The sequence below is a fragment of the Rhizobium sp. B21/90 genome (genome assembly GCF_019355815.1).
GTDB classification, from domain to species: Bacteria; Pseudomonadota; Alphaproteobacteria; order Rhizobiales; family Rhizobiaceae; genus Rhizobium; species Rhizobium rhododendri.
The window spans coordinates 1,174,061-1,289,403 of sequence record NZ_CP072162.1 but is presented as its reverse complement, the minus strand read 5'-3'; the positions used below and the strand labels follow the sequence as shown (position 1 = coordinate 1,289,403).

Below are 115,343 nucleotides of genomic sequence, written 5' to 3'. Positions count from 1 at the left end.
TCGGCGGCGCTCTCTGGTCGGGCAATATCTTGAAGACTGTGTCCCGGCAGGCCTGGGGCCGAGGCCTTCGCAACCTTGCTGCCTGGTTCGGTAGCGCGCTGACGCCCGCGCGCGGCTACCTGCAAACGGCCTACGGCTCGGACCTTGCCCGCGCACTTTGGGCGCCCTGGGTGCTGCATTGCGGGCTCAGCCCGGAAGATGCCTATTCCGCAGAAATGCTGAAGGTCATCGGATTTGCCATCGAACTTGCGGGCTGCCCGGTAGCGACAGGGGGCGCCGGCACCCTGGTCACTGCTTTCGAACGGCTGATTGCGGACCAGGGCGGCACCATCCGTACGGGTGCCGATGTCGCAAGCATCCTGCCCGGCCCCGGCAACGTCGCCGGCGGCGTTCGCCTTGTGAGTGGTGAAACCCTCACCGCCACCGGCGGCGTCATCTGCTCGACGACCCCGAACCAGCTTTATGAGCGCCTGATGGCCGACTGGCCCGGGCCGCTGCCGGCACAGATCCGCAAGGATGTCTCCCAATATCGCTATGGCAAGGGCAACATGCAGATCCACTACGCGCTGTCCGCCCCGCCCCGCTGGAAACATAACCCTGAGCTCGGCCAGGTCGCGTTGCTGCACCTGACCCCCGGCCTCGACGGTGTCTCGCGCGCCTGCAACGAATGCGAACGCGGTCTACTGCCGGCGGAACCCACCGTTTGCGTCGGCCAGCCGGTATCCTTCGACCCCAGCCGGGCGCCCGAGGGCAAGTCCATCCTCTGGCTACAATTGCCGGAAGCGCCGCGCCTGCTGAGAGGCGATGCCGCGGCCAAGATCGAGACGCCGGCGGATGGCCGCTGGACGGAGACGGTGCGCGAACAGTATGCGGATCGCATCGAGGCGCTGCTGGCGAGCCACATCGAAAACTTCGCCGAAATCAGGCTTGCCCGCCGCGCCTATTCTCCGGCCGATCTCGAGACGATGAACATGAACCTCGTCGGCGGCGACCCCTATGGGGGCCATTGTGGCCTCGACCAGTTTTTTCTCTGGCGGCCCTTCAAGTCTTCGGTTAATCACCGCACCCACATCAAGGGCCTGTACCACATCGGTGCGTCGTCCCACCCGGGCCCTGGCCTCGGCGGCGGTTCGGGTTTCCTGCTCGCATCCTCGCTGAAATAACAGGAAGACGAGGAGGCGTGTGTACATGGAAGAACGGTTTTCAGGTGTCGTGCTCAGGCGCAAGGACGATGGCTACGATGCCCGCCCGACCATGGGCGAGATCGGCCTGAACCATTTCGCGCCCTATCTGATGAACCGACTGATGTCCCGCTGGAACGCCAACATGGCCGACGAGCTGAAGGAGCTGGACATCTCGACCGCCAAGATGCGGGCGCTGGCGGTGCTCAGCGTCTCGACGTCAGTGACCATCAACGAGCTATCGATCTTCGCCGTAACCGAGCAGTCGACAATGAGCCGGACGCTGGATTCACTGGAAACCCAAGGCTATATCCGCCGGCAACCGCGCGCCGAAGACATGCGTATCCGCGACGTCTCGATCACCGAGGAAGGCCGCGCCGCCTTCGAGAAAGTCTGGCCGACGATGTACGACCTGCTGCTGCAGATGTTCGACGGCGTCGAGGAAGCCGAATACCGCGCCTTCATCGGAACGCTGCACAAGGTGCTGCATAATATCCGCAAGCACGAGATTTGAGGACATTGGAGTGGCCGCGCTGCGTGGTGACAAAATCTGAGGGAGTTGGTACTATCGGACCATGGACCGGAAAGAAGTCATTACCCGCCTGATAGCCACCGAGCCGCAGATACGCGCGCTGGGTGTTGATGCTCTCTATCTGTACGGCTCATATGCCAGCGACAGCGCGCGCAGTGATAGCGATATTGATGTCTTGGTCGATTTCGGTCCGGAGAGCGGCAAGGGCCTAACAGCTTTCATGATGCCTTACCAACTTTTGGAAGACCAGTTCCCAGGCGTCGAAATTAGTTACGGTACGCGGGAGTCAATTTCGCCTGCCTATCGCGCCTCTGTAGAGCAAAGCGCGATCCGAGTATTCTGATGACCTCAGCGAAGAGTGCGCATGTCCGCTTGCTGCACATTCTTGAAAACATCGATGGCATTCTGTCTGCCACAAAGGATGTGAAGCCGGATGCGATCGCCGACGATTTTTTGGTCCTGTGAGCCATCGAGCGCTGCATTCAGATTATATCCGAGGCAGCGAAGGAATTGCCCTCCGAAATGCGTGCGAGCGAACCCGATATTCCCTGGCGTGCCATTATTGGCATCGGCAATCTGCTGAGACATGAATATTACCGCATTCGGCCGGGCGACCTGTGGGACATTATCCACGTCCACTTGCCCAAACTGCGACCAGCCATTGCAAGGCTTCTGTCAGAGGCAGAACAATGACTGCTACGCCAGTCAGTCCAGCAAATTATCACGCCTTAGATCCCAGCCCCAAAAGCATGGGGCCAGAGTGTTGAGGTAGCCGCTACACATGTCCGGTTCGAACGCTGGCGTGCTATTGGGTCTGGGTAGTGACCGCCGGCTGCGGGCTGGATGCATCGGGGGCGTTGGCCTTTCCGACGAAATACATTCCGCCCACAAAGATCACACAGGCAACCACCGTGATCGCTGCCAGCTTGGCAATCGATCCCACGCTGGTCCGTTCCGTACCAAAACCCATCTCTTCTGAAGTCATCGTTTAAAAACTCCTCCGTTGATGCGAGCGCTTCTCCTCTTCGCTCGCATTTGGGAAGGGTAACACAGCTTTCCCCCGGTTACAGCCCCTAAGATGTAACCAGGCATATCTACACGTATTGCGGTGCAACATGCAGTGGCCGGAGAACTGGCGCAGTGCAACATCGACCGGTTTCGGACCGCACGTTAGACTGCTGGTTTGTTGGGGATCAGCGCGGTTGCGCCGGCTGCAATTGCCGCGATGATTGCGAAGATGTAGAAATTTCACTCGGGCGCAACCGCGATGCTGGCGATATAGCCGCCGATCAACGGCCCCAGCAACGCTCCGATCCGCGCGAAGCTCAGAGCCCAACCGGTGCCGGCAGCGCGGACAGAGGGCTTGAGATAGTGGGCGAGACAGCCGGTCAGGATAAGCGATGCCGACACCGTGCCGAAACCCGCCACGGCCACGACCGCGTAGTTCAGCAGGATCGAACCCTTGAAGGCGAGTGCGGCGATACCGATCGCGCCGAGCAGGTACGACAGGGTGACCGTCAGCTTCACGCCGAACCTATCCGCCCATTGCCCGAGCACGATACCACCGATCGCCGACGTAAAGGAAAAGACGGCAAGGAAGAGCAGGCTGTCGCCAAGATCGTACCCGCTCTTGCGCATGATCTGCGGCAGCCATTGCGCCAGCCCGTAGACCAGCAGCAGCCCCATGAACAGCGCCACCCAGAAGCATATCGTCGCAAAGGCATTCTTCGGTGAGAAGATTTCGCCGAGTGCAGTTCGCCAGCCGACCATCTCCCTGGTGTGGGAAGGTTCCACCGGGACCGGCAGACGGAGCCGCGTGGCCAGCTTCGCAGCCGCTTCGTTGCGCTTGCGGGAGACAAGATAGTCCAGCGATTCTGGCAGCAACCAGGCTATGAGGGGTACGCATAGCAAGGGGAGTGCCCCGATGAGCACCACCGGTCGCCAACCGTAATCCGCAAGCAGCCCCCGACCGACCAAGGCCGCCGCAAACAGCCCGAGCGAATAGCCGGAATACATTATGCCGTAGTTCAGGCTCTTCTTGCTGGCCGGGGAATACTCGATGGTCAACGCGGCGGCGATGGGGATTATGCCGCCGAGACCGAGCCCCGCCACGAAACGGCTGAGGGCAAAGACGGTGGGTGTCGGCGCTGCCGAGGTGACGATCATGCAGACCGCGAACAGCGACAGGCAGCACAGAAACATCGGCTTGCGTCCGTAGAGATCGCTCAGCGTACCGATCAGGATACCACCGACCAGCATGCCGAAAATGGTGTAGCTGCCCATGGCGCCAAGCTGCATCGGCGTCAGACCCCAGGCGCTGTCGGTCGAGAGCGCCGGCAGGATCGCACCGAGCACGCCAACGTCATAGCCCTCAGCAAAAATGGCAAACCAGCACAGGAACACCACCATCAAACCGGTTTTCTGGCGTCTGACAGAGGTCCCCGCGTCGACCCGGGATGCTTGAAGATCGTCCATCCAGTTCCCCTTTATTTGCAACCGTTCCGTCCTCACCCTCATCGCTGTGCTTGTCACAGGAATCCAGCCACGGTGCGCCCTTGGGAAAAGACGTCTCGCCCAACGAATTAGGCACCTGACAACGGTGACGGGCACTAGAACGAGACAAAAGCGCCTCTCCCGCATGCGATGGCCTTCGCCCCAAAGCGTCGGCAATCCCTCCACCCTCTAAAGCGTTGCCACCGTCTTTAGCGCGCCATCGAGCGCGATACCGCTTTCGTCGAGCAGGGCTGCCTGGCGCAGGCGCTTCATCCAGGCGGCACCGTCTTCGCGATCTCGCAACAGCGGCAGCGCCGACATGACCCGGTCGAATTTCGACAGGCCACGGGCGTGGGTGTCGGAGTAGCCCTTGACGAGGCGCCTGTTGTTGAGCACCTCGACGGCCAGATCGTAGTTTGCAGCGAGCAGGCCGGTGGCCATTGCGAGCCAGGCGTCACGATGTGCCATCTCGCGGGAGTGGCGCAATGTTCCCCGGCGTGTGCCGCGCAAGGCCGAGACGGCATAAAGGCTGAGGAACCAGAACAGCGTGCCGGTCTGCACCCTCCGTCCCTTGTTGACGAAGCGATCGAGCCGGGCAAACAGCTTCGGCCGGTTCTCGATCCACATCCCCAGCCGCTTCGGAAGAGTGCCGCAGATCTCCTCCATGCGCGGATGCATATACTCTGTCATGTAGACGATCTGGTCGGCCTTTGCCCCGACCTCCTTGCGAACCCGGTCGAAGCGGGATGAGCGCACCTTGAGGTCGGCAACGCGGATGACATCGTCATAAGCCATAGAGATCGCGACGTATTTCGCTGCCTGAACGGTGAACGCGAAGCCTTTTGCCGCGCCGCCATATCTGCGGTCGAGTTCAAGCAGACTTGCCACGCGGCTCAGATATTCGTCGCCATAGGCCGGATCCTGGAAATCCGTCAGCTTCCTGGCACCGGCGTAGAGCAGTGGATGGGCCTCTTCCGGAAACTCGGCGCGGATGCGGTGGACGATTCTGTCGAGAGAGGGATGGCCTGCCGTCTCGGGCAGCGCCTCGAAATGCTTGTGCGGCGTCGCCGAGACGACATCGTTGGTCCTCGCTGTTGCCCGCTCGAAGGCTGCATTGAAAGCCTTCAGGCTCGGCTCGATGCCTTTTCCGCCGCGGCGAATGGTCGTCTCGAATGCCTCCCTGGAAAAGGGCAGCACACCGGCGGCGGCCAGCGCCCCGAACATGGACGCGGAAATGACGCTGCCGTTTTTGGCCGCCAGCGTATCCATGTCGAAGGCGATAATCCGCTTGGCGGCAAAATCCGTGGCTTCGACGACAACTTCGGGATTGCCGATGCCATCACCCGGCTTCTCCTTCTCGCCGACCGCCAGCGCGCGGTGCGTCGAGGCAATCAGCGTCGTGCGATCCGGCGTCACCAGCCCGCGCAGCACCGAACGGCCCGCTTCCATCAGTTCGGCGGCGAGCACAATATCGACGTCGCCCGGCGTCGGCATCAGCGCGAAGATCGGATGGCGGCCCTCGCGGGCGGGCAACAGTTCGAGATAGTAGATAGTGGCGCCGGTACGCTGGGCAACGCCGGGAACAGACGTCGTCTGTGCCATCCAGCCTTGGCTTTCCGCCAGCCCAACGATCCAGTCGGCAAGCACCCCGCCGCCCTGGCCGCCCATGGCGAGAATGGCAATCGAGATCGGCTTGTCCGTCGACAGGCGAATGGCGCCGACGGCCGTTGTAGCAACATGCTCGTTCATGGCGATCCCCTCAATCTGCAAAGACGATGCGGCTTGCCTTGCGGCGGGCCTGCATCCAGCCGATGACGGCACCGCGCATCCGGGCGAGAAAGCGGTCCCAGCCGGTCGGGTTGTGGATAATATCGGCGCGGTAGAACGACGGACAGAGGATGGCGGCCTCCGCCACCTCGCCGCAATTGCCGCAGCCGACGCAGCTGTTGTCGATGGCAGCGACCGGATCGTCCTTCAGCGGGTCGTCAGTATGTTTCACCGACAGCGACGGGCAGCCGGAAAGACGGATGCAGGCGTGGTCGCCGGTGCAGATGTCTTCGTCGACGCCGAACCGCTCCTTGACCATGCGCTTGCCGTCCTTGACCGCCTTGTTGAAGAGCGGCTTGATCCGGCGCTGCTTGTTGAGCATGCATTCCGACGAGGCAACGATGATCTTCGGGCCGGGCTCCTTGGTCGTCAGCGCCTCGCGAAACGTGTCGCGCATCTTGGCGACATCATAGGTCCGGTCGATCTGGCGCACCCAGGTGGCGCCGATGCCCTTGACGGCATTGACGATCGAGTTGTTGGTCTTGCGCCGCGGATTGTCCGCACGCGACGACAGGATATCCTGGCCGCCAGTGGCTGCCGAATAGAAATTGTCGACGACGAGGATGACGCCGTCCTGCTTGTTGAACACCGCATTGCCGACTGAGGTCGCCAGCCCGTTGTGCCAGAAGCCACCGTCGCCCATGACCGAGATCGAGCGCTTGTCGGCCTCGACATTGAAGGCCGAGGCCGAGGCGGGTCCGAGACCATAACCCATCGTCGTGCCGCCGATGTTGAAAGGCGGCAGGATCGAGAACAGGTGACAGCCGATATCGGCGGCGACATGATGCTCGCCCAGCTCCTGTTCGACCAGCTTCATTGCCGCAAAGATCGGCCGCTCCGGACAGCCGATGCAAAAGCCGGCCGGGCGCGGCGGCACGACTTCGGCGAGCGCCCTGACCTTGGGGTCGTTGAGAACGGGCGACGGATCCGGCAGCGGCGGCTGGTTGCCGAGCAGCACGCGGGCATGGGTCTCGAGGAAGGTCTTGATGCCCTTCATCAGCACCTGCGTCGTATATTCGCCACCCATCGGCAGCGTGTCCTTGCCGGCGATCCGCGTCTGGATGTCGCGGCGGCGCAGGATCGTGTTCAGCGACTGCTCGATATATTCCGGCGCGCCTTCCTCGACCATCAAAACGGCCTTTTTGCTGGCGCAGAATTCGGCCAGCTGGTCATCGATCAGCGGATAGGCGACGTTGAGCACGTACAGAGGCACGGAACAGTTGCCATAGACATCGGCAAGGCCAAGCTGCTGCAACGAGCGCATGACGCCATTATACATGCCGCCCAACAGGATGATGCCGACATCGCCTTCGCTGGGACCGAAATATTCGTTGAGCTTGCGGCGCTTGATAAACTCCACGGCGGCCGGCCAGCGCTGCTCCAGCTTCTGCTTCTCATGGACAAAGGTTGCCGGCGGCAGGACGATGCGGTTGACGTCGCGGACCGGATTTTCCAGCGCCTGGCGCAGCGTGAACTCCGGCCGCTTGTTGTTCTTTGCTTCGAACTGGCCGTGCACATGGCAGCTGCGGATGCCGACCTGCAGCATCACGGGTGTATTGGACGCTTCGGAAAGCTCGAAGCCGGTTTCGACAGCATCGACGATCGACGGCAGGTTGGGGCGCGGATTGAGCAACCACATCTGCGACTTCATCGCATAGGCATGGCTGCGCTCCTGCATGATCGACGATCCCTCGCCGTAATCCTCGCCAATGATGATCAGCGCGCCGCCGGTCACCCCGCCCGACGACAGGTTGGAGAGTGCGTCCGAGGCAACATTGGTGCCGGCCGTTGACTTCCATGTGACGGCGCCGCGCACCGGGTACATCACCGAGGCGGACAGCATCGCCGCCGCTGCTGCCTCCGAGGCCGATGTCTCGAAATGGATGCCGAGATCCTCCATGACATCCTTGGCGTCGGCCAGCACGTCCATCAGATGCGAGATCGGCGAGCCTTGGTAGCCGCCGACATAGGAGACGCCGGACTGCAGCAACGCCTTGGTAATCGCGAGAATTCCCTCGCCGCGGAAGGTGTCGCCCTCCCCCAGCTTCAGGTCCTCGACTTCGCGGGCAAAAGACCGTTCAGCCATTTCAGTTCCCCTTCGCCCTTGTCAGGCGTTTTCTTCAATCATTTGCAAAAGCATATTTTGCGCTTCGACCGGCTGTCAATCAGCAAATGGCCTGAAGCCATCAACATGCGTTACCGCACGCCCGTTTGATCGAAGTAAAAGCAACCTGAGCCGAATAAATATGCAAAAGCATACATTATGCTCAACTTGATCTTGCGCGGTCTCTGGCTGATTCCGGGAAATGGAGACCGACACTGCTATTTTTCTACAACGCCAGAGAATCCGCTTGCGCTTCCCAATGGTTATTTTAAGATTAAAACATTCCGATAATAAATCGCCAGCGGCAGGCCGGCCACAGGTCATCTACCGCTGAACAGGGGAACGGAGTGACCATGGACCATCTGACACGGCGCCAGGCGTTGAGCCTAGGCGCGGCTACTTTCATCACGGGCATTCTCGCTGGCCGGACGGTCGTCGAGGCGGCCGATGTGAATACGCTAACGATCGCATTCAACGTCAACCTGCCGGCCTTCGACCCGACGACAGGCCCCTCGGCCGTCAATCCGACGATCCAGGCGATCTACCGCTCGGTCTTCGACCAGTTCATCGGCCAGGGCCCGGACCTGAAGTTCCAGCCTGGCCTTTTGACGAAATGGGGCTGGAACGACGACAAGACCAAAGTCTGGATGGACGTCCGCGAAGGCGTTACCTGGCACGATGGATCCAAATTCACCCCGGAGGATGTCGTCTGGTCGCTGAACCGCGCCGGCGACCAGAAGGGCGGCAACCCCATCTCCTTCATCTGGTCGACTGCCACCAACTACAAGATCGAGGGCAACCGGATTACCGGGGACGTCGTTCGCTACGAGCCGACCTATTTCATGTGGATGGCCTTCCTGACAGGCTATGTCCTGCCGAAGGATTATTACACCAAGGTCGGCGCAGAGGGCTTCGAGAAGAAGCCGATCGGCACGGGCCCGTATATGGTCGATGCCTACGAGGGCAATTCCTTCCTGCGCCTCAAGGCAAACCCGAACTATTTCGGCGGCAAGCCAGCCTTCGAGACGGTCATTTACAAATTCGTCCCGGATACGACAAGCCGCGTCGCCGAGATCGAATCCGGCTCCTCCGACGTGACACTGGAAGTGCCCTACGAGGATTTCGACCGTCTCAAGAAGAAGAAGGGCCTCGACGGCGTCGCCACGCCTGTCTCCGACATCGGCATGATCTTCATCTCGAATGTCGGCCCTATGCTCGACAAGAACGTCCGCCTCGCCGCCAACATGGCAATCGACAAGGAAGCCATCATCAAGCGTCTGTTGCGCGGCTACGGCAAACCGCTCTCGACGCTCGAGGCCCCAGAATACTCGGCTTACGATGCTGGGATCAAGACGCCTTACGATCCGGAAGGTGCCAAGAAGCTTCTGGCGGCCAGCGGCTTCTCGCCAGAAAAGCCGGTGAAGTTTGCCATCAAGACCACCCGCGGCTTCAAGCCGAAGGACTACGAGATGATCCAGGCAATCGTCGGCATGTGGCGCAAGGTCGGCATCGAAGCGGAAATAGAAGTCTACGAGATCGCCAAGCACTATGAGCTTCGCGCCGCCCACCAGCTCGGTCCTGCCGCCTTCTACAACTGGGGCAATGCCATCGGCGATCCAACGACCTCGACCGGCTTTGCAATGTACAGCAAATCGCCGCATTCGGGCTGGAAGACGGACGATGTCGACAACCTGATCAACCCGCTCTGGGGCGAAAAGGACGAAGCCAAGCGCATCGCGGGCTGGAAGGCGGTCGATAAGTATATTGCCGAAGAGGGATACGTCATCCCGCTGCTGCAATATGCCCAGCCGATCCTCTACAAATCGAGCGTCAAGGTCACCCCGAACGTCTCGGGCGCCCTGCAAGCAGCACAGGTAGCGAAGGCCTGATAGAGGTTTGGACGCAAGCCACGGGCTAATCTCCCCCGTTGTGGGGGAGATGTCGGCCAAGCTGACAGAGGGGGTTGGTCGCCACGCACTTCCACAGTGACGAGCGACACCTGTGCCTTGTCCCGAACATCCGTAGGCGCCCACTCATCAGTCGTTCGGTCATCTTCCCGCCGGCGGGGAGATGAATTCCTCTTCATTGGCCAATTCAGCCTTATTCGATCGAACGGGCACCGACATGAGCCTATGGCGGCACCAGACCATCCTCCCTCACTCCTGTGCTCGTCACAGGAATCCAGTGCGCCCAAGTCCTTGGGCGCGGGAGATATCACGGCTAGACGCATCGAGTTCTCTAACGGTGCCCCTATTGCGACGATCAACAGGTGGCAGGATGCCCAGGGCTGATGCCGCCGTGACTTTCACCAGGAAGCGGCCGAGAATTGGCTTATGCCACTGCCTGAGGGCCGGAAGCCATAATCCATGATAGCCATTGCCATTCTCAATCGCCTGGTCATGGCCCTTGTCACGCTGTTCGGTGTGGCGCTGATCGTCTTCGTGCTTTTGCGCGTTGTCCCCGGCGATCCGATTGCCATGATGATCTCGCCAGGCGCGACACCGGCCGACATCGCCGCGATGCGCGCCCATTACGGGCTCGACGCCAGCCTTCCGGTGCAGTTTGGCCTGTGGCTGAAGGCTGTCGCGATCGGTGATTTCGGCACCTCGATCTCGCTGAAGCGCAGCGTCCTCGGCCTGCTCGGCGACCGGCTTCCGGCTACCCTCGAGCTGGCCTTTGCCGCCCTGGTGCTGGCAGTCCTGCTCGGTGGTCTTGTGGCGATTGTTGGCACACTGGTACGCCGTACCATCCTCGAGCCGATCATCGACAGCCTCAATGGGCTTTTCCTCGCCGTCCCCGATTTCGTCTGGGCGCTGGCCCTTGTGCTGGTCCTCGGCGTTGCCTTTCCGCTGTTTCCGCTGTCGGGCCGCATCGATCCTAGTATCGACGCGCAGTTCCACACACCCTTCTACCTGATCGAGAGCTTTGTGACCCTGCGCTTTCAGATCTTTGCCGACGTTGCCGCCCATATGGTGATGCCCGTGCTGGCTCTAGGCCTGCCGCTTGCCGCCATCGTCGCCCGGGTGCTGAAAGCAACGCTTTCGGAGGCGATGCTGCAGGACTACATCCTGCTTGCAAGGCTGAAGGGCATGTCCAACCTGCGGCTGGTGCTGCAGGAGGCGCTGCGCAATGCCGTCGGACCGACCATTGCGCTGACCGGCGTGCAGTTCACCTTCCTCATCGGCGGCACCGTCATCGTCGAGCGCATCTTTGCCTATCCGGGCATCGGCAACATGGCGATCGACGCCGTCATTAATCGCGACCTGCCGCTGATCCAGGGGCTGGTGCTGGTCTTCGGCCTGCTGTTCATCGTCATCAACCTGCTGGTCGACGCGCTCGTCGCGGCCTTCAATCCGAGGCTGGCTCATGGCTGAGATCGTTGCATCCACTGCGCCGAGAACGCCGTCACGCTCCGCAAGACGCCTGCTGGCCCTGCTTCGCGAGCCGAAAGTCCTACTGGGCGGCGGCTTTATCCTTTTGCTGGTCATCCTTGCCGTCTTCGCACCCCTCATTGCCCCGAAGGACCCGCTCGAGCAGGACCTGATGTCCGGCACCCTGCCCCCCGCTTGGATGGATGGCGGCGACCAGAACTTCCTTCTCGGCACCGACGATCTCGGCCGCGACGTGCTGTCGCGCATGATATTCGGCACCCGTATCGCCCTGACCGTTGCCTTCGTGGCCGCCGGGCTTTCCGCACTGATCGGCACCTTGCTCGGCCTGTTTGCCGGCTGGTACGGCGGGTGGCCGGACCGTATCATCTCGCGGCTGGTCGATATCTGGATGGCATTCCCGCCGGTGCTGCTGTCGATCCTTCTGGTCGCCGTGTTCGGCTCGGGCGTCCATTCGGTCATTGCCGCCATCGTCATCATCGACTGGACCCGCTTCTGCCGCGTCGTACGCTCGGAAACCCAGGCGCAGGCGCAGATGGACTACGTCACCGCCGCCCGCACCATCGGCTTCTCCAGGCTGCGCATCCTGTTCTCGGAAATTTTGCCGAATGTGGCGCCCGTCCTCATCGCGCTTGTCAGCCTCGAAATGGGCATTGCGGTCATCGTCGAAGCCATCTTGTCCTTTGTCGGCCTTTCCGTCTCCTCGGACACGCCAACCTGGGGCGGCATGATCGCCGAGGGCCGGCAGATTATCCATGACGGCTGGTGGGTATTGGTGGCGCCGCTGCTGGCGCTATTTGCGACTGTGCTGGCCTTCAACCAACTCGGCGATGGCCTGCGCCGCGCCCTCGACCCGGTGATGCGCCGATGACCCAGCCGCTTCTCTCGATAACCGGCCTCAGCGCCGTCTCCGACCGCGACGGCGGCGCGCCGATCCTGCGCGATGTCGGGCTGACGCTGGAGCGCGGCGAGGTTCGGGGCCTCGTTGGCGAAAGTGGCGCCGGAAAATCGACCATCGCCAAGGCGCTGCTCGGCATCCTTCCGCGCACTGTCCGCGTCGTCGGCGGCTTTATCAATTTCGAGGGCCGTGACTTGCTACGGTTGCCGCAGAAGGAACTGCGCTCGATCATGGGCAGCGAGATCTCGCTGATTCCACAGGATCCGCAGACGGCCCTTAATCCGGGACGCCGCATCGAGGCACAACTGACCGACGGTCTTCGCCTGAAGCGCGGCCTGTCGTCGAAGGAGGCCGCTCAGCGGGCGCTAAAACTGCTGGAAGAAGTTCATATCCACGATCCCGAAAGGGTACTGCGCTGCTACCCGCACGAACTTTCCGGCGGCATGCGCCAGCGCGTTCTGATTGCCGCCGCCTTCGCGCTGGAGCCTAAACTTGTCGTCGCCGACGAGCCGACGACGGCCCTCGACGTGACCGTGCAGAAGCAGATCCTGCGGCTGATCCGCCGCCTGCAGGAGGCGCACGGCACCGCCGTCATCTTCGTCACCCACGACCTCGGCGTCGTCGCCCAGATCTGCGACAGCGTCACCCTGCTCTACGCTGGCAAGGTCATCGAGGAAGGTCGTACCGCCGAGGTGCTGTCGACCCCGCGCCACATTTACACGCAAGCCCTGATCGCAGCCGGGCCACGCTACGACCGTCCAAACGCCGGCCTGACGCCGGTGCCGCCCGAAATCTTCGAAGAACTCCGCCGCGAGATTGGCCTTCACGACGGGAGCCGCAGCCATGTCTGAGCCCCTACTCACGGCCACTGGCCTCGAGGTCACCTATGGCGGGCGGCGCACATTGGCCGGCCGTCATGTCGATGGCGTCAAAGTGCTGCACGGCATCGATATCGCCGTCCAGCGTGGCGAGACCATTGGCATCGTCGGCGAGAGCGGTTCGGGCAAGACGACGCTCGGGCGGGCCCTGTTGCGGCTGGTCGACACCTCGGCCGGCGAGATCCGCTTCGACGGGACGGATATCACACGTCTGCCGGATGCCAGGATGCGGCCGTTGCGGCGCCGCATGCAGATGATCTTCCAGGATCCGATGGCCTCGCTCAATCCGCGCCACTCGATCCGTCGCATCCTCGTCGAGCCGCTGCTGCTGCACGGCGTCGCCAGGGATCGGCGTGAAGCCGAGCGCAAGGTCGCTGCGATCCTCGATCGGGTGACGCTGCCGCAGGCCTGCCTCGACCGCAATCCGCACGAACTCTCCGGCGGCCAGCGCCAGCGGATCGGCATTGCAAGGGCGGCGCTGCTGGAACCGGATTTCGTGCTTGCCGACGAGATCGTCTCGGGCCTCGACGTCTCTACGCAGGCTCAGGTACTCAACCTGCTGAAAGAGCTTTCGACGGATCTTGGCCTATCGATGGCTTTCATCAGCCACGATCTCTCCGTCATCCGCGCCATCTGCGACCGCGTCTACGTGATGCGGCAGGGCCGCGTCGTCGAGGAAGGGCCCTGTGAGCGCGTCTTCGCCGCGCCCGCCTCCCAATATACGCGCCTGCTACTCGACGCCATTCCACTGCCCGAGGTCGACCCGGACTGGCTCTGGCGCGTCAGCGAAAACGAGGACTCGGCCTGACCTTAGGCCGAGCAGTATGTGCTTGCCATAGCCATGAGATACGCACCGGGGCCGCGGGCCTTCGGGGCGGAGGAAGACTGGTGCCTTCCGGAAAACGCCCGCCAAACAGGGGAACGTAGAAATGAAGAAGCATATCACGGCCTTCGCATTTGCCATGACCACTGCCCTCTCCAGCGCTGGTATCGCGTATGCCGACGGCATACCCGGCATGCGCGGTCACGACCACACCGGCATCACCGTGCCCGACATGAAGCAGGCGCTTGACTTCTTCGTCGGCGTCGTCGGCTGCGAAAAAGCCATGTCCTTCGGCCCGATCTCCGACGACAAGGGCACGCTGATGACCGACCTCGTCGGCGTCGATGCCAAGGCCAAGATCGACCAGGTGACGCTGGTGCGCTGCGGCTACGGCTCCAACATCGAGATCTTCCAGTACGAGGCCCCCGACCAGCGCGACCTCAAGGCCCGCAACAGCGATATCGGCGCCTTCCACATCGCCCTCTATGTCGACGATGTCGGAGCCGCCAAAAAATATCTCGACGGCAAGGGCATCGCCACCCGCATGGGGCCTGTGCCGATGAACGACGGCCCGATTGCCGGGCAGACGATCATGTATTTCCAGGCCCCCTGGGGCCTGCAACTCGAAGCCATCAGCTATCCCAAAGGCATGGCCTACGAGAAGGAGTCCAAGGTGATCCTGTGGTCACCCAAGGACCCCGCGAAATAGGGCTGCGACACTTTGGCTGCCTGGTTTCGCTGGAAATCGGGCGGCCGGCGGTCACTTCCCGCAATTGCGACTTGACGCCCAGAGGCTGCGTTTATATTTTAAACTTCAAATAACTTGCGACGCGCAGCGACCTGCAACATGACAGGGAAGGATTCACGATGAAAATCGTTTGTATCGGCGGCGGCCCGGCCGGGCTTTATTTCGGGCTGCTGATGAAGAAGCTGCATCCCGGCCATTCCATCCGCATCGTCGAGCGCAACAAGCCCTACGACACCTTCGGCTGGGGCGTGGTGTTTTCCGACGCGACGATGGAATCGATGAAGGTCTGGGATCCGGAGAGTGCCGCCGAGATACAGGACGCCTTCAATCACTGGGACGATATCGAAGTCTGGTTCAAGGGCACGAAACAGCGCACCTCCGGCCATGGCTTTGTCGGCATCGGCCGCAAGAAGCTCCTCAACATCCTGCAGCGCCGCTGCGAGGCGCTGGGCGTCGAGCTCATCTTCGAGACCGACGCAACATCCGACCTCGATTACCCCGACGCCGATCTCGTCATCGGCTCCGACGGGCTGAACTCCAAGATCCGCAACCATTATCCGGAGATCTTCCAGCCGGACATGATCACCCGGCCGAACCGCTATATCTGGCTCGGCACCAACAAGCTGTTCGATGCCTTCACCTTCGATTTCCGCAAGACGGATCACGGCTGGTTCCAGGCGCATATCTACAAGTTCGACGAGAACACATCGACCTTCATCATCGAGACGACGGAAGAGGCCTATCGGGCCCACGATCTCGACACCATGGAACAGCAGGCCTCGATCGACTTCTGTCAGGACCTGTTTGCCGAAGCGCTGGACGGCGCGCCGCTGATGACCAATGCCCGCCACATGCGCGGCAGCGCCTGGCTGAATTTCAACCGGCTGATCTGCGGCAAGTGGAGCCATTTCAACGGCAATTCGCACGTGGTGCTGATGGGCGATGCCGCCCACACGGCACATTTCGCCATCGGCTCCGGCACAAAGCTTGCCATCGACGACGCCATCGAGCTAGCCCGCCAGTTCGAGATCCACGAGCACAGCGCCGACAAGATCCCGGCCGTTCTGCATGCCTACGAGGAGATCCGCCGGGTCGACGTCGCCCGCATCCAGAACGCCGCGCGCAACGCGATGGAATGGTTCGAAGTCGTCGGCACCCGCTATGCCGACGCGCTGGAGCCGGAACAATTCATGTATTCGATGCTGACCCGTTCGCAGCGCATCAGCCACGAGAACCTGCGGCTGCGCGACAGGCACTGGCTGGAAGGCTATGAGCGCTGGTTTGCCGAGAAATCCGGGCTGACGGTGGGCAACGGCCGCTGCCTGCCGCCGATGTTCACGCCCTTCACCCTGCGCAACATTACCCTGCCGAACCGCCTCGTCGTGTCGCCGATGGCGATGTATTCGGCAAAGGACGGCTTGATTAACGACTTTCACCTGGTTCACCTCGGCGCTCGCGCTCTGGGCGGTGCCGGGCTGATCTTTGCCGAAATGACCTGCGTCTCTCCGGATGCGCGCATCACGCCCGGCTGCCTCGGTCTCTGGAACGAGGAACAGGCCGCCGGCTGGCGCCGAGTCGTCGATTTCATCCACGGCAATGGCGATGCCAAGGTCGGGATCCAGATCGGCCATGCCGGCCGCAAGGGTTCGACCAAGCTCGCCTGGGACGGCATCGACCAGCCGCTCACCGACGGCAACTGGCCGCTGATCTCGGCCTCCGCCATTCCCTACCTGAAAAACAGCCAGGTGCCGAAGGCGATGGACCGCGCCGACATGGACCGCGTCAAGGCCGACCACGTCCGCTCGGTGCAGCTTGCCGTCACCACCGGCGCCGATTGGCTGGAGCTGCACTGCGCCCACGGCTACCTGCTGTCGAGCTTCCTGTCGCCACTGACCAACCAGCGCACCGACGAATACGGCGGCAGCCACGAAAACCGCGCCCGCTATCCCCTGGAGATCTTTGCCGCCATCCGTGCCGTCTGGCCGGACGACAAGCCGATTTCCGTGCGTCTCTCCTGCAACGACTGGGCCGACGGCGGCAACACGCCTGAAGACGCAGCCATCTTTGCGCAGATGTTCAAGGATGCCGGCGCCGACCTGATCGACTGCTCCTCGGGACAGGTATCGAAGGAGGAGAAGCCGGTCTATGGCCGCCTGTTCCAGACGCCGTTTTCCGACAAGATCCGCAACGAGATCGGCATTCCGACGATCGCCGTCGGCGCCATCTCGGAGGCCGATCATGCCAATTCCATCATCTCGGCCGGTCGCGCCGATCTCTGCGCCATCGCCCGGCCGCATCTCGCCGATGCCGCCTGGTCATTGCATGAGGCCGCAAAAATCGGCATCACTTCCATTCCCTGGCCAAAACAGTACCAGTCGGCCAAATCGCAGTATGAAAACAATCTCGCCCGTGCGGTTCCCGCCGCGCCGGCCAAGTGAGAGCCTGACATGACCCATTCGGGCAGACTTGGCGGCCGCCATGCGCTCGTCACCGGAGCCGGAAGCGGCATCGGTGCGGCGATTGCTCGTGCTCTGTCCGCCGAGGGTGCCAACGTGACGCTCGCCGGCCGGCGGCTGGAGCCGCTGCAGGCGCTGGCCTCCGAACTTGGCGTGGCGACCTTCGTTGCGGACGGCTTCGACGTCACCAGCGCAGACGCCATCGCCGCAGGCTTTGCAGCCGCGAAGGCTAAATTCGGTCCGGTCGATATCCTGGTCAACAATGCCGGCGAGGCCCCGAGCGCGCCCTTCGAAAAGACCAGCCTCGAGATGTGGTCGCGGGTCATCGCTGTCGACCTGACTGGTGTATTCCTGGTGACGCAAGCGGCAATGACGGATTTGCGCGCCCATGGGCAAGGCGCCCGTATCATCAACATCGCCTCGACCGCCGGCCTCACCGGCTATGGCTATATTTCGGCCTACACCGCCGCCAAGCACGGCGTGATCGGGCTCACCCGATCGCTGGCGGTCGAGCTTGCCAGGACTGGCATCACCGTCAACGCGGTCTGCCCCGGCTTCACGGATACGCCGATCCTCGAGCAGTCAATCGAAAGGATCGTCGAGAAGACCGGCCGAACGCGCGAACAGGCGAAAGCGGAATTCACCAGATCCAATCCGCAGGGGCGGCTGGTGAGACCCGAGGAAGTTGCGGACACCGTGATATGGCTGGCCTTGCCCGGTAGCGCGTCTATCAACGGCCAGGCAATCGCCGTCGCAGGCGGGGAGGTTCTAACGGGATGAGCGAGCGCGACATGACGATGCAGGGCCATCTGCGCCCCTTCAGGGACTATCGGCCGAAGACCTTCCTCTGGGATGTCAGCGAAGACGGACGGGTGGCATTGCTGCGGCTGAATCGCCCGGAACGCAAGAACCCGCTGACCTTCGACAGCTACGCCGAGCTGCGCGATCTCTTTCGCGACCTCGCCTATGCCTCCGACGTCAGAACCATCGTCATCACAGGTGCCGGCGGCAATTTCTCCTCAGGCGGCGACGTGTTCGAGATCATCGAGCCGTTGACACGCATGGCCATGCCCGAGCTGCTGGCCTTCACACGCATGACCGGCGATCTCGTCAAGGCGATGCGCAAATGCCCGCAACAGATCATCGCCGCCGTCGATGGGATCTGCGCAGGTGCCGGCGCGATCCTCGCCATGGCGTCCGATTTGCGCGTGGCGACGCCGGAGGCCAAGACCGCCTTCCTGTTTACCCGCGTTGGGCTTGCCGGCGCCGACATGGGTGCCTGCGGAATGCTGCCGCGCATCATCGGCCAGGGCCGTGCCGCCGAATTGCTCTATACCGGCCGCTCCATGTCGTCGACGGAAGGCCATGCCTGGGGGTTCTACAATGCCCTTCATGCGAGCGCCGATCTTGAGACCGAAGCCACCAAGCTCGCCCGCTCGATCGCCGATGGCCCTTGGTTTGCGCATGGCATGACCAAGACCATGCTGAACCAGGAATGGGCGATGGGCATCGACGAGATGATCGATGCGGAAGCCCAGGCCCAGGCGATCTGCATGGCGACACAGGATTTCCGCCGCGCATTCGAGGCCTTCGCCGAAAAGCGCCGGCCGGAATTCAAGGGAGACTAGGCGATGCAGCCGGTAGCCGCCCTGAAAGGACCGACCCGCGACCATCTCGACTGGCCGTTCTTCGACGCCCGTCATCGGCAGTTCGCCGAACGGCTCGATGCCTTCGCCGCATCGACACCGATGGCTGCCATCGATCACACCGATGTCGACGGCGCCTGCCGCAAGCTGGTACGCGCACTTGGCGATGCCGGCCTACTGGAAGCCGCCGTCAGTGCGCCCGACGACCCGACGCCGATCGATTCCCGCAGCGTCTGCCTCGCCCGCGAAACGCTCGCCTGGCACGATGGACTGGCCGATTTCGCCTTCGCCATGCAAGGCCTCGGCACCGGCGCCATCGGCCTGTCCGGCTCCGGGGAATTGCGGTCGGCCGTATTACCGAAAGTCCGCTCCGGCGAATGGCTGGCGGCCTTCGCTTTGTCGGAAAAGGATGCCGGCTCCGATGTCGCCGCGATGGCCTGTGCCGCCCGCCTGGAAGGCGACCACTACATTCTCGATGGCGAGAAGACCTGGATTTCCAACGGTGGCATCGCCGATGTCTACACCGTTTTTGCCCGCACCGGCGAAGCACCGGGCACGCGCGGTATCTCTGCCTTCGTGGTCTTTGCCGACGACCCCGGCTTTTCGGTCACAGAACGTATCGAGGTGATCGCGCCGCATCCGCTGGCAACGATACGCTTCGACGCGTGCCGCATCCCGGCATCGCGACGCCTGGGCACACCCGGCGAAGGCTTCAAGATCGCCATGCGCACCCTCGATATCTTCCGCGCCTCGGTGGCAGCCGCCGCCCTCGGCTTTGCGCGCCGGGCCCTGGATGAAACGCTCGTTCATGTCCAGGAGCGCCCGATGTTCGGCGCCAGGCTTGCCGACCTCCAGTTGACGCAGGCAGCGCTCGGCGATATGGCGACCGGCATCGATGCGGCGGCTCTTCTGACCTACCGCGCCGCCTGGCGTCGTGACGTGCAGCAGCTGCCGACGACGCGCGAGGCGGCGATGGCCAAGATGACGGCAACGGAGACAGCGCAAGTCGTGATAGATCGCGCCGTCCAGCTGTTTGGCGGGCGCGGCGTGAAAACGGGCGAGATAACCGAGAAACTCTACCGCGAGATCCGCGCGCTGCGCATCTACGAAGGTGCGACCGAAGTGCAGAAGCTGATCGTCGCGCGCGAACTGCTGAAATCAAAGTGATGGGAGAGAAACCAATGGCGCATAGCCGCGAGATATTCGACTGGGCCGACCCTTTCCGTCTGCAGGACCAGCTGACCGACGACGAGCGCATGGTCCACGACACCGCACGTGCCTATGCGCAGGACAAGCTGGCGCCGCGCGTGCTGGAAGCATTTCGCCATGAAAAGACAGACCCGGCGATCTTCCGCGAAATGGGCGAACTCGGCCTGCTCGGCCCGACCATCGCACCCGAATACGGCGGCTCCGGCCTCGGCTATGTCGCGTACGGCCTGATCGCCCGCGAGGTCGAGCGCGTCGATAGCGGCTATCGCTCGATGATGTCGGTACAGTCCTCGCTGGTAATGGTGCCGATCGATGCTTTCGGCTCGGAAGACCAGAAGCAGAAGTACCTGCCGAAGCTTGCCACCGGCGAGTGGATCGGCTGCTTCGGCCTGACGGAACCGAACCACGGCTCCGACCCCGGCTCGATGGCCACCCGCGCGAAAAAGGTCGACGGCGGCTACCAGCTGACTGGATCGAAGATCTGGATTTCCAACTCGCCGATTGCCGACGTCTTCGTCGTCTGGGGCAAGACCGAGGACGGCGTCATCAGGGGCTTTATCCTCGAAAAGGGCTGGAAGGGTCTGACGGCACCGGCCATCCACGGCAAGGTCGGCCTGCGCGCCTCGATCACCGGCGAAATCGTCATGGACAACGTCTTCGTGCCGGAAGAAAACCTGTTGCCCAACGTCACCGGCCTCAAGGGCCCGTTCACCTGCCTGAACTCGGCCCGCTACGGCATCGCGTGGGGCACGCTCGGGGCTGCCGAGGATTGCTACGCCAGGGCACGCCAATACGTCCTCGACCGGCATCAGTTCGGCCGGCCGCTCGCCGCCAACCAGCTGATCCAGAAGAAACTCGCGGACATGACGACGGAGATCGCACTTGGCCTGCAAGGTTGCCTGCGGCTCGGCCGGATGAAGGAGGAAGGCCATCCGCCTGTCGAACTGACCTCGATCCTGAAGCGCAACTCCTGCGGCAAGGCGCTCGACATCGCCCGCAACGCCCGCGACATGCTCGGCGGCAACGGCATTTCCGACGAGTTCGGCATCATCCGCCACATGGTCAACCTCGAAGTGGTCAACACCTATGAGGGCACCCACGATATCCATGCCCTGATCCTCGGCCGTGCCATCACCGGCATTGCCGCCTTCGCGAACTGAGGCTGTCGTGGCATTCAAGACGACAAGACCGTTGCGCTTCGGCGATTGCGATCCCTCCGGGATTGCATATTTCCCGTCCTACCTGAACATCCTCGTCGGTGTTCTCGAGGACTATTTCGCAGCGCTCGGTTTTCCCTGGAAGACGATGATCGAAGAGCGGCGGATCGGTGTGCCGACCGTCCGCCTCGACCTGACCTTCTCGTCACCGGGTTTTCAGGGCGACGACCTGGAATTCGTCGTGATCGTCCGCCGCATCGGCCGCGCCTCCCTCGATCTCGAGCATCAGGTTTCGGCCAGGGGCAAGATCCTCTGGACCGCCACCCACCGCGTCGTTGCCACGAACCTCGACACACAGCAATCGCTTGCCTGGCCGGACGACATCAGGGCCGCGCTGGAACACCATCTGGAGAAGACCGATGCACACGATCCTGCAGCCTGAGGGCTGGGCCAAGCCGATCGGATACGCCAACGGTGTCGCCGCGACTGGTCGCACGGTATTCGTCGGCGGCCAGATCGGCTGGAATGCCGCTTGCGAGTTCGAAAGCGACGATTTCGTCGATCAGGTTCGCCAGACGCTTTCCAACATCGTCGCCATCCTCGCCGAAGGCGGTGCCGGGCCACAGCACATCACGTCCATGACCTGGTATTTCACGGACAAGGCCGAATACCTCGCCAACCTCAAGGGCGTTGGCCAAGCCTACCGCGACATCATCGGCCGGCATTTTCCGGCGATGGCTGCAGTGCAGGTCGTCGGCCTCGTCGAGGACCGCGCCAAGATCGAGATCCAGGCTACCGCCGTCGTTCCGGAATAGGAGAGCGGCGATGTCGGCAATCATCTTTTCGGAGAGCGTCTCGGGCGAGACATCGGACGCCGTGCTGGTTGTCACCCTCGACAACCCGCCGGTCAACGCCATGTCGAGCCACGTGCGCGCCGGCATCATGGCAGCGCTGGATCACGCAGCGGCGACGGCGTCGATTGGCGGCATCGTCGTCACCGGCGCCGGTCGCACATTCGTCGGCGGCGCCGATATCAGGGAGTTCGGCAAGCCATCGATCGAGCCCCATCTGCCAGATCTCATCAATCGCATCGAAGCTTTTGAAAAGCCTGTTGTTGCTGCCGTCAACGGCGCGGCACTGGGCGGCGGCTGCGAAATCGCCCTCGCCTGCCACGCCCGAATCGCTAACCCAAACGCCAGCTTCGGACTGCCGGAGGTCAAACTCGGCCTGGTGCCCGGCGCCGGCGGTACCCAGCGTCTTCCAAGGCTCATCGGCACGGTTGCGGCTCTCGAGCTCATCGGAACCGGGCGGGTGGTCAAGGCTGCGGAAGCAGCATCGCTCGGTCTTGCCGATGCCACCGATGCCGACGAGCGGTCAGCGGCGATTGCCATGGTACAAACGCTTGCCGGAACTGCGCTCCGGCGCACCGGTCAACTGGTCGTTCAGCAACAGGACATCGCAGCGATCGAAGCTGCAGCGGCGAAGGTCGTCGGAAAATCCCGCGGTCAGGCAGCACCCGTCGAAGCCGTGCGGCTTGTCAGGCTCGCCACCTCCGCAACCCTTGCCGATGGCCTGTCGGACGAACGCGCGACATTCCTTGGCTTGCGCGACTCCGAGCAATCGGCAGCCCTCCGCCATGTCTTCTTCGCCGAGCGCGCCGCCGGCAAGGTCGATGGGCTCGCAGGCCTAGCGCCCCGCAGCATCGAGACCGTCGGGATCGTCGGCACCGGCCTCATGGGCTCCGGCATTGCGGTGGCGACGCTTGGCGCCGGCTTCTGGGTCGTCGCCGTAGAGCAGACCGAAGACGCCGCTGACAAAGGTCGCGAGCGCATCGCAGCCACGCTGCAAAAGGCGGTGCAGACCGGCCGTCTCGACGCCAACGGCCTTGCCGATCAGCTGAGCCGCCTGACCGTCACCAGCGACATGACGGCGCTCGCCGATGCCGATCTTGTCATCGAGGCTGTGTTCGACGACATGGCGGTCAAGACGGCGCTGTTCCAGCGGCTCGATGGCATCGTCCGCGCAGATGCCATCCTTGCCACCAACACCAGTTATCTCGATCCCGACGCCATTGCCGCAGAAACGCTTCATCCACATCGAATCCTCGGCCTGCACTTCTTCTCCCCCGCCAATATCATGCGGCTGGTGGAAGTGGTGAATTGCGCGGAGACGGCACCGGATGCGCTGGCCAGTGCCCTGGCCTTTGCCAAGCGCCTCGGCAAGCTGCCGGTCGTCTGCGGCGTCACCGAAGGCTTCATCGGCAACAGCGTCTTTTCCGCCTACCGCCGGGAGGCCGAGTTCATGCTCGAGGATGGCGCGCTGCCCCACGAGATCGACGCAGCGCTCGAAGCCTACGGCTTTCCCATGGGGCTCTTTGCCGTCTACGACATGGCAGGCCTCGAAATCGCCTGGGCCCGCCGCAAGCGTCAGGCAGCAACGCGCAATGCGGATGAGCGCTACGTCCCCATTGCCGACCGGCTTTGCGAGGCCGGCCGATTTGGCCAGAAGTCCGGACGCGGCTGGTATGCCTACCCGGACGGCAAGCGGACCGTCGATCCCGAAGTGACAGCGTTGATCGAGCGGGTGCGGGCCGAAAAAAGCATCACCCCGCGCAGTTTTTCGTCGGACGAAATCGTCGCACGGCTATTGCGGGCGATGGCCGACGAAGGCAAAGCCTTGCTCGAACGTGGTGTTGCCGCCCGCCCGGGCGACATCGATCTGGTGATGATCAACGGCTACGGCTTCCCGCCTCACAAGGGCGGTCCGATGTTTGCCGCCGGCAAGCGCTGAAGCCGCTCAGGCAGCGTGCATCAGCGTGAACAGTTCCTGCGCCCGCTTTACGCCCCGCAACGCGTAGCGGCCGACGGAGACGAGATCGTTGCGCTGCGAGACCTCTGCCGCTGCAACGAAGTTCGACGACATCAGCACGTCGCGGTCGACGGAATGGCACATCGAGGCGATGCGGCTGACCTCGTTCACCGCCGGCCCGATGACGGTGAAATCAAGCCGGTCTTGGCTGCCGATATTTCCGTAGAACACCTCGCCGATATGCAGGCCGAGATAGATCTCCGTCACCGGCCTGCCCTCGACCTGCCGCTGGGCATTGAGATTGCGCAAACGCTCCCGCAGCAGCGATTCTGCCTTGAGGGCCGCCGCACAGGCATCGCGTTCGTCACGCGCCTTGAAGATCGCCAGCGTGCCGTCACCGATCAGCTTCAGCACGTTGCCGCCCGCCTCGTGGATCGACGAGATGACGGCGTCGGCGTAGTCGTTCAGCATCGGGATGATCTCGTCGGGCTCCGCCGTATCCGAGATGCGCGTATAGTTGGCGAGATCTGAAAACCAAAGGGCCGCCGAGATGCGCTCCGTCTTGCCGCGCGTGATCTTGCCGCCGAGCACATGCTGCGCCGCGTCTTCGCCGAGATAGACCTCGGCGATCGTGCGGGCAATCCGGTCGAGCGCGGTGCACTTGATCGCCAGCGCGAGCGCAGGCACCAGCCGGCGCAGTGTGGCGATATCGTCGTCCACGAAGCCATCCTTGTCGGCAGTGGCGAAATGCGCGAAGAAACAGTCCATGTCGCCGATCGTACCGGCGTCTTCGAATGGGTGGGCAAAGGCGATGAAGTCCGTAACGCCCGCCTCCTTCAAGACATCGAGCGTGTAAAAATCGACAGGATCGCCAAAGCCTATTCGGCGGCGAACTTCCGATGTCATGGTTTCCTGCAGATAGTAAAACGCCGATTTCAGCCAGTTTTCCGCAGCGATACCCTGGTTGGTGGAGCCATATTCGAACACAGGCTCGATGACCTCGGTGCTGTCCCAGCGAAACACGCGACCTTCGTAGACCGGATGCAACGTGTCCATCAGCGCCATGCCGCGACTAAGTTGCAGCCCGCTTCGGCGACAGGCCTCGCAGAAGCCGCTCAAAAGATCGATTTCAGTCGCGCCCTTCAGACCTCGCTGCATCAGCCATGCGGTAATATCTGCGATGTCTTTCTCATGCATGGATTGGTGTCCCCGAGGCTTGAAAGCTTGGTCTATTCCCAATTGGCCGCACGGAAAAGGCGAACAACCAAAAAAGATTGGTCACCTATGTATTTTCGACGCGCCACTTCTAGCTCCCGGCCGTTGATTGATACGAAGGCATCCCCATCTCAAGTCATGGTTTTGCTGCATCGCAGTCAAGCGGTGCCAAGAGAATTTGAAAAGGATCCCCTGATGTCCGGCCAGAAGCAAATGAAGCTCGGCGCTTTCATGCGTCCTGTCAGCCTGCACACCGGCGCCTGGCGCTACCCCGGAGCCTATCCGGATGCCAATTTCAACTTCAGGCACATCAAGAGTTTTGCCCGGAAACTCGAAGCCGCCAAGTTCGACGCCTTCTTCATGGCCGATCATCTGGCCGTCCTCAACATGCCCATCGAGGCCCTGAAGCGCAGCCATACGGTGACATCGTTCGAGCCGTTCACGCTGCTCTCGGCACTGGCTGCGGTCACCGAGAAGATCGGCCTTGTCGCCACCGCCTCCACCACCTTCGAGCAGCCCTATCATATCGCCCGGCGCTTCGCCTCGCTCGACCATATCAGCGGCGGACGCGCCGGCTGGAATATCGTCACCACGTCCAACCCCGATGCCGCCCTCAACTTCGGTCTCGAGGATCATGTCGAGCACGACGAGCGCTATCGCCGGGCGCGCGAATTCTATGACGTCGTCACCGGCCTTTGGGACAGCTTTGCCGACGACGCCTTCGTCCGTGACACCGAAACCGGCATCTTCTTCGACCCGGAAAAGATGCACGTGCTCGACCACAAGGGCGAAAGTCTCTCCGTGCGCGGCCCGCTCAACATTGCCCGGACGCCGCAGGGCTGGCCGGTCATCGTCCAGGCCGGCCAGTCGGAGCCCGGCAAGCAACTGGCAGCCGAGACCGCCGAGGTGGTATTTGCAGCACCCCGCGATCTCAAGACCGCAAAGTCGCTCTATGCCGATATAAAGGGCCGCATGCCTCGCGTCGGCCGCAACCGGGACCACCTGAAAATCCTGCCGGCCGCCTTTGTCGTCGTTGGCGACAGCGTCGAGGAGGCGCGCGCCAAGCGGGCCCGCCTCGACAGTCTGGTGCATTACGACAGCGCCATCGCCTCGCTGTCGATCTCGCTCGGCCACGACGCCTCGAAGTTCGACCCCGACGCCCCTCTGCCGCAAATACCCGAAACCAACGCCAGCAAGAGCGGCCGCGAACAAGCGATCCGTATGGCCGAGCAGGAAAACCTGACCGTCCGCCAGCTTGCCCAGCGGCTGGGCGGCTACGGCGGACTGGCCTTCGTCGGCACGCCCGAGACCATTGCCGACGAAATGGAAACATGGCTGTCGGAAGAGGGGTCGGACGGCTTCAACGTGGTTTTCCCCTTCCTGCCGCAGGGGCTCGACGATGTCGCCGACCGCCTGGTGCCGGAGTTGCAGCGGCGCGGTCTTTTCCGAAAGGAATACGAAGGCACCACCCTGCGCGACCATCTCGGCCTGCCACGCCCGGAAAATCGTTTCTTTCCGGCTGTTTCGGAAGCCGCGGAGTGACAGAGTTGCGGAAATCGGCAAAAAGAGTGCGATCCCTCCGAGAGCAGCACCGATGAGCCATCTGTCACACTTCGACTACGCCACAGCATCCGATAAGGCCCGCGCCGAGCATGACCGCGAGGTGATCCTTCGCGGCCGGATGACCAACATGAAGCGGACGCTGCTGCATTCGCCTGTGGCCCACCGCATCTATGCTGAATGGTTTACCCTCCGCGAAGAGCTGCGCCCCGATCTCGACGACCGCGCCGTATGGCTCTTCTGCCAGGCAATCGCCATCGAGTGCCGCTCCATCATCCCCGTCGGCTTTTTCCGTCGCGCGCTGATCAATGCCGGCCTGAAACCCGAGACGATAGAGCCAAGCCCAGATGAGGCCACGCTGATCGCCTTCGGCCAAGCAATGGTCGCGGACTCCAACGCCATTCCCGACGACCTCTGGGCCCGCCTCAAAGCCCGCTACGATGAGCCGACGCTGGTCAACCTCGTCGCCTTCGGGGGCATCATGATCGCCACGGCGATCTTCAACAACACCGTCAAGATCGACATCGATCCCGAACTTGGCCCCTTCCTTGAGGGTTTTGTGATGCCGCCCCGCTAATGGGCCTACCCAACCACCACCGTTGAAAATTCGGGATTGCCGCGGATGGTGTTGCTGACGGTGCAGATCTCGCCTTCGGCGGCGTGAGCGATGGCGTTACGGGTTTTGTCGTCGAAGTCGCCCTTAATGGTGAAGACGATGTGGAACGTCTCGACGCGCGACACGCCCGAGGCTGCCTTCTGCCCCGTTACCTCGGCCGTCACTTCGGATAGCTTGTCCAGCACGCCCATCTGTCCTGCGGCCATGCGGGCGCTGAGCACGAGGCAGGCGGACAGCGATGCGTAGAGCAGGTCGAGCGGGTTGAAGCCGACCTGCGACGGCGCCGTCACCACGTTGATCTTGCCGCCGGTGACCGACGTCACCTGCGGAAATCCGGTACGACCAAGCACGGCCCTCGCGCCCGTCTGCCGTTCCTTGCCCTTCAACTCAACCATGTCGGAAACCCCTACCTGCAATTCACCTGTCGATGCGAAACAGATAGGCATTTCGCGTCAGGGAAACAATCGCCGTCCTTGCGTCCACCCCGCCGTTGAGGCTTGCAACGCGAGCGGTGTTGGTTCATGCCCGTGTTAACGACATCAGGCAGACAACCATGACCGTCACCGATCCCCGCGCCTTTCTCACAGCCCTGTTCGATGCGGCCGTCGCTGCGGCCGATCCACTGGCCGGCATCCGCCGCCATCTTCCACGGCAGCCGAAAGGCCGAACCATCGTCATCGGCGCAGGCAAGGGCTCGGCGCAGATGGCCGCAGCGCTGGATAGCTGCTGGGACGGACCGCTGGAGGGGCTCGTCGTCACACGCTACGGCTTTGCCGTTGCCTGCGAGCGCATCGAAATCGTCGAAGCCTCGCACCCGGTCCCCGATCGATCAGGGCTCGATGCCGCAACGCGGCTGCTGCGTCTGGTGCAGGGGTTGAGTGCCGACGATCTGGTGATTGCGCTGATATCGGGAGGCGGGTCGGCGCTGCTGCCTTCTCCGGCCGGAGGGCTGACGCTTGACGACGAGATTGCCGTCAACCGCGCCCTCCTCGCATCCGGCGCGCCGATCTCCGTCATGAACACAATCCGCAAGCATATCTCGACCATCAAGGGCGGTCGGCTTGCCGTCGCCGCCTATCCCGCCAAGGTCGTCACCCTTGTCGTCTCCGATATCCCCGGCGATAACCCGGCGCTCGTGGCCTCCGGCCCGACGATTGCCGGTGCAGGCGACCGCGCCGACGCCCTGGACCTCATCCGGCAATATTCTCTCGCCCTTCCCGCCAATGTCCTCGCCCACATCGCCAGCCCGCAAGCGGATGCACCGGCGACCGACGATCCACGCTTTGCGCGCAACGAAGTCCACGTAATCGCCTCGGCCGGCGTATCGCTGGAAGCAGCCGCGAACGCATCCCGCGCCTTCGGCATCGAAGCAGCCATTCTGTCCGATGCGATAGAAGGCGAGGCCCGGGAGGCCGCCCGTGTGCATGCCGCCATTGCCCGCGAAATAGCAGCGCGCAATCGCCCGTTCGCAAAACCCGTCGTGCTTCTTTCAGGGGGCGAGACGACTGTGACGGTGGCCGGCGACGGCAAGGGTGGCCGAAACTCGGAATTCCTGCTGTCTCTCGCCATCGATATCGACGGTTTTCAGGGCATCGACGCCATGGCGGCCGATACGGATGGTATCGACGGCAGCGAGAATAATGCGGGAGCCTTTGCGGACGGCAGCAGCGCTGTCCGCATGCGCGCGGCTGGTATCGTGCCCGCAGATCACCTGCGCAACAACGATGCCTGGTCGGCTTTTCACGCTATCGGCGATCTCTTCGCCCCGGGTCCGACCGGCACCAACGTCAACGATTTCCGCGCCATCCTGATCCGCTAGCGCAGCACCCCTGCGAGGCTATTGATTTAGGATTTGGAGCAATCGTCGCATCGACCATAGGCAGCGGCGGTGGATGTCCAGCGGAAGAAATGGCTGTGGCAGCCAACGCATTCGATTTTGGTAACGGGACTTTTCTTGGCGGGACGCGCAAGAAATGGCAGGCGATTCTCGGTCTTCCACTGCTCAAGCCTGGTGACGATCATGTCGCCCTCCCGCAAACCGCGTTCTGTCTCGAAACAAGACTGCCCTAGTTTGGAAATTTTGCGAGAGCTGGGACTGTCCAGACACACTAAATTTTTTCAACAGCGTTAACCGATAGTAAAAATGCAATAAATAGCCCGTGAGAAATAACGTTTCTATTGTTGAAATCTGCCGACAAGCACCGCCATACAGCTTTTCACCAGCCGATTTTCAAGCGACTCACATCCCTGCGCCACAGGACGGTATCGCCATTACCTCCGATTCAATTATGACTGGACATATGGGGAAGGCAGCGCTCTTCTGGCGTTTATCCTGTTTCGGAGAACCGACGACATGCACCTGACTGCCAAGCGCTTGACCCTGACCGCCCTGATCCTGACGCTCGACCTGATAGCAGTGATGCCGGCCTTTGCAGCTTCCCCGCAACCGGTGAAGGCAGATCACGGCATGGTGGTCACGGCCCAGCACCTGGCGACGGATCTCGGCGTGGCAGTGTTGAAAAGCGGCGGCAACGCCATCGATGCCGCTGTCGCGGTTGGTTACGCTCTGGCGGTCGTCTATCCGACAGCTGGCAACATCGGCGGAGGCGGCTTCATGACCATCCGCCTGAAGGACGGCAGGACAACCTTCCTCGACTTCCGCGAGCGGGCGCCGCTCGCCGCCACCAAGACGATGTATCTCGATGACAAGGGCAACGTCGTCAAAGGCGCCAGCACCGAGGGCTACCTTGCCGTCGGCGTGCCGGGATCGGTCATGGGCCTCGAGACGGCGCGCGAAAAATACGGCACGAAATCGCGCGAGGAGCTGATGGGGCCGGCAATCCGCTATGCCCAGGAAGGCTTCACGCTCGACCAGGGCGATGTCGTCGAACTCGGCGGCGGCCAGAAGCGCCTGTCGCGCGACCCGGCTGCGGCTGCCATCTATGTCAAGCAAGATGGCAAGTCGTTTGCGGTCGGCGACCAGTTGCGCCAGCCGGACCTCGCCGCCACCTTGTCGCAGATTGCCGAGAACGGCCCGGATGGCTTCTACAAGGGCCGGACGGCAGATGCGATCGTCAAGGCGAGCCAGGACAAGGGCGGCGTCCTCGCCAAGGCAGACTTCGATCAGTACAAGGTCCGCGAACTCGCACCGGTCACCTGCAATTACCGGGGTTACGAGATCGTCTCTTCGCCCCCGCCCTCCTCCGGCGGCGTCATCATCTGCGAAATCCTCAACGTGCTGGAAGGCTATCCGCTGTCCTATCTCGGTTACGGCTCGGCGGAAACAGTACATCTGATGGTCGAGGCCATGCGCCACGCCTATGTCGACCGCAACGCGGCCCTTGGCGACCCCGACTTCGTCGATAACCCGGTCGCAAAGCTGCTCGACAAGGGCTACGCCAAGCAGATCCGCGACAGCATCGATCCCTACCGCGCTGGCGTCTCCAGGGACCTGATGCCGAAGGGTTTTGGCGAGAGCCACGAGACCACCCATTATTCGATTATAGACAATGACGGCAACGCCGTGGCCGTCACCTATACCCTGAACGGCTCGTTTGGCGCCGGCGTCGTTGCGCCCGGTACCGGCGTGCTGCTCAACAACGAGATGGACGATTTCACCTCCAAGCCCGGCGTGCCCAATCTCTATGGCCTAGTGCAGGGCGAGGCCAACGCCATCCAGCCGAAAAAGACGCCGCTGTCGTCGATGAGCCCGACCATCATCGCCAAGGACGGCAAGCCCTTCATGGTCATCGGCAGCCCCGGCGGTGCGCGCATCATCACCATCACGCTCGAGACGATCGTCAACGTCATCGATTTCGGCATGGATATCCGCCAGGCCATCGATGCCCCGCGCATCCATCACCAGTGGCTGCCGGACAAGGTCTTCACCGAGCCCTACGCGCTGTCACCCGACACGATGCGGCTGCTTGCCGCCATGGGCTACAACGTCGCGGTCGACAAGGACTGGCCGATCTGGGGCCAGGCAGCCGGCATCTTGGTCGGCGGCAAGAGCCTTGCCGAAATCGCGGCCGGCGGTGGTGCGCGATACAACGGCGCGATGGACAGCAGGGCCGGTTCCGGCACGGCGAGCGGCTACTAGCGCGGTATCTACCGGCAAAATCCGGCCGTCGCCCGCCAGATCCGGGCAAAACTGTTGCAGGTCTGCAAAATAAGTCTGCCTTTCTAGTTTTGCGGGGTTGATCTGCATAATTGCATATAGCAAAGCTGGAAAACGAGGCGTATACCGGCCCCGTTCAAATGCGGCTCTTGCGCCGTTACCAGATTTGCGGGTCTGCCCCCGGGCTCCCACCGCACCACCGAGAGCGATAACCGACGATGTCGGATCAGACCTATCCGTCCGCCTCCCGGCCGGCGGCACCAAATTTCCGTACGATTGCGCTGATCGTCGCCAGTTCGATGTTCATGGAACAACTCGACGCCACCGTGCTGGCAACGGCCCTGCCGACGATGGCGCGCGACTTCAACGTCAGCCCACCGGCAATGAGCATCGCGCTGACATCCTATCTGCTCAGCCTGGCGATTTTCATTCCCGCCAGCGGCAAGATCGCCGACCGCTTCGGCTCGCGCACCGTGTTTCGCAGCGCCATAGCCGTGTTCGTGTTCGGCTCCATCCTCTGCGCCCAGGCGCCGACATTGTCCTTCCTCGTAGTCGCCCGGCTGATCCAGGGCATCGGCGGCGCCATGATGATGCCGGTCGGCCGTCTCGTGCTGATGCGTAGCGTCGACCGCAAGGATCTGGTCTCGGCCATGTCCTGGCTTCTGGTGCCGGCGCTGATCGGCCCGATCGTCGGACCGCCGGTGGGCGGTATGTTCGTAACCTATCTCGACTGGCGCTGGATCTTCTACATCAACGTGCCCATCGGCATCCTCGGCTTCGTGCTCGTCAGTATCTTCATCGAGGACGTCAAGGGACCGGCAAACGGTCCGTTCGATCTCTCCGGCTTCATACTGTCCGGCATTTCGCTGGGCTCCCTGCTGTTCGGCTTCGAGATGTCGAGCCGATCCGGCGAAGGCTCCATGGCAATCATGCTGATTGCAATAGGCATGCTGTTCGGCATCGCCTATCTCAGACACGCCAGGAAGCACCCCTCGCCGATCATGGATTTCTCGCTGATGCGGGTGCCGAGCTTCGGCGCGTCCGTCATTGCCGGCTCGCTCACCCGCATTACCCAGGGAGCCCAACCGTTTCTCATCCCGCTGATGCTGCAGCTAGGTTTCGGCATGTCGGCAGCCGCTGCCGGCCGGATCGTCATCGCAACTGCCATCGGATCGATGGCCATGAAAGCCCTGCAGTCAAAGGTGCTGAAACGTTTCGGCTTCCGCAACAGCTTGATGGTTTTCGGCGTCATCGGCACGCTCGGCTACGGCACCTGCGCCGCCTTCCGTCCGGATTGGCCGATGCCGCTGATCTTCGTGATCCTGATGCTGTGCGGCTTCTTCATGTCGTTCCAGTTCACGGCCTACAACACCATCGCCTATGACGAGATCGACAGAGACCGGATGAGTGCTGCCACCAGCTTCTACACGACCTTCCAGCAACTGATGCTGTCGCTCGGCATCTGCGTCGCAGCCCTGGCGCTGCACGGCTCGATGTTCATCCAGGATCACCAGCAGGCCGAACTCAACGACTTTTCAGCCGCCTTCATCGTGGTCACGCTGATTTCGCTGAGCGCGACGATCTGGAACTCCCGCTTTTCGAAGACCGCCGGCGCCGAAATGAGCGGCTACAAGAGCAAGCGTCCGTCGCCGATCAGTGAACACTGAGGGCTCGCCGGGCGCATTGATGCCAACCCTCTTTCCGGTCTAGATGAGCTCAGGTCGCAAAGCGGGCAGAGCCCTGGAGCAGAGATGGTCGCCGGTATCCACCACATCACGCTGATTACCCGCAAAGTGCAGGCAAACGTCGATTTCTACGCGGGCTTCCTCGGGCTGCGGCTAGTTAAGCGTACTGGCGGTTTCGAGGATGCGACGCAACTGCACCTGTTTTACGGTGACGCCAGCGGCTCGCCAGGCTCGCTGGTAACCTTCCTCGTCTGGGAAGACGGGTCGCCCGGCCGCGCCGGCTACGGACAGACCGGCGAGATCTCGCTTGCCATTGATCCCCTCAGCATCGGCTTCTGGCTAACCCGATCCCTCACCTTCGGCCTGAAGGTGGAAGGGCCCATGGATGAATTCGGCGAACCGGTGCTGCGGCTGAAGGACCCGGATGGCATGATCGTCAAGCTGGTCGGGAACACCGGATTGCACGCCGGCACGCCATGGGCATCGGACGGCATTCCCGGGGAACACGCCATCCGCCGCCTGCGCGGCGCGACTCTGTTTACCGAGAAGCCCGGGGAGACGCAGTCTTTCCTCGAACGACATTTCGGCTACCGGCCGCAGGCGACCGCCGGCAACATCCGCCGCATGGTCTCGGAGCCCGGCGACATCATTGATGTCCGGGATGCCGCCGGCTTCTGGTCGAGCGCGCCGGGAACAGGCACCGTCAATCACGTCGCCTTCCGCGCCAGCGACGATGCAGAACTGCAGGCCGTTCTCGGCACTCTGCAGGATTCAAATTCGGGCACCGTCAACGTCCACGACCGAAAGTATTTCCGGTCGCTCTACGTCCGCGAGCCCGGCGGTATCCTGTTCGAACTCGCGACCGATACGCCCGGCATGCTGATTGACGAGGAGAGCAGTACACTTGGAACGAAACTGTTCCTCCCGGCCGGCAATGCCGAGCGGGAGCGCGAACTGACGTTGCTGATGCCGCAATTTGCAATGCCCGGCGAGCCGAGGGTGATCTATCGCGACCTGCCCTTCGTCCACCGCTTCTATACGCCCGAAGACGCCGACGGCAGCGTGATCGTGCTGCTGCACGGCTCCGGCGCTAGCGAAACCAGCCTTTTGCCGATGGCCAACAAAATCGCACCACGAGCCACACTGCTCGCCGTCCGCGGACGCGCCGAAGAGGATGGCTTGCCGCGCTGGTTCCTGCGCCTCACGCCCTTCACCTTCGTCCAGAGCGATATCGTCAGCGAGGCCGAAGCCTTCGCCGCCTTCATCGACGGCGCCATCACATCCTATGGCCTCGACCCTCACAGAACCGTCTACCTCGGCTATTCCAATGGCGCCAACCTCCTCAACGCAATGCTGTCGCTGCATCCGCACGTGATCCACCGTGCCGTACTGCTGCGTTCGATGCCGGTCCTCGACCAGCGTCCGCAGGCTGATATGAGTGATGTGGACGTGCTGATGATCTCGGGCGAATTCGACGACTACGGGCGATACGCTGAAACGCTGCGCACCGAACTTGCCACGGCCGGTGCCGACATCGAGCTCCGGATCGTGCCGCATGGGCACGGGTTGACCGATGACGATGTGGGGATCGTGCGGGCTTGGCTCGGTGGGGGTACAGAGTGACTCAGGTCGTTCCAGGCCAGACCCCTCTCTGTCACTTCGTGACATCTCCCCCACAAGGGGGGAGATAAACCGCAAGCTCCCCGGCCGCCTGACAAAAATACGCGCAGGCTTTGATGACGATACGATGCGCGGCTGGCGCTTCAGCTAATCGCCCCCCTTGTGGGGGAGATGTCGGCGACGCCGACAGAGGGGGGCCCTTGCACCGACGTTAAATCCAACCCCTCAGTTCTTCGTCACCGGCTTGGAGCGCATCCGCGATACCGTTTCGCGCTCGGCGCGCTTGCAGCGCATCGGCGGCAGGCCTCGGTCCATGAGGTCCATGTCCTCGATGACCATGTCGCCCATCTTCTTGAAGGCGCTATCCAGGGCGCCGGCACGGTGCGCGGAGCGGATGAAGCCCTTCAAACGGCGCACGGGATGATCCTTGCCCAGCGGCTCTTCCGGATAGACGTCACTGGCAGCGACGATGTGGCCCGAGGCGACGGCTGCCATCAGCGCGTCGAAATCGACGACGTCAGCGCGGCTGAGCAGGATGAAGGCCGCCCCCTTGCGCATGCCGGCAAAGGCCTCGGCGCCGAGAAAGCCCTTATTTTCGCTGGTGACGGACGCGACCACAAAGACGAAATCGCTACTCGCCAACACGTCGTCGAGGCTGGCAGGCTGCACGCCAAAATCCTCGAGAATGGAGCGCGGCATCCAGGGATCGTAGACCTTTATCTTCGCCCTGAAGCCACTGAGGACCCTGTTCAGCGCCTTACCGAGATCGCCGAAGCCGACGATGCCGATATCGGAGCCACTGAGCTGGCGGGCGCCGGCATTGCCATCGCCGCCCCAGAGTTCGTTGCCTTCGCGAAACGCGACGTCCGCATCGACGATACCGCGCGCCAGACTGAGAGCGAAACCGAGACCGATCTCGGCCACGGGCTCTGCAAAAACCTGACCGGTAGTCACAACATGGATGCCACGCTGGAACAGCACATCATAGGGCATGTTGTTCATCAGGTTGCTCTCGACATTGAGAATGCAGCGCAGCTGCGGCATCCGGTCGAGCGTTTCATGCGAAAGCGGCGGCTGGCCGATGATGTAGCGCGCCCGGCCAAGAATATCGTCGCCAAGCCCGGCGATGTTTTCAGGATCGGCCTCGACGATCTCGTAGGTCGCCCTCAGATGCGCAAGCGCCTCGGGCGTGAAGATCAGTTCGAGCGTGCGCGGCTCGGGCGCGCTGATGGCCAGCGGCCGGTCTGTGGTGGGCATATAATCTCCTGTCGTCTGACGCCACTCCCCGGGCGCGTTTCAGTGCAACATGGCGAGTAACGGAAAAAACGCAATGGCCGCGAACGCTCCTCTCGTCCGCGGCCCGCCGCAGGCCGGAAAGCGTTCAGCCGCGGAATGTGTATGTTTCGATCGATTGCGGCTTCATCTCGATCGAGAAGCCCGGCATGCTCGGCGGCATGTAGGCGGCGTCCTTGATCGTGCAGGGATCGAGGAAATGCTCGTGAAGATGATCGACATATTCGATCACGCGGCCATCTTTCGTGCCAGAAACCGCGATGTAGTCGATCATCGACAGGTGCTGCACATATTCGCAGAGACCGACCCCACCGGCGTGCGGCCAGACCGGCAGCTCGTATTTTGCCGCGACCAGCAGCACCGCCAGCACCTCGTTCAACCCGCCCATGCGGCACGAATCGATCTGCACGATATCGATCGCCCCCTCGGCGATGAACTGCTTGAACATGATGCGGTTCTGGCACATCTCCCCAGTCGCCACCTTCACCGGCGCCACGGCTTCGCGGATCTTGCGATGGCCGGCAATATCGTCCGGGCTGGTCGGCTCCTCGATAAAAAACGGTTTGACAAAGGCCAGTTGGTTCACCCAGTCGATGGCCTCGCCGACTTCCCAGACCTGATTGGCATCGATCATCAGATAGCGGTCGGGGCCGATGACCTCGCGGGCAATCGTGAGGCGACGGATATCGTCCTCGAGGTCGCGGCCGACTTTCATCTTGATATGATTGAAACCGGCATCGATCGCTTCCTGGCAAAGACGTCGCAGCTTGTCGTCGCTATAGCCGAGCCAGCCGGCCGACGTCGTGTAGCAGGCATAACCGTCCCGCTCGAGGGTGGCGATGCGCTCCGCCTTGCCGCTTTCGGCTTTTTTCAGAAGCGCCACCGCCTCGTCGCGCGTCAGCACGTCGGTCAGGTAGCGATAATCGACGATATCAGCGATCTGTTCGGCGTCCATCTCGCTGACCAGCCGCCAGACCGGCTTCCCCGCCTGCTTGGCGAGCAAATCCCAGACCGCGTTGACGACGGCGCCGGTTGCCAGATGCATGGCGCCCTTCTCCGGGCCGATCCAGCGAAGCTGGCTGTCGCTGGTCAGGTGCCGCCAGTATTTGCCGGGATTTTCAAGCACGGTCGCAAGGTCCGTGCCGACAACCAGATGCGCCATCGCCTTGATCGCCATGCAGCAGATCTCGTTGCCCCGGCCGATGGTGAATGTCAGGCCATGGCCGGAAAGGCCCGGCTGGTCGGTCTCGAGAATGACGTAGGCCGCCGAATAGTCCGGGTCGGGATTCATCGCATCGGATCCGTCAAGGCTGAGCGAGGTCGGGAAGCGGATGTCGAATACGCGGAGATCGGTGATACGCGTCATGGCGGCTGCTCCTTGGAATCAGCGACTGGGCGCTGGCGCTAACGGGCCGCAAAATCCAGCAGGCGCCCATGCGGATTGTTCTTATGTGAAGAATATTTTCACAGATGGGTCGCGCGTGCAAGATCGCCAAGCGCACAGAGAGGTCGGGAGCGCCCTTTTCACGACACTAAAAAGCCGCCGGTCTTTGCAAACCGGCGGCCTTTCAATCTATCCCGGACCGACCTAGCGGTCGGAAATATCTTCCGCCTGGCGCTCGGCCACTGCGGCAACCGGCACTGCGCTGTCATCGGCCAGAAGCCGCTTGCGCACCAGGACGCTCATTACGCGGGCGGCTGTCGAAAATGTCATCGTGTCGAGCGGGCCTTCGCCTTCCCAGGGTTTTGTGAGACGCTCGGTCACCGCGCCGAGCAGGTTGCTCGGCATGATGTCGGTGCAACCCCGCATCGCCTCGAAGGCAGCACTGATCGGAAAGATCCGGCCTTCAAAGGTGACCAGCGGCTCGGAGCTGTCGGCGCCCCATTCCTCGAAAGCATGGATAGCTTCGCGAAAAAGCTGCTGCAGGGTGATCGGTGCGTGCCCGTCATGGAGGGCTGGCAGTACATTGGTCATGGCTGTCTCCTTCTATGAAGGTCCGAGGACCTCCGGTAAGGCCGGCAACATGGGTAACGAAACGTATTCCCGTTGGCCAACTAACACGACCGAGTCTATAGATTAATCAGGATTAGGAAAGCCCCCAATGGGCAGTTCGTCGATTACGCTTCACTTTCAAGACCTTATTTAGAATATCATGCTGATGAAAGTTGATGCAGCGCACCGGCGGCGCGCCTCCGTGAGGGCAGTTGATGTCACGTCGCCGGGGTGATTTTAATATCATCGACACGATTGGAATAGAAAGCCATGAAGCCCTTTATGGCTGCAACTGCCTCGTGGGGCGTCTCGTAGGTCCATATCGCATTCTCCGAGCGCTCGCCGCCACCGGGTATGCTGTAGTAGGAACAGTCGCCCTTGTAGGGACAATGGGTGCTGTGATCGGTTCTCTGCAACTCCGTCATGTCGACGTCCTCGCGGGGTATGTAGAGCACCGGCGGATATGACGCCTCCCGCAAGCTGAGCGCGCGGCGCGTGTCGGCGATTGTCTTGCCTGCCACCGTAACGACGACATGATCGTTCGTTTGCTCGATCGAGATGGGGTGATCGGGTCCAGGGATCTTGATAGGGTTTTGCGGCATGTGCATTCCTCCACCGTGCCCGGCGCCTTGCCGGGCTATCTTCACGATATAGGGTGGCGCGGCGTCGACGCAATGTACGCCTCGGGCGTACCCTCTTCCCTTGTGGTTACGCGTTAAGGTTTACGGCGGAAGCGGCTGGAAGTAGCAATCGCGCTAGCATAGGGATGCCCGGTAAATAGCTGCAATGATTGCAGTCCACGCCGGGAGGCCCGATCCATGCTCATGACCTCGCGCGAAGCTGCAGATCTCGGTTTTCAGGTAATCCTGGCGATCGGCGCAGTCACCTGGGGCATGGCGGTGGCAGATGTCTCGCTCAGGGGCCGGCAAACGCCAGTGCACATCATAGACATCGGACGTCCCGTCCTCTGGGCAGCTGTGCCCATGCACATCGATCGACTTGATCAGGTGTTTGCCGTCAACGCAGCAACACCGATGGCAGCCCGGCCGGAAAACGGCATCTGTATCGACGCGATCGGGCTGAGAATGGCGTGCAACCTCATCGCCCCACGTCCGCGTTCTTCGTAAGCCGTTCAACCCTCGAGCATGGTCCTGAGTTCGGCAGGGTCGCTGATGCCGAACTCGTACCAGTCGATCAGCGAACGTGCGGCCACCTGAGCATCGGCGCTGTGGATGTCGACAGACTTGTCCACGCACCAGGCGTCGAGCACCGCCTGCAGCATGCCGAGATCGCTGGATTGAATGCCTTCCTTGGGCCAGTCTGTCGTTGTCGTCATCTCGCCCTCGCTTTCAATCCCTGAAGCACAGACCTTACCCGCAATCGCCATATTTTCAACAAATTTGCTCAGCCTGCCGGGCTGTTAACTCGGACCCGTGGGAAATTTGCCGCATTCGGGCCAGCCACTAGGCGAGCTGGAACTTTTGCCATGAAATCAGGAACCAACTTTCCACTTGCTAGTTCTTGCAACGGTTGGTCGCGCCACATTTGCGGCAACTCAAGATAAATGCATAAGGCCAGTCATCTGGCAGGAGGTTATTATGGGTCGTGGTATTTTGCTTTGGTTGCTCGGCATTCCGATTCCGCTCATCATCATCATTCTCCTATTCGTTCGATAGGAGGTCGCAGTGACCATTCCAACAACCGGCTACGAGGCGGCTGCGCCAGTCGAATCGTCGGCCTCCGCCGTAAGCTGGGCACCGGTTATCGCCGGTGCTGTAGCCGCTACGGCGATCACCCTGATACTTCTGCTGGTGGGCTCCGGCCTTGGCCTGACGATGGTGTCTCCTTGGGCTAACGCAAGCTCGTCGGCGGCAACTGTCGGCGTCGCTGCCGCTGTATGGCTCATCGTCATCCAGTGGCTTTCGGCTGGCGTCGGTGGGTACCTGACCGGCCGGCTTCGCACGAAATGGACCGGCGTCCATACTTACGAGGTCTTCTTCCGTGACACTGCCCATGGGTTTCTGTCATGGGCACTGGCAACGATCGTCGTCGCCGGCCTGTTGAGCTCGGCTGTCAGCTCCGTCATCGGTGCCGGCGCGCAGGCAACGGCAGTTGTCGCCGGCGGTGCCGCAGCAACGGCTGGTTCCGCTGCTGCCTCGGGTGCTTCCCAGTCTACAAGCACCTTCTCGCCTGCCTACTACACCGATGCACTGCTGCGGCCTTCGCGTCCTCAGGCTGCTCCTGGCAGCGACAGCAACGAGAACGTCACAGCCGAAGTGTCGCGCATCCTGCTGACTGGCGCGGCCGACGGCGGTATTTCGCCTGACGACCGCACCTATCTGCAGCAGGTGGTCGCCTCGCGCGCCGGCCTTTCCGATGCTGACGCCAAGGCCCGCGTCGATACCGTCCTCAAGCGTATCGACGATGCCAAGGTTGCCACACAGCAGGCAGCCGACAAGGCTCGCAAGAGCGCATCGGTCGTCGCTCTTCTTGGAGCCCTGTCCCTGCTTGTCGGCGCCTTCATCGCCGGGGTTGCCGGCGCCGTCGGCGGCCGTCAGCGCGACGAGGACGAAGAACGCATGGCGCTCAACGCCTGAACCAACTTTGCAATTGATCCGGGAGGCGGCCTCAAGCGGGCCGCCTTTTTTATTTGCTCTGCAACCGGTGAGCGTCTTCGGAACAAACTGCGCCTTTTGAGGTTTGACCCCTGTCCCACTGAAAGGTTTCCTATGCAAAACCCATCCCCAACGCCGTCCGGCTTCACGGTGCCGGTCGTCCTCACCATCAATGGCGAAAAGCATGATCTTCAAGTGGCGCCCTGGACGACACTGGTTGATCTCCTCAGGGAAGATCTGCATCTGACCGGAACGAAGAAGGGCTGCGACCACGGCCAATGTGGCGCATGCACGGTGCTAATTGACGGTGTCCGCTTGAATTCGTGCCTCATCCTCGCCGTCACCCGTGACGGCGCTGAAATCACCACCATCGAAGGTGTCGGCGAACGCGACAATCTCCATCCGATGCAGCGCGCCTTCGTCGAAAACGACGCCCTGCAGTGCGGTTACTGCACCCCCGGCCAGATCTGTTCCGCCATCGGCCTCGTCAACGAGGGCAAGGCCAACAACCGGACAGAAATCCGCGAGCTCATGAGTGGCAACATCTGTCGGTGCGGAGCGTACACCAACATCGCCGATGCGGTCGAAGACGTGCTATTTGAAGACCACCGGGAGGCAGCCGAATGAACCGGTTCGAATACATCAAGCCAGCCAACGTCAGCGAAGCGGTTGCCGCACTCGCATCGAATGCCGGTGCGCAGGTTATTGCCGGCGGCACCAACATCGTCGATCTGATGAAATACGACGTTGTCGCCCCTTCCGTGCTCGTCGATATCAATGGCCTCCAGCTGAAAGACATCGAAGCGCTGCCCGACGGCGGATACCGGATCGGAGCACTCGCATCCAACAGCGACATCGCCTACCACGAAGGTATCGAGCGGGACTATCCGCTGCTCTCCAGCGCCATTCTCGCCGGCGCTTCCCCGCAGCTCCGCAACGCAGCCACGGCGGGCGGAAACCTGCTGCAGCGGACGCGTTGCTATTATTTCTATGACCCGTCGACGCCGTGCAACAAGCGCGAGCCGGGCAGCGGCTGTTCCGCCATCGGCGGCCTCAACCGTATCCATGCCATTCTCGGCACAAGCGATAGCTGCATCGCAACCCACCCTTCCGACATGTGCGTCGGGCTGGCGGCGCTCGATGCCATTGTCGAGGTCACAGGCCCGGACGGTGAACGCACCATCGAATTCGCCGACTTCCACCGCCTTCCCGGCGATATGCCAGAAAAGGATAACACGCTGATGCACGGCGAAATCGTCACCGGCATCCGGATCGATGGCAAGCCGAGCACCACGCATCACACATACCTGAAACTGCGCGACCGTCTTTCCTACGCCTTCGCGCTGGTATCCGTGGCCGTATCGCTGGACATGGACGCGGGTGTCGTATCCGGCGCCCGTATCGCGCTCGGTGGCGTTGCCCACAAGCCATGGCGTGACAGGGAAGCCGAGGCCGCGCTCATCGGGCGCCAACCTTCGGAGGCCGATTTCCGCGCCTTCGCCGCTACGCTGCTTGCCCCCGCAAAGGGCCAGGGCAGCAATGATTTCAAAATACCGCTGGCAGAGAAGGCCATCGTGCGTGCCCTGAGGCAGGCCGTTGCCGGAACCCCGCAGGTCCAGTCCGTAAAGGCGATCGCATGAAAGAGAGCCCCTTGAGCACTAATACACGCCATATCGGCCATCCCGTCCCGCGCGTCGACGCAGGGCTGAAAGTCACCGGCCAGGCGACGTATTCCGCGGAATATTCCGAACCTGGCCTGCTGCACGGCGCCGTCGTGCTGAGCACCATAGCTGTCGGCAAGATCGTCAGCATCGACACCACGGCCGCGAAGGCCTTTCCCGGTGTCGTGGAGGTCTTCACGCACGAAAACCGGATGGACGTCGCCACGTCGGACAAGAAGTGGCAAGACGATACCGCAGCCCCGGGCCATCCCTTCCGACCGCTCGATTCCGACAAGATCCTCTTCGACGGCCAGCCCGTCGCTTTCGTCGTCGCCGATCGATTCGAGACCGCCCGCGATGCGGCGGCGCTGGTGAAGGTACAATACGAGGCAGCCGAGGCGCATACCGACATCGAGGCGGAGCGCGGCAACAGCTACGTGCCGCCTACCAAGAGAAACGGCATAGCACCTCCCCCGAAGCCGCGCGGCAAGGCAGAAGAAGCCTATGCATCGGCGCCCTTCAAGGTATCGGCGGATTACGCGCTGGAAGGCGAACACCACAACCCAATGGAAATGTTTGCCACCACCGTTCTGTGGGAAAGTGACAAGCAGCTGACCATCTACGACAAGACACAGGGATCGCAGAACTCCCAAAAGTTCGTCTGCAATGTCTTCGGGCTGGAGCAGGACGACGTGCGGGTCATCAACGCCTATGTCGGTGGCGCCTTCGGTGCTGGCCTCCGCCCGCGCCACCAGCTTTTCCTCGCTGTCATGGCAAGCCTGCAGCTGAAGCGTTCGGTGCGCCTGGAACTGACGCGTCGCGAAATGTTCTATCTCAGTTTTCGCCCTCTGATGTTGCAGACAGTGTCGCTTGGCGCCGATGCCAACGGCCAGCTGCAATCCGTCATGCACGACGTGGTTTCCGGCACGTCGCAGTTCGAGGACTACCAGGAAGTCGTCGTCAACTGGTCGGGGCTGGCTTACCGCTGCGAAAACGTCAAGCTGGGCTACGAACTCACCAAGCTCGACACGATGACACCGGGCGACATGCGCGCGCCGGGCGCTGCATCAGGCCTTTTCGCGCTGGAATCCGCGATGGACGAACTCGCCTACGAGATCGACATCGATCCGCTCGAACTCAGGATCCGCAACTTCATCCATTTCGACCAGAACGATGACAAGCAGCTGACCAGCAAGGCGCTGCATGCCTGCTACCGGCAGGGTGCGGAACGCTTCGGCTGGTCCCGTCGTCAGATGCAGCCAGGCTCGATGCGCGACGGCAACGAACTGGTTGGCTGGGGCATGGCCACAGGCTTCTGGGACGCGATGCTCAGCCCCGCCGAGGCCAAGGTTCGCTACACCGGCAATGGCCAGATCGTCGTGGAAGCGGCAGCCAGCGATATCGGCACCGGCACCTACACGATCCTGACGCAGATCGCCGCCGAAGCCTTCGACGTTGCCATGGACCAGGTCGTCGTTCAGATCGGCGATTCCACCCTGCCGACGACCACGGTCGAGGGTGGTTCGTGGACAGCCGCCTCCACGGGTTCAGCCGTACAGGCCGGCTGTCAGGCTGTCATCCAGCAGATCCTGACGCTGGCACAGAAGACCAAGGGATCGCCACTCGACGACGCCAAGATAGGCGATGTCGTCATCCGCGAGTGCCGCCTGGTGCTGAAGACGGACGAAACCAAGGGAGCGGCCATCGCCGATCTCCTTGCCGCCGAGGGGCTGTCGTCTCTCGAGGGCGACGGCTCGGTGGCACCGGACAAGATGCAGATGATGAAGTTCATCAGCTACACCCATTCCGCAGTGTTTGCGGAGGTGCGTGTCGATGCGGAACTGGGTGTCGTTCGTGTCACTCGCATCGTCAGTGCGATCGCTGCCGGCAAGATCCTCAACCCGAAAACGGCACGCAGCCAGATTCTCGGCGGCGTCGTCATGGGGATTGGGATGACATTGCATGAAGAAGGCATGTGGGACCACCGTAGCGGCCGGATCATGAACCACAACCTTGCCGAATATCACGTGCCGGCCCATGCCGACATCGACGATATCGATGTGATCTTTGTCGAGGAATTCGACGACAAGGCAAGCCCCATCGGCATCAAGGGCCTCGGCGAAATCGGTCTCGTCGGCGTCAGCGCGGCGATTGCCAACGCGATCTTCCACGCCACGGGCAAGCGCCAGCGAAACCTGCCCGTGACCATCGACAAGATCATCGACCAAACGATGCCAGCCTGAGGACGACCCCATGACAAAGACCCCACCGCACAATCCGCAAGCCTACCGCGACGATCTGGAAACCGTCGAAAAGGACGAACCGGAGACCGCCCGCGCACTGGCGGAGACCATGCTGTCGATCTCGCACAAGACTTACCGCGACGGGGGCCATGCCATCCGCAGCGTCCATGCCAAGAGCCATGGTCTGCTGGAAGGCGAGTTCCGGGTCATGGACGGCCTGCCGCCCGAACTGGCGCAGGGCCTGTTTGCAAAGCCTGCCAGCTACAAGGCTTTCGTGCGGCTATCGACGACGCCCGGAGACATTCTCCATGACAGCGTCTCGACACCGCGCGGTCTGGCGTTGAAAATCGTCGATGTCGAAGGCCCGAGGCTTGACCCGGAAGACGACAGCGCATCCCAGGATTTCCTGATGGTCAACGGCAAGCAGTTCAACGCGTCGAGTGCCAAGGCCTTTCTCCTCAACCTCAAGGCACTGGCGGCAACCACCGACCATGCCGACGGCCTAAAGGAAGTTGCCTCGAAGGTGCTGCGTGGCATCGAAAGCGTTATCGAGGCTGTAGGAGCAAAAAGCGCCTCGATCATCTCGCTTGGCGGCCACCCCGAGACCAATATCCTCGGCGAAAGTTTCTTTGCACAGCTTCCCCTTCGCTACGGCGATTATGTCGCCAAGTTCGCGCTCGTTCCACAATCCGAAGAGCTGAAAGCGTTGACCGGCCAGGAGCTGGACCTCAACCACAATCCAGACGGGCTGCGCGAGGCCGTGTCCGACTATTTCCGCAGCAACAAGGCGGTTTGGGAGTTCCAGGTGCAGCTCTGTTCGAGTGCGGAAGAGATGTCAATCGAGGATGCCGCTGCTGTCTGGGACGAGGAAAAAAGCCCGTTCATCACGGTCGCCACCCTGACGGTCGAGCCGCAGCCATCCTGGACAACGGAGCGCGACCGCGAGATCAACGACGGCATGTCCTTCCGCCCCTGGAACGGCCTTGCCGCTCACCGTCCGCTTGGCAGCATCATGCGGATGCGCAAGCTTGCCTACGCCCGCTCCGCAGCCTTCCGCTCGGAACGCAACCAGACCCCGGTCGAAGAGCCTACCGAGAAGGCCCTGACCGCCTAGCTAAGATCAGCCTTGCGGCGGCCGCTTTCAGCATCCCTAATTTCAACACTGTCTTCGGCTGATTCCCAGCCGAAGACGCTCCGGCCGCCCCACTCCGCCGAGCGGCGGAATTCGCCGGCGACGATCTCCTTCAGATCGGGGCCGGTAACGTAGCGCTCCAGCTGGCGTGTCTGGTCGTCGAGCCGTTTCAGCGCCTGCATCTCCTCGTCACGACCGAGGCGCCCTTTGCGCACCGCCGATTTCATCACGTTGATCGTCTCGTCATAGACCTTTAGCGGCACCGGAAACGGATGCCTATCCTTGCCGCCATGGGCGAGCGAGAAACGCGCCGGGTCGGAAAACCGGCAGGGCGCGCCGTGCACCACTTCCGCCACCATGGCCAGCGCCCGCACCGTGCGCGCGCCGACACCGGGCACCAGCAGCAATTGCGAAAAGTCCTTCGGACCACGATCGGCCGCAGCAGCTATCGCGCCATGCAGCCGTCGCATGTTGACATCCTCCTGCCGAACATCGTGATGGGCGGGCATTATCAGATGCGGCAGCGTCATTTGATCGGATAGTTTGCGCGGTTTTCCGGCAGCCTCGAGATCGATGACTTCGCGCAGGATGCGGTCGGGACCGAGGGAGGCCAGCAGATCCAGCTGGCCGGAGCGCGATTGGTCCGCTCGCCGGTCTGCAAGATTGACGATCTCGCCGAGGCTATGACCTTCGATAGCGGCGTGCGGCGAATCGAGGAAGCTTTCGAGCCCGGCCGATTGCCAATGGTAGCGCCGCGCCTGCCTCGCCTCGCCGTTCATGCCCTGCTGCACCACCACCCACTTGCCGTCGTCGGTGACGATGAAGCCGTGCAGATAGAGATCGAAGCCGTCCTGCAGCGCTGCACTGTCCACCTTGGCGACGAGCCGGCTGGTCGTCGCCAGTGCTGCGCCATCGATGCCGACACGCCGCCCAATGGCCATCAGCTCGTCCGGCGTCTTGCGCGATTGCGCGCCTCGACCGCCGCAGACATGGATGCCCAGTTCACCGGCCATCGGCGCCAGCCCGCGCTTCAGCGCTCCGATGACGCTCGTGGTGATACCGGACGAATGCCAGTCCATCCCCATCACCGAGCCAAAGGATTGAAACCAGAAGGGATGAGCAAGTCGGCTGAGAAACTCGTCGCGACCGTAATGCTGGACGATGGCCTCGGTGATCAGCGCACCCAGCCGTGTCATGCGCTGCCCCAGCCACGGCGGCACACGACCACCATGCAGCGGCAGATCCGCGCTTCCCGCCCTTTTCGTCACGAACCCATTCCTCTCAGCCGATTACCCCCAAATCACAGGCGACGATGGTTGTCAGCCATCCCAAGCCGTCGCACCGATAAAGATCGCCGCCATCGCTTCGATGCCGGCCTGATCGACACGGTCGAAACGGCCCGGCAGCGGGCTGTCGAGATCGAGCACCCCGAACACCTGGCCATCGCGGATCAACGGCACGACCAGCTCCGAGCGCGAAGCGGCATCGCAGGCGATATGGCCGGGAAAGGCATGGACATCCTCGACCAGCATGGTCTGCGCCTTCTCCACCGCCGTCCCGCACACACCACGGCCCACGGCGATCCGCACGCAGGCAGGCTTGCCCTGAAAAGGCCCGAGCAGCAATTCGTCCTCCGACTGGAGAAAATAGAAGCCGGCCCAATTGATATCGGGCAGCATCTGGAAGATCAGCGCCGAGGTATTGGCAGCATTGGCAATCGCATCCGTCTCGCCGGCAAGCAGGCCGCCCAGCTGCGCCTGCAGCGCATGGTAGAACTCCGCCTTGTCGGCATGTACAATCATGGTTTCCTGGAACATCGCCTATCCCCCGTATTTCTGTCCTGCCGATGGCCGGGGATGCCTTATCCCCATGCCCGCACATGTCGTCTTGCCCTTTTATCGTCCCGGACCGTTTATAGGCCAATTCGCATCACGCTGACAGGGACTGTCGCGGCCGGCCCAACCGCCATAGCCAGCGGAAAATACGATACCCCGCAAATACCGCTGCCAGCACCCACATCAGCCCCGCCAAAAGCCAGCCGGATACGGTTGCAAGAAGGCCTGCCGTGGTCAAAGCGGCGCCGCCGACCAGCACCAGCGCGCCACGGAACCGCGTGCCGAAGCTATCGGCGAGCCGCCGGAAACGCGAGATATCGGCGGGACTGTCCGCAAGCTTCAGCACATCGTGCGTGGCACGGTAGCCCGCGCCCTTCGCGAGGGCGCCGAGTTCGGTCGCGGTGGTCGTTAGCGCCGCCAGCGGTTTCGCCCGCACCGAACGGGAGAGCGCCAACCGGGCCGCGCCAAGATTGCCGGCGGAGGCAAGATCGACCGTTTCCCGCACAGCGTTCGTGTCGATAAGGTCAGTCGCCGCCGAGGTCATCGCGCGGCGGAATGGCGGCCGCAGCAAATCCGCCTTGTCGGCGGCCTTCAGCGCCGTGACGCCGACCCGCGCTGGCGACGCCATGCCGAAACTGGCGATCGTCACGCCTGTAATCACCAGCCCAGCAGCGGCAAGCCCCATCGTCAGCGGACTGTAGACCTCGCCATTGATATAGGAGCGGCCTTCGTGCACGAGGTCGCGGGCGTCGCTGATGCCGGTGAGATCTGCTGTCACGGCACCCGCCAGCGCCTCGGGGCTCCTGGCGTCACCGCCGGCAAGCCCGCTCCAGGCATCCCGCAGGCTGCGTCCGGCATCAAAACCCTGTGCCGCCGCGACACGCTGCCGAAGATCGGCTGGAATGATGACATCACGGCTATCGGCGAGTGCCAACAGGCTTGCAGCCAGATCCGGATCGTCATCGCCAAGCGCCTTGCCGATCGCATCCTGGTAGGCAGTGGCCGGAACCCCGCGCAGGCGATAAGCGACAATCTCCGCCTCGCTCGCCCCCGGCCGCAACACCGCAACCCCCTCCACCGCCTCCGGCACGATGACAACCCCCGCAACCAGCCCGCAAGCAAGGATCACAGAGAGCGCAAAGCGGGATACGGAAGAAAGCAAAACCACGAAAACCTCGCTGGCTCGAAGGCTTCGGCCGTGCGCAGGATATAGGGAGCGTAGGGGAAACGGCAAATTCGGTGGGGAGGTCTGGGCAAGGGTGACCAACACCGTTTGCGCTTTCGCAGACCGCCAGCCGCGATCTTCAGAGCGCGCCCTGACTTGCACTTTGTGACTGAGTGAGCAGGATTTGAAACTTTGCTGTCGTGATCTTGTCCCATAAGCTGCTTGTAGCCACCGACTCGCAGGCCCTGCGCTCTCGAGGGAAATGCTGACGATGATGACCACGAGAATTATAAAACTCGCATCCATCCTGTTGGGCCTGCTTGGCTTCGGTCTATCCTCAGCCGTTGCGCAGGATGTAGCAGCACCGCTCTCGGCGGGATTTGAGGACCTGTGTGTCGCTGATAGCGCCCATCCACCGAAGCTCTGGAAGATCAGCGGCAAACTCGACCCCAATGCATGGAGATCGCGTATTGTCTGCGACCTCTCGTCGCCTGCGCGGCCTGTCTTGCATATCACGGTGCATCCCGGCGACGCGCCTGACCAGAGCGTCGGTGACGCACCGATAGAGCGCGTCGAAATCCAGATCAGGAAGCAGGTCATCAAGTTCGACAAGCCGACCTGGTATCACTTCACCTTCAGGCTCGACGCGCCATGGGCAGGCATCGGCAATCGTACTGTCATCCATCAGGTAAAGCAGAATATCCCGACAGAAGAGACGAAGCCTCTCGGTTCTTGCCAGTCAGCCAACCCGCTGTTCAAGATCGAGGCAATCCCCTCCAAGACCGGCGCAGATTTCGTTGCAAAGGTGAGAGGAACATCGGACTGCAATGCCGGTACGTCCCAGATCGTCTGCGGACCCTGGCCCCTCGAGATCGGCGAATGGACCGATGTCAACGTCATGCTGAAGCCAAGCCTGCAGGAAGGCGCAAGCGCCCTGCAAGTCGCCCTCAACGGACGCGCATGCGCAATTTCCTACACCGGACGCCTCGGCTATCTCGATCACGGCATGCGCGACGAAGACGGACACCCGTACATAGACGTCCAGCCACGCTTTGGCATCTACAGGGACACCCTGCCCGATCTCATCCAATCCATCGACTTCGCCGATATCAAATTCTGGTCCACCGACCCTACCGGCAATCCCGCCTGGTCGAAACAGGCAGGATCCGGCAGGTAAGGAGAGCCGCCGCGAAAGCATTCTTGCTTCACGCTCAGAATGCTCTTGTGGAATTCCTCCTGACTTGATCCACGACCATAGTCGCCAGAGGTGGCACCGATGGTCTCACGCTGGGGGATGTCAAATCGGACGGGAGGTCGGCATTCGGAGCTACGGGAAATAGTGTTTATCGGGTCATCCCCTTAGTTCGGATCTGCCAACTTCAATTTGGCCAGCGCGCTCTTCAGTCCTTTGGGATAGAGTTCAGGGTAGCCATCGCGATCGAGCTCGTCCGGGTGGTACCAGCGCGCGACGTTGGGGGTGCCGTCGCTTTCATGAAAGACGATGTGATCGCCTGTCATGGATTCTTTGAGAGGGAATTTGACCTCGAAGACGAAAATCACTTCATGACCGGGCACGCCGCCAAACGTGTAGAGGTTTTCAAAGACCTGCGGTCCACCGACAATTTCGATCTCGACACCCAGTTCTTCCAGGAACTCACGCTTCAGTGCGACTTCGGAAAGTTCGCCGAACTCGATACTGCCACCCAGCGGACGAACGCCTGCAACGCGACCTTGGCCGTCTGGAACCTCGGCTGCAAGAAGGCGCCCTTGGTGCCAGACCAGGCCTATTGCCTTCACGCTGATTGGCGTCATTGGATGCGATGTGCTCATCGTCGATACAATTAGAAGAGTAAATTAACGGCCGCAAGTCGTCGAAACGCGCTGCGGCGGCAGGTAAAAGACAACCTCCGCCGTTTCCCCGAACCCACTATCTCGCTCATCCCGTTTTGCCGCAGATTTTACTGCTCTTTCTCTGCGGCTTGTGATGTAGTCCCCGCAGGCCGCAATCAGCGAGAGACATCATGGCATCCGACCTCGACCGTAGTTTCCAGACATCCCGTCGCGAAGATCTTGGCCTTACGACGATCGGCAATCCGGCCGGTCTTTCGGTATCGGCGCTTGCCAATGGCGCGCTGTTTGCCATCGAGCACAGCGACGCCGCAGGCGTGCAGGTGATGATCAATCAGGTGCAGGGCTCGCCTATCTATGGCGGCATCGGCCGGCTTTATCTAAGGACCGGCGGCTCCGGGCCAGCAGTGGCCGAGATCGTTGGTCCCCGCGCAGACGTTCGCTTCGCCAGCAGCGACAGCGCCTTTTCTTGGACCGGCGAAACCGGCGGCATCCGTCATCGCGTCCGCCTCGAGTTGCACCCGGCCGAGCCGATCTGGCTTTGGCGCGTCTCGCTGGAAAACACCCGCTCTGAACCCGTCGATGCCGACGTCGTGCTGCTCCAGGATATCGGGCTCGGCGACCGCGGGTTTTTGATGAATAGCGAAGCCTACGCCTCGCAATATATCGACCACCACATCGCGACGCACGAGCGCTTCGGCCCGGTAATCATGAACCGCCAGAACCTCAAGCAGGGCGGCGGCCACATACCATGGCTGGCACAGGGTTGCCTCGAAGGAGCCGCGGCCTTTGCCACCGATGCGATCCAGCTCGTCGATAGCGGCAGGCCGGACGGACAGCTCGTGGCCGCCTTTGGGGTGGCCCTGCCGAGCGAACGGCGCCAGCACGAAGTCGCCTGCCCGGCACTTCAATCGCCATCGATGTCGCTTGCGCCCGCAGCCTCGGGCAGTGCCACCTTTTTCGGCCTGTTTGTTGCCGATCATCCGGAGGCATCGAGCGATGCCGATCTCGCACTCCTGGCACCGCTGGCGGATCTGCCGACCGCCACCACCGGTGCGCTCATCGAAACGCCCCCCGTGCACGGCCTGGTGCAGGATGCGCCGCTGCTGGCGGCGGCGGCCCTCGACGACGCAGCCGTTGCCGATCTCTACCCAAACCGCGAGCTGGAGGAACGTGTGGATGGCAAGCTGCTATCGTTCTTCGTGCCCGGCGGCTTTCAGAACCGCCACGTGGTTTTGCTCGAAAAGGAGCTCCGTGTCGCGCGTCGCCATGGTGCTATCCTGCGCAGCGGACAGAGCATGCTGCCGGACGACAACACGCTGGCGGCAACATGCTGGATGCAGGGCATCTTTGCCGCCCAGCTGACCATCGGCAACACCTCCTTCCACAAGCTGTTTTCCATCTCGCGCGATCCCTACAATCTCACCCGCAACAGCGGGTTGCGGATCATGATCGATACAGGCTCCGGCTGGCAGCTGCTCGGCGTCCCCTCGGCATTCGACATGGGCCTCAGCGACTGCCGCTGGATCTACCGGCTGGCCGACCGCACCATCACTGTCTCGGCAGTTGCTGCCGGCGACGATCCCGCCATGCAGTGGAGCATCGCCGTTGAAGGCCCGGCCTGCCGCTTCCTCGCCTACGGCCAGGTGACGCTTGGCGAGCGCGAATACGAGACACACGGGCGGATCACCATCGATGCCGAAGCCAAACAGATCACGCTGCAGCCGGATCCGAACTGGCTCTGGGGGCAGCGCTACCCCGATGCCAGCTACCGGCTGGTGTCATCGACGAAAGACGCCGTCGATGTCGTCGGCGGAGATGAATTGCTCTATATCGACGGTGTCGCGCGGAACGGACCTTTCATCGCCCTCAGGTCGCATGCGACGCAATCGCTGACCTTCGCCGTCGTTGGTTCGATGGTAGATGCCACTGAGGCCGAAAGCCTTACCAGCCGCTACCAGGCCGGCGTCTCCGAAGCCGCCATGCTCGACCCTGCAGACCGCTTCTGGAAACACGCGACACGCGGCCTCCAAATCACCGGCACCGGCCCGGATCTCGCAGCCCATACAGCGATCCTGCCCTGGATGGCCCATGATGCCATCGTCCATATGAGCGTCCCGCACGGTCTGGAGCAATATACCGGCGCCGCCTGGGGTACGCGCGATGCCTGCCAGGGGCCTATCGAGTTCCTGCTGTCCTACGAGCATGACGCGGAGGCCAAGCAGGTCCTGAAGATCATATTTGGCGAACAGTTCCGCGACCGGGGCGACTGGCCGCAATGGTTTATGTTCGAGCCCTATGCCAATATCCGCTCGAGCGAGGCCCATGGCGACATCGTCGTCTGGCCGCTGAAGGCGCTCTGCGACTATATCGAAGCCACTGGCGATCTCGGCTTCCTCAACGAGACCACGGCCTGGCGCGACGACGGCAGCATGGAGCGGACGTCCGAGAAGGCATCGATCGCCGACCATGTCGAAAAGCTGCTGGCGACGATCCGCACCCGCTTCATCCCCGGCACCAGCCTGATCCGCTATGGCGAAGGCGACTGGAACGACTCGCTCCAGCCGGCCGATCCGCACCTGCGCGACTGGATGGTCAGCAGCTGGACCGTGGCCCTGCTCTACGAGCAGATTGTCCGCTACGGCGCGATCATGGAAAGCATCGGCAAGATCGCCGAGGCAAGGCGGCTGCGCGCCAGTGCGGCGGCGATGCGCAGCGATTTCAACCGCCTGCTGATCCGCGATGGCATCGTCGCGGGCTATGCCATCTTCGATCCTGCCCATGACGGCGTCGAACTGCTGCTGCATCCGGAAGACCAGCGCACTGGCCTGCACTATTCGCTGATCTCCATGACCCAGCCGATGCTCGGCGGCCTGTTCACCGCAGACCAGCGCCACGATCACAAGGCTCTCATCCGCGACCACCTGCTGTTTCCGGACGGGACGCGCCTGATGGAAAAGCCCGCCACCTATTCCGGCGGTCCCGAGACGCTCTTCCGCCGCGCCGAATCGTCGTCCTTCTTCGGACGCGAAATCGGCCTGATGTATGTGCACGCCCATCTGCGCTACTGCGAAACACTGGTGCTCGACGAAGATGCCGATGGTCTCTGGCAGGCTCTGGCGCTCGCCAACCCGATTGCCGTCACCGACCGCCTGGCGCACGCATCCCTGCGCCAGCGCAACACCTATTTCAGCAGCAGCGATGCCGCCTTCCATGACCGCTACAGCGCCGCACGCGAATGGGATGAGGTAAAGGCAGGCTCCATTGCCGTCGATGGCGGCTGGCGCATCTATTCGAGCGGCCCGGGCCTCTACACCAAAGGCCTGCTGCAAAACGTCTTCGGCTTTCAAAGGAAAGCGGGCAAGCGTCTGGCGAAGCCGTTGATCTCGTCATCGATCAACGTCTCCCGTATGACCCAGGACGATATATCATCGGAGAATGCCGGTTAGGGTATCGAGACCTCAAAGCCGATATAATGAAAAAAGGGCCCGCCGGGAGAACTCGGCGGGCCCTTGGTCTGAAACGTCAAGCGGCAGTCCGAACGTTTGAAATCACGCCGATCAGGTCATTGACGATGCGCTCGACCTGAACGCGGTCGTCGCCCTCGGCCATCACCCGGATCAGCGGTTCGGTTCCTGACGGGCGGATGACGAGGCGACCGTTGCGGGAAAGCTCGCTCTCCGCATCGGCGATCGCCTGCTTGACCTCGATATTTTCCAACGGCCGGCCGCCGGTGATGCGCACGTTGCGCAGCAGCTGCGGCACGGGTTCGAAGCGGCGGCAGACTTCGCTGACGGGCTTGCCGGAACGCTTGACACAGGCAAGGATCTGCAGAGCCGCGACCAGGCCATCGCCCGTCGTGCCATAATCCGACAGCACGATATGGCCCGACTGCTCGCCGCCGACGTTGAAGTCGTGCTGGCGCATGTGCTCGACGACATAGCGGTCGCCGACCTGCGTGCGGGCCAGCTCAAGACCCTTGTCGCCAAGGAAGCGCTCGAGCCCGAGGTTGGACATGACGGTGGCGACGATGCCTTTGCCGCGCAGGCGCTGGGTATCGGCCCAGCTCTCGGCAATGACAGCCATCAGCTGGTCGCCGTCGATGACCGAACCGTTCTCGTCGACGATGATGACGCGGTCGGCATCGCCATCGAGGGCAATGCCGATATCGGCACGCACCTCGTCCACCTTCTTCTGCAGCGCCATCGGGCTGGTGGATCCGCAATTGAGGTTGATATTGATGCCATCGGGCTCGTTGCCGATCGTCACGACCTCGGCGCCAAGCTCCCAGAGCACGGCCGGCGCTACCTTGTAGGCGGCACCGTTGGCGCAATCGATGGCGATGCGCAGGCCCTGCAGCGTCACGTCGCGCGGCAGGGTGCGCTTGGCGTTCTCGATATAGCGGTCATGGACGCCGTCGATGCGCTTGGCGCGGCCGATGTCGTCCGATTTCGCCAGCTGCAGGCTCAGGTCCTGGTCGAGCAGGTCCTCGATCTGCATTTCGATATCGTCGGAGAGCTTGTAGCCATCGGGGCCGAACAGCTTGATGCCGTTGTCCTTGTAGGGATTGTGGGAGGCGGAGATCATCACGCCGATATCGGCGCGCAGCGAGCGTGTCAGCATGGCGACGGCAGGCGTCGGGATCGGGCCGAGCACGAAGGCATCGATACCGGCAGCCGTGAAGCCCGCCACGAGCGCGTTTTCCAGCATGTAGCCGGACAGCCGAGTATCCTTGCCGATCACGACGCGATGGCGATGATTGCCACGGCGGAAGATCGTGCCGACCGCGATGCCGACCCGCATCGCGAGATCGGGCGTCATGGGGAAGACGTTGGACTGCCCACGGATTCCGTCCGTGCCGAAATAGCGACGCTTCATAGTGTCTCCCGCAAATTTAAGCGCCTCCCCCACGGAGGCGCGTCCCGACTTGGTTGATGTCCGGGTCATCGAATGCGACGCTCATGCCACAGATCGCCGTCTTCATCACGTCAATTAACGCAAAGAACTATCACATGTCGTGACCGACGAAAAAGGCCGGCTCCCGCATGACGGGAACCGGCCTGATGTTATGAACGCTATTTTGAGATCAGCGCGGCTGCGGCTCGAGACCGCCTTCGGCTTCGTCGCCCTTGGCACCGATGGAACCGTCCTTCTTCGTGCCAGTCTTCGGCACGGCGGAGCCACGGCTTGGCGGCGTATCGTCGCCCATATCGCGCGCCGGCTTTTCGCCACGGATCAGCGCCTTGATCTCCTCGCCGCTCAGCGTCTCGTATTCCAGCAGCCCTTCGGCCACGATGATGAACGCGTCGTGCTGTTCGGTAAGGATGGTACGGGCCTGAGTGTAGGCTTCGTCGATCAGGCGACGGACTTCGTTGTCGATCTTCTGGGCCGTCGCTTCGGAAACGTTCTTCGACTGCGACACGGAGTGCCCAAGGAAAACCTCCTGCTGGTTTTCGCCATAGGCGACTTGGCCGAGCTGGTCGGAGAAGCCCCACTGCGTCACCATGGCGCGGGCAAGCTTGGTGGCCTGCTCGATATCCGAGGATGCACCGGAGGTAATGTTTTCCTTGCCGAAGGTGAGTTCTTCCGCGACGCGGCCGCCCATCATGATGCACAGACGCGAAATCATCCACGTGTAGCTCATGGAGTAGCGGTCGCCTTCCGGCAGCTGCATGACCATGCCGAGCGCACGACCGCGCGGAATGATCGTCGCCTTGTGGAGCGGATCGGCGACAGCGACGTACAGTGCTGTCATCGCATGGCCCGCTTCGTGATAGGCCGTCAGCTTCTTTTCCGCCTCGGTCATGGCCGACGAGCGACGCTCGGCACCCATCATGATCTTGTCCTTGGCGTCTTCGAATTCGGCCATCGTGACCATGCGCTTGTTGCGCCGCGCCGCCATCAACGCTGCCTCGTTGACGAGGTTCATCAAATCGGCGCCCGAGAAGCCCGGAGTACCGCGAGCAAGAACCTTGAGATCGACATTCGGTGCCAGCGGAACGTTACGGGCGTGCACCTTGAGGATACGCTCGCGACCGATGATGTCTGGATTAGGCACCACGACCTGGCGGTCGAAGCGGCCCGGACGCAGAAGCGCTGGGTCAAGAACGTCGGGACGGTTGGTGGCGGCGATCAGGATGATGCCTTCGTTGGCTTCGAAGCCGTCCATCTCGACCAGCAGCTGGTTCAGCGTCTGTTCGCGTTCGTCGTTACCGCCACCGAGACCGGCGCCACGATGGCGACCGACGGCGTCGATTTCGTCGATGAAGATGATGCAAGGTGCGTTCTTCTTCGCCTGCTCGAACATGTCGCGCACGCGGCTTGCGCCGACGCCGACGAACATTTCAACGAAGTCCGAACCGGAGATCGTGAAGAACGGCACATTGGCTTCACCGGCGATAGCACGGGCGAGAAGCGTCTTACCGGTACCGGGAGGGCCGACCAGCAGCACGCCGCGTGGAATACGGCCGCCAAGACGCTGGAATTTCTGCGGATCGCGCAGGAATTCGACGATTTCCTCGAGATCCTGTTTGGCTTCGTCGACGCCGGCGACATCCTCGAACGTGACGCGACCATGAGCCTCTGTCAGAAGCTTCGCCTTCGACTTGCCGAAGCCCATGGCGCCGCGCGACCCGCCCTGCATCTGGCGCATGAAGAACAGCCAGACACCAAGGATCAGCAGCATCGGCAACAGCGTGCCGAGATAGCTGAGGAAGCTAGACGAACCATCCGACTCCGGACGAGCCGACACGACGACGTTCTTCGCCTGGAGCTTGTCGAGCAGGCCGCTGTCTATGACTGGAGAGTAGGTCTGGAAGGCAGCGCCATTCTCGACATAAGTGCCGACGACGCGGTTGCCGGTGATCACGGCATCGCGGACGCGACCGGAATCAACTTCGCGAAGGAACTGCGAATACGGGATATCCCGCGAACTCGTCTGTGAGGGCGAGGTCTGGAACATGCTGAACAAAGCGATCAGCAACAAAGCGATAATCGCCCAGAGAGCGAAATTACGAAAATTAGGGTTCATTGAACTCCCCAGGGACTGAAACAGCCCGGCCTTTTGGCGACTGCATTACTTGGCTGCTAACATAGGGTTACGCTGGGCCCTTGCCAAGGCAGTCAGCGCAACCACATGCGATTTCCGTCAATAACTCTTAAAACGGAGGTGACACATAGGCTGACCGTCCGAAAGCATCCGCCAGCCGATCAGCGAGACTGAGATCGAATCGTGTCAAAAAGCGGTCGAATGGCGCCAAATACGGTGCAAAACGGACCGGATAATGCTCGTAACGCGGGTCTTCATCGTCGAAACGGATTGTTGGCGCCGACGCCGCTGCGCGCATCGCCGCACCTTTTGGGGTCCCTGCAGCGAAAGCCATCCGCGAAGTTGCGCCGGCTGCGACAATTTGCACCCCGCCATGGCCGTCATTGAAAACCTCGAAACGGCCATCCCAGATGCCCCTCGCCCCCGGGGCAAGATGCAGAGCGTCGATGTTGCGGCTTTCGCGCATCAGGAAGAGACCGTTGCGCCTGAGGTCGAAGACTACTCCGCCCGCCGTTCGCCGACCGGGCTCGTCGGTGTCGATAAATCCAAGGACACGCTCCATCCTTTCCTGCCCAAGGCCATAAGGCTGGCCGCCGAAGATGGCTGCAAGGCAGGAGAGCCCGTAGGCAAACTCGGGCGCTGCAGCATCGATGCCCTCGGGAGAGATGCGGCAGAGCAAACCGCCTTCTATCACGACAGACTGTTCCACCCAGCGCGCCGCTGCCGATGACAGATCGGCCTTAGCGCTCCCGCCGCCATCCGATGCCATGAGGTTGCCGGTGGCGAGACCCGCCCGGACACGGACGCGCTCGTAGTGAAGGTCGAGATTGCTCGGGTCGTCGATCCAGCCGATATTTCGTTCGGTGAGAAAAGCCCGAATGTCATTGCGCAGGCACGACAGAAACGGGCGTACCACCCAGATGCGCCGATCGAACAGCACCGCATCGGCAATACCGGTCGCAGAAACCCGCCCTGCCCGCACACGCGCAGTGCGCATCGCCAGCGTCTCCTGCTGGTCGTCAAGCGTATGGCCGGTGACGATCAGGTCTGCCTGGACCTCGGCAGCCACGTCGGCCAGGAGGCTGTAACGGGCCTCCCGCGCGGCGGCCATGATGCCGGTCGCAGGCTTCTCACCAAGCCAGCGACGCGTGCTGTGGGCGATGCCCAGTTTCCGGCAGACATTGGCCACAGATTTCGCCTCGTCGGCCGAACCGGGGCGCAGGTCGTGATCGACGGTGGCAGCGGAAAGCCGGTGCGAAGGGTGGCTGTCACGGATCGCATCGGCAAGAGCTATCAACAGCCCGGTCGAATCGCTGCCGCCAGAGATAGCGACGAGGATGTGCGAGGGCTGGCGAAGCGATGCCAGCAGGCGGGCTGCAGCGGCCTGGGGTGAAGAGACCGGACCGCCGGCCATGGCCTTGCCGCTCAGCAGGCGAGACGTTTTTCTTCGCTGGCGACCTTGGCCACGACGGGCTTGGAAGCCTTTGGATATTTCTTGGTCACTTCATGCAGCGTCGCGCAGGCTGTGTCCTTCTTGTCGAGGGCCGCGAGCGACATGCCGAGCTTCAGCAACATTTCCGGCGCTTTCTCGGAGGTGCCGTATTTCTTGTAGGCATTGACGAAAGTCGTCGCCGCATCGTTGTATTTACCCTGCGAGTACAAGGCTTCGCCTAGCCAGAAATTGGCATCCGGCGAGCGTGCGCTTTCCGGATAGGTGCCGAGATACTGGCGGAATTCCTTCTCGGCGATGGAATAATCTCCCGACAGCACATGGCCATAGGCAGCCTTGTAGGTGTCGCCCTCGTTGCCGAGCGACGCAGTCTTGTCGCCGACGGCTGGCGCGGGGCCGGAGCCTACATCATTCGTATTGACGTTGCCGCCGACAGGCTGGCCGTTCTGGTCGAACTGGATCGAGCCGAGCTGTGCAGGCGGTGGCGCGAGAGTGCTGCCCTGCGCAGCGCGGTTGGCATCGGCACCCTGGGGTGTCTCGATCACCTTGGCGACATCGTCGGATTGACCTGTGCCGGACGTGTCTGCCTCGCTCTTCTTGATCGGCGCGCCCGCTGCCGGTGCGGCACCCGTGGCGCCACCCTTCTTTTCCAGCATCTGGAAGCGAATTTCGTTGTCGGCCTGCGCCTTGCGGATGGTCTCCTGCATCTGCAGAAGCTGATAGCTCATTTCCTCAATGCGACCATTCAGCTGCCGCATCTGGTCTTCCGCCTGCTGGAGGCGGATTTCCGCGTCGCCGCTCTGAACCATGATCGGCTGCTGCGGCTGCTCGCGCTGCTGCGAGAGCGGTGCCGGCGGAACCTGGTCGGACGAATTGCGGTCGCCGAGGTGAAGGCCGAACAGGTTCATCGAATAAGCTTCACGTTCCGTGCCGGACAAGGCCACCAGACAAACCATGCCTGCGACGACGAGTTTTCTCATAGGTTCGATCCCGTCTCTTTTTGATTCTTGTGCCCAACGGCACCAGCCGGGGATTTTTAACAATTGCCGTCAAAAAGCAACGGAGTTCGGCCAAAGTGTGGTTGAAAATACAAACCCGCGTTGAAAACGAAGAAGGCGACCTCTCGGCCGCCTTCAAAATCAAGTGATATCGAAGATATCAGGAGCCGGCGCCGTTGAGAACGGTAACTGCGCGGCGGTTCTGCGACCAGCACGAGATGTCGTCGCAAACGGCGACCGGACGTTCCTTGCCGTAGGAAATCGTCTTCATGCGACGTGCGGGCACGCCCTTGGAAATCAGATAGTCCTTCGTCGAGGCGGCGCGGCGCGCACCGAGAGCCAGGTTGTATTCGCGGGTGCCGCGTTCGTCGGCATGGCCTTCGACGGTGATTGCGTAGTTCGGATAGCGGGCAAGCCACTGTGCCTGACGATCGAGCGTCTGGGCAGCATCGGCGCGGATCGACGTCGAATCGGTGTCGAAGAAGATGCGGTCGCCGACGTTGACGGTGAAGTCCTGAGCCGAACCCGGGGTTGCCGAGCCGCCATTGGCACCGTTGAGGCCAAGATCGCCTGCATTGTTCGGCAGGTTCTTCTTGGATGCGCAGCCCGCCAGGGACAGGCCCAGGAAGAGGGCAAGCATCATCGGGTTGCGGGCGAAGCTCTGCATGCGGCTTGTGGCCGAATTGTCAATACGGCTCATGGCCGGTCTCTCCTTATGACATTATCACGGTTGCCAGACTGTAACCGCACGCGGTTAATGCTGTTTCAACGGTTATGGTTAATTTTTTCTTATAGCGTCCCGCCGCATGAAGTCACAGAACTTTTTGCGGCGGGAAGTTGCAGGCGTATTTACGAACTATTCCATCAGCGGCGACCAGGCCGGGTCCGAGGCGAAGGACGGGGTCTTGATCTTCTGCTCGTTATAGCCGGTCAGGTCGATCGAGTAGAGTTGCGGGCCGCTCGATCCGGCCGGCTCGCGGAAGAACATGATGACACGGCCGTTCGGTGCCCATGTCGGGCCTTCATTGTGGAAGCCGGACGTCAGCAGGCGGTCGCCCGAACCATCCGGCTTCATGACGCCGATACCGAAAGTTCCGCCCGACTGCTTCGTGTAGGCAATCAGGTCGCCGCGTGGCGACCAGACCGGCGTCGAATAGGCACCGTCGCCGAAGGAGATGCGGTGCTGGTTGGAGCCATCTGCATTCATCACGTAGATCTGCTGCTTGCCGCCGCGGTCGCTTTCGAAGGCGATCTGGGTGCCATCCGGCGAATAGGACGGCGACGTGTCGATGGCAGCCGTCGAGGTCAGCCGGGTCGTCGTGCGCGAGCGCAGGTCCATCGTATAGATGTTGGCATTGCCTTCCTGCTGCAGCGACAGCACAACGCGCTGGCCATCCGGCGAGAAGCGCGGCGCAAAGGTCATGCCCGGAAAATTACCGACAACCTCGCGCTGACCGGTGGCAATGTTGAGGAGGTAGACCCGCGGCTGCTGGTTGGCAAACGACATGTAGGTCACTTCCTGCTTGTTCGGCGAGAAGCGCGGTGTCAGCACGAGGTCGCTGCCGTCTGTCAGCATGCGAGCGTTGAAGCCGTCCTGGTCCATAATGGCCAGTTGGTTCTTGCGGGCAGTCTTTGGTCCGCTTTCGGACACGAACACGACGCGCGTGTCGAAATAGCCCTTTTCGCCGGTGATCTTCTCGTAGATCGCATCGGCAATGATGTGCGCAACGCGGCGCCAGTTCTCCGGCTGGGTGTAGAACTGCTGGCCGGTCATCTGCGTGCCGGCAAACGAGTCCCAGAGGCGGAACTCGGCGCGCAGGCGGCCGTCGGGCTGCTGCGTGACGCGGCCGGTGACCAGCGCCTGGGCATTGATCGACTTCCAGGACGCGAACTGCGGCGCTGCATCAGGATTGGTGATCTTCTCGATGAACGCGGCCTTGTCGATCGGCGCGAAAAGCCCCGAACGCTTCAGGTCGGCGGCGATAACGCCGGAGATCTGGGCTCCGAGGTCGCCGTTCGAGATGAAATCGGTGATGGCAATCGGCAGGGGCTGAACATTGCCCTTGTTGATGTTGATTTCCACCAGGGCGTAGGCCGGCGAGATGTAGGTCGCCATCAGGCCACCCATCACCAGCATCAGACGAACGAGAGAACGCATTTTCATGTGTACACAGCCTTTCAGCATTTATAGTCCCAGGTCACTGGGGTCGAAATTGACGATAACTTCGTTCCAGGCGTCGTATTTGTCGCGCGGTAGGTTCTTGAAGGGCGAGGACATCATCACCGCCCGAGTGGCACTGCCTGACAGGGCCTGTTGAGCCGACTCGGAGCCGCCCGTCACCTGCACGTCCGGCATTCCGACGATGGTGCCGGATTCGTCGAGCTTCATGTGTACCCGGATCACCATGCCCTCGACGCCCGACATGCCTGCCGGAACATTCCAGTTGTTCTGGATCTGGCTGCGCAGGGCATCGATCTCGCTCTGGCTCAGCTTTGCGCCGTTCGCGGGCTTGTCGGTACCGAGGGCTGCCTGCTGCTGCTGGCGCTTGGCGCCGCCGCCGGTGGCCTGCTGCTTGTTCAACAACGCTGAGATTTCGTCGGCGTCGAAGTCGCTATCCTTGGAGGACGCGGCCTTGGCCATCTCGCGCTTCTTGTCGTCCTTTTTCTTGTCGGTATCGGACGACTTGTCCGCCGTCTGCACAGGCTTTTCGGCCGGCTTTGTTTCCGGCTTCTTCTCCGGCGGCTTTTCAACCGGCTTTTCGGCAACCTTCGGCGGCGCCGGCGGCTGCGGCTTGATTTGCGGCACGGGAACGTTGTCGGGCGTCGCCTGGTCGCTGGGCGCCAGTTCGGCCTTGTCCTGCGTCGGCACGGGCGTTGGCGGCGGTGGAGTCGGGATTGGGGGCGGTGTGGGGGTTGGCACCGGTGTCGGCGTCGGCGTCGGCGGCTTCGGAGCCTCCGTCGGGGTCGGCGGCGGCGGCGCGACGTCGGTCTCTTCCTTTTCGACGGACTTCACGTCGTTCGGGGTCGGATCGACCTTCGGCGTCGGCGCCTCGACTTTTTTCGGCGCACCGGTCGACTGGTTTTCGGTAGGTTTGGGAACCGGCTTCGGCGCCGATTTCAGGTCGACGTCGTTCTCGCCGGCATTCTGCGCGTTGGCAATTTCGGTCTGCTTTGTCGTCGGCTTCGGCGCCGCCTTGTCCTTCTGCGGAGCCTTCTTGTCACCGGTCTGCGTCATCGACACATCAGTCACGATCTCGACCGGCGTCGATTCGTCAGGCTGTACCTCGAAGGATTTGGGAGCGCCAATAGTCACCAGCGCCCAGACGAGGACCAGGCCGTGAACAACCGCCGATGTGACAATGCTGGCCTTCATTGAATGGGTTTACTTCGTCTTTTCTTGCTGGGTTACCAGACCGATGTTCTTAAAGCCTGCAGACGATATCCGCGCCATCACCTTCATGACGGTGCCATAGCCGGCGGCACTGTCGCCGCGCACATATATCCGCTCGTTGTAGCCGGTCTTGGCGATGGCCTGCAGCTTCGGCACGATGTCATCGAGCGCGATCGGGCTCTCCTGCATGAAGATGTCGCCGGCCGGATTGACCGAAACGGTGATCGGCTGCGTGTCCGAATTCATTTCCTTGGCCGCCGTTTCCGGCAGGTCGATCGGCACGCCGACCGTCAGCATCGGTGCCGCGACCATGAAGATGATCAACAGCACGAGCATCACGTCGACCAGCGGCGTCACGTTGATTTCCGAGATAGGTCCACTGCGGCCATGACCGCCACGACGGCTGCCGCGACGACCACCGCCGCCACCGCCACCGCCTCCACCTGACATTCCCATAAGCTTGCTCCGGTTCCGTCTTTACTGCGCGGCCGCGCGGGGCTGCAGCTTCTCATCGATCTGGCGCGAAAGAATGGCGGAGAACTCATCCGCAAAACCTTCCATGCGGCCAGACAGCTTGCCGGCATCTGCGGAGAACTTGTTGTAGGCGATAACCGCAGGAATAGCCGCGACAAGGCCAATGGCTGTCGCCAGCAGCGCTTCGGCGATACCGGGAGCAACGACCGCAAGGTTGGTGGACTTCGATCCGGCGATAGCCTGGAACGAGGTCATGATACCGACGACCGTGCCGAACAGGCCGATGAACGGGCCGGCCGAACCGATGGTCGCAAGCGAACCGAGACGGGCACCGAGATGTTCCGTTTCCCGCGCCAGCGTCACGTCCATGGCCCGGTCGATACGCATCTGCAGGCCGATCGGCGAGCGCGCGCCGCGCTCGAAAGACTTTTTCCATTCGCGCATGGCCGAGACGAAAATCGCCGCCAGCCCGGTATTGGTGCGCTCGGAAAGCGTCCGGTAAAGCTCTTCCAGCGACTGGCCGGACCAGAAAACCTGCTCGAACTGGTCGAACTGCCGGCGAGCCCGGCTGAAGCTCAGATATTTGTCGATGACGATTGCCCAGGTCCACACGGATGCCGCTATCAGTCCGAGCATCACCAGCTTGACGACGAGGCCAGCCTCCATGAAGAGAGACAGAAGCGTCACGTCACTTGTCGCTGCAGCCAATCCAACTTGTTCCATTTGATCCAAATTCCCCGAATCCAAACGCCCGGTGCAGGACCGGGCGGCAAAAAAATGATCGCACAAGAAATGTCTGGCAGCTGCCGCTGAACGCCGTCGTCAGGCTTCCAAGTCTACATCTGCCTTCTTGCCGTCAAATTTGGTCAAAGGAAGGCGTGCACCGCACAATCTCTGACCATAATATTAAGACACTATTATGGTTAAGAGATCGTTAGTGTCCGCGCGATCGGTAATTTTTCTTGGCACGCGGATATACGTTGTAGAGGAACACGAAGCGTAGGCAGCAGCGAACGAGAACCTCCCGCGCACCGCGGGAATTCCTTCTCATGCCAGTCATGTTTTAGCAAGACGCGTTTTCAGGCACCTGCCCCGCGTTTCAGGCAACCGCATCTGATGCATCGACCGACCCTGAAGCCTGCAGCAGCTGTGCCGCCAACGCTTCCGGCAACCGCCGGGGACGGCCGCTGGCGTTGATGACGGCGATGATCACCCTGGCAGCGATCAGCAGAGCGCCGTCGCGGCGGATCTCCTGCGTCAGCACCATTTTGGCACCGCCGGCCTTCTCGGTCACCGTCTGAATGGTGAGCACATCGTCCATGCGCGCCGGCCCCTTGAAGTCGATCTCCATTCGATGGACGACGAACACCAGACCTTCCTCATCGGCGGTAATGAGCTCACGCTGCTCCACGCCGAGGCAGCGCAGATAATCTGTGCGGCCGCGTTCGAGGAAATGCAGGTAGCGGGCGTGATAGACCAGCCCTGAAAAATCCGTATCTTCGTAATAGACACGCTGCAGCAGCCGGTGGCTGCCTTCGATCAGTTCCCCGGCAATCAAAAAGGGACCATTCGTCATCAAAAGCTCCAAAACCTGTGGAGAGCCTGTTTGGCCGAAGTCGGTTTGGCAGGCAAGTATTGAACAATTGTCATACTGCCTAATTATTTGAAAACAAGCGGTCGGCGACCGGCCAACAAGGAGACGATGTGATGAAGATTGCGATCATGGGCGGCGATGGATTTATCGGATGGCCAACATCGCTGCATCTGTCCGATGCCGGTCACGACGTTCACATCCTCGATAACCTGTCCCGCCGCTGGATCGATACCGAGCTTGGCGTGCAGTCCCTGACGCCGATGGACAGCATCCAGGAACGCACCCGGATCTGGCATGCCGAGACAGGTCGCCGCATTCACTTCAACCTGATCGACCTTGCCAAGGACTACGAGCTCCTGAAGAACTGGCTCGCCGAGCACCGCCCGGATGCCATCGTGCATTTCGCCGAGCAGCGTGCCGCCCCCTACTCGATGAAGAGCGACCGGCACAAGAACTACACCGTCAACAACAATGTCAGCGCCACCCACAATCTCCTGAACGCGCTGACGGAGCTGAACCTCGACACCCACCTCGTGCACTTGGGCACGATGGGAGTCTACGGCTATTCAACGGTCGGCGCCGCTATTCCGGAAGGCTACCTGCCGGTCGGCATCGAGACGGTCGACGGCCGCACCGTCAGCCAGGAAATTCTCTATCCGGCCAATCCGGGCTCCATCTACCACATGACAAAGTGCCTGGATCAGCTGCTGTTCCAGTTCTACGCGAAGAACGACGGACTGAGGATCACCGACCTCCACCAGGGCATCGTCTGGGGCACCCACACGGAGCAGACACGGCGGCACGAGCAGCTGATCAACCGCTTCGACTATGACGGCGACTACGGCACCGTGCTCAACCGCTTCCTCATCCAGGCGGCGATCGGCTACCCCCTGACGGTGCACGGCACCGGAGGCCAGACGCGCGCCTTCATCCACATTCAGGATTCGGTCCGCTGCATCGAGATCGCCTTGAAAAACCCGCCGTCGCGCAATTCCAAGGTAGAGATCTTCAACCAGATGACCGAGACGCACCGTGTCCGCGACCTCGCCGAGATGATTGCCGGCATGACCGGGGCCGAGATCGCCTGGCTGCCCAATCCGCGCAAGGAAGCGCCTGAGAACGACCTCGTCGTCAGAAACGAGAAATTCCTCAGTCTCGGCCTCGAGCCGACGACGCTGAAGACCGGCCTGCTTGGCGAGATCGTCGATGTTGCCCGCAAATACGCCTACCGCGTCGACCGCGCGCGTGTGCCCGCCGTGTCCGCCTGGACAAAAGACCTTGCCGCCAAGCTCAACCACGATCCGGAAGGCAAGCGGCTGAAGTCGGTTTCGTGAGCGCCTCCCCCCGGACGACGAGAGCCTACGTCACGCTCGTTACCAATGCCGATTACGCCCTGGGCGCGGCGGCACTCGTCCGCTCCATAAGGCGAACCGGCACGAAAGCCGACATCGTCGTGCTGCACACCGCCGGAGCAACCGTCGACGATCTCTCGCCGCTGGCGTCGCTCGGATGCCGGCTGATGCCCGTGGACCATCTGCCGCTCTCCGATGACTTCAACGCACGCCATGGCCGCACCGCCCTGCATTCGGCCGCTCCCTTTACCAAGGGTCGCAAGCCGTCCTTCCACTCACCGCTCGACAATTTCTGCAAGCTGCGGCTTTGGCAGCTGATGGAATACGAAGCTTGCGTCTTCATCGATGCCGACGCCCTGGTGCTGAAGCCGATCGACAAGCTGTTCGATTACCCGGAATTCTCGGCTGCGCCGAATGTCTATGAGGGCCTGGCAGATTTTCAAAGGCTGAATTCGGGCGTCTTCGTTGCCAGGCCGTCGCTGCAAACCTTCGATGCGATGATCGATAGTCTCGACCAGCCGGAGGTCTTCTGGAAGCGCACCGACCAGACCTTCCTGGAGACCTTTTTCCCGGATTGGCACGGCCTGCCCGTTTATATGAACATGCTGCAATATGTGTGGTTTACCATGCCCTTGCTTTGGGACTGGAAGAGTATTTCGATCCTGCACTACCAATATGAAAAGCCATGGGAGACGAATCATCCCAAGGCTGACAGACTGGCACCGCTGATCGATCTCTGGCAGCGATTCCATCAGGATCTGGACATTCCGGACATTGCTGCGCTGGCAAACCCGAAAGTGACGACATGAAAGTTTTGGTATCGGGTGGGACGGGCCTCGTCGGTCGCTATATCGTCGAGGATCTTCTTTCCCATGGCTATTCGGTCGCTGTCGGCGGCCGGCATCAGCCGGAGCCCGGCCTATTTTCAAAGCCCGTCAGCTTCGTTCCGCTGCGGCTCGATCCGAACGCAGACCAGGGTCACGCCTTCGACGACGCCTATTTCTTCGTCCACGCCGGCTTCCATCATGTCGCTGACCGTTATCGTGGTGGTGAAGGCGACGACCCCGCAGCCTTCCAGAGGCTCAATCTCGATGGAAGCGTCAAACTGTTCGAGACCGCCCAGCGCGCCGGCATCCGCCGCTGTGTCTTCCTGTCGACGCGCGCCGTCTATGGCGATCGCTCCTCCAGCGAGGTGCTTTTTGAAACCTCGGAGGCCAACCCGAATACGCTCTATGGCCGCGTCAAGCTGGACGCCGAGCGCGCGCTCTCCGCGATCAACGCCCCCGGCTTTGGCGCCGCAAGCCTTCGTCTGACCGGCGTCTACGGCGATCTCCGACCGAACAAATGGACCGACATCTTCGGCAATTACCTTGCCGGCAAGCCCGTCCCATCGCGCGCCGGCACCGAGGTTCACGGACGCGACGTCGGACAGGCTGTCCGTCTCATGCTCGAAACCGACACCGCCCGCATTGCCAATGAAGTCTTCAATGTCTCCGACGTCCTGACGGAAACCCACGAGATCCTCGCCATTCTCCAGCGCGTCACCGGCAGCCCTCACCCTTTGCCAGCCCGCGCACCCGGCAACATCATCAGCAAGATGGACACATCCAAGATCGCAGCACTCGGATGGCGCGGCGGCGGCAGGGCCCTGCTGGAAAAGACGGTTGCCTCGCTGGCGCAGGGACTGCCGCATGCCACCGAGGCAGTTCCGGCCACGGTGTCCAAGCGGGGATAGTCGTTTCGTCAGCGGCGCAGGCTTGTAGCCGTCCGATCTCAGGAGGCAGCCTTGATTTCGGAGTGGCTTTTCAGGACACGCCCGCCGTCTTCCTGTTCGATGAGATAAGCTGGCTCTTCGGCGCTGGCCTTGCGCTTGATCACCGACCCCTCGATAGTTTTCTCCACATCGTCGGTGAAACTCTCCGTCACCTTGCCGGTGCCCGTTCCCTTGCCCCACTTCCACTCGACCTTGGACCCCACGCGAAATTTGTGCATTGCGATGCTCCTCTCGAAGCCTCCCAAATGCAGATGCCGGGCTCGTTGTTCCCTGAACGGGCGCTCACTCCTCTTCCTGGAACAGCCGGAACTGCGCCGCTTCCAGGTCTTTCGGCGGCTGCAGATCCAGATGCCGCCAGGCGGTCGGTGTCAGCACGCGGCCACGGGGCGTGCGCTGGATGAAACCCTGCTGGATCATGTAGGGCTCAATGATATCCTCGATCGCATCGCGCGGCTCGGACAAGCCGGCAGCGATGGTCTCGATACCCACCGGTCCGCCACCGAAGTTAACGGCGATCATGTTGAGATAGCGCTTGTCGAGCTGATCGAGCCCGAGATTGTCGACCAGCAGCCGAGTCAGCGCCTCGTCGGCAATCTGCCGCGTAACGGATTCCGCCCGCGCCACCTCGGCGAAGTCGCGAACCCGGCGCAAAAGCCGGCCGGCGATCCGCGGCGTCCCACGCGCACGGCGGGCAATCTCCCGCGCCCCGTCATCGGCAATCGGCAGCCCCATCAGCCTTGCACCACGCCGGACAATAAGTTCCAGTTCCTCAACCGTGTAGAAGTTCAGCCGCACGGGGATGCCGAACCGGTCGCGCAACGGTGTCGTCAGCAGACCGAGCCGGGTCGTGGCGGCGACCAGCGTGAATTTCGCCAGGTCGATTTTCACGGAGCGCGCCGCAGGCCCCTCGCCGATGATCAGATCCAGCTGGAAATCCTCCATCGCCGGGTAGAGAATTTCCTCGACCGCCGGGCTCAGCCGGTGGATTTCGTCGATGAACAGGACATCGCGGTCCTCGAGATTGGTCAGAAGTGCTGCCAGGTCGCCGGCCTTGGCGATCACCGGTCCTGAGGTCGAGCGGAAATTGACGCCCAGTTCCTTGGCCATGATCTGCGCCAGAGTCGTCTTGCCGAGACCGGGCGGACCGACAAAGAGCACGTGATCCAGCGCCTCGCCCCGGTTCTTCGCCGCCTCGATGAACACTTTGAGGTTGGCGCGGGCATCGGCCTGGCCGGTGAACTCGTCGAGCGACTGCGGCCGCAGTGTCGTATCCAAGTCTTCGCCACGCTTCTCGGGCGTGATCAGGCGGGCGGGTTCGGTCATGCGAGCAGTTCCATTCCCTCGATCGTCTTGGCGGCGCGCTCGTCGAATGTGAAGGTTGCGCTACACCCGGCATTGCGATTGCGGACGGCAATGAACGCGTCTGCAAATTCAGCCTGCGAGCGGCTCATTACGTCAAGAACCGCTTCGACAGCTTCTTCGTCTTCCAGAATTATGTCTTCCGAATCCAGCAGATCCGCAATTCCGTCAGCGATCTGCTCTCTCGTGAGCTTGATACGCTGTCGCAAAAACCAAGCGAATTCCATGAGCGTGATACAGCTTATATACCCGGGACCTATTTCACCGAGACGCGCAAACAGTTCAGCGACCTTAGCGCTTTGCGCCACATCGTCTTTCAAGAAGACGCGCAGCAAGATGTTTGTATCCAGACCGATCATTGCGTTCCAACAATATGGTCGAAAATAGCCTCGCCAACGGCACGTTTCATTTCGTCCACGGGGATCGGAAGCCGATCCGGGTCGTAGAACTTGCCCAGAAGATCGACAGCACGTTTGTTTTTAGCCTTGATAAAGATTTTGCCATCCTGGTGGACATAGCGAATTTTGTCCCCGGGCTTCAAACTCAGTATGTCACGAACTTCTGATGGCACGGTAGTTTGCCCCTTTGATGTTATCGTTCCATAGTAAATCTTCATTGGCAGCATCTCCTTACTTTCCAGCGATAGCAAGGAGTTTTGGGAGCGGCAAGGAATTCTCACTTCGACAGTTCCCTCAGCCCCAGCCTGATGAGCTTGGCGCTGTCGGCACCCTCGCCCGCCGTCTTCATGGCGGCGGCAACGGCGTTGGCGGCTTGGTCACGCGAGTAACCGAGATTGGTAAGGGCCGACACGGCATCCGACACCGGCGCTGCGGCAACGCCCTCGCCGATCTCCTGCTTGAGGCCCATGTTCAGCGCTTCGCCTGCAAACGCCGGAGCCTTGTTCTTCAATTCCAGTACCATGCGCATCGCAACCTTGGGGCCGACACCGGGTGCTCGGGAAATGACGGTCTTGTCCTGCAGGGCAATGGCGTTGGCAAGCTCCGAGGTCGTCAGCGTCGACAGCACCGCCAGCGCCACCTTCGCCCCGACGCCCTGGACGCTCTGCAGCAGAATGAACCACTCCCGCTCCAGCACGGTGAGGAAGCCGAACAGCTTCAGCTGGTCCTCGCGCACATAGGTTTCGATGAACAGCACGCAGGCCTCGCCGACGCCGCCTAATCTTGCCAGCGTCCGGCTGGAGCAATAGGCGACATAGCAAACGCCGTGGACATCGACGAGCGCATAGTCCTCGCCGATTTCCTCGATGGTGCCTTTGAGTTTGCCGATCATGGGATATCCGTCAGGTTCTGGTAGTGGTGACGTATCAAAACGCTATCCGGCGGCCAGCAAGGCCTGTCGCATGCGGTTGCCACCACGATTATGGGCATGACATATGGCGATCGCCAGCGCATCGGCGGCATCGTTGCCCTTGAACTCCGCCTTCGGCATCAGGATCTTCAGCATCATGTGGATCTGCTGCTTTTCGCCGTGGCCGACGCCGATGACCGCTTTCTTGACCGCGTTCGGAGCATATTCGGCGACCGCGAGCCCCGCCCTTGCCGGCACCAGCATGGCGATGCCGCGTGCCTGGCCGAGCTTGAGCGTTGCGACAGCATCCTTGTTGACGAAAGTCTGCTCCACCGCCGCCTCATGGGGCTGATGGGTGTGCACCACATCTGACAGCCCGTCGTGCAGCTGGCAGAGCCTCGACGCCAGATCCATGTCGCCATCCGAAAGCACGGTGCCCGAGGCGACGAACCGCAGGGAGTTTCCGAGCACGTCGATGATGCCCCAGCCCATGCGGCGCAGGCCTGGATCTATGCCGATGATACGAATCGTGTTCTGCATGGTCGTCAACCTACCGTTCATGGCAACCATGTGCCAGAAAAATGTGAACAAAGCAAAAACATCACGATAATTCATCACGCGTCTTTACGTGCGATTAAGCCATTTTGCCGACTCTTCCCCGATATTGCCTACGCAGGTGGTTCGGCAGCGGCCGCACCCCAGTTTAACAACTTTTTCGCTGCACATCGTTTCGCGCTATGGACGAGACGAGAGTCTAGAGGTTACGCCATGTCTCGCCGGTTCCAGTCGCTGTCCTTCAAGGTGATCGCCACCTTCCTGCTGCTGACGCTCCTCTCCGTCGCCGTTCTCGACGGCCTCGCCTACATCGCCAGCAACAGGCTTTCGGACGATCAGGCGCTCGAGGCAAAGAAGAGCGTGCTGGTTTTCCGCGGCGACATGCTGCAGGACCAGTTGCAGCAGATCGGCACGCAGGCGGATTCGATCGCCCGCATCGAGGCGGTACAGATGACGATCACCAGCCTTAGAAGCGGCTGGAAAACCATCGAGAAGACCTCCGGCGACGCCCGCGCGGAATTGCAGAAAGTATTCGTCAGCCAGAACCCCAATCCGGCGGACCAGCGTGAAAAGCTTCTGAAGCCCGGTGGTCCCAGCGGGTTCTATTACTCCAGCCACGAGACCGCCCAGGCAGAAATTGGCCGTGACCTCCAGGGCTCGCCTTTCAGCGACCTGCTGATTGCCGACATGGATGGCGCGGTGATCTATTCCTACAAGAAGGGTCCCGCCTTCGCAGAAAATCTCAAGAGCCCGGCCTGGGTCGCATCGAGCCTCGGGAAAACCTACGCAGATGCTGTCGCAAACGTCGCCAAGGCAACCAACGACACCGCCCCGAGCGCCTTTTCCGGCCTGCGTGTAGACCCCGCGACCCAGAAGGGCGCCGTCTACTTTGCCGTCCCCATCCTCAAGCTTGGCGCACCCAAGGGCGTGATGATTTTCCAGGTGCGCGACGATATCCTCGCCTCCATCCTGTCCAAGGGCAACCCGGCCACGAGCACGGCGAGGTCGGTCGTAGTTTCGGAAGACGGTTCGGTTATCGGCGTCGACGAAGCCGCACACCTCGTAGCTGTCGATGGCGCCGCCTATAGTTTTGCGGCTGAAGCATTGGCCGGCAACGATATCAGCGTCGCCGATCTCACACGTCCCGATGGTGAGGCACGCGCCTATGCCCGCCCGATCGTATTCGGCGGCAAGCATTTCCTGATCGTCGAGAGCCTGCTCAAGAGCGAACTGAATGCCGGCTCGATCGCGATTGCCAAGTTGCTGACACTCATCGGCTTCGGCGTACTCATCCTCGTGGCGCTGGCAACCGGCCTTGTGATGAAGCTTCTCTTTGCGCCGCTTGCCCGTCTGGCCGCTGTTACCCGCGATGTCGCGGATGGCAAGCTGGACAGCGAGATCGGCAGTCAGGATCGCAATGACGAGATCGGCACGATGGCGAAGGCCCTTGCACGCTTCCGCCAGTCGCTCATTGACCAGCGCCTGCTGGAGGCGGCCAGCGCCGAGGCTCATAAAAACGCGGAAGCCGAGCGCCAGGCAAGGCTCACGGAGCGCGAGGCGGAAGCCCGCGTGCTGCAGGATGTCGTCGAAAACCTGGACGAGGGTCTGCACCACCTGGCCGCCGGCGATCTCGCCTACCGCTTCGATACCGCCTTCCCCGCCGAACTCGAAGGCCTTCGGGTCAATTTCAACAAGGCCCTGGCAACGCTCAGCGACACCATGACGGCGATCGGCGGCAACTCCATGGCCGTCCATTCCGGCTCTGAGGAGATGCGCGGCGGTGCCACCGAACTTGCGGGCCGCACAGAACGCCAAGCGGCCTCGATCACCGAGACGGCAAGAGCGGTCGGCGCCATCACCGATGCCGTCCGTCTGCAGATCACCCGCGCGGAGCAAGCCGAGCGCATAGCACGCGACGCACAGGCCGAAACGCAAGGCTCGGGTCGCATCATGCGCGAGACGATCGCCGCCATGGAAGCCATCCAGGGCTCGTCGCGACAGATGAACCAGATCATCAGCGTCATCGATGGCATTGCCTTCCAGACTAATCTTCTGGCGCTCAATGCCGGCGTCGAAGCGGCCCGTGCGGGCGAAGCTGGCAAAGGCTTTGCAGTTGTCGCGCACGAAGTGCGGGAACTGGCACAGCGCTCGTCCAGCGCCGCCAAGGAGATTGCTGGACTGCTGGCGAAATCGACCGGGGAGGTCGAAAACGGCGTAGCGCTGGTCGAACGCGCCGGCGTCGCACTCGACGGCATCAGCACCCATGTCGAGAACATCAACGTTCAGATCCGCGAAATCATGCGCTCGACACACGAGGAAGCCGAGACACTTCGGCAGATCAACCTTGCCGTCACCGATCTCGACGCCATGACGCAGCAGAACGCCGCCATGGTGGAAGAGACGACCGCCGCAATCCATCGCCTCGCCTCAGAGGCGGGCGAGATGGACAACAGGCTCGGCAATTTCACGCTGACAGATCCGGTGCGACGCAAGACCGCCGAGATCCACTTCCTGCACCGTCGCCGCTGAGGCTTCGGGCATGGACGACGGTTTGGCCACTTCTCCAGCTTGCCACAACGGACCTGGCCTCAAAACACAAACACCCACCTTCCGCAGAAGCGGGTGGTGGGTGTATCAACTCGGTAGCCCGCTAAAACGTCAGGCCGACAGCTTGGCCATGACCTCGTCGGAAACCTCGAAGTTAGAATAGACGGACTGGACGTCATCGTCGTCCTCCAGGCTGTCGATAAGCTTCATCACCGACACTGCCTTTTCCTCGTCGACCGGCACTGTGTTCTGCGCCTTCCAGACGATCTTGACGGTTTCCGCCTCGCCCAGCGTTGCTTCCAGCGCCTTGGAGACTTCGTTCAGCGCTTCGAAGCCGCAGATGATGGTGTGGCCTTCTTCATCGGTAGTCACGTCGTCGGCACCCGCCTCGATTGCCGCTTCCATCACCTTGTCTGCATCGCCGACCGCGAGCTTGTAGGTGATTTCGCCAACGTGGTCGAAGGAGAAGGAGACCGAGCCTGTTTCGCCAAGCGTACCGCCGGCCTTGGTGAAGGTCGAGCGGACGTTCGAGGCGGTGCGGTTGCGGTTGTCGGTCAGCGCTTCGACGATCACGGCAGTGCCGCCGGGGCCGTAACCTTCATAGCGGATCTGCTCGTAGTTTTCGCCTTCGCTACCCGATGCCTTCTTGATCGCACGGTCGATGTTGTCCTTCGGCATCGACTGCGCCTTGGCGTTCTGGATAGCGAGACGCAGGGCGGCGTTCATCGTCGGGTCGGGCAGTCCGGCCTTGGCGGCGACGGTGATTTCGCGCGCCAGCTTGGAGAACATTTTCGACCGCACGGAATCCTGACGACCCTTGCGATGCATGATGTTTTTAAACTGTGAATGGCCAGCCATGGCACCCCTGCTCAGTCTTCTGATATGAATGGCGCCTTATAGGTGCGAAGCCACAGGCATTCAAGCGAAAAGCCCTGCCACGCCGGAGGTTGACTGAAGGAACAAAGGTGGCCCACCTCACGTTTCAGGACGCATTATCAAATCGAAAGGATTGGCCATGGCCAGCTTCAGCGAAGCACAGGAACATCCGGCAAAGCAGTTGTGGGAGCAGATCGATGCGGTGCACGCCGGCATGCTGGGTATCGACGGCATCGACATGCACATGCAGCCAATGGCGCCGCACGCCGATCCGACGACAAACACCATCTGGTTCTACACCAAGACCGATGCAGACATCGTCAAGAGCATCAAGACCGGCGCCCGAGCCCGCTTCTGCGTGGTCGGCAAGGATCACGACTATCACGCCAGCCTCGCCGGCAAGATCGAGGTCCGCGCCGACCAGGCAAAGATCGACGAGTACTGGAGTTCGGTGACCGCCGCCTGGTATCACGACGGCAAGAAGGACCCGACCCTGACGATGCTTGCGATGCATGTCGAAGATGCAGAACTATGGATCTCAACCGGCAGCAAGCTGAAATTCGGCTGGGAGATCGCCAAGGCCAATCTCGACGACGACAAGATGCCGGACGTCGGCGTCAAGCGTCATCTGACGTTTGCCTGAACGAGAATAGCCCGGGCCGTCAACGGACAGCCCGGGCTAGCTCATAAGTTAATCATCGGTCAGTTCCAGAACGAGGGAACGGTCTCAGCGAGTCTAGGCCCGATCCGCAGCGGCGCTATCTTTTCCGCCAACCCGGTCGAATCGGAGATTTCCACGCCGACCCCACATATCGTCGCCGGCCCGGATGCCGCCTCGAAGCGGCCTTTCGGCATCTTCGAAATGAACCGGTTGAGCGGTTCTTCCTTTTCCATGCCCAACGAAGAGTCGTAGTCGCCACACATGCCGGCATCGGACATATAGGCTGTTCCGCCGTTGAGGATCTGTGCATCGGCCGTCGGCACATGGGTGTGGGTCCCGACGACAAAGCTGGCGCGGCCATCGACGAAATGTCCGAAGCACTGCTTTTCGCTGGTAGCCTCCGCATGAAAGTCGAAAACGATCGCATCGGCCTGCTCCTTCAGGGGGCAGGCAGCGAGAATGGCCTCGGCCGACTTGAAGGGATCGTCGAGTTCGGGATGCATGAACACGCGGCCCATGATGTTGGCGACCAGCACGCGGGCGCCGTTGCGCGCATAATAGAGGCCGGAGCCGCGTCCGGGCGTTCCGGCCGGATAATTGGCCGGGCGCAAAAACTGGTCGTGCCGGCCGGCAAAGGAAACCGCTTCCTTCTGGTCCCATACATGGTTGCCCGTCGTCACCACGTCGGCGCCGGCATTGATGGTTTCCAGGAAGATTTCTTCGGTGATGCCGAAACCGCCGGCCGCATTCTCGCCGTTGACGATGACAAAATCGAGCTTGAGATCGGACACCAGCCCCGGCAGGCGGTTCCAGACGCTCACGCGCCCGGTCTTGCCAACCATGTCACCCAGAAATAGCAGTCTCATTCCACGTCGGTCTCCGGTCAGAAAATGCGAAGGCCGCTTTCGGTCAGAATGGCGTCAAGGGGAACGTCGTGCGGCTCGGCGGGTACTGATGGCACTTCTTGGCAATCGAATGCAATGCCGATCAGGCGCCGCGCGAGGCCTTTCCGTCGTAAAAGCGCAATCGCCCTGTCATAATAGCCGCCACCGTAGCCAATCCGCCGTCCGGCAGCGTCGAAGGCCGATAGCGGCACCAGCAGGATATCGGGTTCGAGCAAAGCTGCGGTCTCGTCAGGGCCGAGCGTACCGAAGGCACCGGGAACAAGCGAACGGGCATCTGCCAGTTCGCGAAAGACGATTGTTTCCCTGTCGACAACTACAGGAAGACAGACCCGCGCGCCCCGCGATCGCAACAGATCGAGCAGCGGCCGGATGTCCGCCTCGGAGCGGATGGGCAGGAAGCCGGCAATAACCGCTCCCGGCTCGAAGCGAATTTCCGCATCACCACACCGCACCATGGTGGCGCTTTTTTGCGCCCGCAAATCCGCCGGCAGCGCGTCGCGAGCCGCCAGCCGTTCCTTGCGAAGCTGTGCTTTCATCTCACTCGAAGCCATGTCGTCCATCCCGTAAGCCAACGCCCCGGGCGTGGCTGCACCCCTCAGGCGCGCACCACCGACAGTTTTCCGTTGGCGCCGATACGGGCGCTGACGTTATCATAATTGAGGATCGTCGTGTGCGGTGTCTGCATCGGGTGGCTATGCGTCGCGGTGATAACCATGACGTCGGCGCCTGCCGCCTCGCCAGCCTTGATACCAGCCGGCACGTCCTCGAACACCAAGCATTCGGTGACGCTCACGCCCAGCCGTTCGGCACCCAGAATGTAGCACTGCGGATTGGGCTTGCCGACCTTGACGTCCTCGGCAGTCACGATGAAACGCGGCATCGGGATTCCCGCTTCCGCCAGCCGCGCCTTGGCAAGCGCAATCGGCGACGAGGTAACGATGGCCCAGCGGTCGGCAGGCAGCGAGGCAAGGAAATCGATGGCACCGGAAATCGGCACGACGCCGGCGACATCGGCGATCTCGTCCCTCTCGATTGCAGCGGCTTCGACAGCAGGATCTACGCCGGGAAGATTGAGGTTGCGGATCGTATCGATACCGCGGGCGCCGTGCATGGTGGGCATGAATTTCTCGACATCCAGGCCCTGGCGCGCAGCCCAGGCGCCCCAGACCCGTTCTGCGGAGGCGATTGAGTTCATGATCGTCCCGTCCATGTCGAACAGGAAGGCGGCGTAGCTTTTATCGAAGACGGAAACGTTATCAGCGGACAAGGAGTATCTCTTTCGGTTGGCGGATGATCGACCGGGCCGACGCAGGCGTCGCAGGTCGAAGATTGCCCCAGATACCGTCAGCCGCAGTCAGATGCAAAGCTAGATAGTCTCGCCGGGGCACTGCGACAAGCAATGTCCCGGCCGGATGTTCCCTACTCGCCGAGGCGGCTTTTAACGCCGGCGATGATCGTCTTCGACAATGTCTCGTAATCGTCGTCGAAATGGTGACCGCCGGCCATGGCGACGACTTCGGCGCCGGTGCCCTTCAGATCAGGGCAGGCAACGTCCTCGTCGTCATCCGTGCCATACACGCACTGGACGATCTTCGGGTTGATCTTCTTAAGGTCCTTGAGCGGATCGCCGCCCTTGCCCTCGCTGGAAGCGCCGAGCCAGCCCATTACCGAGATGACATAGTCCACCTTGCGCGACAGCGACAGCAGCGACATCTGCACCACCTGGCTGCGTTCCTTCGGCTTCAGCAGATTGTAGCTGGCCGGGATGACGTCGGCACCGAACGAGTAACCGATCAGCACCACGTGCTGCACATTGAAGTGCTTGGTGTAGTAATCGATGATGCGGCCCAGGTCGTCTGCAGTTTCCTGTGGCTTACGCTCCGACCAGAAATAATGCAGCGTATCGACGCCGACCACCGGAATGCCCTGATCCTGGAGATAGGAGCCGACTTCCTTGTCGATGTCGCGCCATCCGCCGTCGCCAGAATAGATGATCGCCAGCGTGTCCTCGGTCGGCTTGGTTTCAAGCACGTTGATGGGCAGGCCAAGCGGTGATTTTTCGGCGCTCAGCGACTTCACCAGGTCGACCAGCGTGTTGCTGAGGGTCGTCATGGCGTCGTCCGTGGAATCGCGGATTTCGATTTCCGGATGATCCTTCTGCATCGCCTCGACATGGTCGCGGCCATCCTTGGGCGCTGCCGGGGTGAAGCTGGCAATGATCGGGTTTGGCAGCACGCCGTCCATCAGTCCGATGACGACGTTGTCGCCGGTCTTGACCTTTTCGGCGGGCGTGCAGAGATCCTTGGTGAGGGCGATGCCTGCGGCAGGATCGACGGCCAGTGTCTGTGACACAGTGGCGTCCGGTGTCTGCGCGGCAATTGCCAGCGCCATGGTGCCACCAGCGCCAACGCCGGCGATGATCGGCAGCTCGTAGGCGCTGTCGGCGACAGACCGCTGTACCTGCTGGCTCAGCGACTCGATGTCGGAAACCATATAGATGCAGCCATCGTTCTGGCTGACATCGTAATTGTTGAGTGCCTTCAGGAAGGAAGGATAGTCGATCCCGATGACCATCGAGCCCTTCGCCAGCAGCGTCTGTGCAACGGCGTTTTCCTTGTCGCCCCAGCCACCGATATCCGAGATCAGCACGACTTCGCCGACCACCTTGCCCGTCGGCACAAGGATGTGCGGCGACGGGATGATGCCGGTGTCGTATTTCTTATTGACCTCGTCCGCGTGGGCGACACCCAGCATGAGCAAGGCCGCCATTGCGAAGGAAGCTGCGTATTTCAAGATCATTTCCTGACGACTCCTCTTAGTCCGCCGCCGATCAGGAACGTCGCGTCCATCAGCGCAATCATCGGACTGACCCCGCCTGAAACCGCGAGATAGCGCGGCTGCCAGTCGGGATGAAATTTTGCTTTGAAGGCTCTTAGCCCTTTGAAGTTATAAAACCGTTCACCGTGTTCGAAAACCGTGCCGCCGATCCGGTCCCAGACCGGCGCCGATTCACGCTTCGACATTCCGGATAGAGGTGCCATCCCGAGGTTAAAGCGCTGAAATCCGGCATTCCTAAGATGCTCGAGGATCTGGACGAAGAGAAAGTCCATGGAACCCTTCGGTGCGTCAGGCGAAAAGCGCATTAGGTCGATCGAGCCCTCTTCGTGGGTCGACGTCACGAGTATGTTTGCAAACGCAACGATGCGGCCGTCCTTCCTGAGAACGCCGACCGGCTGCGATAGGATATAGTCGGGATCGAAGGCGCCGAGAGAGAAGCCCTTTTCCTTGGCGTTGTGGTCTTCCAGCCAGGCGTTCGAGACTGCCGCGAGTTCGTCCAGCACCTCGCCCACGTTCTGCGGCTCGATGACCGAGAATTCAAGCCCGTCGCGCACCGCACGGCTTGCCGTCTGGCGGAGATTGGCCCACTTGCCGCCCTTCAGCTCGAATGTGTTGAGATTGACGACGGCGAGTTCGCCGAGCTTGTAGGCCCGCATGCCGGCATCGGCGCAGTGCGAAAGGAGCCCCGGCGAGATCTGGTAGAACACCGACCGACAGCCCGCCGTACGGGCGGATTCGACAAAGCGCCAGACGAGATCGGCCAGCGCGTGCCGCGGCCCGATCGGATCGAACAGAGCGATCCAGGAGCGACCGCGCTTGCCGTACATGATGAAGGCATCGCCCTTCTCGGAGAACATGATGCTCTTGTCGCGCATCCGAACCAGATTGGCGTCGGCGATGCCGTGCGCTTCGACAATGGCAACGGCCCGCTCGACATCGTCGTCCGAGACCGGCAGCAGCCGCGAGGTCGCCGGACGGAGCAGGCTGAACGCGGCAATACCGGAGGCAACGATGCAAAGGCCGAGCACGGCACGCAGGCCACGCGGCGCCTCGTCGGCAAACTCGAACTGCCACCAGAGCTGGTTGCTGTAGGCGACGTCGCGATAGACGAAGAACAGGATGACGATGGCGCAGATACAGATGACCGCTATCGCCATCAGCCAACCGGCTGTCAGCGCCTGGTTGACGAGCGAAGCCGGGCGATTGAACAGCTTGCGGCTGACGAACAGTCCGAAGATGAAGAACAGCAGGAACGACGCCTCGACGAGCGCGATTGCCTTTAGCAGCGACAGAGTTACCGCTGCAACCGCGCAGCCCACCGAAACCCACCAGGCGCCATCGAGGCGCTGGCCCAGCCCACGGGCTGCGACGACCATGGCAAGGCCGACGAGGCTCGACAGGAAGTGGGCTCCTTCGACCACAGGCAGGGCCAGGTAATCCGACAGGAACTCGAGGTTTTCATCCGGCGTCGGCGTGACGCTCGAAAAGATTAGCATGACGCCCAGCAACAGCGCGAAGGTCGACAGCAACTGCGGCATAAGCCGCCCGCCGACACGCCGCACGCTGGAAGCAGCGGGATGGTCGACGAAGCGGCGCAGTTCGGTCGCCGCAACGACCATGATCGCAAGCAGCAGCGGGATCACATGGTAGATCACCCGGTAGAGCACCAGCGAGCCCAGCACGGCATCGACGTTGACGGCGCTGCCGAGCGAAGCGACAATCACGGTCTCGAACACGCCAAGGCCGGCCGGGACATGGCTGAGGACGCCGAGGCCGACGGCGATGGCATAGACCGCGAGGAATGTCGGCCAGCCGATCGACGATTCCGGCAGCAGCACGTAGAGAACGGTCGCTGACGCCGCGATATCGAAGGCGGTGACCAGGAACTGGCGCGACCAGGTGCGCGAATCCGGCAGACGCAGCGTGAAGCTGCCGATGGAAATCACCCGCCCGCCGCGGCCCATGTAGAGCAAGACCGCCAGTAGCCCCAGGATGACACCGGCGACGCCGCGCAGCACGAGGCTGTCGACATTGATCAACGGCCCCATTTCATCGGCAATGATCATCAGCGCAATCGAACCGACAGCGGCAAGGCCGAGACCGAACGACAGCGTCACGAAGGCGACGATGCGGCCGATGTCTTCCGGCGTCAGCCCCATGCGCGAATAGGCGCGGTAACGGATCGCGCCTGCGCTCAATGCGCCAAAACCGGCAGTGTTGCCGACGGCGTAGGCACTGAATGCCGTCAGCGCCACATGCGGAAACGGCACCTTCTTGTCGATGAATTCGAGCGCGTTGGTATCGTAGAATATCAGCGCGAAGAAACTCAGGCCGGTAAACAGCAGCGCAAGCAGGATCGCACGGGCGGAGGTGTCGCTCAATGCCAGCACGATATCGTCGTAACGGACTTCCGTCGTCAGATGGAAAATCGCATAAGCGACCATCCCGAAGACGACGACGCTGCCCAGCGCCAGCAACTGCGTGCGATAGCGGCGCAACATCGTGACCAGCCAGCCGCGCTCCTCGAGGTCGTCTTCGGCTGGTTCCAGATCGATCGGGCTCGACATACTTTACCTGTTTGAATGGGTCACTTCTGCGCCCCGCTTAGCAGATGTACGTCAACGCGAATATTTCTATTCGGCGGTTGTACGCAGATTCTTTCAAGGCGACGACATGTCGCCGTCACATCTCTCTGAATTCAGGCATTTTTGGCGCAGCGCCTTGATGGGCGACAATATTCTCTTCAAAAAAGGAAGATTATAGTGGGCGCGACGGGCGCGGAGACAGAAGTCGCAAGGCAAATTGCGTAAAACCCGCCCGAAGGCGAAAAGTGCGATCCACGACGACCGGTGGTTTTTTACGATCCTGGGTGCCTACAAACGTAGGTGGGCGCCATATGTCCAAGCCCACGGGCCTGGCCTTGATTTTGTTCGATTAATAACCGTCTAATTCGAACCAGTGTCTCATACGGTGTGAAAATTTTCAACCAACTTCCTGTGCGGATCGGCGCTTTTTGCAAACTACGTTGCCCTATTATCAGCCCTCCCCTAGCGGGTCTAAAAAATCGATTTCCGCAGCTCTAGATTATTATTTCTCACACGACGAAAAAGCGCTCGGGTGGTAGCGCACTAGTCAAATGTGATTTACTTGAACAATCGCCTATTATTTAAGCGTTCACTTGAAGAGCCGATTTTGAGTGCAAATTAGCTATTGCTCCCCCGGCTCCCCAAACTCAGCCTCAATTTTGATGTCATATTTCATCGCCGATACGGAATGCCGGCTCTTCACGACAAGCTCAAAACGCTGCTGTTTCGTTGGCGTAAACGTTACCTCTTGCCAGCACTCGGGATTTTCTGACTTGGCCACCAGCTTGCCCCGACTGTCGTAGACATAAAGGTTAAGGTTGACATCGGAATAGCGATCACACCAGCCTTGCAACACGATATGGACGGGCAATTTTGCGAGATACGAGTCGGTGTAGCTCTTGCTTGAGTAGCCAATGACAGAATCCGAGAACTCCCGACTTCCATTTAGCGGGAACGCAAAAACGGGCGACGTAAAAACCGGCGACGTAAAAAAAGCTATCGCCAAAAAGGCACATGCGGCGTTCGTTTTCATTTGCGTCTCTCGATTTTCAAACAAAATTGCCGTTTTCTGAATTCTTCGACAGAAAACTGTAAAATAACAATACGATCCAACCGATGCCGGTCCACCCAAAAAGCAAGTTCAATATGAAAATCGAGCCCTTGTTCGCCAGCGCCCTATTGTACGCAATGAAGAAAGGCAGAAAATACAACAAAATTGCTAAAGCGAGAGCGAGTCCGTATTCACCCGACATTGGCGTCCTCCCGGACATCCTTGGCAATTTCTTTCAGAAGCCGATTGATCCGATCGGAGCTGCCATTTGACAGACTGCCGATTAGCTCGTCGCCAATCATGATATCCGAGACGATGGTTCTATTCTTGAACTTGATCTCTTTCGCCTGCGACAGCGGCAGCTTGCCGGATACAGTCTTTCGCTCCATGATTTTTGCAGTTGCACCCAATTCGTAGAAAACATGCCTGTTCGTAAACAACAGGAAGTTGTTCTTCTCCGTCTTGATGAGGATTTCCGCTTTCTCGTCCGTACCGAGCTCATATTCCGATTTAGCGAGCAACGTAGTAACTTCGTGAGGTTCGATCTCTTGAGCCGAGCCAGTCGCAAAGACACTCGGATGGAATCGCTTCTTTTTGAAAATAGCCAAGAGAATTGGGCCAACGAACATCGTCATCATACCGAAAACGAACACGAAAATTGCTGTAACAAGTTTGTTTTGTAAATCCTCACTGCTCTGTCCGCTGAATACCCGTTTTTTTGATTCCGCTAATATTAGGCGCTTGGTGTGTCGAAACTCCATCGTATTGCTCCCTCAAGAGGTTATGGCGAGGCCGGAAACGGGAATGCGGTCGATCGCTGCAAATCGGCTTCAATACGTTATTAGAGATTGTCAGTCCGTGGATTGTCAATCTGCTATTTGTTTTCTCGTCTTATGGACGCGAAAGAATTGTTGGGCTGGAATATCAGAAAAATTCGGGTTGGCCGGCAGCTCTCCCAAGAGGCTCTAGCTTTTGAGGCCAGAATCGATCGCGCCTACTTGGGACGTGTGGAGCGTGGAAAAGAAAACGTCACTCTAAATGTGATGGAGGCGCTTGCAGCCGTTCTTGGGGTGCCTCTGGGGGATCTCTTCACTCTGCCTGTGGCTGGTGAAGCTAAACCCGCTGCACTTAAGGCCGGACGTAGGAGGAGGAAGATTGGCTAATGGGAAGCTGTGACCCGACGTCGAGGTCTCGTGATGAATGCCAGCATTTATCGTTTGGGCAAGCGGGACGATTTCGTGCGGTTCAACACCGTCAGCGGTAAATGACTTGGGTAACTGAAAACGGGTCTTTGCGGCTACCTTCTAATATATAGCAAATGGCTTCGCCGCATATCTGCGCTTGGAACTTCCCAGCGAAGCTTCGCAGAGCATGGACGGATCGTTTTTTCGATTTAAAACGCCGTTTCATGACGCCGCCGATACACCGATCAGATCTGATCCGGCAGCGCCGGGACGGCAGCTATAAATCGCTCCAACCCGTCTGGAATGGCTGATTTGGAAGCCATGCTTCCTAGCGTAATCTCTTGAAGTTTGGCATTGGACGTACGGTCGAGATCACTAAAATACGTGCTGGTCGGCGAATTGTAATCCTTTCCCAGCTCATGTAGCCAACGATCAAAGAACCGGTAACAATATTTGCCACGATATCTCATTGGGCGGTCTAGTGCTTCAAATTCTCTATTAAGATCCCCAATCTCGGTGATGTCTGGCTCCCTGTCGACTTTGACGACCGTCACGATGTTATCGTACTTCTTGCGAACCGAAGACAGATCGAATTCAACAAATGTGCCTAGCTTCTCGGGGAGATTTGCTGCGTTTAACCCAAGTTTCCTAGCCAAAAATATTCGATGATTAACGTCCTTAGTCTCTTCCAGAAAATCATTATATAATTTAGTAAAATCAGTAATTATTCGCTCCCGAAGGATCGGCCTGCCATGGCAATGGAATTCGTTAATTAGGAACTGTCGAAGTACATCTGGCGACACCAGGTAATTTTCTACTGAATAGCTTTCGGTGATAAACGTGCTTTCATGCGCACCGAAGCCCGCCCAGTCGTCAAAGTCTCGATCGATGAAGAAATGTACACCGGCTAAAAGATCCCCTCGATCACGAATAGCAGCGTTGCGTAATCTAAGGACTCTCTTTTTCCCACGCATGGGAAGTGGCTCATACACAATTCCGGTGGATATTCTGTTTATCCAGTTAAAATACACAATCTTGTCTTCATCCCCTTCAAAAACGAAAATTAGTCTACCGGGGAGGTCACTCTTTACGCTGATTAGCTCCATTTTAAGCACCGCATCGGCATCTCTTGCGGCCTTAATACTGTTCAAATACTTGTCAGTCTCCTGGATATAATTTTCACTCATCGTTATCTTCGTCGTAAAATTCCACCGGTTCGATTGCGTCGACATCCAGGGAAAGATTAACGGCTCTAGCAAATGGCTCCAGCGGATTGTCGAACACGAATGGCGAGTGAGTTATGGCGATAACTTGTTTGCAGAGCGGGGCAGTTATGACGTCCGCAAGGACTTGACGCTGCCATTTCAGGGACATCGAAAGTTCCGGTTCGTCTATCAGGACAATTTTTTCTTTCTCATACAAATACAACTTCGCAAACAAAGAGACCATTTGTTTCTCGCCAGATGAAAGCGAGTCTAAAGGAATCTTTCTTCGAGAAGCCGTACTTTCCGCATGTACTTTCAGGTTTCGTCTATTAAGACGCAGTAACTTACCGTCCAATCTGCGCTGCTTTTGAGATTGTACTGAGTCAATTGTATCTGCGCTTTCATCGTCATCACTTAAATATTTATTGCAGATAGCAATGAATTCTTCGACTCGAAGCTCAATATCTTTTGTGGAATTGATGACGTCATAAAGCTTGCTTAGAAAATATCGAAGTGTTTTTCGAGATTCACCGCCGATGTCGTCGGACCCATAAATCTTTTCGATGCTTGGTATGTTTACATCGCTATACGGTCCGATTCTACGCCCACCTTCACGAAGTCGGGAAAAGAATAGTTCAAGTGACTCTCTGTCAGGCAGTTTATCTGCCTCGAAAGAGTCTCGCTCAAATGTCCCGTCGATCAATTCATTTATGATATTTGCGCTGATACGGCGGTAACCTATATTCGAATCTGCTAGTATTCGCTGATTCAATTCGGAAAGGCGATCATGAATATCACCGAGACCGAACTGAATATCTGCGCCATAGAGGCTTGAGGAGGTGGCAAACCGCAATTTGGCTCGACGGGCACGACCTTGGTCACTTTGAAGTGGCAGCTCCACACGCCGGAACGTGGGCAAATAAAGGACGTCAACATCGTTCAACGCCAAACGTATCTCCCTCTGATTAAAGGCGAGATCTTCATTATTTGTGTAGATAACGGATTGCAGTTTTTGGCATATATTTGTTGCCTCGCCGTAATTAAATCCACTGTTCTTTAGAAGCGCACTGAATATTTTGGTATCCGTGAGCGCCGAGTAGTCTCCCTTCAATGTGGGGTAGTCTTCCGATAAAAATTTTCGAATTGTAGTTACATCAACTTCTAATAATCGAGCATATCGCAACAATTCGCTGTCTGGAGGCAGGTTAGTTAGACTCTCTACGTCTTCCCTGGTGATAGTTAAATCGTTTTCTAAGCCTCGCAGCGATAGGCGGATAGTTTTAAAATCTAGACCCTGCAAGCGATAGAACTGGCACTTCAGTACCGCATCAAGCGCCCCAAGGAGTGTACTTTTACCGGAACCATTTTTAGCTATCAGAATCGTTGCGGCAAAAGGTGATGCGAGCGAAATAGATCGATAGCCATACAATCCCTCGATGCCGAAATATTGCACAAGGGAAGGCCCCGCACCGATTTCGGCGATTTCGCTGTCGCTCGGTGGCTTTACAGATTGTACGAGGCTCATTTTCGATCCAATACTAGCCATGATTGCATGGCATCATGATGCGATGCAATTTTCAAAATCGCAACACAAACGTATGCGGCGTCCACGCCCCATTGATTTTTCAGTTGCAGCGGCTTGATAGTATTGCCTTTGGGGCCGGATGTGAGCTCACCGACGAGTATCTGACGAGCTCATTGTGAGGACTTGATGCGGGCGGCATAGGCCCAAGGCATTAGGGCATCGATGTCTTTGGCGAGGTGGCCGTTTGCGAGGCGGGTGAAGAGGTCGCACAGATAGGCGTAAGGCTCAATTCCATTCATTTTACATGTGCCGATCAAGCTGGCAAACCGGGCCCAATTTCGGCCCCCTTCATCGTGGCCGGCGAAGAGCGCATTGCGGCGGTTCATGGCCGGGCGACGGATCGCGTTTTCCACCAGGTTGGAGTCAATATCGACATGGCCGTCGTCTAAGAACAATCTGAAGCCGTCTTGCCGCGTCAGCATGTATGCCAAGGCTTTTCCAAGATCTGACTTGCGTGAGACACGTGCAGCCTGAGCCGCGATCCATGTGAAGAACTTGTCCACCAGCGGGAGCGACAACTCCTGTCGGACTGCCCGACGATGTTCGGGCTCATTGCCTCGAATACTGTCTTCGATCTTGTAGAGCGCGGCGATGCGAATGAGCGCCTCATCAACGATGGGTGATCCGCTCCTCGGCGTGGCCTTGATCAGCTTTCTGCGCCCGTGTGCCCAACAGAAAGCCAGTTTCAAGGGATCGCCGCCCACACGCTCCGACGTGGCAAGGTGAGAGTAACCACCGTAGGCATCGACCTGGATCGTGCCGTTGAACCCGTCGAGGATTTCAGCGGCATATTCGCCTTTACGCCCAGGCCGATAATGGAACACCACGCCTGATGGCGCAGAGCCATTCCAGCCGCGGTCGTCACGCAGCACGGCCCAGAGATAACCCGTCTTCGTCTTGCCTCGCCCCGGATCAAGAACCGGGGCGGTCGTCTCATCGACATAGAGCCGCGTGCTGTCCCACAGGAGCTGTTTAGCCATATGGTCGACCACCGGCCGGATTTCGCTGCCCGTGCGCCCCATCCAATCGGCCAGGACCGTGCGGTCTATCGGCACCCCGTGTCGTGCCATGACCTCGGCCTGCCGGTTGAGCGGCATATGTTCGGAATGCTTGGAGACGGCAATCTCCGCCAGAAGGGCTTCGGTCGGCCAGCTCCCTTCCAGCAAATGTGCAGGCGCTTTGGCCTGGACAACGCCAGTTCGCCCCTTGGGACATGCGTATTTCGGGCGGATCGTGACGATCACCTCGTAGCGTGCCGGGACCCGGTCGAGCCGTTCCGTCCGATCCTCGCCGATCCGCACCATGTTGCCGCAACCGCAGGGGCAAACGATGCTCTCGGGCTCGATCACGCGCTCGACCCGAGGCAGGTGTTCAGGCAGTGCACGGGCCTTACGCTCCTTGCGAGAAACGGCCTTGTCCGGATCGCCAACCTCTCCAGGATTGATTGCGCTGGCTTCGATCTTCTTCTCGACGGCGGCGATCCGCGCCTGTGTTTCGGCAATCGCCGTTTCAAGGTCTTCCAGTGCCAGTTCCATCTGCCCCGGATCAAGCTTTTCCGATTTCGGCCCGAACTTCGCGCGCCGATATTCATGAACCTGACCCTCGAGTGTCTCGATCAGCTCCTTCAACTCGGCGATGAACACATCCTTTTCGGCCACAACTGCCTGCTCGTGCTGACGTGCTGCACGCTCGACCGACAGCTCGAACTGCATCTCCGCGAAGGCTTTGGCGACCTCTGGTGGAAGGTCCGGATACAAGCTGAGATCAAAGGATTGCGACATGCCACTTTATAGCAAAATGGCATCAAAAATCCAAATAAAACAATGCGAGAGCCGCCAGAATTTACCCCGCTGCAGACGGCGCACTCACCCGTTGCGCCATCACCCGTCGCCAGTCCAGACCTTCGAACATGGCCTCATACTGACCCCTGGAAAGACGCATCGTTCCATCCTGAACCTTGGGCCAAGCAAAGCTGCCTTGTTCCAGAATTTTATATATTAACACCATTCCGCTGCCATCCCACACCAGGATCTTCAGACGATCTCCGCGCTTCGACCGGAAGATGACCGTAATCCCGGAATGTGGATCGAGCTTCAACTCGGTCTGCACCATCAGAGCCAGCGCCTGATGCCCACAGCGGAAGTCCACCGGACGCGTTGCGATCAGGATCGGCAGTCGTTGGCCCGCGACAATCATGGCGCTCCTCGCACAGCGCGAACCAGAGCGGCGACCCGTTCAACGGGCACATCGTTCGGAACCCGCATCACAACGTCTGAGCCAATCTCCAACGTCAAAACCTGCACCTTCGGCCCGTCGGAGGCCAGCTTCGGCAGCGGCAACCGATTGACAGGCTCAGGCGCATCCGCAGCGATTGCCAGAGGCACGAATGCCGGCTCGATACCATCGTGCTCCGACGGCGTCGTTGCCGCCGCAAACGGCAGCACCAGAATGCCGTCGCGCACCTGACGTCGCCAATCGGAAAGCTGGTTTGCTATAACGCCGTGACGGCGCGCGACATCCACAACGCGAACACCAGGCTCAAAGCTTTCCGCCACGATCCGCGCCTTCACATCATCCGGCCAACGCCGGTTTCCGCGGCGCGGCTCGACAACTTCGTAGCGACCAACAAATCCATCATCTGCCATGAAAATCTCCAGATACAACTGGAAACCTTCTCGCATATGCAGCAAGCCTCAAAATACACCCAATCCAATGGGGCGGAGACGGCGCTTACACACAAACCTTAAAACGTCAAATTGAAAAATAAGTGCGATTGAGGAAAGCTGGGGTCCATCGCATTTGACAAAAATTGGGTGCTGATGTCCGCACAGCTTATGCCCGAACTCATATGCGCCGCCCACAGTGAGTCCCCTCGCAGGGTTGACTCAAAGATGCGGTCAAAAGGAAAGAGATGCAACTGGCCAATCGCCTCCAGGCTTGCCGAAAAGCGCCTCTGTCGGTCGTTTGAGCTGCACCGGCAGAGGGGAGGCGTGCGTTTAGTACAGCTGATATGAGGCGCCGACGGATATTATCAGTTTGTAAATTCGAGGCTAGTTTTGCGAAAAGCTAGCTGTCGAAATTTTAAGCTAGCTCGACTGAATCAGCAGTCGTCAATACAGCCATCTTTGTGAAACTGCCTCTCGACAGAGTTCCATAACGTTGCAGCTCCCAAACGGTTGCATCACGCTTTATATGCGCTTGAAATTCACCTTTGAAGTCGTCAAATCCGATCTTGTTGGTGGCGATTACAGTGGCGTAAACGAACTTAAATTCGTGATTTAGGCCCGTGGTCAGCGTCAACAAGCGGCGATTGCGAGTAATTCTGGGGGTAAAGCAAAGGGGACGTCCCTCTAGGTCTCCCACGATATCGACCTCCGAGTAATGTAGCGCTAGAACTCGTTCCACTATATTTAGTCGCAGCTGGTTTTCAGGGAGCCTTTCCACTATCTGTTCGTACAGATCTTGGTTTTCAATTTGCTGTAAGGGGATATTATTCATTTGGTTTCTTCAGCTTTTGATTATGCGTTTTTTGGCTTCTAATAGGAAAATCTTTATAATCGGTGTGCGTTCCTTCTGGTGTCGCCTGGGCTTAGGGTATGGCTTAATCGAACCGGCGAAATGACAGGTTCGATAAATGCGCTTGCGTAGCCTAAGCGAACCGGATATTATCGAACCATGTAAAACGGACTGGTTGGATTCCTATGACATTCGTCAGAGCATATCTGAGGGCATCAACGAAGGATCAAGACGCCAACAGGGCGAAGGACGACTTGATCAAATTTGCACGAGAGCGAAGCATGCGTATCGCCTCATTTTATGCGGAGAACGAAAGCGGCGCTTCGCTCAAGAGACCAGAGCTATTTAGGCTATTGAATGACTGTGAGGCTGGCGACATTCTGCTTGTTGAGCAAATCGACCGCCTCTCAAGACTCAACTCCAATGATTGGGACAGCTTGAAAACTCAGATCCACGAAAAGAGGGTGAAGGTCGTGTCTCTCGATCTTCCCACCTCCTGGATTTTAGCGAAGGCTGATGCCGACGACATTCAGACTCGCATACTCGAAGCGATAAACGGGATGATGCTCGACATGCTGGCTGCAATTGCCCGGAAAGACTATGTCGATCGCAATAGACGGCAAGCCCAGGGTATCGAAAAAGCGAAGCTCGATGGCGTCTATAAAGGCCGTCCTGAAAACAAAGCCCGGAATGCAGCGATTCGAAAAATGCTTGCATCCGGGCAAAGCTGGAATTCTGTTATTGCCGCAACAGGGGCGTCTAGATCGACCTTGGCAAAGTTGGCAAAGCCGGTCCCTGATCAGTGAGCGCTCTTTTCTTAAGCCGGTCTGTCCAGAATTCTCTGCCATCATTTGATAGCGTCACATCAGGTTCTGCTTTCGCTTGGAGAAGAAACTCAGCAACATTGTACATTGCAGTAGCTATACCCCTTCTGCGGTGCCACTACCCCCAAACTGCCATGCCATGGTGCACATTGGAAATAAGCTTCGATCGGTGAATGAAATCCGGGCTGCATTCGACTGAACCATTTCAAAACGCAGAGTTCATCCATTTGACAACGATTGCATCTTACAAACCAGCCCCAACTTGGGTTTCGCAGGTCTTCCTGTGAGTGTCATAATATGATCGTCCGCAACGTTAGCCAAACACATGGTCATTTCGCTTTCCGCCACCCTCGACACAGCGTCTCAAATGATTTGGCGCATGATTATCTCCATTTCTGACCTGCACATGATCCGCCTTTCATCTGTGCCGATAGAGAATTTGGGGCTGCGAGTATCGACCATTAAAGAACTCTCGATTAAAATGAAAGTGAGCCGAACTTAAAATCTACTTGGTAGCTGCGCCTGACACGATTACCCTGCCTTTCATACCTGGATGATACTTACAGATGTATTCGTAGGAACCTGAAGAGTTAAAAAAGTATCCTTGGAATTGCTTAGGCTGCAGATCGCCCAAATTCCAACTTCCCTTCGCATCGGTCACGGTGTGGGGAACGACATCCTTATTGACCCACACTACTTCATCGCCCATGTTCACGGTGACGATTGAGGGCGAATAATCCATCCCGGTGATAGCGATAATCACTCTTTTTCGAGGCTTCGGGGCGTTTTGGGCGTGAGACGAAACCGTAAAGAGAAAGCACGCCGACAAAAGGCATGGTAGCCAAAGTCTTCGTGCTCTCATTGCTTCAGGCTTATCTGGTATGCCTTGGCGATCGTCTTCGCCATATCACGATGCTCAGTCAGGACCTTTACGGTGCTAACTCGAAAATCTTCGACCTCGGGACTAAGGTTCGCCGTAGTAAGGCTATCGAGGTAAGTAACGAGACCAGAGTGGAATCCAAATTCTCCGACAAGATAAGCTTGCTCAAAGCTCTTTGGCGACTTCATCAGTCCAGTGAGTTTGGATTTTGCGTCATCGACATGTTTTCTGACCCACATAGTCTTGTCGTTAGGCTTGTCCTTCGGATCAAAGCGCTCCTTCAAACCCTCGTTAATGGCACTGTGATCATTTACCATATTTTTTGCCATATCCTGGATCTGGCCTGACTTATCTAGAGCGAGTTCCAAGTTTCCCAAACGTATGGCCCCCTCGTTAATCGAAGCAATAAGTGTCAGCAAAGCGCTGTCGTCAGGGGTCAGATCACTTTTTGGCGGACCGTTGAAGTGTGGCATTAACGTAGCCACGTCGATCATATCAGGCATGTCGGGAATATTGGGTTCGCTTGAGCTATCCTGCATCGTATCGATGCCAGTTTTGGCATCAGTATCGGCATTTTTTTTGCCGGTCGAAGTTGAATTTGCCACCGCCGCCAAAACCCGGCCCTGTACTGTTTGCAGCCGCTTCTTAGCCGACGCTTCAATACAGCTCAAATCGCTCGATTTACAAAGGGATGATAGGAAATCGTACCAATTGTCCTGTTCCTTCAGAAAGCGCTTCCTGTCGGACGATGAAACGTTTTCGTCGTTCATAAGAGCGAGAGCGCTAGAGATATATAGCTCTGTCCGACCACTGGGATCGTTGCAAATTGCAAGCTCAGTCGGCGTCTGTTCTGTCGTATAGCCGGGCTTGCAGAAAGAGACAGTGGTTTCCTGAGCAGAAACAGAGGAATGCAAGCCAAACGAGCACAAAAGTACCGCAGCACCGACGAATAAAGACTTCTTCATGCCTAACTCCCAGCTCTTGATGACTATGCAACAAACTGGAAACTAACGACATTTTTAGCTCAACACATATATCAAACGATATACGAAATCCGAATTTTTTCTTCTCCAGCATTTAATTTTTTGCCGTTATTCTTATGACTAGGTATTCTTGCCGATAAGCAAAAAACGAAATCTGCTAGAACACCGTTCTAGAAATATTATTAGCATTATTAAACGTACAAATTCATAATGCATCGTCAGTTCATTATTAAACCAGAGATGTTTACTGCCTTCCGATCTGCGAAATTAAGCGTGTCAGTTCGCTCTGACGTCGAGCCCCAGTTTTCTCGAAAATTGAATGCAGTTGCACTCGAATTGTACCTGTCGAGACGCCTCTAAGCTTCGCAATTGAGTTAACATCACGGCCGGCAGCTATTTCTCTTGCAACTTCTGACTCTGCCGGTGTGAGATCATAAAGCCCCATGAGTGTGCCGTCTGCCACGGCTAACTCCCTTGAAGCTTCGGTCACAGCGATCAAAGCGTCCGCTGTTCCAAACACGTCATGGGCTGATCCGGCGATCGGCAGGATGTGGACGACCATGGATGAAAATAACTCTGTGGCTGCAATGGGGAACGACCCGCCATACCGCAAGACCTTTCCCTCTATAAGGTTGGCCCAATACCTGTTGGCAGATTGTGCCTTGAAAACTATTTTGTCCGATCGATCTTCTATTACAGACGGAATGAGTTTTGCGAAATTTGCGCCAGCTTGCAAAAGTCGCCCATTTTTGATCGCAGCAGCCATGAAGCCCATAGCGTCTAGTGCATCTAAGGCAATCTTCACCTGTTGAAAGCGAAGGCGAGCAGCAATTAGCGAAGCCCGAGCGAGATGCGGCCGAAGAGCTGTCAGTTGATCAATTGATTTAGGTGCGAGTGGTCCTGCCTCAAAACTTCTATGGACCGACAGTTTTATCGTGTCGCCCGACGCAGCGATTATCGAAGTTCCCGCATGCCAATAACACCCGTGAGGAAGCATAAAGTTCTGGTAATATGAGCTTTCACGCATTTCCTCGGCAGACATAACGTCCGTGTCCAGCAGAAATCGAGGCTCGTTGAATTTCCTAATGCGCTCTTCGGTTTGCAGATATGGGTTTTGTAAAACCCATCGGTCCCGGACATAGGTCTCCATCTTTTCGTTAGCGGCGTCATTACTTACCCATCGGACCCCTCCGTCCGGAGCAATCGCAAATAATATTCCATCGACGCATTTAGCTACATTGGCTAGCTTCTCGAGGACCCCATTCCCAGTCCAATTCTCCGGAACTGCGGCGGCTTCGTAGATTTCATCAATGAACTCCAACAAATACTCCCACTTTCTTAGACCGGTCGAGCTTATACGTAGGGATCGAAACGATATAAATTTTATCGACGTTCAGTCGTAGAGGAACGTTTTGAACGACATGTCTCTTTTGAAGTTCACAGGTTTTGAGATGAAAGTTTCTGATTTATATTACTTGATATATGCAGAAACTATAAGGGGATGATATCGAAGCGCAAGGGACATACTGACATTTTTATGGCTCTGTCCGGTAAGTGACTATAAGTAAATACCGACTCCAGAACTCTAAATTTGATTAAGAAGTTTTTTTGCGAGGTAACGTGGGCAAATTGTGGTCGGGAATTGAGGTATGCCTGCTAGGGACTTCTGTTCTACTTATCTCGTCTTGCGTTTCTGGATTGAGTGAGACGCAGCGAGCCTACAATGCCTGCACCAGCTATTGGAACAGCGAAATTCAGCACAGGCCCGAACCACTTGCTGCCGTCGCTGGAGTGGATGGAGATAGAACGAGCTGCTTCTGGTCGTGGTCAATGCCATCAGGTCAAGCTGCCGCAAACCGCTCCATGGCAGAATGCCGCAAGAAATTCGCCCGGTGCTTCGTCTATTACCAGACTGGCATTGGCTATTCCCCTTGGCAGAAGAAAGTGAACGCAAATGGCGGGAATGATCCTAACGGGTATTCAAACACGGACAGTGCAAATGCCAATGCGGCGGCCGCTGCTATGGTTGCCGGGATTGCCAACGGTATTGCAGCATCACGAGGTATCAACGTCGCCCCGGCAATCTCTTCACCTATAGTAAACAATAATGGCGGTCAGACTTTTGGATTGTCGGGCGGCTCCTGCGATTCAGCCAACGTTGAGGCGTCAATTGCCCGCTTGAAGGCTCAAACTGGTCTTGGAATCTGCAACATGGCTCGTCAAGAGGCGGGGGTGTTCCGACAAGCCGCAGCTATGTACCGAAGATGTGGTCAAACTCAGAATGCAAACAGCATGGAAGGAGCCGCAAGCCAAGCGGACGCAACAGCCAGTCAAGCCTGTGTGAATTAAATGTAAGAGACTATAGGGATATCGACGGATCTGTCAGATAGCGCCCTATAAACCGTAGCCTTGCTCAGCTTCGTTTCGGCCATAATATCCCGGATCAACTTGCCGTCGGACCTCATCTTGGAAATGGTGGCGATCACCCCTGTCGTCAGTTGGACTTTCCTGCCGAATTTGGTGCCTTTTACCTTGGCAGCAGCAATCCCATCCATTTGCCTCTCTTTCCGTAGGCCAGTTTCGAACTCAGATATAGAAGCCAGGATTCCGAACATCAGCCGACCGTACTTGCTCGTAGTATCCAATTCCGGCTGATCGATACATTGAAAGCCGACACCCTTTTTTTCCAGGTCATCGACAATACGATAAAGGTCTGCGGTAGAACGGGCTAGCCTGTCGACACGAGAGACAAGCAGCGTGTCCCCCTTCCGGACAAAACGAAGAGCCTCTTTCAACTGTGGCCGCTCGCTATCCAAGCCGGATTTCTTCTCTTCATAAATGAGTTCGGCATCAACTCCTGCTTCGAGCAGCTTCTCTCGCTGAACTTCCAAGGACTGACCAATTGAGCTAACTCGGGCGTATCCGACGAGTGCCATGTCTCTTAATTCCTAAGGGCTTATTGGAATAAGTTATAAGACATAAAAAGAGACGGGTCAAACGACCTTTTTGGAAGGGTCTCGGAAATCTTACTTTTTGATACGCAACATCTGCACCTGTAAATTTTTTGGATACCCTGAACAATATTTTTATTGAGATTACGGGTTTCTTAGCGTATAACTATCTTCATCTGTTGATGCCCAAGGGCATCCGTCCCTTGGACGGGGTATTTTTTAATATTATTTTTATTGAATATCGCCAGTCAGCAATCTTGCTGTGACAACAGGTTGAAAAAAATTAATTGTATTAGAACTTACACTAAATTTAATTTATGTCACACTTATTATAATATATATAATTTTTTATATTTATCGTGACTACTTTTTTTTCAACCTGCTTAAAGTCAGGTTTGCTAACTGCCATAATCAAGAATTCTGTATTGAGATAGCTCCCTGTCCGTAGGACAGATGCCGGAGGCATTGGCATTTATAGCCGTGCCCTCTTACCGAGAACACATCCTCCCAAATAGAAAATCAAGACTGCAAAAGAATTACTGTGTCTTATTTTAATAATTAGAAATTATATCAATGATGGAAATTAACTACGTCTCTTCGCCAACTGCCTCCGGCAAGACCCACGCACTACCGATGGTTATCAAGCCTCAATCTCGAAATATTATTGCCACTCCACGAAAAAAGTTAAGCCGCGAAATTGGCGAGGCGTTCTCGCAGGCCTTTTTCAAAACAAAGGTGATTACCGGTAAAGACATCGGCACGACCGAGGACGGTATCCAGACATACTCGGACTGCGGAAAAGCGCTGAGAGATACCGTCAATGCGGACAATCATGAATGCATTGTAGTCGATCACTCAGTCGCTATGAGGCGAATTCCGGGCGTCGAGCAGTACGACCTCTTTATTGACGAGGTTCCTACAGTTGTTAAAAACATTACGATCAAGGGAGAGCTTCTTGTAACTCAGCAAGTTTTTATGTCCCTCTTCCAGGACGAGATCATCTCAGAAAGCCACCTGTTTTATGAGATCAAGTCCACGGATGCACTAGTAAACTTTATAACGGGGAAAGATGCGGATGAAGCGTTACCAGTCTCAGCTAAGTTTCGGGAGCTGAGGCACGCAATTATGTCTGACGACCATCAGGTGGTAATTCGAGGAGCGTCCCTTCAGCGGTACCGAGATCTTTTCAATACTGATCCGGAAAAAGTGAGCCAGATGCGGCTCACATTCCGCATTATCACCATGCCGTCGGTTTTAAGAAATTATCGTTCCGTTACTGTCATGGGCGCAAATTTTCTCAATTCGGTAATGTATAAATCATGGGGGAAGATCGTTAAGTTTGTCGAACATGAGTGCATTAAATCGAATCTGCGCACTTTTCCCGAACAAAAAAAAGGGACGGTCAACATTTTGTACGTATCCGAAACGCACGATACCTGGAGCAGCCTCAAAAGAGTTGACTATCCAAAGTTTTTGAACAGTGTTGCTTGCGCATTCGATGCAGCCTTTCCAAATGTCCCGCATATTTTTACATTAAGAAAAGCTAAGGACGAATTCGGAAGGCCGTGTGAACCATACAAGTGGGCGCTCGAATATCGGGAAGACGTTGTACGTCTGGACCCGACAACCAGGGGCGTCAATGGGTTTCAGCGTTTCAATGTTGCAATCCATCTAGCACCGCTCAATCCAACAAAATCCGACTACAAGTTTTATAAAGACTATTTTGGCATGGATTCAGCTGATGTGAAATGGTCGATTTCCTATGAAGCACAGTACCAATTTGCATCCAGGACAAGCGTCAGGAACTTCGACAGCACCGAGCGAGTGACTATTATTGTGCTTGACCGGAAGTCTGCGATGGCTTTGCACGACCTCTTCGGTGAAGCGAGCGCTGGAGAACCTGAGTTTTTCGACATCGGAATGCCCGAGCTTCATTGCGAAAAGAAGACACCGCTTTCTCCGAGAGACAGAAAAGCGATTTCCCGCAAAGCCATAAAGGCTAGGGAAAACGAGAAGGCATCTGAGTTCCAATATGACGACTTCAACATCAGACTCTGGCATCGTGCTGACGATAAGCATCCCGTAGAAAGCCGGGCTTCATGGAGCGAGCTTGTCTCCTTTATGCAGGGGTCTTCACAGACGCTGGCACTCGAATCGAAATCGGAGTGTCCGCATTTTCGCGAGGGTTTTTTTATCGACCCTTTGAACCATAAGCTCGTTGGTAACATTCAGACCAGCAAACTGATTCAGTTGGATATCGATAGTGCAACCCGTGACCCAAGCGAATTAAGCGCATTTTTGAAGATAAACAGGCTTTCGCATCTGATGGTGAATAGCTTCAACAGCACACCTGAAAAACCACGCTTTCACCTGTTGATCCCGATTGATATCGCTGTTTGTGCTGATGATTACCATAAAATCTTCAAATTGCTGCATGCGGACATTGTTCAGAAATTTGGTGATGCTTTTGAAATTGATGGCAGTTTTAAGAGTATAAACAAGAAGATAAGCATGCCGTGTGTTTCCAAGTATGATGGAAACATCCTCATCTGCGAAACCGTTTCGCAAAACTCGATAATTTCTGAGCCCGCTTTTCTTATCTCGTCATGGTATCTCAATCGCGTCCAAATTGCCGACCAGTCGGCTGCAGGCACAAACTGCAACACACATCACGGCACATTGGACCACGGGGATATCGAGGCCATTATCGAGAAGTGGGCTGTTGGTCCAGGCGTGGGAAAGGGCGGTCACCATTTTTATCAAGCCGGCTTGGAACTAAAAAAACGGCGCTGCGAATACAATGTGATTGTTCAGACTTTGGATGTAAATCGAAACAGATTTGGTAACGGCAGCGAACGAAATGCTCGAGGGGCGGTCGAACACCTATTTAGTAGACAATTTTGATACCTACAATATCCAATTACAACGAAAAAAAGATGTATTTAGTCGTAATGCGTAGCGCCAGGAGGCGCTACGCATTACGATTTTATATGCGCTAAAACTCCCGTTTCTACGATTCCGGAGTTGATTTCGTGCCCCGCCTGACAATACCTGCCTCGTGATCAAAATAATGCTCAACAAACTGCGAGAGGTTCATGCTGTGCAGGTCGAACAATTGGCTGCATGATTGATCATACTCGATATGAATGTTCGCCGCCCATTCCGCTTTCATGGAATCGTAATTCGCGAACAGGTTGCCTATCCGGCGCTTCAAAGTAGCTGACACCTGCTGCGAAATGCCTATTCCAGTCAAATAGACACTTCTCGGGTTTGAATTATAATCAGAGAACTCCTTCACACGGAGCAAATCGAAATTTTGATTGTTGAAGCCAAACCCGAGAAATACAAGCACATTGCTTCTCCCCACAGCATCATGAATAGCGATGGTCCGAGTGACGTCATGCTTCTGCTCTGTGTATGTACGGATGTTGTTTTTTGCGATTTCAAACCAGGACGTATACAAGTCGAGATGTAAGCGCTAAGGCTACCCCACGTAGCATTGAGCAGGAAAATCGCTCATTTTCAGTGTGAATCATGCTGGGAAACCTATGAGTGAAGATATGAATCAGGGTCGTACGTTCGAAATTCTGACGGCTGATCCTGTGCGAACGCGGCGGAAGCCGAAGTTGTGGTCAGACGAGGAGAAATCTCAGATCTTGGAGGAAGCGCTTGCTCCTGGCGCGAATGTGTCTGCGGTTGCGCGTGCTCATGGAATGGACCCGTCGCAGCTTTTTGGTTGGCGGCGAATAGCGCTTGCGTCTGGTTCGGTTCAGCGCCTGAGCGCAGCCGGAGATGGCGAGGCCTTTACCCGTTTCGAAGCAGTCCGAACGGACACCGTCGAGATAAAGGTTGGCGACGCGACACTTCGCGTCAGCGCCTCGATCGATCCGGCGCTGCTGAGCGGCATTGTCAGAGCGGTACGGCAGGCATGATCGCTTCGGGTGTCGTGGTCTACGTGTCGTGCCAACCGGTCGACTTCCGCAAAGGAGCCGCGTCGCTGATGGTCCTGGTGCGGGATGGCGGCCTTGACCCCTTTAGTGGCGCACTTTTTGTCTTCCGGTCGAAGCGAGCAGACCGGATCCGGATTGTTTGGTGGGATGGGACAGGTGTCTGCCTTTACGCAAAAATTCTTGAGGAAAATGGCTTCTGCTGGCCAGGGCAGTCCAGCGCCCGTATCCGTCTCGACCATGCGCAGTTGATGGCACTTCTAGCCGGAATGGATTGGAAAAAGATCCATCCCGTCCAAGTGCGCCGACCACTGTCAACGGGCTGAATTGCCTGCGACAAGATGAATCATGTCGCTGTAAGTGTTGGGAAATCGGCCGCTTTTGTGCTTTACTGGCATCATGATTTTACCCGGTCCCGCCCTTCCCGACGACGTCGATGCGCTGAAAGCGATGATCATCGCTTTGAACGCGGAGAAGGCTGCGACTGATGCTGAAATCGCTCGAATGAAGGTTGCCCAACAGAAGGCCGACGAGCGGATCACCAATTTGACGGCAATCTTAAAGGTTTTGCAGCGTGCTCAAAAAGGAACGCGCTCCGAGCGTCTGCGGCTGGCGATCAACGACGACCAGATCGACTTCGCCTTCGAGGAGGTCGAGACTGACCTTGCCGCGATTGATCGTGAACTCAGCCAGGTCGGCAGAGAACGACCAAAGAGGCAAGCCCGTCCTCGCAAAGGTTTTGCAGCCCATCTGGAGCGCATAGAGGAAGTCATCGAGCCGGAGATCCCAGAAGAATACCAGGGCTTGGAGAGGGTTCTGATCGGCGAAGATCGATCAGAGCGGCTCGATGTCATCCCGCCGAAGTTCAGGGTCATCATCACACGCCGCCCCAAATACGCGTTCCGGGAGCGTGACGGTGTGCTACAGGCTTTGGCACCCGCGCATATCATCGAAGCTGGCCTGCCGAGCGAACGGTTGCTGGCCTATATCGCTGTCTCCAAATACGGCGACGGTCTTCCGCTTTATCGCCAGGAGGCGATCTATCTGCGCGACAGCGTGGTTCTCAGCCGCTCCTTGATGGCCCAATGGATGGGGCATCTGGGCTTCGAGCTGCGGATCCTTTCGGATTACATCTTGGAGCGTATCAAAGCCAGCGAGCGGATATTTGCGGACGAGACGACCTTGCCGACGCTGGTTCCAGGCTTTGGCAAGACAATGACGGCCTGGTTATGGGCCTACGCTTGCGATGACCGACCTTTTGGCGGGTCTGGCCCGCCTATGGTTGCCTATCGCTTCGAAGTCAGCAGGGGTGGGAAGTGTGTCGCGCGTCATCTCGAAGGCTTCAGCGGCATCCTGCAGGTTGACGGCTACTCGGCCTATACCAGCATGCTCAAAGAACGCGCCAAGTCCGGCAGCAATGAAACGATCAAGCTGGCCGGATGTTGGGCGCACGTCCGCCGCAAGTTTTATGAACTGCACGTCGGTGGCATCAATGACGCCGCGACAGCGTCGATCACCGCGATGACGGGACTTTGGCAGGTTGAGGACGAGATCCGCGGCAGCGACGCCGAGACCCGCGCAAGGCGTCGTCAGGAGACGTCCGCTGGCATCGTCGCCGATCTCTTCCAGGTGTGGGAAAAGGAGCTATCCAAAGTCTCCGGGAAGTCCAAGACAGCCGAGGCAATCCGCTACGCTCTGACACGCCGAGAGGCGCTGGAGCACTTCCTGAATGATGGCCGTGTCGAGATAGACTCCAACATCGTCGAACGCGCGATCCGGCCACAGACAATTACCAGAAAAAATAGCTTGTTTGCGGGAAGCGAAGGCGGTGGAGAGACTTGGGCAACGATCGCCACACTCTTGCAAACAGCGAAAATGAACAACGTCGATCCGCTTGCCTGGCTTTCCCAGACGCTGACGCGCATCGCAAACGGTTGGCCCGCCGCCGATATCGAGCTGCTAATGCCCTGGAATTATAAGGCAGACGCTGTCGGCTAAGCGCTTACGTCGAGATCCGGGCCAAACTGCAGCACGTCCGAGCCGTTCCCATTCGCTGCCCATGGTAGATCGCCCAAAGTTCCGTACGGATGGATTATGTTCATTCCGGAAACAATGTCTTCGGCCTCATCTGTATCAATGTCGTACGCATTCGCAATGGCATTTACCAAATAGTATTCAATGCACCGATCGTAGTTAAAACATATAATTGTGATGTTATTTCCGATTTTAGATCTATCGGATACTCCATCCAATAATATTCTTACAAAGCTCCCAATCCACGTGTCATCAGCACTCTTGAAATGTGGGGTTCCAAAATCGAGTTCAATTTGGCTCGGGTGCATCAGACTTTTGCGTTCTGCATCTGCGATCTCAATAGCAATCAAAAGCTTTCCAAGTTTGGCTATTTCGCTATCTTCTTTAAAACGATCGATGAACGCGTCTATGCTGACCGCTGTGTGGAGTCCTTGCTCAATCGTACTCAATGGATAAATTGCCGCCTCAAGGTCCTTCCGCCCGACGTGGTCCACCAACAATTCGAATAAGAACTTGTCGACAGGCCTTAACAAGCGCCCGCCGTCGTCGGCACAGAACGCCCGTTTTTTGATAAGTTTTGCTAGACCTGACCCAACAGGCAAACCAAATTCTGCACTTGCTCCAGCACCGATGATAAACGTCGTGTTATTTCTAAACATGACTCAACCTGCATATCCGTAATATCCGAGCAGTGCGTGTTCGACCAAGACCGTTCCTGCTGCGATTCCTATGTTCCAAGCGCCGGACGCTGCTTTGACGGCCATTTTACCAACCCAAGATCTAACCATTGGGCCAAACTGTTTGTCAGCGCCGATCTTTGGCTCTTCTGCGAGGGCTGCTTCCAGCTCCAGCACGTCGTCCAAGGCAACACCACTATCAAGCAGATGCTGTCGTAGCCCCTGCAGGTTTCCCTGATTCACTGTGATGGTCACGGTCGATTTATTTGCAGTGCCGACAACGTTCGCATTGCCGCCGTTGATCGTCGTGTTGAATATCTGGCTCACAGCTTGCTGCACTCCCTGCTGCTCGGACTTTAATCCCTCCACGCCATCGGCTGTTGGGTATTCCTTCTGTAATGTCAGGACAAATTTTAGAACCCTGTTTTTGACCGCATCGAGGATTCCCAATATTTGAGTCGGGGGGACCTCTCCCCAAAACTTGGTAATGTTCATTCTGCTATCGAAGACTTTTCCGATCAGCATAAACGAGTAATTGTCGAGATTGACGGTCAAAACTCCGTTTGCCTTCTCAATTTCACCGGGATCAATTGTCCCGATTGCTGGCCTGTATTTGAGGATGTCGAACTCATCATCCCTAGCCAGATCATTCACTAATAGCTGGGGAACGTTGTGTCCTGTGACACGCCAAGCCATGTTCATGGCGTTGATTTTGAAGTTCATTGGGATTCGTCTGTATGCCGGAACTGAGGCTTCAGAAGGATAGCCATCAAGTTCCAACGTCACCCAATCTTCGAGCAGATCGCTGTCGAGCTTATGGGCAAGTACCATGCATTTTCGGAGCATTGTCGAGACCGACGTCGTGTCGGACAAAGCGTCGTTCTGAATATCAGTAAGCAGGCCCATGTATCCCCGGATCGATATTCAAAGCTATCAACGTGTGCGCAAGTTCTGAGGGGTAATCGAATTTCTACCTAATCATTGATACTTAAAGGGCAAAGCTCGACGGCGCCTATCGTGATCGCCGTCGTTGATCCTAGGCAGTCGTAGTAGCAGATCTTTTTCATTCCGCTTGTCTGCTCACCCGTTTTGAAGCAAATCGCTGCCGTCTGAATACTCGACATGTTGGGTGCGTGGTTTGTCGGTATGGTGATGGCGGCAGTCGAAAGAACGGTAGCAATCGTAAAAAACATAGCTCATCCCCCAGTTGAGAAAGTACGGTAGACCAGCAATCTGATGTGGGCAATGGCACCTGATTAAGTGCACATATTTTTAGGAAGAGGCGGCTTGACATGGCGATCACGCAGAAAAACTGCTTCCAAGCTTTTTTAAGGGAAATGATCTTAGTTTTTGGGTTGGAAGCGTATTATATGTGACAGATCCAGCCCGGGAAAACCAAGCGATTGAACCGCCTCATTCAAGGCAAGGAGGCCATATCCGTCGCCGTATACTTCTCGGCTTCCGACCTGGGAATGCCCTTGCAGCTGGTCCATAATTGCGCTGTCCACTCCGCTGTCTCGACACGCTTGCTCAAATGAATGCCGCAGAGAATGCCAAACCTTTTTTGACGCTTTGATCCCGGCTGCTTCCAGCAATTTGTTGAACATCTTAGAGGCGTGGCGATGCCGTTGTGCAGGAGGTCCGATTGTAATGTCGGGAAACATTCGATCCTGCTTCGGTATGCTCGATGCAAATTCTAGAAAGCCCAGTTGCAGCAAAACCGAGTGGACTGGGATTTTCCGCCTCGAAAAGCCATTCTTCAAACGTTTACCGCTGCAATCATCATCATCGTTGACGTCTATGAACCACACATCGCTCTCGCAACGAATGTCCCCGCCCATCAACTGAACTGTCTCCATCAGCCTAGTCCCTGCAAACATCGCCAGCAATGGCACCCAAAACCTTCCACTGTGTTGCATCGTGACAAGGCCAGGTTTCAGCCAGGCGACTTCGCTTTCGACCCCAGAGAAGACAGGCGTACCAAGCAATTTCTGAAGCTCACCTACAGAAAAGGCATGCCTTTTGTTCCTTTTGGAGCCTGTACTTGAAGGGGGCGGTATCATCGGCTGGACAATGTTCTTGAGCGAGAGGTCATACTCAGCTCTGGCCCATCCAAAGACAATGTTCATTGAAGTCATGATCTGCCTCACGCTCTCAGCAGATAGACCGGTCAATCCTTTTCGCTTAGCCAAATCCGCAATTTCAATTTTCGACAGCCCCTGAAATTGCCTATTGCCGTGAGATTGAGGTGGAAGGGCGAAAAGTACTGTCTTCAGCAGCCGCACGTCGAATTGGGAATAGCGGTTTAGAGGTTTGTCACCGCAGATCTCGATCACTTGCCTTATCTGCGTGGCTCTCGATGCCTTAGTCTTTGCGCTCCATTTTTTTTCGCGCCCGACATCTAGAAAGCACTCCGACGCAAGCTGAGACATCACCGGTAGATCGGATTGGTGCCGGCGATCCTCAACAAGACGTTTAGGGCAGTCTTTACCATTTGGCCTCGGTGCGAGGCTTTGGTCAGGTGTGGGCTCGTCTTGAAAACTTTGCTCCGGACCTTGAGCCGATGACAATTCGGCCCGTATGACCTGCCGGATTCCATTAAGCAGGTCGTTGGCAGCGACAGCTTGCGACAGCGACTTGTCACCTCCACGTCTTCGAATGGAGGAAGCCGCTGAGTTATGAGGAGGGGACGTTGTAAGCCGACCCAACGCCTCGGAATGCTCGGTGCGGAATGATCTAAATATTCCGTCGATCTCGACAATCACAGCCGGTAGCCGCCGAACAGCCTCTTTGAAACTGCGAGTCTTAAGAGAAGTTTGCTCGATTTCCTTGCCATACAACAAACGGATGTCAGCTGGCACCTTGACCCGGTGATAAAAATAGCCGTTGGCGTGTAAATGAAGGCGATGTTGTTTTGACATATTCCGACCGTTCAATTTTCACACCGGTGTTAAAGTCGGTGTGAAAAATTCAATGACGATCAAAAAACAAAACAAAATCAAAGGCGAAAAGTGCGATCCACGACGACCGGTGGTTTTTTACGATCCTGGGTGCCTACAAACGTAGGTGGGCGCCATATGTCCAAGCCCACGGGCCTGGCCAGGGACAGCTCCCTTTGGATCGAGTATGGCCCCAGGGATTGTGGTACCTGCCGGGAAGCGCAGACCGCAAGTCGACATATAATGCGCTTTGCGTTTGCGCACCAGTGCCATCGGTCGAGAATTAACGCTCGGCGACGTCATCGACGACGCTACCCTCCACGGATTTGCCGTTCAGGGTTTTATCGCCGTCATGTTCAGATGCCAGGGTTCGCAATCGATGCCGGAAAGCTGGCGCGCAATCTGCCGATAGCCGAATTCCGAAAGCAGCACGGTCATCGTCCGCTCCGTATATCCCCATCGATGTGCGTCTTCGCGATTTCCACCACGGCTCTCGTCGCGCCATCCGAAGAACCCGGCAAAGGCGTGCGCCTGTTGATCGGCAAACGTGCTGAAGCTGGAGCCCAGCAACTGACGGCAATGAAATTCCAGATCGGGGACGACGATGTTGAGCGTTCCTCCCGAGCGCAGCGCCTGAAACCAGCGCGCCAGCGTCCGCCGGGCATCGTTCGGATCCAAGTGCTCCAGCATGTGCCGCCTATAGATTTCGTCGACACTGCCGTCGTCGATCGTTTCGAGACCCCAGGCATCGGACACGATGTCAGGCTTGGCATGGGCCCGCACGTCCACGCTCAAAAAGCCTTCACGGCGCGTAGAACCTGCACCTATATTCAGTTTCATCGGCAACCTCCAAAGGGTAGGACCTGGACACTGGGGCGAACAAAGAACCTGGGCCAGGGAGGCACCCTTATATCAACGGCATCAAGTACGGTAACAATGGTGAGTGTGGTGGGCTAAACGCACCGTTATCCGACCTCAGTGCGCTTCCGCGCCCGGCTTGGCGACCAGTTTTTCGGTGATGCCGCGAATGCTGCTGGCGACTTCGTCCAGAACGCCGGCCAGCGCCTCTTCCGTCTGTGCACTGGCGGCGAGCGCGGTGTCGCGATTACCGCGCAAGGCGTCAAGTTCGGCCTCCAGCCCGGTCACCTTGCGCGTCAGGTCGGCCACTTCATCCATGATCATGATGCCGGCCATGACAGTCACCCGGAGATCGCCGATCTCGCCGAACTGCTCCTTCAGGTGGCTGACATAGCGATCGAAGCGGGTGGCGAGATCCGTCAGGTGATCTTCCTGCCCCTCCTCGCAGGCCATGCGATAGGCCTTGCCGTCGATCGTTACCGTTACCTGCGCCATGCGATATTCCGTCCTGTCTTGCCCGATGCGGCAAAGGTTGTCTGCAACGCTGCGTCAGCGATCGAGTACGGCCCTGATCGTTTCCATGGCGGTGACCAGCCGGCGGGAAACCTCGCGGTTTACCTCCTCCAGCCGGTTGGCGCGAAATTCCGCCTGGTCGAGTTCCTGTGCCAGCCTTGAACGGTCGGCGTGGGTCCGGCGAACCTCAGCGTCGATCTCGCTTCGCTCGCGCTCCCGTTCGAAACGCACGTCGACCGCATTATCCAGCGCTGCCAGCGCCTGACGCAGTGACGTGATGGCGGCGTCCACTGTCTTGCCTGTGGGCATCATGTCTTCCCGGTTCCACGCACAATGCTCCGAATCGCCATGGTGGCGCATTGCCCTGATCTGTCACAGTATTCAACTCGGCAACTGGCCGTCAATAAAGGCCTGCATGCGGCAAGGCCGCTAAACTGTGGATGACATGCGACTTTCCTCAGTTCCGGCAGCCTATCAGGCTCATGTCGTCTTTTGTACAAGACAAAAGGCAAATGTTAAATATTTGCGACGGAGGCCGGGTTTGGCCGCCGGATTTATTGACTTGCTCGCCCCAACTGCTATGTCTCAGCCGCCTGAGGCAGACTGCGATCCAGGGTTCCAAGCATCCCTCCCTCGCTGTGCCTTCCAACCGGTGGTCCATCCCTCTCGAGACCGAGACCATCCCAAACCTTGCGGAACGACCATGATCTCTCGCGAAAAACACGACCGGATGGCAAACGCGATCCGTTTCCTTGCCATGGATGCCGTTGAGAAGGCCAATTCCGGCCATCCCGGCCTGCCGATGGGCATGGCTGACGTCGCCACCGTACTCTTTTCCAAATACCTGAAATTCGATCCGAAATCGCCCCATTGGGCAAACCGCGACCGCTTCGTGCTGTCGGCCGGCCACGGCTCGATGCTGCTATACTCGCTTCTGTATCTGACCGGCTATGAAGACATGTCGATCGAGGATCTGAAGAACTTCCGCCAGCTCGGCTCAAAGACTGCCGGCCATCCGGAATACGGTCACGCCACCGGCATCGAAACAACGACCGGTCCGCTCGGCCAAGGTATTGCCAACGCCGTCGGCATGGCGATTGCTGAACGCAAGCTCGCCGTCGAGTTCGGCTCAGAACTGCAGGATCACCACACCTACGTGATGTGCGGCGACGGCTGCCTGATGGAAGGCATCAGCCACGAGGCAATCGCGCTCGCAGGCCACCTGAAGCTCAACAAGCTCATCCTGTTCTGGGACAACAACTCGATCACCATCGACGGCGCCGTTTCGCTGTCGGACTCGACCGATCAGATTGCCCGCTTCAAGGCTGTTCACTGGAACACGATCGAAGTCGACGGCCATGAGCCTGACCAGATCTCTGCCGCGATCGAGGCAGCCCAGAAATCAGACCGTCCGACCCTGATCGCCTGCAAGACGATCATCGGCTTCGGCGCTCCGCACAAGCAGGGCACCCACAAGGTCCACGGTTCGCCGCTCGGCGCCGAGGAAATTGCGGCTACCCGCAAGGCTCTCAACTGGGATGCCGAGCCCTTCGTCATTCCGGCCGACGTGCTCGACGCCTGGCGCGAAGCCGGCAAGCGTGCCGTTCCCGATATGAAGGACTGGCAGTCGCGTCTCGCTGCAGCCGATGAAGCCAAGAAGGCCGAGTTCAACCGCCGCTTCGCCGGCGACCTGCCGGCTGGCTTCGACGCCGCCATCAGCGACTACAAGAAGAAGCTGGCCGAGACCAAGCCGACCGTTGCGACCCGCAAGGCGTCGGAAGACGTGCTCGAGGTCGTCAACGGCTTCCTGCCTGAAACGCTCGGCGGCTCCGCCGACCTGACGCCATCGAACAACACCAAGACCAGCCAGATGGTCTCGATCACGCCGTCGGATTTTGCCGGCCGCTACATGCACTGGGGCATACGCGAACACGGCATGGCGTCTGCCATGAACGGTATCGCTCTGCACGGGGGCCTGATCCCTTACGGCGGCGGCTTCATGATCTTCTCGGACTATTGCCGTCCGCCGATCCGCCTGGCGTCGCTGATGGGCATTCGCGTCATCCACGTTTTGACGCATGACTCGATCGGCGTCGGCGAAGACGGCCCGACCCACCAGCCGGTGGAACAGATGGCCTCGCTGCGCGCCATCCCGAACCTGATGATGTTCCGCCCGGCCGATGCCACGGAAACGGCCGAGTGCTGGCAGATCGCGCTGAAGACCAAGGACCGTCCGTCGGGTCTGGCCCTCACCCGCCAGAACATGGTCGCAGCCCGCCTGGAATACAGCGAGAAGAACCTCTGCGAACTCGGCGCCTACAATCTGGCCGGTTCTGCCGATGCCAAGGTGACGATCTTCGCTTCGGGCTCCGAAGTCGAAATCGCCGTTGCCGCCCGCACTGCGCTTGAAGCCAAGGGCATCACTGTCCGCGTCGTCTCGGTTCCCTCGACGGAATTGTTCTTCGAGCAGCCCGAAGCCTACAAGGCGGAAATCCTCGGCAACTCGCCAGTCAAGATCGCCGTCGAAGCCGGCGTCCGCGAAGGCTGGGATGCCTTCATAGGACCGGAAGGCACGTTCATCGGCATGAAGGGCTTTGGGGCTTCCGGCCCGGCCAAGGAAGTCTACAAGCATTTTGGTATCACGGCGGAAGCCGTCGTTGCCGCTGCGGAAGCCAAGCTTTCCTGATCCCAATACAGGGCGCCACGGCGCCCTGCTTCCTTCAAATAGAAAAGTCCTGTCCGATTTGGGAGTGTCCACCATGACTGTTAAAGTTGCCATCAACGGCTTCGGCCGCATCGGCCGCAACATCCTGCGCGCCATCGTCGAATCCGGCCGCACCGACATCGAAGTCGTTGCCATCAACGACCTCGGCCCGGTCGAAACCAATGCCCATCTGCTGCGCTACGATTCCATCCACGGTAAGTTCCCTGCCTCGGTCAAGGTCGAAGGCGACACGATCATCGTCGGCAACGGCAAGCCGATCAAGGTCACCGCGATCAAGGATCCGGCAGCCCTGCCGCATGGCGAACTCGGCGTCGATATCGCCATGGAATGCACCGGCATCTTCACATCGCGTGAAAAGGCCGCCCTGCATCTGACCGCCGGCGCCAAGCGCGTCATCGTCTCGGCCCCTGCCGACGGTGCCGACCTCACCGTCGTCTTCGGCGTCAACGACGACCAGCTGACCAAGGAACACTTGGTCATCTCCAACGCGTCGTGCACCACCAACTGCCTGGTTCCCGTCGTCAAGGTCCTGAACGATGCCATCGGCATCGACCACGGCTTCATGACCACCATCCACTCCTACACCGGCGACCAGCCGACGCTGGACACGATGCACAAGGACCTGTACCGCGCCCGCGCCGCAGCCCTGTCCATGATCCCGACCTCGACCGGCGCTGCAAAGGCCGTCGGCCTCGTGCTGCCGGAACTGAAGGGCAAGCTGGACGGCACGTCGATCCGCGTTCCGACACCGAACGTCTCCGTCGTCGACTTCAAGTTCGTCGCCAAGCGCAATACTACCGTTGAAGAGATCAACCAGGCGATCAAGTCTGCCTCCGACGGCAAGCTGAAGGGCATCCTCGGCTACACCGACGAGCCGCTGGTCTCGCGCGACTTCAACCACGACAGCCACTCGTCGATCTTCGCCTTCGACCAGACCAAGGTCCTTGAGGGCAATTTCGTCCGCGTGCTCTCCTGGTACGACAACGAATGGGGCTTCTCCAGCCGCATGTCCGACACAGCCGTCGCCTTCGCCAAGACCATCTGAGCGACTGCACGGCCACGTTAGAAAAACGGCTCGGGAAACCGGGCCGTTTTTTGTTTAGACACTTGATATTCCACATTTCGCCCAGCTATCGACCAGATTGATCATTAAGCCTTTGAGAGCAAATCTGGATGGCCTACAATCGGCGGGCAATCATTTGCGCGGGGGATTCGGGCGCCGGGGACGGGAGCGCAGGGAGGGCTCGACCGTCGAGCAACGGGCTGCAGTGGGGCGTTCGGTATCTGCCGGATGCGAGAAAAGGGAAGTGTCCGTGGAAGCATTTTATGTCGTCGTCCTGGTCTGCACCGTCCTGATCCTCATTGCCGCCTTTTCCAGCCTTCTCGCCTTCCGCTTCGGCGCCCCCCTGCTGCTGCTGTTTCTCGTCATCGGCCTGCTGGCCGGTCAGGATGGGCTCGGCATCGCCTTCAGCAACAATTACCTCGCCTATATCCTCGGCTCGATCGCGCTCGCCGTCATTCTTTTCGATTCCGGCTTCGGCACCTCGCTCTCCTCCTTCAAGGCGGCCGCCGTCCCGGCTCTGACGATAGCCTCGCTCGGGGTCATCATTACAGCCTCCATTTTCGGGCTGGCCGCATCCTGGCTTCTCGGTTTCAGCTGGATGGAAGGCCTGCTTCTCGGCTCGATCGTCGCCTCGACGGATGCCGCCGCCGTCTTCTTCCTGCTGCGCATCGGCGGCATCAACATCCGCGACAAGGTGCGCTCGACGCTGGAAGTCGAATCCGGCACCAACGACCCGATGGCGATCTTCCTGACCATTGCGCTGGTACAGGCGATCGGCAGCGGCGAAGGCGTCGGCGGCGTCAACATCGCCATGCTCGCGATGTTCGTCCAGCAGATGGGCCTCGGCGTCATCCTCGGCCTGCTCGGCGGCATGATGATCGTGCTGGTCGCGGGCAAGCTCGAAACCGACCGCGGCCTGACGCCGATCTTCGTGCTGGCGCTGGCGCTGCTGGTGTTCTCGTTCACCGGCGCCGTCGGCGGCAGCGGCTTTCTTGCGGTCTATGTCGCGGGCATCTACGCCGGCAACCACAAGATGCCGGCCTCTGCGACCATCAAGCGCTTCCAGGATGGCATGACCTGGCTCGCCCAGATCATCATGTTCCTGGTGCTCGGCCTGCTCGCCTCGCCGTCGGAGTTTCCAGCCATCGCCGTGCCGGCCGTACTGCTGGCGCTGGTGCTGATCTTCGTCGCCCGACCGGTTGCCGTCTGGCTCTGTCTGCTGCCGTTCGACTATACCCAGCGCGAGACAGGCTTCCTCGCCTGGGTCGGTCTGCGCGGCGCCGTCTCCATACTGCTTGCCATCATGCCGATCCTCGGCAATCTCGATTTCGGCCAGACCTACTTCAACGTCGCCTTCATCATCGTGCTCGTCTCGCTGATGCTGCAGGGCTGGACGATCAAGCCGGTGGCAAAGAAGCTCGGGCTCATCATTCCGCCGCGCATCGGCGCCGTCCACAAGGTCGAGGTCGACCTGCCCGGCGCTGCAAACCACGAGCTTCTCTCCTACCGCGTCGTCAAGGACAGCCCTGTGCTGCTGGGAGAGCGTATCCCGCGCTGGGCCATGCCATCGCTGGTGGTGCGCGACGGCAAGTCTATGCGCTATCAATATGCCGGACGGCTGCGGGAAAACGATCTGGTATACCTGTTCATCGCGCCAAGCTTTTCGCGGCTGCTCGACAGGCTTTTCGCCACCCGCGCACCGGTCGATCCGGAAGATACCGAGTTCTTCGGCGCCTTCTCCATTTCGCCGCAGCGGCAGGCAGCGGATCTCGATGCCGCCTATGGCCCGGGCCTCCTGCACGAAAACGAGAAGAACCTGACGATCGCCGAACTGATGCGCCAGCGCTTAGGCGGCAAGGCGGACTATGCGGACCGGGTGCGTCTCGGATCGCTCATATTGATCGTTCGCGACCTCGATGAGAACGACCATATCAAGGCTGTCGGCATGTCGCTCGAAGTGGTCGATTCCACCGATGCGCTGCCGCTGTTTATCAACATGCGCGAGATCGCCCATCGCATTCGCGATGCCCTCAGGCGACGCCGCGCAAGGGCTGCGAAGGCGAATTCAAACGATTCGAGTAGCGACTAAAACCCGGGCTGACAGCCTTGCGTCTCCGACCATCCGTAGTATGGTCGGCGCATCTTCCGACCATATCAATTTGCGGATCTTTCCCATGCCAAGCTTCAAGACCCTCGACGATCTCACCGAAATTGCCGGCAAGCGCGTGCTTGTCCGCGTCGATCTCAACGTGCCGATGAAGGACGGAAAGGTCAGCGACACCACCCGCATCGAGCGCGTTTCCCCGACCATCCTGGAACTGTCGGCCAAGGGCGCCAAGGTCATTCTGATGGCACATTTCGGTCGCCCCAAGGACGGCCCGACACCGGAATTTTCGCTGTCGCAGATCGTCTCCTCGGTGAAGTCGGTGCTCGGCCACGACGTCCTTTTCGCCTCCGATGCCATCGGCGCACCCGCCACGGAAGCGATCGCCAAGATGAAGGACGGCGATATCCTGCTTCTCGAAAACACGCGTTTCCACAAGGGTGAGGAAAAGAACGATCCTGCCTTCATCCAATCGCTGGCAGACAATGGAGACATCTATATCAACGACGCCTTCTCGGCTGCCCATCGCGCCCATGCCTCGACCGAAGGTCTGGCAAAGCTGTTGCCGGCCTACGCCGGGCGGACGATGCAGGCTGAACTTGAAGCCCTCGAAAAAGGCCTGGGCAATCCCGTCCGCCCGGTAGTTGCCATCGTCGGTGGCGCCAAGGTGTCGAGCAAGATCGATCTGCTGATGAACCTCGTCAAGAAGGTCGATGCACTGGTGATCGGTGGCGGCATGGCCAACACCTTCATCGCCGCCCGTGGCACCGAAGTCGGCAAGTCGCTCTGCGAACATGACCTTGCCGATACGGCACGCCAGATCATGCTTGAGGCAGCCCAGTCCGGCTGCACCATCGTGCTGCCGGAAGACGGCGTGGTCGCCCGCGAATTCAAGGCCGGCGCTGCGAACGAAGTCGTCATCATCGACAGCATTCCAGCCGACGCCATGGTCCTCGATGTCGGCCCGAAGACGGTCGAGCAGATCAAGGCCTGGGTCGGTCGCGCCGAAACGCTGGTCTGGAACGGCCCGCTCGGCGCCTTCGAGATCACGCCTTTCGATGCAGCAACCGTGGCGGTCGCAAAGTTTGCCGCCGAATGCACCAAGTCGGGCAAGCTGACATCGGTCGCCGGCGGTGGCGACACGGTTTCGGCGCTCAACCACGCCGGCGTTTCCGACGACTTTACCTACGTTTCGACCGCCGGCGGCGCGTTCTTGGAATGGATGGAAGGCAAGGTCCTGCCGGGCGTTGCAGCGCTGGAAGCTCAAGCCAAGGCATGAGCTGCATGATGGCGGTTCGCCCGTCTAGTTGAAGTTTTGATGACCGTGAAAGCGAAAGCTTTCGCGGTCTTTTCGTTGGTGCTAGTGTAGCCGCAGACATTACAAACGATTGAATTCATTTCAATCGTTTCAGTAGCTTAACCTAGGATTTTCCTTTTAAAATTCTTCTGGTATCGCAGGTCCGGCAGTGTTGGGAGAGCATGAAAGGACCGAACGTCTTGGAGATGCAGATCCATTAGTTTGATCGATAGAGGCGTTGCCGGTCGGTCGTGAAATGAAACAACATCCGTGCGTGCGCAATGCGCCGCTTCGAGGGATAGGGAGTGAACTATGGTAGACGCGAAGATGTTGGACAAGATGAGCTCTGCACCGGGATTCATTGCGGCGCTGGACCAGAGCGGTGGTTCGACGCCCGGTGCGTTGCGTCTCTACGGCATTTCCGAGACCGACTACCAGGGCGACGATGAAATGTATCGCCTGATGCACGCCATGCGCGTCCGCATCATGAGCGCGCCTGCCTTTACCGGTGACAAGATTATAGCCGCCATCCTTTTCGAGCGGAC

General features: G+C 59.3%; 108 protein-coding genes and 1 other RNA gene (2 of these 109 running past the window's edge). 51 read left to right on the top strand and 58 right to left on the bottom strand.

The genetic code is table 11. The annotated features are described in order from the left end of the window. From J5278_RS06150 to J5278_RS30880, 5 genes are all read left to right on the top strand, one after another. Positions 1–1,163, top strand: partial view of an NAD(P)/FAD-dependent oxidoreductase gene (locus tag J5278_RS06150; protein ID WP_209184514.1) — the 3' portion only. It extends 427 nt beyond the left edge of the window; the window shows 1,163 of its 1,590 coding nt (coding positions 428–1,590); its start codon lies beyond the left edge, outside the window; it ends in the stop codon at positions 1,161–1,163. Between the two features lie 25 nt (positions 1,164–1,188). Beyond that, entirely contained in the window at positions 1,189–1,695 is a 507-nt protein-coding gene (locus tag J5278_RS06145) for a MarR family winged helix-turn-helix transcriptional regulator (RefSeq protein ID WP_142830794.1), read from the top strand. 61 nt (positions 1,696–1,756) lie between these two features. Continuing rightward, a complete protein-coding gene (locus J5278_RS06140) occupies positions 1,757–2,056 on the top strand; it encodes a nucleotidyltransferase family protein (RefSeq protein ID WP_209184515.1) in 300 nt (99 codons plus the stop codon). Beyond that, positions 2,056–2,178: a hypothetical protein gene (locus J5278_RS30885; RefSeq protein ID WP_257623391.1), complete on the top strand. Its 123-nt coding sequence runs from the start codon at positions 2,056–2,058 to the stop codon at positions 2,176–2,178. Before J5278_RS06140 ends, J5278_RS30885 begins: the two co-directional genes overlap by 1 nt. 57 nt (positions 2,179–2,235) lie before the next feature. Next, the gene (locus tag J5278_RS30880; protein ID WP_247749170.1) at positions 2,236–2,406 is read left to right on the top strand and encodes a DUF86 domain-containing protein; all 171 of its coding nucleotides are present in this window, start codon (positions 2,236–2,238) and stop codon (positions 2,404–2,406) included. Positions 2,407–2,518: 112 nt separating this feature from the next. Here J5278_RS30880 and J5278_RS06130 read toward each other — a convergent pair whose 3' ends face one another. The 4 genes from J5278_RS06130 to J5278_RS06115 all read right to left on the bottom strand — a co-directional run bounded on the left by J5278_RS06130 (position 2,519) and on the right by J5278_RS06115 (position 8,119). Beyond that, positions 2,519–2,698: a hypothetical protein gene (locus tag J5278_RS06130; RefSeq protein WP_209184516.1), complete on the bottom strand. Its 180-nt coding sequence runs from the start codon at positions 2,696–2,698 to the stop codon at positions 2,519–2,521. 263 nt (positions 2,699–2,961) lie between these two features. Beyond that, entirely contained in the window at positions 2,962–4,188 is a 1,227-nt protein-coding gene (locus J5278_RS06125) for an MFS transporter (protein WP_247749171.1), read from the bottom strand. 207 nt (positions 4,189–4,395) lie between these two features. After that, on the bottom strand, positions 4,396–5,955 hold the full coding sequence (locus tag J5278_RS06120; protein ID WP_209184517.1) for an indolepyruvate oxidoreductase subunit beta family protein: 1,560 nt from the start codon (positions 5,953–5,955) through the stop codon (positions 4,396–4,398). Positions 5,956–5,965: 10 nt separating this feature from the next. Then, positions 5,966–8,119, bottom strand: a complete 2,154-nt coding sequence (locus J5278_RS06115; RefSeq protein ID WP_209184518.1) for an indolepyruvate ferredoxin oxidoreductase subunit alpha — start codon at positions 8,117–8,119, stop codon at positions 5,966–5,968. A 371-nt stretch (positions 8,120–8,490) separates the two neighbouring features. Here J5278_RS06115 and J5278_RS06110 point away from each other — a divergent pair, with 371 nt between their 5' ends. From J5278_RS06110 to J5278_RS06045, 14 genes are all read left to right on the top strand, one after another. Further along, the gene (locus J5278_RS06110) at positions 8,491–10,026 is read left to right on the top strand and encodes an ABC transporter substrate-binding protein (protein WP_209184603.1); all 1,536 of its coding nucleotides are present in this window, start codon (positions 8,491–8,493) and stop codon (positions 10,024–10,026) included. 477 nt (positions 10,027–10,503) lie between these two features. Further along, positions 10,504–11,511 carry an ABC transporter permease gene (locus J5278_RS06105; RefSeq protein ID WP_209187547.1) on the top strand — a complete coding sequence of 336 codons (1,008 nt, stop codon included), beginning with the start codon at positions 10,504–10,506 and terminating at the stop codon, positions 11,509–11,511. Further along, complete coding sequence (locus J5278_RS06100; RefSeq protein ID WP_209184520.1) at positions 11,504–12,397, top strand: ABC transporter permease; 894 nt, start codon at positions 11,504–11,506, stop codon at positions 12,395–12,397. The genes J5278_RS06105 and J5278_RS06100 overlap by 8 nt, the downstream gene beginning before the upstream one ends. Next, entirely contained in the window at positions 12,394–13,275 is an 882-nt protein-coding gene (locus J5278_RS06095; RefSeq protein ID WP_209184521.1) for an ABC transporter ATP-binding protein, read from the top strand. Before J5278_RS06100 ends, J5278_RS06095 begins: the two co-directional genes overlap by 4 nt. Then, positions 13,268–14,110: an ATP-binding cassette domain-containing protein gene (locus J5278_RS06090; RefSeq protein WP_209184522.1), complete on the top strand. Its 843-nt coding sequence runs from the start codon at positions 13,268–13,270 to the stop codon at positions 14,108–14,110. The genes J5278_RS06095 and J5278_RS06090 overlap by 8 nt, the downstream gene beginning before the upstream one ends. Positions 14,111–14,231: 121 nt before the next feature. Then, a complete protein-coding gene (locus tag J5278_RS06085; RefSeq protein ID WP_374108261.1) occupies positions 14,232–14,834 on the top strand; it encodes a VOC family protein in 603 nt (200 codons plus the stop codon). A 158-nt stretch (positions 14,835–14,992) separates the two neighbouring features. Beyond that, the gene (locus J5278_RS06080; protein WP_209184523.1) at positions 14,993–17,311 is read left to right on the top strand and encodes a bifunctional salicylyl-CoA 5-hydroxylase/oxidoreductase; all 2,319 of its coding nucleotides are present in this window, start codon (positions 14,993–14,995) and stop codon (positions 17,309–17,311) included. 9 nt (positions 17,312–17,320) lie between these two features. After that, a complete protein-coding gene (locus J5278_RS06075; RefSeq protein WP_209184524.1) occupies positions 17,321–18,109 on the top strand; it encodes an SDR family NAD(P)-dependent oxidoreductase in 789 nt (262 codons plus the stop codon). Further along, the gene (locus tag J5278_RS06070; protein WP_209184525.1) at positions 18,106–18,957 is read left to right on the top strand and encodes an enoyl-CoA hydratase family protein; all 852 of its coding nucleotides are present in this window, start codon (positions 18,106–18,108) and stop codon (positions 18,955–18,957) included. Before J5278_RS06075 ends, J5278_RS06070 begins: the two co-directional genes overlap by 4 nt. Before the next feature lie 3 nt (positions 18,958–18,960). Beyond that, complete coding sequence (locus J5278_RS06065) at positions 18,961–20,142, top strand: acyl-CoA dehydrogenase family protein (protein ID WP_209184526.1); 1,182 nt, start codon at positions 18,961–18,963, stop codon at positions 20,140–20,142. Positions 20,143–20,156: 14 nt separating this feature from the next. Further along, positions 20,157–21,344, top strand: a complete 1,188-nt coding sequence (locus J5278_RS06060; protein WP_209184527.1) for an acyl-CoA dehydrogenase — start codon at positions 20,157–20,159, stop codon at positions 21,342–21,344. 7 nt (positions 21,345–21,351) lie between these two features. Next, a complete protein-coding gene (locus tag J5278_RS06055) occupies positions 21,352–21,783 on the top strand; it encodes a thioesterase family protein (protein WP_209184528.1) in 432 nt (143 codons plus the stop codon). Continuing rightward, the gene (locus tag J5278_RS06050; protein ID WP_209184529.1) at positions 21,761–22,156 is read left to right on the top strand and encodes a RidA family protein; all 396 of its coding nucleotides are present in this window, start codon (positions 21,761–21,763) and stop codon (positions 22,154–22,156) included. Before J5278_RS06055 ends, J5278_RS06050 begins: the two co-directional genes overlap by 23 nt. Positions 22,157–22,166: 10 nt before the next feature. Beyond that, entirely contained in the window at positions 22,167–24,131 is a 1,965-nt protein-coding gene (locus J5278_RS06045) for a 3-hydroxyacyl-CoA dehydrogenase NAD-binding domain-containing protein (RefSeq protein ID WP_209184530.1), read from the top strand. A 6-nt stretch (positions 24,132–24,137) separates the two neighbouring features. Here the strand turns inward: J5278_RS06045 and J5278_RS06040 are convergent, their stop codons facing one another. After that, a complete protein-coding gene (locus J5278_RS06040) occupies positions 24,138–25,346 on the bottom strand; it encodes an adenylate/guanylate cyclase domain-containing protein (protein ID WP_209184531.1) in 1,209 nt (402 codons plus the stop codon). A 213-nt stretch (positions 25,347–25,559) separates the two neighbouring features. Here J5278_RS06040 and J5278_RS06035 point away from each other — a divergent pair, with 213 nt between their 5' ends. Next, positions 25,560–26,906 carry an LLM class flavin-dependent oxidoreductase gene (locus tag J5278_RS06035; protein WP_209184532.1) on the top strand — a complete coding sequence of 449 codons (1,347 nt, stop codon included), beginning with the start codon at positions 25,560–25,562 and terminating at the stop codon, positions 26,904–26,906. A 52-nt stretch (positions 26,907–26,958) separates the two neighbouring features. Then, positions 26,959–27,501, top strand: a complete 543-nt coding sequence (locus J5278_RS06030) for a carboxymuconolactone decarboxylase family protein (protein WP_209184533.1) — start codon at positions 26,959–26,961, stop codon at positions 27,499–27,501. A gap of 5 nt (positions 27,502–27,506) precedes the next feature. Here the strand turns inward: J5278_RS06030 and J5278_RS06025 are convergent, their stop codons facing one another. Further along, positions 27,507–27,935 (bottom strand): OsmC family protein, encoded by a 429-nt coding sequence (locus J5278_RS06025; RefSeq protein WP_209184534.1) that lies wholly within the window; start codon positions 27,933–27,935, stop codon positions 27,507–27,509. 158 nt (positions 27,936–28,093) lie between these two features. Here J5278_RS06025 and J5278_RS06020 point away from each other — a divergent pair, with 158 nt between their 5' ends. The 5 genes from J5278_RS06020 to J5278_RS06000 all read left to right on the top strand — a co-directional run bounded on the left by J5278_RS06020 (position 28,094) and on the right by J5278_RS06000 (position 34,965). Then, entirely contained in the window at positions 28,094–29,359 is a 1,266-nt protein-coding gene (locus J5278_RS06020; RefSeq protein WP_209184535.1) for a glycerate kinase, read from the top strand. 95 nt (positions 29,360–29,454) lie between these two features. Next, complete coding sequence (locus J5278_RS06015; RefSeq protein WP_209184536.1) at positions 29,455–29,610, top strand: hypothetical protein; 156 nt, start codon at positions 29,455–29,457, stop codon at positions 29,608–29,610. A gap of 283 nt (positions 29,611–29,893) precedes the next feature. Next, positions 29,894–31,639, top strand: a complete 1,746-nt coding sequence (gene ggt, locus J5278_RS06010) for a gamma-glutamyltransferase (protein ID WP_209184537.1) — start codon at positions 29,894–29,896, stop codon at positions 31,637–31,639. Between the two features lie 236 nt (positions 31,640–31,875). Then, a complete protein-coding gene (locus J5278_RS06005; protein WP_209184538.1) occupies positions 31,876–33,324 on the top strand; it encodes an MFS transporter in 1,449 nt (482 codons plus the stop codon). An 84-nt stretch (positions 33,325–33,408) separates the two neighbouring features. Then, complete coding sequence (locus J5278_RS06000) at positions 33,409–34,965, top strand: VOC family protein (RefSeq protein ID WP_209184539.1); 1,557 nt, start codon at positions 33,409–33,411, stop codon at positions 34,963–34,965. Positions 34,966–35,187: 222 nt separating this feature from the next. Here the strand turns inward: J5278_RS06000 and J5278_RS05995 are convergent, their stop codons facing one another. The 4 genes from J5278_RS05995 to J5278_RS05980 all read right to left on the bottom strand — a co-directional run bounded on the left by J5278_RS05995 (position 35,188) and on the right by J5278_RS05980 (position 38,850). Continuing rightward, positions 35,188–36,219, bottom strand: a complete 1,032-nt coding sequence (locus tag J5278_RS05995; RefSeq protein ID WP_209184540.1) for a hydroxyacid dehydrogenase — start codon at positions 36,217–36,219, stop codon at positions 35,188–35,190. A gap of 124 nt (positions 36,220–36,343) precedes the next feature. After that, the gene (locus tag J5278_RS05990; RefSeq protein ID WP_209184541.1) at positions 36,344–37,621 is read right to left on the bottom strand and encodes an L-fuconate dehydratase; all 1,278 of its coding nucleotides are present in this window, start codon (positions 37,619–37,621) and stop codon (positions 36,344–36,346) included. Between the two features lie 222 nt (positions 37,622–37,843). Next, positions 37,844–38,230 carry a hypothetical protein gene (locus J5278_RS05985; protein ID WP_142830739.1) on the bottom strand — a complete coding sequence of 129 codons (387 nt, stop codon included), beginning with the start codon at positions 38,228–38,230 and terminating at the stop codon, positions 37,844–37,846. Positions 38,231–38,466: 236 nt separating this feature from the next. Next, on the bottom strand, positions 38,467–38,850 hold the full coding sequence (locus tag J5278_RS05980) for a DUF427 domain-containing protein (RefSeq protein ID WP_209184542.1): 384 nt from the start codon (positions 38,848–38,850) through the stop codon (positions 38,467–38,469). A 216-nt stretch (positions 38,851–39,066) separates the two neighbouring features. Between J5278_RS05980 and J5278_RS05975 the strand changes: the two genes are divergently transcribed. Further along, positions 39,067–39,375 (top strand): hypothetical protein, encoded by a 309-nt coding sequence (locus J5278_RS05975; protein ID WP_209187553.1) that lies wholly within the window; start codon positions 39,067–39,069, stop codon positions 39,373–39,375. Positions 39,376–39,380: 5 nt separating this feature from the next. On the opposite strand, the gene J5278_RS05970 is transcribed toward J5278_RS05975, so the two are convergent. Then, positions 39,381–39,584, bottom strand: a complete 204-nt coding sequence (locus J5278_RS05970; RefSeq protein WP_209184543.1) for a hypothetical protein — start codon at positions 39,582–39,584, stop codon at positions 39,381–39,383. Between the two features lie 349 nt (positions 39,585–39,933). Here J5278_RS05970 and J5278_RS05965 point away from each other — a divergent pair, with 349 nt between their 5' ends. The 5 genes from J5278_RS05965 (at position 39,934) to J5278_RS05945 (ending at position 45,881) form a co-directional block, all read left to right on the top strand. Then, the gene (locus tag J5278_RS05965; RefSeq protein WP_209184544.1) at positions 39,934–40,845 is read left to right on the top strand and encodes a hypothetical protein; all 912 of its coding nucleotides are present in this window, start codon (positions 39,934–39,936) and stop codon (positions 40,843–40,845) included. 132 nt (positions 40,846–40,977) lie between these two features. Next, the gene (locus tag J5278_RS05960) at positions 40,978–41,490 is read left to right on the top strand and encodes a (2Fe-2S)-binding protein (protein ID WP_209184545.1); all 513 of its coding nucleotides are present in this window, start codon (positions 40,978–40,980) and stop codon (positions 41,488–41,490) included. Next, the gene (locus tag J5278_RS05955; protein WP_209184546.1) at positions 41,487–42,503 is read left to right on the top strand and encodes a xanthine dehydrogenase family protein subunit M; all 1,017 of its coding nucleotides are present in this window, start codon (positions 41,487–41,489) and stop codon (positions 42,501–42,503) included. The genes J5278_RS05960 and J5278_RS05955 overlap by 4 nt, the downstream gene beginning before the upstream one ends. Next, positions 42,500–44,767 carry a xanthine dehydrogenase family protein molybdopterin-binding subunit gene (locus tag J5278_RS05950; RefSeq protein WP_209184547.1) on the top strand — a complete coding sequence of 756 codons (2,268 nt, stop codon included), beginning with the start codon at positions 42,500–42,502 and terminating at the stop codon, positions 44,765–44,767. Before J5278_RS05955 ends, J5278_RS05950 begins: the two co-directional genes overlap by 4 nt. A 10-nt stretch (positions 44,768–44,777) precedes the next feature. After that, on the top strand, positions 44,778–45,881 hold the full coding sequence (locus tag J5278_RS05945; RefSeq protein ID WP_209184548.1) for a catalase family protein: 1,104 nt from the start codon (positions 44,778–44,780) through the stop codon (positions 45,879–45,881). Here J5278_RS05945 and J5278_RS05940 read toward each other — a convergent pair. From J5278_RS05940 to J5278_RS05930, 3 genes are all read right to left on the bottom strand, one after another. After that, positions 45,878–47,167, bottom strand: a complete 1,290-nt coding sequence (locus J5278_RS05940; protein ID WP_143123190.1) for a DUF763 domain-containing protein — start codon at positions 47,165–47,167, stop codon at positions 45,878–45,880. The genes J5278_RS05945 and J5278_RS05940 overlap by 4 nt on opposite strands. A 51-nt stretch (positions 47,168–47,218) precedes the next feature. After that, positions 47,219–47,716 carry a GAF domain-containing protein gene (locus tag J5278_RS05935; RefSeq protein ID WP_111222424.1) on the bottom strand — a complete coding sequence of 166 codons (498 nt, stop codon included), beginning with the start codon at positions 47,714–47,716 and terminating at the stop codon, positions 47,219–47,221. Positions 47,717–47,828: 112 nt separating this feature from the next. Next, a complete protein-coding gene (locus J5278_RS05930) occupies positions 47,829–48,902 on the bottom strand; it encodes a hypothetical protein (protein ID WP_209187555.1) in 1,074 nt (357 codons plus the stop codon). 268 nt (positions 48,903–49,170) lie between these two features. On the opposite strand from J5278_RS05930, the gene J5278_RS05925 reads away from it, so the two are divergent. Next, complete coding sequence (locus J5278_RS05925) at positions 49,171–50,076, top strand: heparin lyase I family protein (protein ID WP_209184550.1); 906 nt, start codon at positions 49,171–49,173, stop codon at positions 50,074–50,076. Between the two features lie 182 nt (positions 50,077–50,258). Here the strand turns inward: J5278_RS05925 and J5278_RS05920 are convergent, their stop codons facing one another. Further along, on the bottom strand, positions 50,259–50,711 hold the full coding sequence (locus J5278_RS05920) for an NUDIX hydrolase (RefSeq protein ID WP_247749172.1): 453 nt from the start codon (positions 50,709–50,711) through the stop codon (positions 50,259–50,261). A 209-nt stretch (positions 50,712–50,920) separates the two neighbouring features. On the opposite strand from J5278_RS05920, the gene J5278_RS05915 reads away from it, so the two are divergent. After that, positions 50,921–54,196: a cellobiose phosphorylase gene (locus tag J5278_RS05915; protein WP_209184552.1), complete on the top strand. Its 3,276-nt coding sequence runs from the start codon at positions 50,921–50,923 to the stop codon at positions 54,194–54,196. Positions 54,197–54,272: 76 nt separating this feature from the next. Here J5278_RS05915 and glmM read toward each other — a convergent pair whose 3' ends face one another. From glmM to ybgC, 10 genes are all read right to left on the bottom strand, one after another. Then, entirely contained in the window at positions 54,273–55,625 is a 1,353-nt protein-coding gene (gene glmM, locus J5278_RS05910; protein WP_209184553.1) for a phosphoglucosamine mutase, read from the bottom strand. A 208-nt stretch (positions 55,626–55,833) separates the two neighbouring features. After that, the gene (gene ftsH / locus J5278_RS05905) at positions 55,834–57,777 is read right to left on the bottom strand and encodes an ATP-dependent zinc metalloprotease FtsH (RefSeq protein ID WP_142830713.1); all 1,944 of its coding nucleotides are present in this window, start codon (positions 57,775–57,777) and stop codon (positions 55,834–55,836) included. 127 nt (positions 57,778–57,904) lie between these two features. After that, positions 57,905–59,209 carry a tRNA lysidine(34) synthetase TilS gene (gene tilS / locus J5278_RS05900; protein ID WP_209187557.1) on the bottom strand — a complete coding sequence of 435 codons (1,305 nt, stop codon included), beginning with the start codon at positions 59,207–59,209 and terminating at the stop codon, positions 57,905–57,907. 11 nt (positions 59,210–59,220) lie between these two features. Beyond that, positions 59,221–60,225 carry a tol-pal system protein YbgF gene (gene ybgF / locus J5278_RS05895; RefSeq protein ID WP_209184555.1) on the bottom strand — a complete coding sequence of 335 codons (1,005 nt, stop codon included), beginning with the start codon at positions 60,223–60,225 and terminating at the stop codon, positions 59,221–59,223. A 178-nt stretch (positions 60,226–60,403) separates the two neighbouring features. Then, positions 60,404–60,943 (bottom strand): peptidoglycan-associated lipoprotein Pal, encoded by a 540-nt coding sequence (gene pal / locus J5278_RS05890; RefSeq protein WP_142830707.1) that lies wholly within the window; start codon positions 60,941–60,943, stop codon positions 60,404–60,406. A gap of 156 nt (positions 60,944–61,099) precedes the next feature. Next, the gene (gene tolB / locus J5278_RS05885) at positions 61,100–62,407 is read right to left on the bottom strand and encodes a Tol-Pal system beta propeller repeat protein TolB (RefSeq protein ID WP_209184556.1); all 1,308 of its coding nucleotides are present in this window, start codon (positions 62,405–62,407) and stop codon (positions 61,100–61,102) included. A gap of 21 nt (positions 62,408–62,428) precedes the next feature. Next, positions 62,429–63,616 carry a hypothetical protein gene (locus J5278_RS05880; protein ID WP_209184557.1) on the bottom strand — a complete coding sequence of 396 codons (1,188 nt, stop codon included), beginning with the start codon at positions 63,614–63,616 and terminating at the stop codon, positions 62,429–62,431. 9 nt (positions 63,617–63,625) lie between these two features. Continuing rightward, positions 63,626–64,090, bottom strand: coding sequence for a protein TolR (gene tolR / locus J5278_RS05875; protein WP_111222412.1), 465 nt, complete (start codon positions 64,088–64,090; stop codon positions 63,626–63,628). A 21-nt stretch (positions 64,091–64,111) separates the two neighbouring features. Beyond that, positions 64,112–64,831: a protein TolQ gene (gene tolQ / locus J5278_RS05870; RefSeq protein ID WP_209184558.1), complete on the bottom strand. Its 720-nt coding sequence runs from the start codon at positions 64,829–64,831 to the stop codon at positions 64,112–64,114. A gap of 376 nt (positions 64,832–65,207) precedes the next feature. Beyond that, entirely contained in the window at positions 65,208–65,684 is a 477-nt protein-coding gene (gene ybgC, locus J5278_RS05865) for a tol-pal system-associated acyl-CoA thioesterase (RefSeq protein WP_209184559.1), read from the bottom strand. 131 nt (positions 65,685–65,815) lie between these two features. Between ybgC and J5278_RS05860 the strand changes: the two genes are divergently transcribed. The 3 genes from J5278_RS05860 to J5278_RS05850 are packed head-to-tail and all read left to right on the top strand — an operon-like array spanning position 65,816 to position 68,789. Then, positions 65,816–67,036 carry an NAD-dependent epimerase/dehydratase family protein gene (locus J5278_RS05860; RefSeq protein ID WP_209184560.1) on the top strand — a complete coding sequence of 407 codons (1,221 nt, stop codon included), beginning with the start codon at positions 65,816–65,818 and terminating at the stop codon, positions 67,034–67,036. Next, positions 67,033–67,863 carry a glycosyltransferase gene (locus J5278_RS05855; RefSeq protein ID WP_209184561.1) on the top strand — a complete coding sequence of 277 codons (831 nt, stop codon included), beginning with the start codon at positions 67,033–67,035 and terminating at the stop codon, positions 67,861–67,863. The genes J5278_RS05860 and J5278_RS05855 overlap by 4 nt, the downstream gene beginning before the upstream one ends. Then, a complete protein-coding gene (locus J5278_RS05850) occupies positions 67,860–68,789 on the top strand; it encodes an NAD(P)-dependent oxidoreductase (RefSeq protein WP_209184562.1) in 930 nt (309 codons plus the stop codon). Before J5278_RS05855 ends, J5278_RS05850 begins: the two co-directional genes overlap by 4 nt. 38 nt (positions 68,790–68,827) lie before the next feature. On the opposite strand, the gene J5278_RS05845 is transcribed toward J5278_RS05850, so the two are convergent. The 6 genes from J5278_RS05845 to ruvC form a co-directional block, all read right to left on the bottom strand. Next, a complete protein-coding gene (locus J5278_RS05845) occupies positions 68,828–69,046 on the bottom strand; it encodes a DUF2945 domain-containing protein (RefSeq protein WP_142830695.1) in 219 nt (72 codons plus the stop codon). 64 nt (positions 69,047–69,110) lie between these two features. After that, a complete protein-coding gene (gene ruvB, locus J5278_RS05840; RefSeq protein ID WP_111222405.1) occupies positions 69,111–70,151 on the bottom strand; it encodes a Holliday junction branch migration DNA helicase RuvB in 1,041 nt (346 codons plus the stop codon). Beyond that, positions 70,148–70,546, bottom strand: coding sequence for a PIN domain-containing protein (locus J5278_RS05835; RefSeq protein WP_209184563.1), 399 nt, complete (start codon positions 70,544–70,546; stop codon positions 70,148–70,150). The genes ruvB and J5278_RS05835 overlap by 4 nt, the downstream gene beginning before the upstream one ends. Beyond that, a complete protein-coding gene (locus tag J5278_RS05830; protein ID WP_209184564.1) occupies positions 70,543–70,803 on the bottom strand; it encodes a type II toxin-antitoxin system PrlF family antitoxin in 261 nt (86 codons plus the stop codon). The genes J5278_RS05835 and J5278_RS05830 overlap by 4 nt, the downstream gene beginning before the upstream one ends. Before the next feature lie 59 nt (positions 70,804–70,862). Continuing rightward, entirely contained in the window at positions 70,863–71,477 is a 615-nt protein-coding gene (gene ruvA / locus J5278_RS05825; protein WP_142830692.1) for a Holliday junction branch migration protein RuvA, read from the bottom strand. Between the two features lie 42 nt (positions 71,478–71,519). Then, positions 71,520–72,035 (bottom strand): crossover junction endodeoxyribonuclease RuvC, encoded by a 516-nt coding sequence (gene ruvC / locus J5278_RS05820; RefSeq protein ID WP_142830691.1) that lies wholly within the window; start codon positions 72,033–72,035, stop codon positions 71,520–71,522. Positions 72,036–72,263: 228 nt separating this feature from the next. On the opposite strand from ruvC, the gene J5278_RS05815 reads away from it, so the two are divergent. Then, positions 72,264–74,579 (top strand): methyl-accepting chemotaxis protein, encoded by a 2,316-nt coding sequence (locus tag J5278_RS05815; RefSeq protein WP_209184565.1) that lies wholly within the window; start codon positions 72,264–72,266, stop codon positions 74,577–74,579. Positions 74,580–74,708: 129 nt separating this feature from the next. Here J5278_RS05815 and J5278_RS05810 read toward each other — a convergent pair whose 3' ends face one another. Further along, a complete protein-coding gene (locus tag J5278_RS05810) occupies positions 74,709–75,455 on the bottom strand; it encodes a YebC/PmpR family DNA-binding transcriptional regulator (RefSeq protein ID WP_209184566.1) in 747 nt (248 codons plus the stop codon). Positions 75,456–75,612: 157 nt separating this feature from the next. Here J5278_RS05810 and J5278_RS05805 point away from each other — a divergent pair, with 157 nt between their 5' ends. Next, positions 75,613–76,116: a pyridoxamine 5'-phosphate oxidase family protein gene (locus J5278_RS05805; protein WP_142830688.1), complete on the top strand. Its 504-nt coding sequence runs from the start codon at positions 75,613–75,615 to the stop codon at positions 76,114–76,116. Between the two features lie 59 nt (positions 76,117–76,175). On the opposite strand, the gene J5278_RS05800 is transcribed toward J5278_RS05805, so the two are convergent. The 8 genes from J5278_RS05800 to J5278_RS05765 all read right to left on the bottom strand — a co-directional run bounded on the left by J5278_RS05800 (position 76,176) and on the right by J5278_RS05765 (position 84,274). Further along, positions 76,176–77,000, bottom strand: a complete 825-nt coding sequence (locus J5278_RS05800; RefSeq protein ID WP_209184567.1) for a TIGR00282 family metallophosphoesterase — start codon at positions 76,998–77,000, stop codon at positions 76,176–76,178. 17 nt (positions 77,001–77,017) lie between these two features. Beyond that, a complete protein-coding gene (locus tag J5278_RS05795) occupies positions 77,018–77,590 on the bottom strand; it encodes a 5-formyltetrahydrofolate cyclo-ligase (RefSeq protein ID WP_209184568.1) in 573 nt (190 codons plus the stop codon). Positions 77,591–77,634: 44 nt separating this feature from the next. Then, a complete protein-coding gene (locus J5278_RS05790) occupies positions 77,635–78,306 on the bottom strand; it encodes an HAD-IA family hydrolase (protein WP_209184569.1) in 672 nt (223 codons plus the stop codon). A 152-nt stretch (positions 78,307–78,458) separates the two neighbouring features. Beyond that, positions 78,459–79,838: a virulence factor gene (locus tag J5278_RS05785; protein WP_209184570.1), complete on the bottom strand. Its 1,380-nt coding sequence runs from the start codon at positions 79,836–79,838 to the stop codon at positions 78,459–78,461. Further along, entirely contained in the window at positions 79,835–82,378 is a 2,544-nt protein-coding gene (mprF, locus tag J5278_RS05780) for a bifunctional lysylphosphatidylglycerol flippase/synthetase MprF (protein ID WP_247749200.1), read from the bottom strand. Before mprF ends, J5278_RS05785 begins: the two co-directional genes overlap by 4 nt. A 706-nt stretch (positions 82,379–83,084) precedes the next feature. Next, entirely contained in the window at positions 83,085–83,495 is a 411-nt protein-coding gene (locus J5278_RS05775) for a hypothetical protein (RefSeq protein WP_209184572.1), read from the bottom strand. Positions 83,496–83,511: 16 nt separating this feature from the next. Further along, the gene (locus tag J5278_RS31595; RefSeq protein WP_209184573.1) at positions 83,512–83,715 is read right to left on the bottom strand and encodes a superinfection immunity protein; all 204 of its coding nucleotides are present in this window, start codon (positions 83,713–83,715) and stop codon (positions 83,512–83,514) included. Beyond that, positions 83,705–84,274, bottom strand: coding sequence for a hypothetical protein (locus J5278_RS05765; protein WP_209184574.1), 570 nt, complete (start codon positions 84,272–84,274; stop codon positions 83,705–83,707). Before J5278_RS05765 ends, J5278_RS31595 begins: the two co-directional genes overlap by 11 nt. A 132-nt stretch (positions 84,275–84,406) precedes the next feature. Between J5278_RS05765 and J5278_RS05760 the strand changes: the two genes are divergently transcribed. After that, entirely contained in the window at positions 84,407–84,676 is a 270-nt protein-coding gene (locus tag J5278_RS05760; protein WP_209184575.1) for a helix-turn-helix domain-containing protein, read from the top strand. A 266-nt stretch (positions 84,677–84,942) separates the two neighbouring features. On the opposite strand, the gene J5278_RS05755 is transcribed toward J5278_RS05760, so the two are convergent. The 6 genes from J5278_RS05755 to J5278_RS05730 all read right to left on the bottom strand — a co-directional run bounded on the left by J5278_RS05755 (position 84,943) and on the right by J5278_RS05730 (position 90,985). Beyond that, the gene (locus tag J5278_RS05755; RefSeq protein ID WP_209184576.1) at positions 84,943–85,884 is read right to left on the bottom strand and encodes a DUF4435 domain-containing protein; all 942 of its coding nucleotides are present in this window, start codon (positions 85,882–85,884) and stop codon (positions 84,943–84,945) included. Continuing rightward, positions 85,877–87,427, bottom strand: a complete 1,551-nt coding sequence (locus J5278_RS05750; protein WP_209184577.1) for an AAA family ATPase — start codon at positions 87,425–87,427, stop codon at positions 85,877–85,879. The genes J5278_RS05755 and J5278_RS05750 overlap by 8 nt, the downstream gene beginning before the upstream one ends. A gap of 170 nt (positions 87,428–87,597) precedes the next feature. After that, positions 87,598–89,268, bottom strand: coding sequence for an IS66 family transposase (locus J5278_RS05745; protein ID WP_219258326.1), 1,671 nt, complete (start codon positions 89,266–89,268; stop codon positions 87,598–87,600). Positions 89,269–89,329: 61 nt separating this feature from the next. Next, positions 89,330–89,683: an IS66 family insertion sequence element accessory protein TnpB gene (gene tnpB, locus J5278_RS05740; RefSeq protein WP_209207799.1), complete on the bottom strand. Its 354-nt coding sequence runs from the start codon at positions 89,681–89,683 to the stop codon at positions 89,330–89,332. Then, positions 89,680–90,132, bottom strand: coding sequence for a transposase (locus J5278_RS05735; RefSeq protein WP_142832485.1), 453 nt, complete (start codon positions 90,130–90,132; stop codon positions 89,680–89,682). The genes tnpB (J5278_RS05740) and J5278_RS05735 overlap by 4 nt, the downstream gene beginning before the upstream one ends. Before the next feature lie 436 nt (positions 90,133–90,568). After that, a complete protein-coding gene (locus J5278_RS05730) occupies positions 90,569–90,985 on the bottom strand; it encodes a hypothetical protein (RefSeq protein ID WP_209184578.1) in 417 nt (138 codons plus the stop codon). Positions 90,986–91,188: 203 nt separating this feature from the next. Here J5278_RS05730 and J5278_RS05725 point away from each other — a divergent pair, with 203 nt between their 5' ends. Then, entirely contained in the window at positions 91,189–91,809 is a 621-nt protein-coding gene (locus J5278_RS05725) for a recombinase family protein (protein WP_209184579.1), read from the top strand. A gap of 523 nt (positions 91,810–92,332) precedes the next feature. Here J5278_RS05725 and J5278_RS05720 read toward each other — a convergent pair. The 3 genes from J5278_RS05720 to J5278_RS05710 all read right to left on the bottom strand — a co-directional run bounded on the left by J5278_RS05720 (position 92,333) and on the right by J5278_RS05710 (position 95,011). Further along, the gene (locus J5278_RS05720; RefSeq protein WP_209184580.1) at positions 92,333–92,689 is read right to left on the bottom strand and encodes a cupredoxin family copper-binding protein; all 357 of its coding nucleotides are present in this window, start codon (positions 92,687–92,689) and stop codon (positions 92,333–92,335) included. After that, positions 92,686–93,672 (bottom strand): DUF4142 domain-containing protein, encoded by a 987-nt coding sequence (locus tag J5278_RS05715; protein ID WP_209184581.1) that lies wholly within the window; start codon positions 93,670–93,672, stop codon positions 92,686–92,688. The genes J5278_RS05720 and J5278_RS05715 overlap by 4 nt, the downstream gene beginning before the upstream one ends. A gap of 262 nt (positions 93,673–93,934) precedes the next feature. Continuing rightward, positions 93,935–95,011 carry a helix-turn-helix transcriptional regulator gene (locus tag J5278_RS05710; RefSeq protein WP_247749777.1) on the bottom strand — a complete coding sequence of 359 codons (1,077 nt, stop codon included), beginning with the start codon at positions 95,009–95,011 and terminating at the stop codon, positions 93,935–93,937. A 542-nt stretch (positions 95,012–95,553) separates the two neighbouring features. On the opposite strand from J5278_RS05710, the gene J5278_RS05705 reads away from it, so the two are divergent. Next, on the top strand, positions 95,554–96,039 hold the full coding sequence (locus J5278_RS05705) for a hypothetical protein (RefSeq protein WP_209184583.1): 486 nt from the start codon (positions 95,554–95,556) through the stop codon (positions 96,037–96,039). On the opposite strand, the gene J5278_RS05700 is transcribed toward J5278_RS05705, so the two are convergent. Continuing rightward, entirely contained in the window at positions 96,036–96,626 is a 591-nt protein-coding gene (locus J5278_RS05700) for a recombinase family protein (protein WP_209184584.1), read from the bottom strand. The two genes, J5278_RS05705 and J5278_RS05700, sit on opposite strands and share 4 nt — an antisense overlap. Positions 96,627–97,214: 588 nt before the next feature. On the opposite strand from J5278_RS05700, the gene J5278_RS05695 reads away from it, so the two are divergent. Continuing rightward, positions 97,215–99,545 (top strand): hypothetical protein, encoded by a 2,331-nt coding sequence (locus tag J5278_RS05695; RefSeq protein ID WP_209230062.1) that lies wholly within the window; start codon positions 97,215–97,217, stop codon positions 99,543–99,545. A 106-nt stretch (positions 99,546–99,651) separates the two neighbouring features. Here the strand turns inward: J5278_RS05695 and J5278_RS05690 are convergent, their stop codons facing one another. After that, on the bottom strand, positions 99,652–99,993 hold the full coding sequence (locus tag J5278_RS05690) for a hypothetical protein (protein ID WP_219258325.1): 342 nt from the start codon (positions 99,991–99,993) through the stop codon (positions 99,652–99,654). Positions 99,994–100,189: 196 nt separating this feature from the next. Here J5278_RS05690 and J5278_RS05685 point away from each other — a divergent pair, with 196 nt between their 5' ends. From J5278_RS05685 to J5278_RS05675, 3 genes are all read left to right on the top strand, one after another. Next, on the top strand, positions 100,190–100,573 hold the full coding sequence (locus tag J5278_RS05685) for a transposase (protein ID WP_209187039.1): 384 nt from the start codon (positions 100,190–100,192) through the stop codon (positions 100,571–100,573). Continuing rightward, positions 100,570–100,914 carry an IS66 family insertion sequence element accessory protein TnpB gene (tnpB, locus tag J5278_RS05680; protein WP_209187038.1) on the top strand — a complete coding sequence of 115 codons (345 nt, stop codon included), beginning with the start codon at positions 100,570–100,572 and terminating at the stop codon, positions 100,912–100,914. Before J5278_RS05685 ends, tnpB (J5278_RS05680) begins: the two co-directional genes overlap by 4 nt. 73 nt (positions 100,915–100,987) lie before the next feature. Beyond that, positions 100,988–102,586, top strand: coding sequence for an IS66 family transposase (locus tag J5278_RS05675; protein ID WP_209187040.1), 1,599 nt, complete (start codon positions 100,988–100,990; stop codon positions 102,584–102,586). Here J5278_RS05675 and J5278_RS05670 read toward each other — a convergent pair. The 7 genes from J5278_RS05670 to J5278_RS05640 all read right to left on the bottom strand — a co-directional run bounded on the left by J5278_RS05670 (position 102,583) and on the right by J5278_RS05640 (position 107,921). Beyond that, positions 102,583–103,281 carry a hypothetical protein gene (locus tag J5278_RS05670; protein WP_219258324.1) on the bottom strand — a complete coding sequence of 233 codons (699 nt, stop codon included), beginning with the start codon at positions 103,279–103,281 and terminating at the stop codon, positions 102,583–102,585. The two genes, J5278_RS05675 and J5278_RS05670, sit on opposite strands and share 4 nt — an antisense overlap. 3 nt (positions 103,282–103,284) lie before the next feature. Continuing rightward, positions 103,285–104,145: a hypothetical protein gene (locus tag J5278_RS05665; RefSeq protein WP_257623399.1), complete on the bottom strand. Its 861-nt coding sequence runs from the start codon at positions 104,143–104,145 to the stop codon at positions 103,285–103,287. Between the two features lie 497 nt (positions 104,146–104,642). Further along, entirely contained in the window at positions 104,643–106,220 is a 1,578-nt protein-coding gene (locus J5278_RS05660; protein WP_209184829.1) for a site-specific integrase, read from the bottom strand. A gap of 90 nt (positions 106,221–106,310) precedes the next feature. After that, a non-coding RNA gene (gene ssrS, locus J5278_RS05655) (6S RNA) lies at positions 106,311–106,469 on the bottom strand. A gap of 102 nt (positions 106,470–106,571) precedes the next feature. Next, complete coding sequence (locus tag J5278_RS05650) at positions 106,572–107,078, bottom strand: hypothetical protein (RefSeq protein ID WP_219258323.1); 507 nt, start codon at positions 107,076–107,078, stop codon at positions 106,572–106,574. Between the two features lie 135 nt (positions 107,079–107,213). Then, complete coding sequence (locus tag J5278_RS05645) at positions 107,214–107,591, bottom strand: cell division protein ZapA (protein ID WP_209184831.1); 378 nt, start codon at positions 107,589–107,591, stop codon at positions 107,214–107,216. A 54-nt stretch (positions 107,592–107,645) separates the two neighbouring features. Further along, entirely contained in the window at positions 107,646–107,921 is a 276-nt protein-coding gene (locus tag J5278_RS05640; protein ID WP_111222393.1) for a DUF4164 domain-containing protein, read from the bottom strand. Between the two features lie 391 nt (positions 107,922–108,312). Here J5278_RS05640 and tkt point away from each other — a divergent pair, with 391 nt between their 5' ends. The 5 genes from tkt to J5278_RS05615 all read left to right on the top strand — a co-directional run. Further along, the gene (gene tkt, locus J5278_RS05635) at positions 108,313–110,295 is read left to right on the top strand and encodes a transketolase (RefSeq protein ID WP_209184832.1); all 1,983 of its coding nucleotides are present in this window, start codon (positions 108,313–108,315) and stop codon (positions 110,293–110,295) included. Between the two features lie 73 nt (positions 110,296–110,368). Then, the gene (gene gap, locus J5278_RS05630) at positions 110,369–111,379 is read left to right on the top strand and encodes a type I glyceraldehyde-3-phosphate dehydrogenase (RefSeq protein ID WP_209184833.1); all 1,011 of its coding nucleotides are present in this window, start codon (positions 110,369–110,371) and stop codon (positions 111,377–111,379) included. 268 nt (positions 111,380–111,647) lie between these two features. After that, positions 111,648–113,486, top strand: a complete 1,839-nt coding sequence (locus J5278_RS05625) for a potassium/proton antiporter (protein ID WP_209184834.1) — start codon at positions 111,648–111,650, stop codon at positions 113,484–113,486. Positions 113,487–113,571: 85 nt separating this feature from the next. After that, a complete protein-coding gene (gene pgk, locus J5278_RS05620; protein ID WP_209184835.1) occupies positions 113,572–114,780 on the top strand; it encodes a phosphoglycerate kinase in 1,209 nt (402 codons plus the stop codon). 330 nt (positions 114,781–115,110) lie between these two features. Continuing rightward, positions 115,111–115,343, top strand: the 5' end (the start) of a protein-coding gene (locus tag J5278_RS05615) for a fructose bisphosphate aldolase (protein WP_142830677.1). It continues 664 nt past the right edge of the window; 233 of the gene's 897 nt are visible here — the first part of the coding sequence; it begins with the start codon at positions 115,111–115,113; its stop codon lies beyond the right edge, outside the window.

Bases quoted from the DNA above. Each gene is read 5' to 3' on its own strand.
- J5278_RS06145 (WP_142830794.1), top strand. From the start codon at position 1,189: ATGGAAGAACGGTTTTCAGGTGTCGTGCTCAGGCGCAAGGACGATGGC.
- J5278_RS06140 (WP_209184515.1), top strand. From the start codon at position 1,757: ATGGACCGGAAAGAAGTCATTACCCGCCTGATAGCCACCGAGCCGCAG.
- J5278_RS30885 (WP_257623391.1), top strand. From the start codon at position 2,056: ATGACCTCAGCGAAGAGTGCGCATGTCCGCTTGCTGCACATTCTTGAA.
- J5278_RS30880 (WP_247749170.1), top strand. From the start codon at position 2,236: ATGCGTGCGAGCGAACCCGATATTCCCTGGCGTGCCATTATTGGCATC.
- J5278_RS06130 (WP_209184516.1), bottom strand. From the start codon at position 2,698: ATGACTTCAGAAGAGATGGGTTTTGGTACGGAACGGACCAGCGTGGGA.
- J5278_RS06125 (WP_247749171.1), bottom strand. From the start codon at position 4,188: ATGGACGATCTTCAAGCATCCCGGGTCGACGCGGGGACCTCTGTCAGA.
- J5278_RS06120 (WP_209184517.1), bottom strand. From the start codon at position 5,955: ATGAACGAGCATGTTGCTACAACGGCCGTCGGCGCCATTCGCCTGTCG.
- J5278_RS06115 (WP_209184518.1), bottom strand. From the start codon at position 8,119: ATGGCTGAACGGTCTTTTGCCCGCGAAGTCGAGGACCTGAAGCTGGGG.
- J5278_RS06110 (WP_209184603.1), top strand. From the start codon at position 8,491: ATGGACCATCTGACACGGCGCCAGGCGTTGAGCCTAGGCGCGGCTACT.
- J5278_RS06105 (WP_209187547.1), top strand. From the start codon at position 10,504: ATGATAGCCATTGCCATTCTCAATCGCCTGGTCATGGCCCTTGTCACG.
- J5278_RS06100 (WP_209184520.1), top strand. From the start codon at position 11,504: ATGGCTGAGATCGTTGCATCCACTGCGCCGAGAACGCCGTCACGCTCC.
- J5278_RS06095 (WP_209184521.1), top strand. From the start codon at position 12,394: ATGACCCAGCCGCTTCTCTCGATAACCGGCCTCAGCGCCGTCTCCGAC.
- J5278_RS06090 (WP_209184522.1), top strand. From the start codon at position 13,268: ATGTCTGAGCCCCTACTCACGGCCACTGGCCTCGAGGTCACCTATGGC.
- J5278_RS06085 (WP_374108261.1), top strand. From the start codon at position 14,232: ATGAAGAAGCATATCACGGCCTTCGCATTTGCCATGACCACTGCCCTC.
- J5278_RS06080 (WP_209184523.1), top strand. From the start codon at position 14,993: ATGAAAATCGTTTGTATCGGCGGCGGCCCGGCCGGGCTTTATTTCGGG.
- J5278_RS06075 (WP_209184524.1), top strand. From the start codon at position 17,321: ATGACCCATTCGGGCAGACTTGGCGGCCGCCATGCGCTCGTCACCGGA.
- J5278_RS06070 (WP_209184525.1), top strand. From the start codon at position 18,106: ATGAGCGAGCGCGACATGACGATGCAGGGCCATCTGCGCCCCTTCAGG.
- J5278_RS06065 (WP_209184526.1), top strand. From the start codon at position 18,961: ATGCAGCCGGTAGCCGCCCTGAAAGGACCGACCCGCGACCATCTCGAC.
- J5278_RS06060 (WP_209184527.1), top strand. From the start codon at position 20,157: ATGGCGCATAGCCGCGAGATATTCGACTGGGCCGACCCTTTCCGTCTG.
- J5278_RS06050 (WP_209184529.1), top strand. From the start codon at position 21,761: ATGCACACGATCCTGCAGCCTGAGGGCTGGGCCAAGCCGATCGGATAC.
- J5278_RS06045 (WP_209184530.1), top strand. From the start codon at position 22,167: ATGTCGGCAATCATCTTTTCGGAGAGCGTCTCGGGCGAGACATCGGAC.
- J5278_RS06040 (WP_209184531.1), bottom strand. From the start codon at position 25,346: ATGCATGAGAAAGACATCGCAGATATTACCGCATGGCTGATGCAGCGA.
- J5278_RS06035 (WP_209184532.1), top strand. From the start codon at position 25,560: ATGTCCGGCCAGAAGCAAATGAAGCTCGGCGCTTTCATGCGTCCTGTC.
- J5278_RS06030 (WP_209184533.1), top strand. From the start codon at position 26,959: ATGAGCCATCTGTCACACTTCGACTACGCCACAGCATCCGATAAGGCC.
- J5278_RS06025 (WP_209184534.1), bottom strand. From the start codon at position 27,935: ATGGTTGAGTTGAAGGGCAAGGAACGGCAGACGGGCGCGAGGGCCGTG.
- J5278_RS06020 (WP_209184535.1), top strand. From the start codon at position 28,094: ATGACCGTCACCGATCCCCGCGCCTTTCTCACAGCCCTGTTCGATGCG.
- ggt (WP_209184537.1), top strand. From the start codon at position 29,894: ATGCACCTGACTGCCAAGCGCTTGACCCTGACCGCCCTGATCCTGACG.
- J5278_RS06005 (WP_209184538.1), top strand. From the start codon at position 31,876: ATGTCGGATCAGACCTATCCGTCCGCCTCCCGGCCGGCGGCACCAAAT.
- J5278_RS06000 (WP_209184539.1), top strand. From the start codon at position 33,409: ATGGTCGCCGGTATCCACCACATCACGCTGATTACCCGCAAAGTGCAG.
- J5278_RS05995 (WP_209184540.1), bottom strand. From the start codon at position 36,219: ATGCCCACCACAGACCGGCCGCTGGCCATCAGCGCGCCCGAGCCGCGC.
- J5278_RS05990 (WP_209184541.1), bottom strand. From the start codon at position 37,621: ATGACGCGTATCACCGATCTCCGCGTATTCGACATCCGCTTCCCGACC.
- J5278_RS05985 (WP_142830739.1), bottom strand. From the start codon at position 38,230: ATGACCAATGTACTGCCAGCCCTCCATGACGGGCACGCACCGATCACC.
- J5278_RS05980 (WP_209184542.1), bottom strand. From the start codon at position 38,850: ATGCCGCAAAACCCTATCAAGATCCCTGGACCCGATCACCCCATCTCG.
- J5278_RS05975 (WP_209187553.1), top strand. From the start codon at position 39,067: ATGCTCATGACCTCGCGCGAAGCTGCAGATCTCGGTTTTCAGGTAATC.
- J5278_RS05970 (WP_209184543.1), bottom strand. From the start codon at position 39,584: ATGACGACAACGACAGACTGGCCCAAGGAAGGCATTCAATCCAGCGAT.
- J5278_RS05960 (WP_209184545.1), top strand. From the start codon at position 40,978: ATGCAAAACCCATCCCCAACGCCGTCCGGCTTCACGGTGCCGGTCGTC.
- J5278_RS05955 (WP_209184546.1), top strand. From the start codon at position 41,487: ATGAACCGGTTCGAATACATCAAGCCAGCCAACGTCAGCGAAGCGGTT.
- J5278_RS05950 (WP_209184547.1), top strand. From the start codon at position 42,500: ATGAAAGAGAGCCCCTTGAGCACTAATACACGCCATATCGGCCATCCC.
- J5278_RS05945 (WP_209184548.1), top strand. From the start codon at position 44,778: ATGACAAAGACCCCACCGCACAATCCGCAAGCCTACCGCGACGATCTG.
- J5278_RS05935 (WP_111222424.1), bottom strand. From the start codon at position 47,716: ATGTTCCAGGAAACCATGATTGTACATGCCGACAAGGCGGAGTTCTAC.
- J5278_RS05925 (WP_209184550.1), top strand. From the start codon at position 49,171: ATGATGACCACGAGAATTATAAAACTCGCATCCATCCTGTTGGGCCTG.
- J5278_RS05920 (WP_247749172.1), bottom strand. From the start codon at position 50,711: ATGACGCCAATCAGCGTGAAGGCAATAGGCCTGGTCTGGCACCAAGGG.
- J5278_RS05915 (WP_209184552.1), top strand. From the start codon at position 50,921: ATGGCATCCGACCTCGACCGTAGTTTCCAGACATCCCGTCGCGAAGAT.
- glmM (WP_209184553.1), bottom strand. From the start codon at position 55,625: ATGAAGCGTCGCTATTTCGGCACGGACGGAATCCGTGGGCAGTCCAAC.
- ftsH (WP_142830713.1), bottom strand. From the start codon at position 57,777: ATGAACCCTAATTTTCGTAATTTCGCTCTCTGGGCGATTATCGCTTTG.
- tilS (WP_209187557.1), bottom strand. From the start codon at position 59,209: ATGGCCGGCGGTCCGGTCTCTTCACCCCAGGCCGCTGCAGCCCGCCTG.
- ybgF (WP_209184555.1), bottom strand. From the start codon at position 60,225: ATGAGAAAACTCGTCGTCGCAGGCATGGTTTGTCTGGTGGCCTTGTCC.
- pal (WP_142830707.1), bottom strand. From the start codon at position 60,943: ATGAGCCGTATTGACAATTCGGCCACAAGCCGCATGCAGAGCTTCGCC.
- tolB (WP_209184556.1), bottom strand. From the start codon at position 62,407: ATGAAAATGCGTTCTCTCGTTCGTCTGATGCTGGTGATGGGTGGCCTG.
- J5278_RS05880 (WP_209184557.1), bottom strand. From the start codon at position 63,616: ATGAAGGCCAGCATTGTCACATCGGCGGTTGTTCACGGCCTGGTCCTC.
- tolR (WP_111222412.1), bottom strand. From the start codon at position 64,090: ATGGGAATGTCAGGTGGAGGCGGTGGCGGTGGCGGCGGTGGTCGTCGC.
- tolQ (WP_209184558.1), bottom strand. From the start codon at position 64,831: ATGGAACAAGTTGGATTGGCTGCAGCGACAAGTGACGTGACGCTTCTG.
- ybgC (WP_209184559.1), bottom strand. From the start codon at position 65,684: ATGACGAATGGTCCCTTTTTGATTGCCGGGGAACTGATCGAAGGCAGC.
- J5278_RS05860 (WP_209184560.1), top strand. From the start codon at position 65,816: ATGAAGATTGCGATCATGGGCGGCGATGGATTTATCGGATGGCCAACA.
- J5278_RS05850 (WP_209184562.1), top strand. From the start codon at position 67,860: ATGAAAGTTTTGGTATCGGGTGGGACGGGCCTCGTCGGTCGCTATATC.
- J5278_RS05845 (WP_142830695.1), bottom strand. From the start codon at position 69,046: ATGCACAAATTTCGCGTGGGGTCCAAGGTCGAGTGGAAGTGGGGCAAG.
- ruvB (WP_111222405.1), bottom strand. From the start codon at position 70,151: ATGACCGAACCCGCCCGCCTGATCACGCCCGAGAAGCGTGGCGAAGAC.
- J5278_RS05835 (WP_209184563.1), bottom strand. From the start codon at position 70,546: ATGATCGGTCTGGATACAAACATCTTGCTGCGCGTCTTCTTGAAAGAC.
- J5278_RS05830 (WP_209184564.1), bottom strand. From the start codon at position 70,803: ATGAAGATTTACTATGGAACGATAACATCAAAGGGGCAAACTACCGTG.
- ruvA (WP_142830692.1), bottom strand. From the start codon at position 71,477: ATGATCGGCAAACTCAAAGGCACCATCGAGGAAATCGGCGAGGACTAT.
- ruvC (WP_142830691.1), bottom strand. From the start codon at position 72,035: ATGCAGAACACGATTCGTATCATCGGCATAGATCCAGGCCTGCGCCGC.
- J5278_RS05815 (WP_209184565.1), top strand. From the start codon at position 72,264: ATGTCTCGCCGGTTCCAGTCGCTGTCCTTCAAGGTGATCGCCACCTTC.
- J5278_RS05810 (WP_209184566.1), bottom strand. From the start codon at position 75,455: ATGGCTGGCCATTCACAGTTTAAAAACATCATGCATCGCAAGGGTCGT.
- J5278_RS05805 (WP_142830688.1), top strand. From the start codon at position 75,613: ATGGCCAGCTTCAGCGAAGCACAGGAACATCCGGCAAAGCAGTTGTGG.
- J5278_RS05800 (WP_209184567.1), bottom strand. From the start codon at position 77,000: ATGAGACTGCTATTTCTGGGTGACATGGTTGGCAAGACCGGGCGCGTG.
- J5278_RS05795 (WP_209184568.1), bottom strand. From the start codon at position 77,590: ATGGCTTCGAGTGAGATGAAAGCACAGCTTCGCAAGGAACGGCTGGCG.
- J5278_RS05785 (WP_209184570.1), bottom strand. From the start codon at position 79,838: ATGATCTTGAAATACGCAGCTTCCTTCGCAATGGCGGCCTTGCTCATG.
- mprF (WP_247749200.1), bottom strand. From the start codon at position 82,378: ATGTTGCGCCGCTATCGCACGCAGTTGCTGGCGCTGGGCAGCGTCGTC.
- J5278_RS05775 (WP_209184572.1), bottom strand. From the start codon at position 83,495: ATGAAAACGAACGCCGCATGTGCCTTTTTGGCGATAGCTTTTTTTACG.
- J5278_RS31595 (WP_209184573.1), bottom strand. From the start codon at position 83,715: ATGTCGGGTGAATACGGACTCGCTCTCGCTTTAGCAATTTTGTTGTAT.
- J5278_RS05765 (WP_209184574.1), bottom strand. From the start codon at position 84,274: ATGGAGTTTCGACACACCAAGCGCCTAATATTAGCGGAATCAAAAAAA.
- J5278_RS05760 (WP_209184575.1), top strand. From the start codon at position 84,407: ATGGACGCGAAAGAATTGTTGGGCTGGAATATCAGAAAAATTCGGGTT.
- J5278_RS05755 (WP_209184576.1), bottom strand. From the start codon at position 85,884: ATGAGTGAAAATTATATCCAGGAGACTGACAAGTATTTGAACAGTATT.
- J5278_RS05750 (WP_209184577.1), bottom strand. From the start codon at position 87,427: ATGAGCCTCGTACAATCTGTAAAGCCACCGAGCGACAGCGAAATCGCC.
- J5278_RS05745 (WP_219258326.1), bottom strand. From the start codon at position 89,268: ATGTCGCAATCCTTTGATCTCAGCTTGTATCCGGACCTTCCACCAGAG.
- tnpB (WP_209207799.1), bottom strand. From the start codon at position 89,683: ATGATTGTCGCGGGCCAACGACTGCCGATCCTGATCGCAACGCGTCCG.
- J5278_RS05735 (WP_142832485.1), bottom strand. From the start codon at position 90,132: ATGGCAGATGATGGATTTGTTGGTCGCTACGAAGTTGTCGAGCCGCGC.
- J5278_RS05730 (WP_209184578.1), bottom strand. From the start codon at position 90,985: ATGAATAATATCCCCTTACAGCAAATTGAAAACCAAGATCTGTACGAA.
- J5278_RS05725 (WP_209184579.1), top strand. From the start codon at position 91,189: ATGACATTCGTCAGAGCATATCTGAGGGCATCAACGAAGGATCAAGAC.
- J5278_RS05720 (WP_209184580.1), bottom strand. From the start codon at position 92,689: ATGAGAGCACGAAGACTTTGGCTACCATGCCTTTTGTCGGCGTGCTTT.
- J5278_RS05715 (WP_209184581.1), bottom strand. From the start codon at position 93,672: ATGAAGAAGTCTTTATTCGTCGGTGCTGCGGTACTTTTGTGCTCGTTT.
- J5278_RS05705 (WP_209184583.1), top strand. From the start codon at position 95,554: ATGGCAGAATGCCGCAAGAAATTCGCCCGGTGCTTCGTCTATTACCAG.
- J5278_RS05700 (WP_209184584.1), bottom strand. From the start codon at position 96,626: ATGGCACTCGTCGGATACGCCCGAGTTAGCTCAATTGGTCAGTCCTTG.
- J5278_RS05695 (WP_209230062.1), top strand. From the start codon at position 97,215: ATGATGGAAATTAACTACGTCTCTTCGCCAACTGCCTCCGGCAAGACC.
- J5278_RS05685 (WP_209187039.1), top strand. From the start codon at position 100,190: ATGAGTGAAGATATGAATCAGGGTCGTACGTTCGAAATTCTGACGGCT.
- tnpB (WP_209187038.1), top strand. From the start codon at position 100,570: ATGATCGCTTCGGGTGTCGTGGTCTACGTGTCGTGCCAACCGGTCGAC.
- J5278_RS05675 (WP_209187040.1), top strand. From the start codon at position 100,988: ATGATTTTACCCGGTCCCGCCCTTCCCGACGACGTCGATGCGCTGAAA.
- J5278_RS05670 (WP_219258324.1), bottom strand. From the start codon at position 103,281: ATGTTTAGAAATAACACGACGTTTATCATCGGTGCTGGAGCAAGTGCA.
- J5278_RS05665 (WP_257623399.1), bottom strand. From the start codon at position 104,145: ATGCTCCGAAAATGCATGGTACTTGCCCATAAGCTCGACAGCGATCTG.
- J5278_RS05660 (WP_209184829.1), bottom strand. From the start codon at position 106,220: ATGTCAAAACAACATCGCCTTCATTTACACGCCAACGGCTATTTTTAT.
- J5278_RS05650 (WP_219258323.1), bottom strand. From the start codon at position 107,078: ATGAAACTGAATATAGGTGCAGGTTCTACGCGCCGTGAAGGCTTTTTG.
- J5278_RS05645 (WP_209184831.1), bottom strand. From the start codon at position 107,591: ATGGCGCAGGTAACGGTAACGATCGACGGCAAGGCCTATCGCATGGCC.
- J5278_RS05640 (WP_111222393.1), bottom strand. From the start codon at position 107,921: ATGATGCCCACAGGCAAGACAGTGGACGCCGCCATCACGTCACTGCGT.
- tkt (WP_209184832.1), top strand. From the start codon at position 108,313: ATGATCTCTCGCGAAAAACACGACCGGATGGCAAACGCGATCCGTTTC.
- gap (WP_209184833.1), top strand. From the start codon at position 110,369: ATGACTGTTAAAGTTGCCATCAACGGCTTCGGCCGCATCGGCCGCAAC.
- pgk (WP_209184835.1), top strand. From the start codon at position 113,572: ATGCCAAGCTTCAAGACCCTCGACGATCTCACCGAAATTGCCGGCAAG.